Annotated in this window: 112 protein-coding genes and 3 tRNA genes (1 of these 115 cut by a window edge); 59 read left to right on the top strand and 56 right to left on the bottom strand. The window is 69.1% G+C overall.

Translation table 11 applies throughout. The features are described 5' to 3' along the window. The 7 genes from AC2DGY_RS15860 to AC2DGY_RS15830 form a co-directional block, all read right to left on the bottom strand. Positions 1-245 carry the 5' end (the start) of a DUF4832 domain-containing protein gene (locus tag AC2DGY_RS15860; protein WP_484510733.1) on the bottom strand. The gene continues 1216 nt to the left of window position 1, outside the view, so 245 of the gene's 1461 nt are visible here — the first part of the coding sequence; its start codon is at positions 243-245; its stop codon lies off the left edge, out of view. 134 nt (positions 246-379) lie between these two features. Then, positions 380-1123, bottom strand: coding sequence for a DeoR/GlpR family DNA-binding transcription regulator (locus AC2DGY_RS15855; RefSeq protein WP_484510732.1), 744 nt, complete (start codon positions 1121-1123; stop codon positions 380-382). A 50-nt stretch (positions 1124-1173) separates the two neighbouring features. Then, the gene (locus AC2DGY_RS15850) at positions 1174-2073 is read right to left on the bottom strand and encodes a carbohydrate ABC transporter permease (RefSeq protein WP_484510731.1); all 900 of its coding nucleotides are present in this window, start codon (positions 2071-2073) and stop codon (positions 1174-1176) included. Further along, a complete protein-coding gene (locus AC2DGY_RS15845) occupies positions 2066-3031 on the bottom strand; it encodes a carbohydrate ABC transporter permease (RefSeq protein WP_484510730.1) in 966 nt (321 codons plus the stop codon). The genes AC2DGY_RS15850 and AC2DGY_RS15845 overlap by 8 nt, the downstream gene beginning before the upstream one ends. Further along, positions 3028-4335 (bottom strand): ABC transporter substrate-binding protein, encoded by a 1308-nt coding sequence (locus AC2DGY_RS15840; protein WP_484510729.1) that lies wholly within the window; start codon positions 4333-4335, stop codon positions 3028-3030. Before AC2DGY_RS15840 ends, AC2DGY_RS15845 begins: the two co-directional genes overlap by 4 nt. Next, positions 4332-5564, bottom strand: coding sequence for a Gfo/Idh/MocA family protein (locus tag AC2DGY_RS15835; protein ID WP_484510728.1), 1233 nt, complete (start codon positions 5562-5564; stop codon positions 4332-4334). The genes AC2DGY_RS15840 and AC2DGY_RS15835 overlap by 4 nt, the downstream gene beginning before the upstream one ends. A 168-nt stretch (positions 5565-5732) precedes the next feature. Continuing rightward, on the bottom strand, positions 5733-6545 hold the full coding sequence (locus AC2DGY_RS15830) for a DeoR/GlpR family DNA-binding transcription regulator (protein WP_484510727.1): 813 nt from the start codon (positions 6543-6545) through the stop codon (positions 5733-5735). Positions 6546-6663: 118 nt separating this feature from the next. Between AC2DGY_RS15830 and AC2DGY_RS15825 the strand changes: the two genes are divergently transcribed. The 7 genes from AC2DGY_RS15825 (at position 6664) to AC2DGY_RS15795 (ending at position 12340) form a co-directional block, all read left to right on the top strand. Then, positions 6664-7539: an SIS domain-containing protein gene (locus tag AC2DGY_RS15825; RefSeq protein WP_484510726.1), complete on the top strand. Its 876-nt coding sequence runs from the start codon at positions 6664-6666 to the stop codon at positions 7537-7539. Continuing rightward, on the top strand, positions 7536-8402 hold the full coding sequence (locus AC2DGY_RS15820; protein ID WP_484510725.1) for an ROK family protein: 867 nt from the start codon (positions 7536-7538) through the stop codon (positions 8400-8402). The genes AC2DGY_RS15825 and AC2DGY_RS15820 overlap by 4 nt, the downstream gene beginning before the upstream one ends. Further along, complete coding sequence (locus AC2DGY_RS15815; protein WP_484510724.1) at positions 8399-9391, top strand: 1-phosphofructokinase family hexose kinase; 993 nt, start codon at positions 8399-8401, stop codon at positions 9389-9391. Before AC2DGY_RS15820 ends, AC2DGY_RS15815 begins: the two co-directional genes overlap by 4 nt. Further along, positions 9388-10221 (top strand): class II fructose-bisphosphate aldolase, encoded by an 834-nt coding sequence (locus AC2DGY_RS15810; protein WP_484510723.1) that lies wholly within the window; start codon positions 9388-9390, stop codon positions 10219-10221. The genes AC2DGY_RS15815 and AC2DGY_RS15810 overlap by 4 nt, the downstream gene beginning before the upstream one ends. A gap of 117 nt (positions 10222-10338) precedes the next feature. Further along, a complete protein-coding gene (locus AC2DGY_RS15805) occupies positions 10339-10728 on the top strand; it encodes a GntR family transcriptional regulator (protein ID WP_484510722.1) in 390 nt (129 codons plus the stop codon). Beyond that, on the top strand, positions 10728-11645 hold the full coding sequence (locus tag AC2DGY_RS15800) for an ABC transporter ATP-binding protein (protein WP_484510721.1): 918 nt from the start codon (positions 10728-10730) through the stop codon (positions 11643-11645). Before AC2DGY_RS15805 ends, AC2DGY_RS15800 begins: the two co-directional genes overlap by 1 nt. Then, positions 11642-12340: a hypothetical protein gene (locus AC2DGY_RS15795; protein ID WP_484510720.1), complete on the top strand. Its 699-nt coding sequence runs from the start codon at positions 11642-11644 to the stop codon at positions 12338-12340. Before AC2DGY_RS15800 ends, AC2DGY_RS15795 begins: the two co-directional genes overlap by 4 nt. Before the next feature lie 109 nt (positions 12341-12449). Here AC2DGY_RS15795 and AC2DGY_RS15790 read toward each other — a convergent pair whose 3' ends face one another. Continuing rightward, a complete protein-coding gene (locus AC2DGY_RS15790; protein WP_484510719.1) occupies positions 12450-12761 on the bottom strand; it encodes a chorismate mutase in 312 nt (103 codons plus the stop codon). 128 nt (positions 12762-12889) lie between these two features. Between AC2DGY_RS15790 and AC2DGY_RS15785 the strand changes: the two genes are divergently transcribed. Then, positions 12890-14008: an AI-2E family transporter gene (locus AC2DGY_RS15785; protein WP_484510718.1), complete on the top strand. Its 1119-nt coding sequence runs from the start codon at positions 12890-12892 to the stop codon at positions 14006-14008. A gap of 22 nt (positions 14009-14030) precedes the next feature. Here the strand turns inward: AC2DGY_RS15785 and AC2DGY_RS15780 are convergent, their stop codons facing one another. Both AC2DGY_RS15780 and AC2DGY_RS15775 read right to left on the bottom strand, forming a co-directional pair. Continuing rightward, the gene (locus AC2DGY_RS15780; protein WP_484510717.1) at positions 14031-15227 is read right to left on the bottom strand and encodes a lactonase family protein; all 1197 of its coding nucleotides are present in this window, start codon (positions 15225-15227) and stop codon (positions 14031-14033) included. Further along, positions 15227-16513, bottom strand: a complete 1287-nt coding sequence (locus tag AC2DGY_RS15775) for an adenylosuccinate synthase (protein WP_484510716.1) — start codon at positions 16511-16513, stop codon at positions 15227-15229. The genes AC2DGY_RS15780 and AC2DGY_RS15775 overlap by 1 nt, the downstream gene beginning before the upstream one ends. A gap of 105 nt (positions 16514-16618) precedes the next feature. On the opposite strand from AC2DGY_RS15775, the gene AC2DGY_RS15770 reads away from it, so the two are divergent. Next, positions 16619-17326 (top strand): Pr6Pr family membrane protein, encoded by a 708-nt coding sequence (locus AC2DGY_RS15770; RefSeq protein ID WP_484510715.1) that lies wholly within the window; start codon positions 16619-16621, stop codon positions 17324-17326. Between the two features lie 40 nt (positions 17327-17366). After that, positions 17367-18809, top strand: coding sequence for an argininosuccinate synthase (gene argG / locus AC2DGY_RS15765; protein WP_484510714.1), 1443 nt, complete (start codon positions 17367-17369; stop codon positions 18807-18809). 141 nt (positions 18810-18950) lie between these two features. On the opposite strand, the gene mnhG is transcribed toward argG, so the two are convergent. From mnhG to AC2DGY_RS15730, 7 genes are all read right to left on the bottom strand, one after another. Then, the gene (gene mnhG, locus AC2DGY_RS15760; protein ID WP_484510713.1) at positions 18951-19352 is read right to left on the bottom strand and encodes a monovalent cation/H(+) antiporter subunit G; all 402 of its coding nucleotides are present in this window, start codon (positions 19350-19352) and stop codon (positions 18951-18953) included. Then, positions 19349-19618 carry an MrpF/PhaF family protein gene (locus tag AC2DGY_RS15755; protein ID WP_484510712.1) on the bottom strand — a complete coding sequence of 90 codons (270 nt, stop codon included), beginning with the start codon at positions 19616-19618 and terminating at the stop codon, positions 19349-19351. The genes mnhG and AC2DGY_RS15755 overlap by 4 nt, the downstream gene beginning before the upstream one ends. Beyond that, a complete protein-coding gene (locus AC2DGY_RS15750; protein WP_484510711.1) occupies positions 19615-20205 on the bottom strand; it encodes a Na+/H+ antiporter subunit E in 591 nt (196 codons plus the stop codon). The genes AC2DGY_RS15755 and AC2DGY_RS15750 overlap by 4 nt, the downstream gene beginning before the upstream one ends. Further along, positions 20202-21758, bottom strand: coding sequence for a Na+/H+ antiporter subunit D (locus AC2DGY_RS15745; protein ID WP_484510710.1), 1557 nt, complete (start codon positions 21756-21758; stop codon positions 20202-20204). Before AC2DGY_RS15745 ends, AC2DGY_RS15750 begins: the two co-directional genes overlap by 4 nt. Further along, positions 21755-22300, bottom strand: coding sequence for a Na(+)/H(+) antiporter subunit C (locus AC2DGY_RS15740; protein ID WP_484510709.1), 546 nt, complete (start codon positions 22298-22300; stop codon positions 21755-21757). Before AC2DGY_RS15740 ends, AC2DGY_RS15745 begins: the two co-directional genes overlap by 4 nt. Further along, positions 22297-25236, bottom strand: coding sequence for a Na+/H+ antiporter subunit A (locus tag AC2DGY_RS15735; protein ID WP_484510764.1), 2940 nt, complete (start codon positions 25234-25236; stop codon positions 22297-22299). Before AC2DGY_RS15735 ends, AC2DGY_RS15740 begins: the two co-directional genes overlap by 4 nt. A 97-nt stretch (positions 25237-25333) precedes the next feature. Further along, on the bottom strand, positions 25334-26389 hold the full coding sequence (locus AC2DGY_RS15730; RefSeq protein ID WP_484510708.1) for a LacI family DNA-binding transcriptional regulator: 1056 nt from the start codon (positions 26387-26389) through the stop codon (positions 25334-25336). 66 nt (positions 26390-26455) lie between these two features. Here AC2DGY_RS15730 and AC2DGY_RS15725 point away from each other — a divergent pair, with 66 nt between their 5' ends. The 3 genes from AC2DGY_RS15725 to AC2DGY_RS15715 all read left to right on the top strand — a co-directional run bounded on the left by AC2DGY_RS15725 (position 26456) and on the right by AC2DGY_RS15715 (position 29190). Continuing rightward, complete coding sequence (locus AC2DGY_RS15725; RefSeq protein ID WP_484510707.1) at positions 26456-27685, top strand: MFS transporter; 1230 nt, start codon at positions 26456-26458, stop codon at positions 27683-27685. A gap of 46 nt (positions 27686-27731) precedes the next feature. After that, complete coding sequence (gene nucS / locus AC2DGY_RS15720; protein ID WP_484510706.1) at positions 27732-28427, top strand: endonuclease NucS; 696 nt, start codon at positions 27732-27734, stop codon at positions 28425-28427. A 79-nt stretch (positions 28428-28506) separates the two neighbouring features. Continuing rightward, positions 28507-29190: an HAD hydrolase-like protein gene (locus tag AC2DGY_RS15715; protein WP_484510705.1), complete on the top strand. Its 684-nt coding sequence runs from the start codon at positions 28507-28509 to the stop codon at positions 29188-29190. A 200-nt stretch (positions 29191-29390) separates the two neighbouring features. On the opposite strand, the gene AC2DGY_RS15710 is transcribed toward AC2DGY_RS15715, so the two are convergent. Beyond that, a complete protein-coding gene (locus tag AC2DGY_RS15710) occupies positions 29391-29594 on the bottom strand; it encodes a cold-shock protein (protein ID WP_484510704.1) in 204 nt (67 codons plus the stop codon). Between the two features lie 296 nt (positions 29595-29890). Between AC2DGY_RS15710 and AC2DGY_RS15705 the strand changes: the two genes are divergently transcribed. Continuing rightward, complete coding sequence (locus AC2DGY_RS15705; RefSeq protein ID WP_484510703.1) at positions 29891-30376, top strand: GNAT family N-acetyltransferase; 486 nt, start codon at positions 29891-29893, stop codon at positions 30374-30376. A 125-nt stretch (positions 30377-30501) separates the two neighbouring features. Here AC2DGY_RS15705 and AC2DGY_RS15700 read toward each other — a convergent pair whose 3' ends face one another. Next, positions 30502-31023, bottom strand: a complete 522-nt coding sequence (locus tag AC2DGY_RS15700; RefSeq protein ID WP_484510702.1) for a MerR family transcriptional regulator — start codon at positions 31021-31023, stop codon at positions 30502-30504. Positions 31024-31286: 263 nt separating this feature from the next. Between AC2DGY_RS15700 and AC2DGY_RS15695 the strand changes: the two genes are divergently transcribed. Beyond that, the gene (locus AC2DGY_RS15695; protein WP_484510701.1) at positions 31287-31493 is read left to right on the top strand and encodes a hypothetical protein; all 207 of its coding nucleotides are present in this window, start codon (positions 31287-31289) and stop codon (positions 31491-31493) included. Further along, on the top strand, positions 31490-32878 hold the full coding sequence (gene dgt, locus AC2DGY_RS15690; RefSeq protein ID WP_484510700.1) for a dGTP triphosphohydrolase: 1389 nt from the start codon (positions 31490-31492) through the stop codon (positions 32876-32878). Before AC2DGY_RS15695 ends, dgt begins: the two co-directional genes overlap by 4 nt. Before the next feature lie 383 nt (positions 32879-33261). Here the strand turns inward: dgt and AC2DGY_RS15685 are convergent. Then, positions 33262-33345: transfer RNA gene (locus tag AC2DGY_RS15685), tRNA-Leu, on the bottom strand. A 545-nt stretch (positions 33346-33890) separates the two neighbouring features. On the opposite strand from AC2DGY_RS15685, the gene AC2DGY_RS15680 reads away from it, so the two are divergent. Genes AC2DGY_RS15680 through pknB form a run of 7 tightly spaced genes read left to right on the top strand, consistent with a single transcriptional unit; the run spans position 33891 to position 42763 of the window. Then, complete coding sequence (locus AC2DGY_RS15680; RefSeq protein ID WP_484510699.1) at positions 33891-34631, top strand: FHA domain-containing protein; 741 nt, start codon at positions 33891-33893, stop codon at positions 34629-34631. Further along, a complete protein-coding gene (locus AC2DGY_RS15675) occupies positions 34628-35164 on the top strand; it encodes an FHA domain-containing protein FhaB/FipA (protein WP_484510698.1) in 537 nt (178 codons plus the stop codon). Before AC2DGY_RS15680 ends, AC2DGY_RS15675 begins: the two co-directional genes overlap by 4 nt. Before the next feature lie 14 nt (positions 35165-35178). After that, positions 35179-36417, top strand: a complete 1239-nt coding sequence (locus AC2DGY_RS15670; RefSeq protein WP_484510697.1) for a PP2C family protein-serine/threonine phosphatase — start codon at positions 35179-35181, stop codon at positions 36415-36417. Then, positions 36414-37823: an FtsW/RodA/SpoVE family cell cycle protein gene (locus tag AC2DGY_RS15665; protein ID WP_484510696.1), complete on the top strand. Its 1410-nt coding sequence runs from the start codon at positions 36414-36416 to the stop codon at positions 37821-37823. The genes AC2DGY_RS15670 and AC2DGY_RS15665 overlap by 4 nt, the downstream gene beginning before the upstream one ends. 1 nt (position 37824) lies before the next feature. Further along, positions 37825-39279 carry a peptidoglycan D,D-transpeptidase FtsI family protein gene (locus AC2DGY_RS15660; RefSeq protein WP_484510695.1) on the top strand — a complete coding sequence of 485 codons (1455 nt, stop codon included), beginning with the start codon at positions 37825-37827 and terminating at the stop codon, positions 39277-39279. Beyond that, positions 39276-41024 (top strand): serine/threonine-protein kinase, encoded by a 1749-nt coding sequence (locus AC2DGY_RS15655; protein WP_484510694.1) that lies wholly within the window; start codon positions 39276-39278, stop codon positions 41022-41024. The genes AC2DGY_RS15660 and AC2DGY_RS15655 overlap by 4 nt, the downstream gene beginning before the upstream one ends. Positions 41025-41059: 35 nt before the next feature. Next, the gene (gene pknB, locus AC2DGY_RS15650; protein ID WP_484510693.1) at positions 41060-42763 is read left to right on the top strand and encodes a Stk1 family PASTA domain-containing Ser/Thr kinase; all 1704 of its coding nucleotides are present in this window, start codon (positions 41060-41062) and stop codon (positions 42761-42763) included. Here pknB and AC2DGY_RS15645 read toward each other — a convergent pair. Genes AC2DGY_RS15645 through AC2DGY_RS15635 form a run of 3 tightly spaced genes read right to left on the bottom strand, consistent with a single transcriptional unit; the run spans position 42741 to position 44340 of the window. Beyond that, complete coding sequence (locus tag AC2DGY_RS15645; RefSeq protein ID WP_484510692.1) at positions 42741-43400, bottom strand: anthranilate synthase component II; 660 nt, start codon at positions 43398-43400, stop codon at positions 42741-42743. The genes pknB and AC2DGY_RS15645 overlap by 23 nt on opposite strands. Next, positions 43397-43552, bottom strand: coding sequence for a hypothetical protein (locus AC2DGY_RS15640; protein WP_484510691.1), 156 nt, complete (start codon positions 43550-43552; stop codon positions 43397-43399). The genes AC2DGY_RS15645 and AC2DGY_RS15640 overlap by 4 nt, the downstream gene beginning before the upstream one ends. After that, positions 43552-44340, bottom strand: a complete 789-nt coding sequence (locus AC2DGY_RS15635; protein ID WP_484510690.1) for a class E sortase — start codon at positions 44338-44340, stop codon at positions 43552-43554. The genes AC2DGY_RS15640 and AC2DGY_RS15635 overlap by 1 nt, the downstream gene beginning before the upstream one ends. 53 nt (positions 44341-44393) lie before the next feature. Here AC2DGY_RS15635 and AC2DGY_RS15630 point away from each other — a divergent pair, with 53 nt between their 5' ends. Further along, the gene (locus AC2DGY_RS15630; protein ID WP_484510689.1) at positions 44394-44633 is read left to right on the top strand and encodes a cell division protein CrgA; all 240 of its coding nucleotides are present in this window, start codon (positions 44394-44396) and stop codon (positions 44631-44633) included. 59 nt (positions 44634-44692) lie between these two features. Here the strand turns inward: AC2DGY_RS15630 and AC2DGY_RS15625 are convergent, their stop codons facing one another. After that, entirely contained in the window at positions 44693-45619 is a 927-nt protein-coding gene (locus tag AC2DGY_RS15625) for a rhomboid family intramembrane serine protease (protein ID WP_484510688.1), read from the bottom strand. 16 nt (positions 45620-45635) lie between these two features. Continuing rightward, positions 45636-46193: a peptidylprolyl isomerase gene (locus AC2DGY_RS15620; protein ID WP_484510687.1), complete on the bottom strand. Its 558-nt coding sequence runs from the start codon at positions 46191-46193 to the stop codon at positions 45636-45638. Positions 46194-46294: 101 nt separating this feature from the next. On the opposite strand from AC2DGY_RS15620, the gene AC2DGY_RS15615 reads away from it, so the two are divergent. Both AC2DGY_RS15615 and AC2DGY_RS15610 read left to right on the top strand, forming a co-directional pair. Next, a complete protein-coding gene (locus tag AC2DGY_RS15615) occupies positions 46295-46873 on the top strand; it encodes a DNA helicase (RefSeq protein ID WP_484510763.1) in 579 nt (192 codons plus the stop codon). After that, the gene (locus AC2DGY_RS15610) at positions 46870-47352 is read left to right on the top strand and encodes an aminoacyl-tRNA deacylase (protein ID WP_484510686.1); all 483 of its coding nucleotides are present in this window, start codon (positions 46870-46872) and stop codon (positions 47350-47352) included. The genes AC2DGY_RS15615 and AC2DGY_RS15610 overlap by 4 nt, the downstream gene beginning before the upstream one ends. A gap of 7 nt (positions 47353-47359) precedes the next feature. On the opposite strand, the gene AC2DGY_RS15605 is transcribed toward AC2DGY_RS15610, so the two are convergent. The 10 genes from AC2DGY_RS15605 to AC2DGY_RS15560 all read right to left on the bottom strand — a co-directional run bounded on the left by AC2DGY_RS15605 (position 47360) and on the right by AC2DGY_RS15560 (position 57287). Then, complete coding sequence (locus AC2DGY_RS15605) at positions 47360-47788, bottom strand: NUDIX hydrolase (RefSeq protein WP_484510685.1); 429 nt, start codon at positions 47786-47788, stop codon at positions 47360-47362. 40 nt (positions 47789-47828) lie between these two features. Beyond that, positions 47829-49199 (bottom strand): NtaA/DmoA family FMN-dependent monooxygenase, encoded by a 1371-nt coding sequence (locus AC2DGY_RS15600; RefSeq protein ID WP_484510684.1) that lies wholly within the window; start codon positions 49197-49199, stop codon positions 47829-47831. Positions 49200-49229: 30 nt separating this feature from the next. Next, positions 49230-50591: an NtaA/DmoA family FMN-dependent monooxygenase gene (locus AC2DGY_RS15595; protein ID WP_484510683.1), complete on the bottom strand. Its 1362-nt coding sequence runs from the start codon at positions 50589-50591 to the stop codon at positions 49230-49232. 106 nt (positions 50592-50697) lie between these two features. Then, on the bottom strand, positions 50698-51294 hold the full coding sequence (locus AC2DGY_RS15590; RefSeq protein WP_484510682.1) for a TetR/AcrR family transcriptional regulator: 597 nt from the start codon (positions 51292-51294) through the stop codon (positions 50698-50700). Positions 51295-51330: 36 nt separating this feature from the next. Beyond that, a complete protein-coding gene (locus AC2DGY_RS15585) occupies positions 51331-52716 on the bottom strand; it encodes an NtaA/DmoA family FMN-dependent monooxygenase (RefSeq protein WP_484510681.1) in 1386 nt (461 codons plus the stop codon). Then, a complete protein-coding gene (gene add, locus AC2DGY_RS15580; protein WP_484510680.1) occupies positions 52713-53726 on the bottom strand; it encodes an adenosine deaminase in 1014 nt (337 codons plus the stop codon). The genes AC2DGY_RS15585 and add overlap by 4 nt, the downstream gene beginning before the upstream one ends. Positions 53727-53804: 78 nt before the next feature. Further along, the gene (locus AC2DGY_RS15575; RefSeq protein ID WP_484510679.1) at positions 53805-54860 is read right to left on the bottom strand and encodes an ABC transporter substrate-binding protein; all 1056 of its coding nucleotides are present in this window, start codon (positions 54858-54860) and stop codon (positions 53805-53807) included. Between the two features lie 92 nt (positions 54861-54952). Next, on the bottom strand, positions 54953-55708 hold the full coding sequence (locus AC2DGY_RS15570) for an ABC transporter permease (protein WP_484510678.1): 756 nt from the start codon (positions 55706-55708) through the stop codon (positions 54953-54955). After that, entirely contained in the window at positions 55705-56463 is a 759-nt protein-coding gene (locus tag AC2DGY_RS15565; protein WP_484510677.1) for an ABC transporter permease, read from the bottom strand. Before AC2DGY_RS15565 ends, AC2DGY_RS15570 begins: the two co-directional genes overlap by 4 nt. After that, positions 56460-57287 carry an ABC transporter ATP-binding protein gene (locus AC2DGY_RS15560; protein WP_484510676.1) on the bottom strand — a complete coding sequence of 276 codons (828 nt, stop codon included), beginning with the start codon at positions 57285-57287 and terminating at the stop codon, positions 56460-56462. Before AC2DGY_RS15560 ends, AC2DGY_RS15565 begins: the two co-directional genes overlap by 4 nt. A gap of 197 nt (positions 57288-57484) precedes the next feature. Here AC2DGY_RS15560 and AC2DGY_RS15555 point away from each other — a divergent pair, with 197 nt between their 5' ends. Next, a complete protein-coding gene (locus AC2DGY_RS15555) occupies positions 57485-58729 on the top strand; it encodes an MFS transporter (RefSeq protein ID WP_484510675.1) in 1245 nt (414 codons plus the stop codon). Between the two features lie 5 nt (positions 58730-58734). Here the strand turns inward: AC2DGY_RS15555 and AC2DGY_RS15550 are convergent. The 9 genes from AC2DGY_RS15550 to dnaA form a co-directional block, all read right to left on the bottom strand. Further along, a tRNA-Ala gene (locus AC2DGY_RS15550) sits at positions 58735-58807 on the bottom strand. Between the two features lie 11 nt (positions 58808-58818). Beyond that, positions 58819-58892 (bottom strand) — tRNA-Ile (locus AC2DGY_RS15545). A 69-nt stretch (positions 58893-58961) separates the two neighbouring features. After that, complete coding sequence (locus tag AC2DGY_RS15540) at positions 58962-59366, bottom strand: DUF3566 domain-containing protein (RefSeq protein WP_484510674.1); 405 nt, start codon at positions 59364-59366, stop codon at positions 58962-58964. Then, on the bottom strand, positions 59363-61933 hold the full coding sequence (gyrA, locus tag AC2DGY_RS15535; RefSeq protein WP_484510673.1) for a DNA gyrase subunit A: 2571 nt from the start codon (positions 61931-61933) through the stop codon (positions 59363-59365). Before gyrA ends, AC2DGY_RS15540 begins: the two co-directional genes overlap by 4 nt. 34 nt (positions 61934-61967) lie before the next feature. Beyond that, the gene (gene gyrB / locus AC2DGY_RS15530; RefSeq protein WP_484510672.1) at positions 61968-64004 is read right to left on the bottom strand and encodes a DNA topoisomerase (ATP-hydrolyzing) subunit B; all 2037 of its coding nucleotides are present in this window, start codon (positions 64002-64004) and stop codon (positions 61968-61970) included. A 124-nt stretch (positions 64005-64128) separates the two neighbouring features. Then, a complete protein-coding gene (locus AC2DGY_RS15525; protein WP_484510671.1) occupies positions 64129-64620 on the bottom strand; it encodes a DciA family protein in 492 nt (163 codons plus the stop codon). After that, the gene (gene recF, locus AC2DGY_RS15520) at positions 64613-65770 is read right to left on the bottom strand and encodes a DNA replication/repair protein RecF (protein WP_484510670.1); all 1158 of its coding nucleotides are present in this window, start codon (positions 65768-65770) and stop codon (positions 64613-64615) included. The genes AC2DGY_RS15525 and recF overlap by 8 nt, the downstream gene beginning before the upstream one ends. A 286-nt stretch (positions 65771-66056) precedes the next feature. Continuing rightward, on the bottom strand, positions 66057-67208 hold the full coding sequence (dnaN, locus tag AC2DGY_RS15515; protein ID WP_484510669.1) for a DNA polymerase III subunit beta: 1152 nt from the start codon (positions 67206-67208) through the stop codon (positions 66057-66059). A gap of 407 nt (positions 67209-67615) precedes the next feature. Next, positions 67616-69031, bottom strand: a complete 1416-nt coding sequence (dnaA, locus tag AC2DGY_RS15510; RefSeq protein WP_484510668.1) for a chromosomal replication initiator protein DnaA — start codon at positions 69029-69031, stop codon at positions 67616-67618. 300 nt (positions 69032-69331) lie between these two features. On the opposite strand from dnaA, the gene rpmH reads away from it, so the two are divergent. From rpmH to AC2DGY_RS15465, 9 genes are all read left to right on the top strand, one after another. Beyond that, a complete protein-coding gene (gene rpmH, locus AC2DGY_RS15505) occupies positions 69332-69469 on the top strand; it encodes a 50S ribosomal protein L34 (protein ID WP_484510667.1) in 138 nt (45 codons plus the stop codon). Between the two features lie 9 nt (positions 69470-69478). Next, positions 69479-69817 (top strand): ribonuclease P protein component, encoded by a 339-nt coding sequence (gene rnpA, locus AC2DGY_RS15500; protein ID WP_484510666.1) that lies wholly within the window; start codon positions 69479-69481, stop codon positions 69815-69817. Beyond that, positions 69814-70170, top strand: a complete 357-nt coding sequence (gene yidD / locus AC2DGY_RS15495) for a membrane protein insertion efficiency factor YidD (RefSeq protein ID WP_484510665.1) — start codon at positions 69814-69816, stop codon at positions 70168-70170. The genes rnpA and yidD overlap by 4 nt, the downstream gene beginning before the upstream one ends. 4 nt (positions 70171-70174) lie before the next feature. Continuing rightward, on the top strand, positions 70175-71290 hold the full coding sequence (yidC, locus tag AC2DGY_RS15490; protein WP_484510664.1) for a membrane protein insertase YidC: 1116 nt from the start codon (positions 70175-70177) through the stop codon (positions 71288-71290). Between the two features lie 16 nt (positions 71291-71306). Continuing rightward, positions 71307-71816: a Jag family protein gene (locus tag AC2DGY_RS15485; RefSeq protein ID WP_484510663.1), complete on the top strand. Its 510-nt coding sequence runs from the start codon at positions 71307-71309 to the stop codon at positions 71814-71816. Between the two features lie 19 nt (positions 71817-71835). Further along, entirely contained in the window at positions 71836-72462 is a 627-nt protein-coding gene (rsmG, locus tag AC2DGY_RS15480) for a 16S rRNA (guanine(527)-N(7))-methyltransferase RsmG (RefSeq protein WP_484510662.1), read from the top strand. 1643 nt (positions 72463-74105) lie between these two features. Then, complete coding sequence (locus AC2DGY_RS15475) at positions 74106-75020, top strand: ParA family protein (RefSeq protein ID WP_484510661.1); 915 nt, start codon at positions 74106-74108, stop codon at positions 75018-75020. Then, positions 75020-75979: a ParB/RepB/Spo0J family partition protein gene (locus AC2DGY_RS15470; protein WP_484510660.1), complete on the top strand. Its 960-nt coding sequence runs from the start codon at positions 75020-75022 to the stop codon at positions 75977-75979. Before AC2DGY_RS15475 ends, AC2DGY_RS15470 begins: the two co-directional genes overlap by 1 nt. 98 nt (positions 75980-76077) lie before the next feature. Then, positions 76078-76425 (top strand): tryptophan synthase subunit alpha, encoded by a 348-nt coding sequence (locus tag AC2DGY_RS15465; RefSeq protein WP_484510659.1) that lies wholly within the window; start codon positions 76078-76080, stop codon positions 76423-76425. A gap of 78 nt (positions 76426-76503) precedes the next feature. On the opposite strand, the gene trxA is transcribed toward AC2DGY_RS15465, so the two are convergent. The 4 genes from trxA to AC2DGY_RS15445 form a co-directional block, all read right to left on the bottom strand. Continuing rightward, on the bottom strand, positions 76504-76827 hold the full coding sequence (gene trxA / locus AC2DGY_RS15460) for a thioredoxin (protein ID WP_484510658.1): 324 nt from the start codon (positions 76825-76827) through the stop codon (positions 76504-76506). Positions 76828-76891: 64 nt separating this feature from the next. After that, the gene (gene trxB, locus AC2DGY_RS15455; RefSeq protein ID WP_484510657.1) at positions 76892-77878 is read right to left on the bottom strand and encodes a thioredoxin-disulfide reductase; all 987 of its coding nucleotides are present in this window, start codon (positions 77876-77878) and stop codon (positions 76892-76894) included. Between the two features lie 72 nt (positions 77879-77950). Continuing rightward, a complete protein-coding gene (locus AC2DGY_RS15450) occupies positions 77951-78259 on the bottom strand; it encodes a hypothetical protein (RefSeq protein ID WP_484510656.1) in 309 nt (102 codons plus the stop codon). Continuing rightward, on the bottom strand, positions 78256-80421 hold the full coding sequence (locus AC2DGY_RS15445; RefSeq protein WP_484510655.1) for a DUF6049 family protein: 2166 nt from the start codon (positions 80419-80421) through the stop codon (positions 78256-78258). The genes AC2DGY_RS15450 and AC2DGY_RS15445 overlap by 4 nt, the downstream gene beginning before the upstream one ends. A 99-nt stretch (positions 80422-80520) precedes the next feature. Here AC2DGY_RS15445 and AC2DGY_RS15440 point away from each other — a divergent pair, with 99 nt between their 5' ends. From AC2DGY_RS15440 to AC2DGY_RS15430, 3 genes are all read left to right on the top strand, one after another. Next, positions 80521-82041: a DUF7059 domain-containing protein gene (locus tag AC2DGY_RS15440; RefSeq protein ID WP_484510654.1), complete on the top strand. Its 1521-nt coding sequence runs from the start codon at positions 80521-80523 to the stop codon at positions 82039-82041. Between the two features lie 33 nt (positions 82042-82074). Then, positions 82075-83502: a CCA tRNA nucleotidyltransferase gene (locus AC2DGY_RS15435; RefSeq protein ID WP_484510653.1), complete on the top strand. Its 1428-nt coding sequence runs from the start codon at positions 82075-82077 to the stop codon at positions 83500-83502. Between the two features lie 325 nt (positions 83503-83827). After that, complete coding sequence (locus AC2DGY_RS15430; RefSeq protein ID WP_484510652.1) at positions 83828-84499, top strand: enoyl-CoA hydratase/isomerase family protein; 672 nt, start codon at positions 83828-83830, stop codon at positions 84497-84499. 22 nt (positions 84500-84521) lie between these two features. Here AC2DGY_RS15430 and AC2DGY_RS15425 read toward each other — a convergent pair whose 3' ends face one another. Beyond that, the gene (locus AC2DGY_RS15425) at positions 84522-85655 is read right to left on the bottom strand and encodes a hypothetical protein (protein WP_484510651.1); all 1134 of its coding nucleotides are present in this window, start codon (positions 85653-85655) and stop codon (positions 84522-84524) included. After that, positions 85652-86416, bottom strand: coding sequence for a hypothetical protein (locus tag AC2DGY_RS15420; RefSeq protein WP_484510650.1), 765 nt, complete (start codon positions 86414-86416; stop codon positions 85652-85654). The genes AC2DGY_RS15425 and AC2DGY_RS15420 overlap by 4 nt, the downstream gene beginning before the upstream one ends. Before the next feature lie 170 nt (positions 86417-86586). Here AC2DGY_RS15420 and AC2DGY_RS15415 point away from each other — a divergent pair, with 170 nt between their 5' ends. The 6 genes from AC2DGY_RS15415 to dnaB all read left to right on the top strand — a co-directional run bounded on the left by AC2DGY_RS15415 (position 86587) and on the right by dnaB (position 91694). Continuing rightward, positions 86587-87885, top strand: a complete 1299-nt coding sequence (locus AC2DGY_RS15415; RefSeq protein ID WP_484510649.1) for a glycosyltransferase — start codon at positions 86587-86589, stop codon at positions 87883-87885. A 104-nt stretch (positions 87886-87989) separates the two neighbouring features. Continuing rightward, positions 87990-88376, top strand: a complete 387-nt coding sequence (gene rpsF / locus AC2DGY_RS15410; protein WP_484510648.1) for a 30S ribosomal protein S6 — start codon at positions 87990-87992, stop codon at positions 88374-88376. Further along, the gene (locus AC2DGY_RS15405; RefSeq protein ID WP_484510647.1) at positions 88376-88909 is read left to right on the top strand and encodes a single-stranded DNA-binding protein; all 534 of its coding nucleotides are present in this window, start codon (positions 88376-88378) and stop codon (positions 88907-88909) included. The genes rpsF and AC2DGY_RS15405 overlap by 1 nt, the downstream gene beginning before the upstream one ends. Before the next feature lie 62 nt (positions 88910-88971). Further along, entirely contained in the window at positions 88972-89226 is a 255-nt protein-coding gene (rpsR, locus tag AC2DGY_RS15400) for a 30S ribosomal protein S18 (protein WP_484510646.1), read from the top strand. 11 nt (positions 89227-89237) lie between these two features. Continuing rightward, on the top strand, positions 89238-89690 hold the full coding sequence (gene rplI, locus AC2DGY_RS15395; protein ID WP_484510645.1) for a 50S ribosomal protein L9: 453 nt from the start codon (positions 89238-89240) through the stop codon (positions 89688-89690). Between the two features lie 636 nt (positions 89691-90326). Continuing rightward, complete coding sequence (dnaB, locus tag AC2DGY_RS15390; RefSeq protein WP_484510644.1) at positions 90327-91694, top strand: replicative DNA helicase; 1368 nt, start codon at positions 90327-90329, stop codon at positions 91692-91694. A 176-nt stretch (positions 91695-91870) separates the two neighbouring features. Here the strand turns inward: dnaB and AC2DGY_RS15385 are convergent, their stop codons facing one another. Both AC2DGY_RS15385 and AC2DGY_RS15380 read right to left on the bottom strand, forming a co-directional pair. Continuing rightward, entirely contained in the window at positions 91871-92596 is a 726-nt protein-coding gene (locus tag AC2DGY_RS15385) for a response regulator (protein ID WP_484510643.1), read from the bottom strand. Next, on the bottom strand, positions 92593-93846 hold the full coding sequence (locus AC2DGY_RS15380) for a sensor histidine kinase (protein ID WP_484510642.1): 1254 nt from the start codon (positions 93844-93846) through the stop codon (positions 92593-92595). Before AC2DGY_RS15380 ends, AC2DGY_RS15385 begins: the two co-directional genes overlap by 4 nt. 125 nt (positions 93847-93971) lie before the next feature. Between AC2DGY_RS15380 and AC2DGY_RS15375 the strand changes: the two genes are divergently transcribed. The 4 genes from AC2DGY_RS15375 to AC2DGY_RS15360 all read left to right on the top strand — a co-directional run bounded on the left by AC2DGY_RS15375 (position 93972) and on the right by AC2DGY_RS15360 (position 97840). Continuing rightward, positions 93972-94955 carry a Bug family tripartite tricarboxylate transporter substrate binding protein gene (locus AC2DGY_RS15375; protein WP_484510641.1) on the top strand — a complete coding sequence of 328 codons (984 nt, stop codon included), beginning with the start codon at positions 93972-93974 and terminating at the stop codon, positions 94953-94955. Next, on the top strand, positions 94952-95605 hold the full coding sequence (locus AC2DGY_RS15370) for a tripartite tricarboxylate transporter TctB family protein (protein ID WP_484510640.1): 654 nt from the start codon (positions 94952-94954) through the stop codon (positions 95603-95605). The genes AC2DGY_RS15375 and AC2DGY_RS15370 overlap by 4 nt, the downstream gene beginning before the upstream one ends. Further along, positions 95605-97152 (top strand): tripartite tricarboxylate transporter permease, encoded by a 1548-nt coding sequence (locus tag AC2DGY_RS15365; RefSeq protein ID WP_484510639.1) that lies wholly within the window; start codon positions 95605-95607, stop codon positions 97150-97152. The genes AC2DGY_RS15370 and AC2DGY_RS15365 overlap by 1 nt, the downstream gene beginning before the upstream one ends. A 127-nt stretch (positions 97153-97279) precedes the next feature. After that, the gene (locus tag AC2DGY_RS15360) at positions 97280-97840 is read left to right on the top strand and encodes a dihydrofolate reductase family protein (protein WP_484510638.1); all 561 of its coding nucleotides are present in this window, start codon (positions 97280-97282) and stop codon (positions 97838-97840) included. A 14-nt stretch (positions 97841-97854) separates the two neighbouring features. Here AC2DGY_RS15360 and AC2DGY_RS15355 read toward each other — a convergent pair whose 3' ends face one another. Then, a complete protein-coding gene (locus AC2DGY_RS15355; protein ID WP_484510637.1) occupies positions 97855-98784 on the bottom strand; it encodes an SDR family oxidoreductase in 930 nt (309 codons plus the stop codon). Positions 98785-98805: 21 nt separating this feature from the next. Continuing rightward, entirely contained in the window at positions 98806-99567 is a 762-nt protein-coding gene (locus AC2DGY_RS15350; RefSeq protein ID WP_484510636.1) for an SDR family oxidoreductase, read from the bottom strand. A gap of 115 nt (positions 99568-99682) precedes the next feature. On the opposite strand from AC2DGY_RS15350, the gene AC2DGY_RS15345 reads away from it, so the two are divergent. After that, positions 99683-100591, top strand: a complete 909-nt coding sequence (locus tag AC2DGY_RS15345; RefSeq protein WP_484510635.1) for a LysR family transcriptional regulator — start codon at positions 99683-99685, stop codon at positions 100589-100591. A gap of 24 nt (positions 100592-100615) precedes the next feature. On the opposite strand, the gene AC2DGY_RS15340 is transcribed toward AC2DGY_RS15345, so the two are convergent. Further along, positions 100616-101008, bottom strand: a complete 393-nt coding sequence (locus tag AC2DGY_RS15340) for an ester cyclase (protein WP_484510634.1) — start codon at positions 101006-101008, stop codon at positions 100616-100618. Positions 101009-101285: 277 nt separating this feature from the next. Then, positions 101286-102239, bottom strand: a complete 954-nt coding sequence (locus AC2DGY_RS15335) for a GlxA family transcriptional regulator (RefSeq protein ID WP_484510633.1) — start codon at positions 102237-102239, stop codon at positions 101286-101288. Between the two features lie 117 nt (positions 102240-102356). On the opposite strand from AC2DGY_RS15335, the gene AC2DGY_RS15330 reads away from it, so the two are divergent. The 9 genes from AC2DGY_RS15330 to AC2DGY_RS15290 all read left to right on the top strand — a co-directional run bounded on the left by AC2DGY_RS15330 (position 102357) and on the right by AC2DGY_RS15290 (position 111747). Continuing rightward, positions 102357-103025, top strand: coding sequence for a DJ-1/PfpI family protein (locus AC2DGY_RS15330; protein WP_484510632.1), 669 nt, complete (start codon positions 102357-102359; stop codon positions 103023-103025). Positions 103026-103033: 8 nt separating this feature from the next. Next, positions 103034-103357: a hypothetical protein gene (locus AC2DGY_RS15325; protein ID WP_484510631.1), complete on the top strand. Its 324-nt coding sequence runs from the start codon at positions 103034-103036 to the stop codon at positions 103355-103357. Between the two features lie 65 nt (positions 103358-103422). Then, on the top strand, positions 103423-104049 hold the full coding sequence (locus AC2DGY_RS15320) for an acyl-CoA synthetase (RefSeq protein ID WP_484510630.1): 627 nt from the start codon (positions 103423-103425) through the stop codon (positions 104047-104049). Then, a complete protein-coding gene (locus AC2DGY_RS15315; RefSeq protein ID WP_484510629.1) occupies positions 104046-104399 on the top strand; it encodes an amino acid transporter in 354 nt (117 codons plus the stop codon). Before AC2DGY_RS15320 ends, AC2DGY_RS15315 begins: the two co-directional genes overlap by 4 nt. 249 nt (positions 104400-104648) lie before the next feature. After that, positions 104649-107210, top strand: coding sequence for a glycoside hydrolase family 76 protein (locus AC2DGY_RS15310; protein WP_484510628.1), 2562 nt, complete (start codon positions 104649-104651; stop codon positions 107208-107210). After that, entirely contained in the window at positions 107207-108526 is a 1320-nt protein-coding gene (locus AC2DGY_RS15305) for a glycoside hydrolase family 125 protein (RefSeq protein WP_484510627.1), read from the top strand. Before AC2DGY_RS15310 ends, AC2DGY_RS15305 begins: the two co-directional genes overlap by 4 nt. Continuing rightward, positions 108523-109506 (top strand): carbohydrate ABC transporter permease, encoded by a 984-nt coding sequence (locus AC2DGY_RS15300; RefSeq protein WP_484510626.1) that lies wholly within the window; start codon positions 108523-108525, stop codon positions 109504-109506. The genes AC2DGY_RS15305 and AC2DGY_RS15300 overlap by 4 nt, the downstream gene beginning before the upstream one ends. A 2-nt stretch (positions 109507-109508) precedes the next feature. Beyond that, complete coding sequence (locus AC2DGY_RS15295) at positions 109509-110429, top strand: carbohydrate ABC transporter permease (RefSeq protein ID WP_484510625.1); 921 nt, start codon at positions 109509-109511, stop codon at positions 110427-110429. Positions 110430-110496: 67 nt separating this feature from the next. Beyond that, positions 110497-111747, top strand: a complete 1251-nt coding sequence (locus tag AC2DGY_RS15290; protein ID WP_484510624.1) for an ABC transporter substrate-binding protein — start codon at positions 110497-110499, stop codon at positions 111745-111747. Positions 111748-111835 lie beyond the last annotated feature (88 nt).

Genomic DNA, 111835 nt, shown 5'->3' with positions numbered 1-111835 from the left:
TCTTTCGCGGTGAGCGGCGCCCATCCTGTGCCGCCGGCGAGCGAATGCGTCTCAGTGTGGCGGTAGAAGCCGCGCGCGGGGTTGGCGATCACCGCCTCGTCTTCCTGGTAGGTCACGACGCTCGGCTGGGCCGTGGGGCGCGGATGGGCGGCGGTGGCAGGCGTGGCGGCCACCAGGACCGCCGCCGCTGCCATGGCGGCGGTCAGCGCGGTCAGACCGGCGCGTCTTCGGTGGATCGTTCGCATCGATGTCTCCTCATGTTCCGGGGGGGTCGCCCGGGTTCTCCGGGTCCGAGACGGACGCTAATGCGGCGGCGGCTGACTGTCCACGAGAGGCGGGAAACGCGCAGCCCCCGTGCGCGGATGCTTCCCAGCCCGGGTCAGGCCAGCACCACGCGCACGCCCGCGGCGCGCAGGTGCGCCAACTCGCGCGGGTCGGCCGCGGCATCCGTCACGAGAACGTCGATCTTCGACGTTTCCGCGATGGACGCCCCGGATCGGCGACCCACCTTGGACCCGTCGGCCACGACGATGGTCCGCCGCGCGGAGGCGACCATTGCATGGTTGGTGCGGGCCTCGGCCGGGTCATGGGTGCTCACGCCACCGGTGGCGCTGACGCCGTCGGCGCCGAGAACCGCGATTCCCGCGCGGGCTGCCTGGAAGCCTCGCTCCGCCGGAGTTCCGACCAGTTCGGACGACTGCGGCCGGAGCCTGCCGCCGGTCATGAGAACGGCGCAGCACGTGTGGCCTCCGGCGATGGCGGCGATGGTGAGGGAGTTCGTGATGATCGTCACACCCTCGCGGTCGGGAAGCTCCCGTGCCACCTCGGCGGTGGTCGTTCCGCCTCCCATGGCGATCGCCAGCGCCCCGGACGGAAGCAGGTTCACGGCGGTCCGCGCGATCCTTCGCTTGGCGTCGCTGAACCGCGCGTCCCGCAGCGCTTCGGGCCGCTCGAGGTTCGCGCCGGCCGCGCGCGCCCTTCCGTGCGTGCGCACGACGAGACCGCGCGCGGCCAACTCCGCGAGGTCACGCCGGATCGTCGCGCGCGAGGCTCCCGCGGTCGCGGCCAGGCGGTCGACGGTGATGCTGCCGCGCTCGGCCAGCGCGTCCAGGATGTCGTTCATCCTGCGCGTGCGCCTCGCCGTCGCGTCCGACACCTCCGTCTGCGCGGTCCTTACTTCAGTCCCGATGACGCCAGGCCGTCGATGACTCGGCGCTGCAGCACGATGAACATGATGAGGACCGGCGCCATCGCGAGAAGGCTCGCGGCCATCGCGACCGGGTAGTCCGTCGTGCGGTCGCTGAGCAGGGTGGCGAGCCCGGCGGAGAGCGGCATGTCGGTGCTGTAGCTGGTGACCACCAGGGGCCACAGCAGCTCGTTCCAAGACCACAGCACCGTGGTGATGGCGAGCACGCTCATCGTGGGGGTGGCCAGAGGCAGCATGACGCGCCAGAAGATCTGGAACGTGTTGGCCCCATCCAGGCGCGCCGCTTCCTCGAGCTCCGTGGGCATCGCAAGGAACGCCGTCCGCATGAGGAAGGTGCCGAACGCGCTGAACAGTCCCGGCAGCACCAGCCCGCCGATGGAGTTCAGTAGCCCGAGGTTCTGGATGATCTGGTACTGCGAGAGCAGATAGACCTGCGACGGCACCATCAGGATCGACAGGACCACTCCGAGCAGGATGCCTCGACCACGGAATCGCAGCCGCGCGAACGCGTACCCCGCCATCGTGCACAGCACCAGCTGGGCGACGGTGCGGATGAGCGTGATGAGCACCGACGTGCCGAACTGCTGGAAGAACGGCAGGCGCTCGAACACCTCGGCGTAGTTGCTCCACTGCAGCTCACCGGGCCAGAACACGGGGGTAACGGACTGTACCTGCTCGTTGGTGGACAGCGACATGATGATCTGCCAGAGGAACGGGAAGGCCATGATGACCGCCCCGACGCCCAGCACGATATGCGCCACGACGTACTCGCTGCCGCCCCGGATGCGTCGTGGTGGACGGTTCGCCGCGCCGCGGAGCGTCCCTCCACCGGTGATGAGCGTGCGCGTGGTGATCGCGTCAGTCACTGTGTACCCACCTCCGCTGGAACCGGAACTGAAGGAAGGTGACGAACCCGATGATGACGAAGATGATCATCGCCACGGCGGCGGCGTACCCCTTCTCGTTGTTGACGAATCCGGCTTGGTAGAAGTAGTAGACGAGCGACATGCTGCGCGGCAGCGTCGAGTTCGTGGCGGTCGTTCCGAGGATGGCGTACAGCAGGTCGAACAGCTGGAAGCATGAGATGACCGTGATGATCGTGACGAAGAAGATGCTGGGCGTCAGGAGCGGGACCGTGATGGCGCGGAACTGCCGCCACCGGCTGGCGCCGTCGAGGGAGGCCGCCTCGTAGAGCTCGGGCGGGATGGTCTTCAATCCCGCCCCGAGCACGATCATCGAGAATCCGATCGAGCTCCACAGCCCCACGATCGCCACGGCGACGATGGCGAAGCCCGGGGTGCTGATCCAATACGGCCCTTCGACGCCGACGAGGGAGAGCTGATGATTGACCAGCCCGAAGTCGCCGTTGAAGATGATGCGCCATACGAACGCGATCGCGGTGGGCATGGCGACGTACGGCAGGAAGAAGAGGACGCGGTAGAGGGAGGCGAACCGCAGACCCGGAAGGTTCAGGAGGCTCGCCAGGAGAACGGCGAGAGGAACGCCCGCGAGCACGATGAGCGTGTAGAGGAGCGTGTTGCCGAGGGAGAGGTAGAAACTCGGCTCCGAGAACAGCCGGGTGAAATTGTCCAACCCGGCGAAGGCCGCGTCGCCGAACACCCCGAAGCTCATGAACGAGAAGCCAGCGGTCTGGATGATGGGCCAGATGTAGAAGGCGCCGATCCCCAGCGCCAGGGGGCCGATGAACACGACAGCCCACCACCCGTCGCCTCGCCGAGCGGCGCGGGGCGGGCGCGGGTCGCCGCCCCCGCCGCTGCGTGCAGGAGCGGCGGGGGCAGCCGAGACGCGCTCGGCTAGGGTCAACGCGATTCCTTCGCGAGCGCCTCGTCCATCTTCTCGGCGAGCTCGTCGGTCACCTCGGCGACAGGACGCTCACCCGAGAAGGCTTGCGGAAGCAGTTCCGCTTCGAGGGCGTTCCAGGCGGCGGAGTTGGCGCTGACCGGCAGCGGACGGGAGTATTCCACCGCATCCAGGAACACCTGGAGGTTCGCCTGGGGCATCGACGCGGCGAACGACGACTGGGTTCCGTCGAATGCCGGGATGATCGACCCGAACTCGCCCTGCGCCTGCTGGGCCTCCTCACCGGCCAGGTACACCTGGAGCGCCTGGGCGGCCTGCTTGTTGTCGGAGTTCGCCGCGACGACGTTGGCCACACCGTGGATGACGGTGGCCTGCTCCTCCCCGTGAGGCAGGGGCAGCACGTCCACGCTGTCCACGAATGGCACATCCGTGAGCGCGGAGCGGAACCAGCTGCCGCCCATGTACATCGCCAGCTTGCCGGAGGTGTACCACTGGTCGGCGGTGGTGTCGGTGAGCTGGGCGATGGTGGGGGAGGCGCCGGATGCGATCAGGTCGGTCCAGAACTGGATGCCCGCCTGCGTCTCAGCAGTGTCGTACGCGGAGCTCTGTCCGTCGATCACGTCGCCGCCGGCCTGGAAGATGGTGTTGTAGTAGGTGGTCTGGCCGTCCATGCCACCGGCCGCGCCGTACACCCCTTCGCCCTCCAGCGCCGTCGAGATCTGTGCAGCCGTGGCCTGAAGCTCGTCCCATGTCCAGTCGGCACCGGGGACGGCGACGCCGGCCCGCTGGAAGAGTCCCTCGTTGATCCACACCCCGATGGTGTCCATGTCCTTCGGTACGCCGTAGGACACGTCATCGACGGTGTAGAGATCCACGAGCGACTCCGGATAGTCGCCGGGGTCGATGTCTCCCGCATCCAGGGCTCCGGTGATCGGCTCGAGCTTGTCGTTGAGCGCGTACAGCTGGACGTTGGGGCCGTTCATCCAGAAGATGTCGGGGAGCGTGTCGCTCGAGGCCTGGGTCTGCAGCTTGGTCCAGTACTCGCTGTACGGCGTGACGCTGAGGTTCACCGTGATGTTGGGGTAGAGCTCGTTGAACCCGGCGATGCTGTCCTCGATCGCGTCGACCTGCGCCTGGTCCCACAGTCCATACGTGATCTCGGCGGTGAGGTCGTCCTCCGGGACGGCGTACTCGCCGGAACCACCCGTTCCCCCCGCACCGCCGCCGCAGGCGGTCGCGGCAAGAATGACGGTGCTGGCCAGGGCGAACGCGCCGAGCGCGCGGCGCCCCCATCGGGTCGGTGTCATCGGTCGTTCCTTTCGGTCGGATGCTGCGGCGAGGCGTTCGAGGGCGAGGAGAAGTGGGCGACGACGTGCGCGGGGAGGGCGGGCACGTCGAACGGGCGGGAACCGTTCCGGATGGAGTCAGCCGCAAGGGCACCGGCGGCCACGGCGGCACGGGCGGCGAGTGGGGACACCACCGTGGGCGTGCCATGGACGAGATGCGAGAGGAACTCGCGCATCGTCGCCACGTCGGCAGCGTCGTGGCCGCTCGCGTCGCCTTCGATGGCGTACTCCGCGTCGCCGGCGACGGCCCAGTCCCGGCGACGGTTCCACACCTTCACCACGCCCCCCGCGGTGTCGCCCACGTTCTCCAGGCGCCCCTCGGTGCCGATGACGGTGTAGTTGCGCCAGTAGTCGGGGGTGAAGTGGCACTGTTCGTAGCTGGCGAGCACCCCGTTGTCGAGTGTCATGAGCATCAGGGAGACGTCCTCGACGTCGACGACCGGATTCAGTCCGGTGGCGTCGGCCGGTGGCCAATTGTCGAAGGAGAACCAGTCGGGCATCGTCTCCCCCGCACGGTCGCGGCGGTCGGTGACCCCGCCGTAGACCATGAGGTCGCCCATGCCGACGACCCGCCGCGTGTACGCCCCGGAGAGGTAGTGCACCACGTCGAGGTCGTGGCTGGCTTTCTGCAGCAGGAGCGTGTTCGTCCGGGAGCGGTCGGCGTGCCAGTCCTTGAAGTAGTAGTCGCCGCCGTTGCCCACGAAGTGGCGCACCCAGATGGTCTTCACCTCACCGATCTCGCCGCGGTCGATGATCTCCTTCATCCGGCGGACGACGGCGGCGTGGCGGAAGTTGTGCCCGACGTAGAGAACGCTCCCCGATTCGGCCGCGGCCGCGAGCACGCGGTCGGCATCGGCGAGCGTCGTGGCGAGCGGCTTCTCGAGATACACCCCGACACCGGCGCGGAGCAGCTGTTCGGCGATGTCGGCGTGCGTGTCGTCGGGCGCGGTGACGACCGCGGCATCGACACCGCCGGCATCCAGGAGCGCAGTGATGTCGCCGTGCACCGGAATCCCGGCGAACAACGACTCCGCGCGCGTCCGGCCGTGCGGCGACGGTTCCACAGCGGCCACGACCCGGGCTCCCGGGAAGGCATCCGGCACGTGGTGGGCGATCACGCTGCGCGCGCCGACGCCCACCACCGCAACGCGGGGCGCATCGTGCCCGTCGCGGAGCGAAGGGGGCGTCACAGGGTGCCCACGTCCGGCTGCATGGAGCCATCTTGCAGGTTGTGAGCGAATTTGTCACGGCTGGGCTGGAAACGTGCAGGATCGGCCAGTACACCGGGGCGAAACCTCGCAAACGCGCGCGGCCCGGGGCGCGTCCCGTCCGACGCTGACGCGGCGACGGTCCCGGGGTCAGCGGGGCGGGGAGGCGCGCGCCGAAGGCGCCACGATCACGTCGACGCCCGCCTTCTCGAACTGGGCGCTCACCCGGGCCGGAAGCGGTGCGTCCGTGACGAGGATGTCGACATCGTCCAGCGCACAGATCCGCGCGAAGGTCGTTCGACCGATCTTCGTCTGATCGGCAGCGACGACCACCCTGCGGGCGACCGCGGCGATGTGCCGACTGGCGTCGGCCTCACCCTCGTGGAGGGTCGTGGCACCGAACTCCGCCGTCAGTCCATCGACACCGAGGATGGCGATGTCGAGGCTGAAGTCGCGCAGTGACCGGCCCACGAGTGGCCCGATGAGCTCGTACGACTGCCGTCGCGGCACTCCACCGGTGACGACGATCTTGATGTTCTCCCGCACGGAGGATTCGAAAGCGATGTTGAGCGCATTGGTCACGATGGTGACCCCCGGCTCGCCCCCCACCGAGGGGAGTCGCTCACTCCGGCCGAGGGCGCGCGCCACCTCGGTGACGGTGGTTCCGCCGTTCATGCCCACCGTCGCCCCGGGCGGGACGAGGCCCTCGACCGCCCGCGCGATGGCGAGCTTCGCATCCGCCTGGCGGGCGATCTTGTACTGCAGCGGAAGCTCGTATCCCGACCCCAGCGCCGACGCCCCGCCGTGGGTGCGCGTCACGAGCCGCTGTTCGGCCAACGTGTTGAGGTCGCGGCGAGCCGTCGCCGTGGAGACGCCGAGCCGCTCGCTCACGTCGGCGATGCTCACGTGACTCTGCTCGCTCACGAGTTCGAGCACGAGATTGAGCCGCTGCTGCTGGTGCATCGGGACGGCACCTCCTCCGACTCATCGTTGCACAGCGGAAGTTGACGCCGGTGATTGATTCTGCTCAAATGCTTGGTAAACGATCAGTTTTGATCCGCCGCCTTCAGGAAGAAGACCGATGAGTTCCCCCTTCGTCGATGATGAGATCGCGTCCCAGCCGGCGTCTTGGGCGGAGGCGGCCCGCGTGGCCCCCACGGTGCGTGATGCACTCCCCTCGGCCGGTGAGCGGGTGGCGTTCGTGGGGTGCGGGACCAGCTGGTTCGTCGCCATGGCCGCGGCGGTGCGGCGAGAGGCTCTCGGCCTCGGAGAGTCGGACGCCTTCGCGGCGAGCGAGTTCCCGTCCGGCCGGCAGTACGACCGCGTCGTGGCGATCTCCCGGTCGGGGACCACGACAGAGGTCGTCGAGCTGCTGCAGCAGCTGGACACGCCGACCACCCTGATCACCGCGGTGGCGGACTCCCCCGCGACGGTGGCGGCCCAGCACACGGTGACCCTCGACTTCGCGGACGAGCAGTCCGTCGTCCAGACCCGGTTCGCCACGAGTGTGATCGCACTGCTGCGCAGCCATTTCGGAGAAGATCTGGAGGCCGCCATCGCCGACGCACGGACGGCGTTGACGATCGACATCGCCGCCCTCGTCTCCGTCGATCAGTGCACCTTCGTCGCCACCGGATGGCCGGTGGGTCTGGCCTACGAGGCGGCGCTGAAGACGCGGGAGGCCGCGCAGGCATGGGCGGAGTCCTACCCCGCGATGGACTACCGCCACGGTCCGATCTCCATCGCTCAGCCCGGGCGACTCGTCTGGAGCCTCGGCGGTACTCCCGAGGGCCTGGAAGCCCAGGTGATCGCGACCGGCGCGACGTTCGTCGAGCACGATCTCGACCCGCTCGCGCGTCTCATCGTCGCGCAGCGATTCGCTGTCGCGCTGGCGAAGTCCAAGGGACTCGATCCCGACCACCCGCGCTCCCTCACCCGGTCCGTCATCCTGGCGTGACCGCTCCCCTCGCGATCGGCGTCGACGTCGGCGGCACGACGGTGAAGGCCGTCGTCGCCGACGCGCACGGCGCCATCCAGGCCGAGTCCCGCGCGCCGACGCCCTCGCCCGACCCCGCCGGCACCGCCGTCGTCGAGACCGTCGCGCGTCTGGTCGCCGACCTGGACGACGCCGCGCAGCTCCCGATCGGCGTCGTGGTGCCCGGCATCGTGGACGAGACCCGCGGAAGGGCACTGTATTCCGCCAACCTCGGATGGTCGGACATCCCGCTGGCCGCCCACATCCAGGACCGCCTCGGGCGCCGGATCGGGTTCGGCCACGATGTCCGCGCAGGAGCGCTGGCCGAGGCGCGGTGGGGTGCGGCCTCGAGCGTCGCCGGCGTCGTCGCGTTCGTTCCCGTCGGCACGGGTGTGGCGGCGGCCATTCTCGTCGACGGGCGTCCTGTCGTGGCGGGGGGATGGGCGGGTGAGATCGGACAGCTGCGCATCACCGCTGGCCGGTTCGCGGGTGCGCGAGTGGAGGAGATCGCCTCCGCGGCCGGCACCGCGCGGCGGGCGGGCCTCCCGGATGCGAAGACCGTGCTCGAACGCGTCCGTGACGACGACGCCGACGCCCTGCGCGTCTGGCGCGAGACCATCGACGTGCTGGCCGATGCCCTGGCCGCGCTCACGGCGACCACCGGGGCGGAGACGATCGTGCTCGGCGGCGGCCTTGCCCTCGCGGGCACCGACCTCACGGAGCCGCTCGCCCGCTCGCTGTCCGAGCGCCTGGGCGCGCTCCGCCATCCCGTCCTCCGCACGGCACGGCTCGGTGACCGCGCCGCCGCCCTCGGTGCGGTACTGCTGGCGGCGGGTCCGTCGTGAGCGATGCGAGACCCGTCGGCGACGGCCCGGCGATGGCTCGCATCCTGACCGTGACGCCGAATCCGGCCATCGATGTCACCTACACGGTCGCGCGGCAGGCCCGGGGTGAGACCGTGCGGGTCACCCAGGTGCGCCGGCGCCCCGGGGGCAAGGGGCTGAATGTCGCTCGCGTGCTCCGCACGCTCGGTCGCGACGTGGTGGCGCTGCATCCGCTCGGGGGCGATGCCGGCGCCTGGATCGAGCGGGCACTGGTGCGCGACGGGCTGCCCGCCACCGCGTCGTCCATCGCGGGCGAGACACGCACGACCGTGGCGGTCGTGGACGGCATCGACCACCCCACCCTGCTCGCTGAACCCGGGCCATCGCTCTCCGACAGCGAATGGGCGAACCTCCTCGACACGGTCGCCGCTGCGATCACGCCGGGTGCCTGGGTCGTCGTGGCGGGGTCCTTCCCGCCGGAGACCACTCCCGCCCGGGTGACACGCCTCGTCGGGCGCGTCCATGACGGTGGCGCCCGCTTGCTCGTCGACACGAGCGGCCCCCTCCTCGAGGCCGCCGCCGCAGCCGGCAGCGACGTGGTCAAGGCCAACGAGGACGAGATTTGCGAGGCGACGGGCGAAGACGACGCGGGCCGCGCGCTCGCCCAGCTCTCGGCGCACGGATGCGACGTGCTGATGTCGCGCGGCAGGCATGGTGCCGTTCTCCGCCTCGCCGAGGGCGACACGTGGGAACAGCCGGCGGTGCCCAGGGTGGCGGGAGATCCCACGGGCGCGGGGGACGCCGCAACCGCCGGATTCATCGCGGCGCTCACCGAGGGTCACGGCCCGGCGACGGCGCTGGCCTGGGCGGCCGTTGCCGGAGCCGCGGCGGTTCTCCGTCCGGTCGCCGGCGAGATCGACCCCGCCGTCCTGGCCGCGCTCGGCGGCCGGCTGGGCCTCCCGTCCGACCGCCTTCTCCTCCCCCTCGAGCCCGATCGGAGCCGCCCGTGACCGCACGGACCGTCGTCGACCTCGTGTCCGAGGCCCGCCGTGAAGGCTCCGGAGTCGGAGCCTTCAACGTCGTCCTCCTCGAGCACGCCGAGGCGATCGCCGAAGGGGCAGAGCGGGCCGGGCGCCCCGTGATCTTCCAGATCAGCCAGAATTGCGTCGCCTACCATGGCGCGCTGGCCCCGCTCGCGCTGGCGACCCTCCGCATCGCACGGTCCCTGTCCGTGCCCGCCCTCGTCCACCTCGACCACGCCGACGACGGCGACCTGGTGCGGGAGGCCGTCGACCTGGGGTTCGACAGCGTCATGTTCGATGCATCCGCCCTCTCGTACGCCGGCAACATTTCCGCCACGAGCGACATGGCCCGGTTCTGCCAGGAACGCGGGGTGCTGATCGAGGCCGAACTCGGCGAGATCGGCGGCAAGGACGGCGTCCACGCCCCCGGGGTTCGCACCGACCCGAACGACGCACGCCGATTCGTCGAGGCGACGGGGGTCGACTGGCTCGCGGTCGCGGTCGGCACCTCTCACGCCATGACGTCGCGCGAAGCCGCCGTCGACACCGCCCTCATCGGCCGCCTCGCCGAGGCGGTGCCGGTGCCGCTCGTTCTGCACGGGTCGTCCGGTCTTTCCGATGAGCAGCTGCAGCATGCGGTCGCCGCGGGAATGACGAAGATCAACATCTCCACACATCTCAACGGCCTCTTCACCGACGCCGTGCGCACCGCCCTGGCGGATGCACCCGACCGCGTCGATCCGCGGACCTACATCGCGCCAGGGCGGAAGGCCGTCGCCGAGGAGACCGCCCGCCTCCTCGGCCTCCTCGCCTCGTGATCCACGCCGCCTAGGACGTGAGACTCCGTCCCAGCTCCTTCTCGTCCCCGCTTGACAGCGGGCACCTTTGCCGTCATGGTTAGTTGCTGAAGTAATTAACCAAGCAATGGAGGGCACGTGATCGAAGAAGGCAGAGCGCTCTTCCTGCAGATCGCGGAGAGCGTCGAAGACGCCATCATCGACGGCAGCCTGCCCGAAGAGGGCCAGGCGCCGTCGACCAATGAGCTCGCGGCCTTCTACCGGATCAATCCCGCCACCGCCGGCAAAGGAGTCAACATGCTCGTCGACAAGGGCGTGCTCTACAAGCGACGGGGCATCGGCATGTTCGTGGCTCCCGGCGCGCGTGAGCTGCTCCTCGCGGAGCGCCGCACCGCATTCGCCGACCGCTTCGTCGAGCCGCTGCTCGCCGAAGCCCGCAAACTCGGGCTCGGACCCGATGACCTCACCGCTCTCATCCGCGACCGCGCCGACCGGGTCGAGGACACCCCTACCGAAAGGACGGCCTGATGACCGCCGTGATCGAGGTGAACAACCTCACCAAGCGCTACCGCGACACCGTCGCCGTCAACGACGTGAGCTTCTCCATCGAAAAGGACAAGATCTACGGCCTGCTCGGCCGCAACGGCGCGGGGAAGACCACCGTCATGTCGATCCTGACCGCGCAGAACTTCGCCACTTCCGGCGACGTACGCGTGTTCGGGGAGCATCCCTACGAGAATGCGCGCGTGCTGTCGCGCATGTGCTTCGTGCGTGAGGGTCAGAAGTACCCCGACGACGCGGTGCCGCGCCACGCCTTCCGCACCGCCCGGCTCTTCTTCCCGAACTGGGACCAGGACTTCGCCGAGCAGCTGATCGACGAGTTCCAGCTCCCGATGAAAACGCGCATCAAGAAGCTGTCCCGCGGGCAGCTCTCGGCCGTGGGCGTCATCATCGGACTCGCTGCGCGGGCAGAAGTGACCTTCTTCGACGAGCCGTACCTGGGGCTGGACGCCGTCGCGCGACAGATCTTCTACGACCGGCTGCTGGAGGATTACACCGAGCACCCCCGCACCGTGGTCCTCTCCAGCCACCTCATCGACGAGGTCGCCAATCTCATCGAGAAGGTGATCGTGATCGACCGCGGACGCATCGTCATGGACGACGACACGGATGCCGTGCGCGATCGCGCCGCCAACATCGTCGGCGACACCGCCGCGGTCGACGCCTTCGTCGCCGGACGGGAGGTCCTGCACCGTGAGGCGCTGGGTCGAGTCTCTTCGGTGACGGTGCTCGGCGCCCTCACTGCCACCGACCGCGAACGGCTGGCTGCGGCGGGACTGGATGCCACACCCGTCTCGCTGCAGCAGCTCATCGTCCGCGTCACGCAGAGGGAGGCATCCACCGGTGCCGCCGCATCCGCCACCGAGGAAGGAGCCCTCCGATGAACCGCACACTGAACGTCATCCGGATGCAGCTGGCCAACCGCCAGACGTTCATCTGGCTCCCGCTGATCATCCTCGGCGGTTCGCTGTTGATCACCCTCGCGATCTACGCGATCCTGTACTCCTCCGCCGGGGTGGAGGCCAACATGTACGGGGGCGGCGCACAGGCGCCGCTGTGGTACTTCCTGGCCGTCGGCGTGTACTCCCTGACGCTCAGTTTCCCGTTCTCGCAGGCGATGAGCGTGACGCGGCGCGAGTTCTACCTCGGCACCCTGCTGACGGCGGCACTGACCGCGCTCATCATGGCGATCGTGTTCGTGCTCGGCGGCCTTCTCGAAGGGGTCACCGGCGGGTGGGGCATGAACGGGTACTTCTTCCGCCTCGACTGGATCTGGGAGCAGGGAGCTCTCGCTGCGGGTCTGTTCTTCTTCGTCCTGGCGATGTTCTTCTTCGTCATCGGGTTCTGGGCGGCCACGATCTACAAGCGGTTCGGACCGATGGGCCTCACGATCGCGCTGGTGGGGGTCGGCGTAGTGCTCCTGGGCATCCTGTGGCTCATCGGGCAGGCGCAGGCGTGGGCTGAGGTGTTCGGCTGGCTCGCCACGCAGGGCTCGCTCAGCCTGACGATGTGGGGCCTCGTCCTCACGGCCGTCCTCGCGGCGAGCGCGTTCCCGATGTTCCGCCGGCTCGTCCCCTAGCCGCATCCGCGCCCCGTCGAGAAACGACATTCCGGGCGAGACATAACGCGCCGCGTCGTGTCTCGCCCGGATCGTCGTTTCTCGCAGGATGCGGCGGGCTAAGGCGGGGTCAGGCGTTCTCGGCGGCGGCGGCGTGGTGGCGGATGACCTCGGCCACGACGAAGTTGAACCACTTCTCGGCGAACTCGGGGTCGAGGTCGGCCTCGGCCGCCAGGCGCCTGAGCCGCGCGATCTGCTGCTCCTCGCGCGCCGGATCGGACGGCGGCATCCCGTGCTGCGCCTTCAGCACCCCGACCTGCTTCGTGCAGCGGAAGCGCTCGGCGAGCAGGAAGATCAGCGCGGCGTCGATGTTGTCGATGCTCCCGCGGAGCCCCGCGAGCACCTCCAGCGGATCGGCGGTGGCCGGCAACGAATCGGTCATTGGCATCCTCCCGCGTCCGACCATACCCGCTGGGGATGCCGTGACCCGGTCGTGCACCCTGACAACCGGCCGTGCACCCTGCCGACCGGCCCTGCCGGGGAGCGGAGGCCCGTCCTAGAGTGTGTCGCATGACCGACGGGACCGAAGGCGCCTCCCCTCCGCCCGCCGCGCCCCCCGGTTCGCGCGTGGCCAAGCCCGTCTCGGCGAACCTCGCCAGTCCCTTCGCCGCCGGTTTCTTCCTCACCCTCGGCGGCCTGCTGGCGGTGGTGCTGGGGCTCGCCGTGTCGCAGCTGTCGACGGTCGTCATCTACGTCGTGTTCGCGCTGTTCGTGGCTCTCGGGCTCGACCCGGTGGTGCGCTTCCTGGGGCGCCGCGGGCTGGCCCGCGGATGGGCCATCGCCGTCGTCTTCGCCGCCTTCGCCGTCGTGCTCGTCGGCGCGTTGTGGCTCATCATCCCGACGGTCGCCGGCCAGATCAGCCAGTTCGCCAGCGACCTGCCGTCACTCACGGACGCCTTCACGAAGAGCGACGTCTACGCGTGGATGCAGAGCACGTTCGGCGGGAGCGTCAGCGATCTGCTCGACGACGTGCAGAGGTTCGTCACCGACCCGGCCACCATCGCGAGCATCGGCGGTGGCGTGCTCAAGGTGGGGATCTCAATCGCCACGGCCGTCTCCGGGGTGATCATCGTGCTCGTGCTGAGCCTGTACTTCCTCGCCTCCCTGCCGGCCATGAAGGCCTCGTTCGTGCGTCTGGTGCCCGCGCGGAGTCGCACCGGAGTCGCCGACATGACGGACGAGATCACCGGCTCCATCGGTGGCTACCTCATGGGGATGGTGGTGCTGGCCCTGTGCAACGCGACGCTCGCGTTCCTCCTCTACCTCTTCCTCGGGCTTCCCTTCCCGGCGCTCATGGCGGTGGTGGCGTTCAGCCTCACCCTCATTCCGCTCGTCGGGTCGGTGCTTTTCTGGACCGTCGGCGGAGTGCTCGCCCTGTTCACCAATCCCCTCGCCGCCCTCGTGTTCGCCGTCGTCTACCTCGTCTACATGCAGATCGAGGCCTACATCCTCACCCCGCGGGTCATGAACCGCGCGATCTCCGTCCCGGGCGCACTCGTCGTCATCGGAGCCCTGGTCGGCGGAACTCTCCTGGGTCTGCTCGGGGCGCTGGTCGCGATCCCGGTGACCGCGTCGCTGCTCCTGATCATCAAGCAGGTCATCATCCCCCGCCAGGACGCCAAGCTCTGACCGGCGACAAAATGCCGGCGCGTCAGCCTGCGGGCAGGAGGCAGGTGGGCGCCGGGGCCTCCGTGCGGTGACGGAGCGCACCCGGAACGCCGGTGCGCAGGTCCAGCGACAGGGAGACGATGTCGTTCGAGCCCTGCCCGGCGACCAGCAGCGTGTCTCGCACGATCACGTGGTGACGCGGGCGCCGCACCCCGGCCTCGACGAGCGCCATGGGCTCGAGCGCCTCACCGGAACCCCGCACGCGAAGGACGCCGATCGTGTCGCTCCCGCGGATGCCCGCGTAGAGGAATTGACCGTCGCGGGATGCGGCGAGCTCGGCTCCGGTGTCGCCGTCGAGCGCACCCGGTGCGGCCGGGGCACCGCCGAGGAGGTGCCAGTGCCCCTCCGCGTCGGGCGCGAGGACGAAGACTTCGTGGGTGAACTCGGTCAGCACGTACAGGTGTCCGCTCGGATGCCACACCATGTGCCGCGGACCGCTCCCCTGCGGCAGGACGATCTGCTGTCCGCGCCGGAGCCCTGCACCGGCGGCGTGCCACACGCGCACCAGATCGAACCCGAGGTCAGTCGTCACGACGACTCCGCCGGGCAGGAAGAGCGCCTCGTGGGCGCGCGACACCCGCTCGGAGTCCTCCGCCGGCGTGCCGGGCGCGGGCCCGGGTGGCGGCGGGGGCGCCTCGTCGTCGTACCCCCGGAGAAGCTCGGCGTACTCCTCGCCCGCGGCCGCCCGCAGTGCCCGGGCGGCGGCAGCGAGCCCGGGATCGGCCGCCTCCGCCGCGGCGGCTTCGGCGTGCGGGCCATACGGATCGGCGGCCGCCGGGGCGAGGCGCGGGGTGCTCAGCGCGCCGTCGGCGTGGAGGGGAACCCGGACAACGCGCCCGTCACCCCAGCAGCTGGCGAGGAGGAAGTCACCGCCCGGCGCGACCGCGACATGGCAGACGGCACTGCCGGCGGCGACGGGATCGCCAAGGGGTACCAGGCGATCGTCGGCCACCCGCTGGAAGGCCTGGACGCTGCCGGCCCCCTCCAGGCCCGCGTAGACGACATCGAGCGTCGGATGCGCCGTCACCCACGACGGCGACGGGGCAGCGACTGCCGTACCGGTGAACGACAGCGGCCCGCCGGCCGAACCCGCGTCGGCCTCGCCGGCCACCAGCATCCCGATGCCTTCGGCGGGGGCGCCGTTGTGATCGGGTCCATACCCGCCGACCCAGAACCTCATCAGTCGACGAGGTCGTGTCGGACGATGACCGCGTCGCGCGCCGCACCCACACCGATGACCGAGATGCGCGTCCCGCTCATCTCCTCCAGCGCGAGGACGTAGTCCTGCGCCTCCAACGGCAGCTCCTCGAACGTGCGCGCCGCCGAGATGTCGGCCTTCCAGCCCGGGAAGTACTCGTAGATGGGCGCCGCGTGGTGGAACTCGGTCTGGTTGACCGGCATCTCGTCGAAGCGCTGTCCGTCGATCTCGTATGCCACGCACACCGGGATGCGGTCCAGACCCGTGAGGATGTCGAGCTTGGTGAGCACGAGGTCGGTGATCCCGTTGATGCGGGTCGCGTAGCGGGTGATGGGCGCGTCGTACCAGCCCACCCGGCGGGGGCGGCCGGTGGTCGTGCCGAACTCGAAGCCGCGGGAACGCAGCCACTCCCCCGACTCGTCGAAGAGCTCCGTCGGGAACGGTCCCGACCCGACGCGCGTCGTGTACGCCTTGACGATGCCGACGATGCGGTCCAGCCGGTTGGGCCCGACGCCGGCTCCCGTCGCGGCGCCTCCCGCGGTCGCCGACGAGGAGGTCACGAACGGGTAGGTGCCGTGGTCGACATCGAGCATCGTCGCCTGGCCGCCCTCGAACACGACCACGTCGCCGGCATCCATTGCGTCGTTGAGCAGCAGCGAGGTGTCGGCGACCATCGGACGAATCCGCTCGACGTAGGACAGGAGGTCTTCGACGACCTCGTCCACCGCGATGGCGCGGCGGTTGTAGACCTTCAAGAGCAGATGGTTCTTCTGATCCAGTGCCCCCTCGACCTTCTGCCGCAGGATGTTCTCGTCGAAGAGGTCCTGGATGCGGATGCCGACGCGGTTGATCTTGTCGGCGTACGCGGGCCCGATGCCCCGACCGGTCGTGCCGATCTGCCGCTTGCCGAGGAATCGCTCGGTGACCTTGTCGAGGGTGCGGTGGTACTGCGTGATGACGTGCGCGTTCGCGCTGATCCGCAGGCGCGAGATGTCCACCCCGCGAGCGCTCAGCGCCTCGAGCTCGTTGAACAGCACCTCGAGGTCCACCACCACGCCGTTGCCGATCACGGGGACGACCCCGGGCGACAGGATGCCGGAGGGAAGCAGGTGCAGTGCGTACTTCTCGTCGCCGATGACGACGGTGTGGCCGGCGTTGTTGCCGCCGTTGAACTTCACGACCCAGTCGGTACGTTCACCCAGGAGATCGGTGGCCTTGCCTTTGCCCTCGTCCCCCCACTGGACTCCGACGATCACGATTGCGGGCATGGACGCTCCTCGCGTGGATTCGGGCGGTACGCCTCATCCTATCGAGGCCCCACCCACCCCCTCGCGCCGCGCTCGCGCGACGGGTGCACGGATAGGGTGTGGGCCATGGATCGCGGGCGCGGCGCGGCGACGGGGTGGGCGGCCGCCCGGCTCGCCGTCGCGGTCGTGGTCGGTGCGGCCGTGACGGCGCAGGGGTTCTCCACCATCGGCAGCGCCATCGAAGACGGCCGGCACGTCGCGACCACGACCGCCAACTACTTCAGCTTCTTCACGATCCTCTCCAACATCGCCACCGTCATCGTGCTGGGGTGGTCGGCCCTGTGGCGTCTCCCGCGAGATCGGCGGGATGCGACGGAGCCGCGCGCTCTCGCCGTGGCCTTCGTGTGCGTCACGACGTACATGCTCATCACGGCCGCGGTGTACAACCTGCTGCTGCGGGCCGTGTCGATCGGACCAGACTCGGTGCTGTGGGCGAACGAGGTGATGCACGTGTGGGCGCCGCTGTTCCTCCTGGCCGACCTGGTCGTCGGCACCGGTCACCGGCGCCTGCGGTGGCGCGACGCCCTTCCGGCACTGATCTTCCCGCTCGCGTGGATCGCCTACACGCTGCTTCGCGCGCCACTGATCACGTCACCCTCCGCCGGCACGCCGTACTGGTACCCGTATCCCTTCCTCGACCCGTACGGCAGCGGCGGCTGGGCGGGAGTGATCGCCTACGTCGTCGGTATCGCGCTGGGAATCGCCCTCGTCGCCTTCGCGCTGGTCGCGGTGCTCCGATGGCGTCTCGCGGAACGCCGCATCCGCACGCCCTGACCGGCTCGGGGGGAGGCGGGCGCACAAATAGACTGGGAGCATGTCCAAAGTCCTCCAGACCCTGCCCGTCGGCGAGCGCGTCGGCATCGCCTTCTCGGGAGGACTCGACACCTCCGTCGCCGTCGCGTGGATGCGCGACAAGGGCGCCGTGCCCTGCACCTACACCGGCGACCTCGGCCAGTACGACGAGGACGACATCGCCTCCATCCCCGGCCGGGCGCTCGAGTACGGAGCGGAGCTGTCGCGGCTGGTCGACTGCAAGACGGCGCTGGTCGAGGAGGGCTTCGTCGCCCTGGCCTGCGGCGCCTTCCACATCCGCTCGGGCGGCCGCACCTACTTCAACACCACGCCGCTCGGCCGCGCGGTCACCGGCACGCTGCTGGTGCGCGCGATGAAGGAGGACGGCGTCGACATCTGGGGCGACGGGTCCACCTACAAGGGCAACGACATCGAGCGGTTCTACCGCTACGGCCTCCTCGCCAACCCCGCGCTGCGCATCTACAAGCCGTGGCTGGATGCCGACTTCGTCACCGAGCTCGGTGGGCGAAAGGAAATGAGCGAGTGGCTCATCGCCCACGACTTCCCCTACCGCGACAGCGCCGAGAAGGCGTACTCGACCGACGCGAACATCTGGGGCGCGACGCACGAGGCCAAGACCCTCGAGCACCTCGACGTGTCGCTGGAGACCGTCGAGCCCATCATGGGCGTGCGGTTCTGGGATCCCGAGGTGCAGATCGCGCCCGAGGACGTCACCGTCACGTTCGAGCGCGGCCGCCCCGTGGCGATCAACGGGGTGGAGTTCCCCGACCCCGTCGCCCTGGTCCGCGAGGCCAACGCGATCGGCGGACGCCATGGCCTGGGCATGAGCGACCAGATCGAGAACCGCATCATCGAGGCCAAGTCGCGCGGCATCTACGAGGCGCCGGGCATGGCGCTGCTGTTCATCGCCTACGAGCGGCTGGTCAACGGCATCCTCAACGAAGACACCCTCGCGACCTACCACGAGCAGGGCCGTCGTCTGGGCCGTCTCATGTACGAGGGCCGCTGGCTCGAGCCGCAGTCGCTCATGCTGCGCGAGTCGATCCAGACCTGGGTCGGATCGACCATCACCGGGTCGGTGACGGTGCGCCTGCGCCGCGGCGAGGATTACACCATCCTCGACACCACCGCGCCGCACCTGTCCTACGGCCCGGAGAAGCTGTCGATGGAACGGGTCGGCGACGCCGCGTTCGGTCCGATCGACCGCATCGGTCAGCTGACGATGCGCAACCTCGACATCGCCGATTCCCGCACGCGCCTCGAGCAGTACGCCGCCATGGGGCTGATCGGAGGCCCGACGGGCGACCTCGTCGGCAGCGTCACCGCCGGCGAAGCCGACGAGATCACCGAGCCCGCCATGCGTCCCGACGCGGCGCACGAGGCGCTGGCCGACGCGACCGACGCCGCCGGCGAGGCCGCGGCGTTCGACTCCGGCACCGACTGAGCCGCTGCATCCCGCTCGCGTTCAAAATTCAGGAGACACGCCGTAGCCGGGTGCGTCAGCACCCCTTTCGGCGACGGATCTCCTGAGTTTTGAACGCCAGATCGCCGCGCGCGTCCTGGGCGGGCAGAGTAGAACGCGGTATCAGCCGCCCGAGGCGGGCGGGGTCTCCCGCTCGCCGCGCAGCTCGTCGACGTAGAGGGTGGTGCGGTCGAACGTCGCGTTCCGGTACGCCTGGCGTCCCACCATGTGCGCGGACAGCGGCGCGGTCGCCAGCTGGAAGAGCACGATGGGCACCAGGAACGCCACAGCCGGCCACGAGCGCAGCGACAGGGCGATTGCGAGGCAGATCACGACGAGCCCGAGCACCTGCGGCTTCGTCGCCGCGTGCAGACGCGTCAGCACGTCGGGGAAGCGCAGGACGCCGATGGCAGCGACCAGGCACAGCAGGGCGCCGACGAGGATGAGAACCAGCGCAATCCCGTCCAGCCACGCGTCCAGAGGCGTGGCGGGGGTTTCGCTTCCGAGTGCGGCGAGCAGGATCATCGTTCGACGGCGTCCTTCCTCGCGACGAAGCGAGCCACCGATACCGACCCGAACACACCGACGGCGGCGATGATGAGCATGACCGGGAGCGAACGGGTGTGCTGATTGATGGCCATCTCCGCCCCCAGCACGCACATCACCTCCGTCAGCAGCACGTCGGATGCCACGGCCCGGTCGAGGATCGACGGCCCGACGACCACGCGCCACAGCGTCAGAACCGATGCCACGGCGAAGACGACGAAGATCACGATGAGCATCGCGTTCATGCGGCCCCTCCTCTCGACCGTCCGCGCACCACGTCCCGCGACGGCGCCTCCACGAGCTCCCGCTCCGCTCGCGAGCCGACCGCCCGGACGATACGCCGCTCGAACTTCAGCACGTGGGCGCGCTGCGTGACCACGTCTTCGTCTGAACGCACGCCGATCACGTGGAGGTACAGGACACGGCGCACGCGGTCGGCTTCGACGATGAGGGAACCGGGGATGAGGGATGCGGTCACCCCGACATGGGTCATGATCAGGTCGTCATCGGTACGGAGCGGAACCGCGATGATCGCCGCCCCCGGCTGACGGCGGAAGTCGAGGACCTGAGCCGAGACGATGAGGGAGCCGCGCACCACGTCGACGAGGAACGCCACGACGAACACGATCCCGTACCAGAGGTTCACCCGGCCCGACAGCTCCACCGGGGGGAGGCGGAAGACGCGGGTCACCGCGATGGCGGCGATGAGCCCCGTGAGGAACGCGAGCACGGTGAACTGACCCCACAGCAGCATCCACAGGGCGATCAGCCAGACGAAGAACGGCAGCTGCCGCCACGCGGCGTGCAGCAGATCCGTGGCCTTCCGCTTCATCCCTGCACCTCCTGCTCGACCTGAACCACCGAGATCGGCTCCAGCAGCGTCTCTCCGATCCGCGCGCACACGTCGTACAGCGGACCGGCGAACACGGTGAGCGCGACCGTCACGGCGACCATGCCCGCCGTCGCGGCGGTCATGATGCGCGGCGTGACGCGGCGCTCGGTCTGGACGCCCGCCGCGGGAGCCGAGCCCAGGTACTCGATGCGCGCCTCGGTCTCGGGGGAGTCCTCCTCCTCGCGCCAGAACGCGAGGTTCCACGCGCGCATCAGTGCGTACAGGGTGAGCAGAGACGTCACGATTCCGCCGACGATGAGCACGATCATGAGCGGCGTGCCGACCTCCGCCGCGGCGTCGAACAGGCCGTACTTGCCGATGAAGCCGGAGAAGGGCGGCAGGCCACCCAGGTTGATGGCGGGGATGAAGTACAGCACCGCGATCACCGGCGTGGCGCGCATCAGGCCCCGCACGCGCAGGATGGAGGTACTGCCGGCACGGCGCTCGATCAGCCCGATCGCCAGGAACAGGGTCGTCTGCACCACGATGTGGTGGACGGTGTAATAGATGGTCGCGCCGATGGCGAGGGGGGTGGCGATCGCGAGCCCGAACACCATGTAACCGATGTGGCTGACGAGGGTGAACGACAGGATGCGCTTGAGCTCGGCTTGCGCGAGGGCGCCGAGCACCCCGACGATCATGGTCGCCAGCGCCACGATGAGAAGCAGCGTGTTCACGTCGCTGTCGCGGAAGATCTGCGTCTCGGTGCGGATGAGCGCGTACACGCCCACCTTCGTCAGGAGGCCGGCGAACACCGCCGTGACCGGCGCCGGCGCCGTGGGGTAGGAGTCGGGGAGCCAGAACGACAGCGGGAACACGGCCGCCTTGATTCCGAAGGCCAGCAGCAGCATGAGGTGCAGCACGAGCTGCGTCTCCTGCGGCAGGTCGCTCATCCGCTCCGACAGCTGCGCCATGTTCACGGTGCCGAGCGCCCCGTAGATCACGGCGATCGAGGCGAGGAACAGGATGGATGACACCAGCGACACGACGATGTAGACCACGCCCGTGCGGATACGGGATTCGGTGCTGCCGAGGGTGATCAGCACGTACGAGGCCACCAGCAGGATCTCGAACCCGACGTAGAGATTGAACAGGTCGCCGGCGATGAACGCGGTGAAGATGCCTGAGGACAGGATCAGGTACGACGGGTGGAAGATCGACACGGGCGTGTCGTCGTCGCCGTCCTCGGCGCCCTGGCCCACCGAGAAGAGCAGAACCGCCAGCAGGACGAGGCTCGAGACGACCACGAGGAGCGCGGCGAGGCGGTCGACGTACAGCACGATGCCGAAGGGGATCGGCCACCCGCCGACCGAGACCACGAGCGGCTGGTCGGAGGAATGCACCACCACCAGCAGCACCATCGCGATGAGCAGGGTCGCCGTGAGCGTGGTCACCGAGACGGCCACCTGGGTCTTGCGGTGGCGCCCCGCGATCAGGGCCATTCCGGCGCCCAGGAGCGGGAGCGTCACCAGCAGAGGAACGAGAGCGCTCATCGATCGTCCTCGCCCTCGTCGTGTCGTCTGCGGCGATAGGGGCGGTCGGCCGGCGCGTCGTCGCGAATGGCGGCGACGTCGTCGCTGTGCAGGAGGCGGATGGGGGCGCTGGCCATCCCCACGAAGTCGGTCGTGGCGTCGTCGTCCTCGTCCTCGACCTCGACGTCCATGGCGTCTTCCTCGCTGGGGCGCACGCGGATCGCGACATCCTCTTCGTCGTCCTGCACGGTGTCTGCCTGGCCGAGCTGCCACGAGCGGTAGATGAGGGCGAGCAGGAACGCCGAGACGGCGAAGGTGATGACGATGGCGGTCAGCGTCAGCGCCTGCGGCAGGGGATCGGAGACCGCGTTCGGATCGTCCGACACCCCCGAGAAGGCCGCGAGTCCCGGGTCGCCCATCACGATCAGCAGCAGGAGGTTCGCGGCGTTGCCCAGCAGGAGGAACCCGATGAGCACCCGCGTGAGACTGCGCTCGAGCATCGCGTAGACGCCGCACGCGAAGAGCACGGCCATGATGATGATGAGGACGAGGGACGTGGTCATCCGGCCAGCACCCCCCGGGCGCGCATCTCCTGGGTCTGGCGGTCGACCTCGGCGCCGAGGCTCCGCAGGACGTCGAGCACGAGCCCGATGACGACGAGGTACACCCCGACGTCGAAGATGGTCGACGTGACGAACTCGATGTGACCGATCACCGGCACATCCGCCTCGATGACGGCGCTCGTCAACGGCGCCTGGCCGAAGAACAGGGGGATGACGGCGCACGCCACGGCAAGGCTCATCCCGGCGCCCAGGATGCGCCCGGCGTCGGCGGGGGCGGCCACGCCGAGCTCGTACCGGCCACCGGCCACGTACCGCATGACCAGCGCCATGCCCGCCACCAGGCCCCCGGCGAATCCGCCGCCGGGGAGGTTGTGACCGGCGAACAGCAGGTACAGCGACACGATGATGATCGAGTGGAAGAGCACCCGGATGATCACCTCGAGCACGAGCGAACGGTTCTCCGGCCGCACCTTCTGCCCACCCACCAGCCACGCCTGCGGGCGGTGGCTGGTGTCGGGCGTCCACGGACGAGGGCCCTCCTCGGTCTCCACGAGCGGCGCGCGTCCGCGCGCGCGCATGCTCGGCAACGGTGAGGTGAATTCCGAGAGGGTGTCGGCACGGTGGGTGACGAACACGAGAGAGGCCACGCCCGTGGCGGCGAGGATGAGGACGGAGAGCTCCCCCATCGTGTCCCAGCCGCGGATGTCGACGAGCGCGACGTTGACGACGTTCTGCCCATGACCGATCTCGTAGGCCAGGATCGGCCAGAGGTCGGAGATCGGCCGCTCGGTGCGGGCGGCGGTCGCCACGATGGCGACGAGCGCCATGGTCGCCCCCACGGCGATGGCGAGGACGGCCCGCGCCACCGGCCACACCGAGGCGTTGTGCTCCCCCATCCGCGCCGGGATGCGGCGGAGCACCAGGGCGAATGCGACGAGGGTGACCGTCTCCACGAGCACCTGCGTCAGGGCGAGGTCGGGGGCGCCGCTCGTGGCGAAGAGCACGACCATTCCGAGGCCCGTGACCGAGACCAGGACCACGCCGGTGTAACGCTTGCGGGCGTTCACGGCGAGGAGGCCGGCAGCGATCATCACCGGTGCCACCGCCAGCTGCACCGGCGTCTGCCAGGCGTCCAGGTCGGCGCGCCACGTCGGGGACGACAGCAGGGCGGTCGCCTCCGCGGCGACGAAGACGATGAAGATGGTTCCGACGTAGACGGGAAGCGACCCGCGTTGGGTGAGTGACGTGGTGAACACGGCCAGGCGAGCGATCGCCCGCAGGGTGACGTTGTAGACGTCGGTGGCGGTGAACGGCATCAGGCGCATCGTCGCGAAGCGGCGCGGGCGCGCGGTCACGGCGAACACGACGACACCCAGCGCGATCGTTCCGAGCGAGATCCACAGCGCCGGCTCGAAGCCGTGCCACAGGGCAAGGTGCGGCGCGCCCTCCGGGGCGGGGAGACCGGGGCTCGCCGCCGGCGCGGCCTGGGCGTAGGGCTGCAGCACCGCGTCCACCCACGGCGTCGCGATGCCGGCGACCACGGTGAGCCCGGAGAGGACGACCGGAGCCGCGAGGAAGCCGAGCGGCGGGTCGGGCCATTCCGTTCTCTCCCGGCGCGCGCCGTCGGCATCGCGCTTGGTGGCGAAGGCGCCCCACAGAAAGCGCAGGCCGTACGCGGCGGTGAGGATGGAGCCGAGCGAGACGCCCAGGAGGGCCACGAGGCCCCACGCGTCGCCGTGCGTCGCCTCCTCCAGAAGCGCGGTGAGCGCCCCCTCCTTCGCCACGAAGCCGATCGTGGGGATGATGCCGGCCATACAGGCCACCGCGATCGTCGAGAACACCGCGAGCACGGGCGCCTGGCGCCCTACTCCGCTGAGCTCGCCGATGTCGCGCGTGGAGAGCTGACGGTCGATGACGCCGACGACCAGGAACAGCGACGACTTGAACAGGGCGTGGGCGATGAGCAGCGCCAGGCCGGCCAGCGCGGCCTCCTGCGTGCCGTAGCCCAGCACGACGGTCAGGAATCCCAGCTGGCTGACAGTGCCGAAGGCCAGGACGCGCTTCAGGTCGCTCTCCCGCAGCGCCTGGAGGCCGCCGAGGAGCATCGTGAACACACCGAGGGAGATGACGATCGGCCGCCACGGTGCGGCGAACGCGAACACCGGCGCCAGGCGGGCGATCAGGTAGACCCCCGCCTTCACCATGGCGGCGGCGTGCAGGTACGCGCTGACCGGCGTGGGCGCCGCCATGGCTCCCGGCAGCCAGAAGTGGAACGGGAAGATCGCCGACTTGCTCAACGCGCCGACCAGGAGCAGCACGAGGGATGCGTCGACCACGGCGCCCGTGGGGGCGATCTCCAGGATCTCGGAAAGGCTCGTGGTGCCGGTCTCGACGACGAGGAGCACCACCCCGATCAGCATCACGAGGCCGCCGATGGTGGTGACCAACAGCGCCTGCAGGGCGGCACGGCGGCTCGCACCGCGGGTGTGGTAGTACCCGATCAGCAGGTACGAGAGGATGCTCGTGACCTCCCAGAACATCACCAGCAGGACGATGTCGTCGGTCAGGACGAGGCCGTACATCGCCCCGGCGAAGGCCAGGAGCACCGCGGAGAACTGCCCGACGCCCGCGGTCTTGCCGCGGAAGTACCAGCGGCAGTACAGCATCACGAGGGCGCCGACCCCCGTCACGATCAGAGTGAGCACCCAGCTGAGGGTGTCCATCCGCATCGAGATCTCGATCCCGAGCGCGGGGATCCAGTCGTATGTCTCGAAAGGAATGTCCCCGTCGAGAATCGCGGGTGTGGCGAGGGCCGCGTGCACGAAAGCCGCGATCGGAAGGAGCGCCGCGAAATAGAAGGCGCGCTCCCCGATGCGCGACACCAGCCACGGCAGAAGAAGGGGGATGAGGCAGAACGCACCGAGGAGCAGCAGCATCGCGCCCTCCTCGGGGTCGACGGGCGGGAGCGCCCGGGGCTCTCGGGGTGTCTCCTCCATCCTACGCGGCGGCTCGGCCGCCGCGTCGCCTGCCGAATCAGCGCGGGGAGACGGGACCCGTGGTGTTCCCCTCACGGAAGGCGCACGTGAAGAGCAACGATGCCGCCGGCGCCCCGTCCAGCATGGCCGCGACCGCATCGCCGGCGGCCCGGCCCTTCTCCGCCGCGGGCTGCACGGCGGTCGTCAGCTCGTACGGCGCGAGGCCATCGACCACCACTCCGTCGAAGCCCGTCACCGACACGTCGTCCGGCACCCGCAGGCCCGCCTCCTCCGCGGCCCGCACGATGCCCGCGGCCAGGAGGTCGCTCTGCGCGAGGACGGCGGTGGGCCGGGACGCACGCTCGGCGAAGATCACGCGACCGGCCGCCAAGCCCTCGTCGATCAGACTGGCACCGGCGGCATAGGCCGGCGCATCCGGGTACACGTCGCGAGCTCCGGCGAGGCGATCGGCGGCGACCTCGACGCGGATGTCGGCCTCGGCGGCGGCATCCAGCCACCCGGCGCGGCGGGCGGCCGTGGTGGGCAGGGTGACGATGGTGACGTCGCGGTGGCCGAGCCCCGCGAGGTGGCTGGCGAGTTGGCGCTGCGCCTCCCGGTTGTCCAGGCGGATCTGGGGCACGCCGGCTCCGCCGTCGCCCTCGATCACCACCACGGGCACGTTGCGGGCGCGCAGCACGTGCAGCGACTCGCGCATCCGCGCATTGCAGCCGATGAGCACCGCGGCATCCAGCGGCGTGGTGAGCAGGGACGGCTCCGCCCCCGCGTCACCGCGATCGCGCAGGAGCAGCACCCCGGCGCCCACGCGGGTGACCCCTTCGGTGAGTCCATCCATCTGCAACCGCATGACCGGATCGGAGAACACCGACCCCAGCCGCTCCTCGATGACCACGCCCACGATGCCCGAGCGCCCGCGCCGGAGCGACGCCGCCCGCGGGTCGGGACCGGTGTAGCCGAGCTGGGCGGCCGCGTCGAGGACTCTTTGCCGGGTGGCATCCGACACCGGCGTCCGACCGCTGAAGACGACCGACGCGGTCGACGGTGACACACCCGCCTCGCGGGCGACGTCGGAGATGGTTGCTCGGTGCGCGCTCATGTCGCCCTGATCGTACCCCGGGCAGGCATCGAATCGATTCGGCGTCGATTCTGTACTGTGGTGGGCATGGACGTCGACCTCTCCCGGAAGCAGCTCGCGCGCTGGCGTGCCGCGATCTTCGCCGTCTTCCTCGCGAGCGGTCTGAGCATCGCGACGTGGGCCTCGCGCGTGCCCGCCATCAAGTCGTCACTCGAGATCGACAACATCCAGATCGGCATGCTGCTCCTGGGCGCGGGGATCGCCTCGATCCTCGGACTGTCCCTCGCCCCCGTCGTGCTGGCGCGCGTGGGAGCGCGCAAAGGAATGCTCGGGGCGCTCCTGGTCGTCGCCGTCGGCGTGGCGCTGGTGGGCGCCGGCTCCGACGCCTTCCACTCGTACGCGCTCGTCCTGCTCGGTCTCGTGCTCTTCGGAAGCGGCAACGGCGCGGTCGACGTGATGATGAACGTCGAGGGCGCGGCCATCGAGAAGTACAGCGCACGGACACTCCTGCCGCTGTTCCACGCGTTCTTCAGCTTCGGCACCGTGATCGGCGCGGGGCTCGGGGTGCTCGCCGCCTGGGCGGATGTCGCCCTCTTCGTGCACGCGGGAGTGATCGCGGGAGTGATCGTGCTCCTGGCCATCGTGAGCGTCGCGAACGTCCCATCACGCGCGGGCGATGACGACGCCGAGGCCCCGCGGCCCGCGCGGCGCGAGCGGATGCACCATGCCCTGAGCGCGTGGCGGGAGCCGCGCACGTACTCTCTCGGCGTCATCATGCTCGGCATGGCCTTCGCCGAGGGCGGAGCGAACGACTGGCTGCCCCTCGCGGTCGTCGAGGATCACGGCGCCGACGACGCGTTCGGCGCCGCGGCGCTCGCCGTCTTCTCCGTGGCGATGACGGTCGGGCGCGTCCTCGGCGGCCCTCTCGTCGATCGCTTCGGACGGGTCGCCGTGCTGCGATCCCTCGCCTTCACCGCGGCCGCGGGCCTCCTGCTGTTCATCTTCGCCCCGAACCTCCCGCTCGTCTTCGTGGGGGCGGCCCTGTGGGGGACGGGCGCGTCCCTCGGCTTCCCGCTGGGCATGTCCGCAGCCGCCGACGACCCTGCGAAGGCGGCCGCGCGGGTGAGCGCCGCCGCGACCATCGGCTACGTCGCGTTCCTCTGCGGGCCCCCGATCCTCGGGTTCATCAGCGAGAACGTGGGGCTGCTCAACACGCTCCTCGTCATCGTCGGACTCATCGTCCTCTCGGGCCTGTTCTCCGGCGCGGCGCGCCCGATCGTCCCCGCGGGGAACCCCTCGGTGCGCGATGGCGCGTGAGGCCGCCGCGGGCCGGGTGGCGGCCGGCGCCGACTAGGCTCGTCGGGTGCGTCTCGTCATCGCCCGCTGCTCGGTGCACTACACCGGCCGCCTCAACGCGCACCTGCCCTTGGCCACGCGCCTCCTCGTCCACAAGGGCGACGGCAGCCTGCTCGTCCACTCCGACGGCGGCTCCTACAAGCCGCTCAACTGGATGAGCCCGCCGTGCACCCTCGTCACCGAGGCCCCGGATGAGGCAGACCTCGAGGACGGCGTCATCGAGCGCTGGCGCGTCACGCATGCCAAGTCGGGCGACGCGCTGGTCGTCCGCATCCATGAGATCGTCCACGACACCTCGCACGACCTGGGCGTCGATCCCGGATTGATCAAGGACGGCGTCGAAGCCGACCTGCAGCGCCTGCTGGCCGAACAGGTGGCGCTCGTGGGCGACGGCCTGACCCTCGTCCGGCGGGAGTACCCGACCGCGATCGGCCCCGTGGACCTGCTCCTGCGCAACCCCGAGGGCGGCACGATCGCGGTGGAGATCAAGCGCCGCGGCGACATCGACGGCGTCGAGCAGCTGACCCGCTACCTCGAGCTTTTGGGCCGCGACCCGCATCTGGCCCCCGTGACCGGAGTGTTCGCGGCGCAGGAGATCAAACCGCAGGCACGCGTGCTGGCCACGGACCGGGGCATCCGCTGCCTCACCCTGGACTATGACGAGATGAAGGGCACCGACTCCGGCGCCCCGCGCCTGTTCTGAACCCCGCTGCCGTACCCGGCCACCGCCGTACCCGACCACCGCGGGCCGACACCCCCTCCGGCCCCGATAGCGTTGTGGAATGCCGATGCGTTCACCCTGGTCATGCATTCTGTGGGATGTAGACGGCACCGTCGTCGACGCCTCGGAGGGAATTCTCCGTCGCCTGACCATCACCCTCGAGCATTTCGGGATGCAGCCACCCACGCGCGGCGAACTGTCGCGGTGGATCGGCCCGCCGATGTTCGAGTCCTTCCAGGTGAACCTCGGTATGAGCCCGGAGGAGGCGACCGAGGCCGTCGCCTTCTACCGCGGGCTCAACAAGGCCGAGGGCTATACCGCGAGCGCCACCCTCTTCCCCGGCATCGCGCAACTCATCGCCGACCTCGCGGCGGCCGGTGTGCCACAGGCCACGGCCAGCTCGAAGCCCGAGGTGCAGGTCGTCGCGCTCATGGACCACTTCGAGCTCTCGCCCTACTTCACCGCCATGGTGGGGGCAACGCCCGATGAGCGCACTCTCAGCGCGAAGTCCGACATCGTCGCCGAAGCGCTGCGCCGCCTGGCCGCAGCCGGCGCGGACGTGAGCCGCCCCGTGCTGATCGGGGATCGCCACCACGACGTGGAGGGCGGTGCGGCCAACGCCGTGCCCGTGATCTTCGTACGCTGGGGTTTCAGCTGGCCGCACGAGGCCGACGGGGCGCAGGCCGCGGTCGACGATGCCGGCGAACTCGCCCGCCTGCTCCTCCTGCCCGACTCCCCGGCGTAGCCCCGTTCAGCGGAGCTCGGGAGAGGGAGGGGCGTGGGCGACCACCCGGCGCGAGCGCACCGGCTCTTGCACGGGGTGCGACGGATGCCCGCCGCCCTCACCCTGATCGCTGCCGCAGCTCGCCGACACGGCCCTGAGTTCGTGCCCGGCGAACGCAGACGCGCGGCGCTGCCCGCGGGGGCAGGCGCCGCGTCGCCGCATCAGATCGGGCGGATGTTCTCCGCCTGGAGGCCCTTGGGGCCCTGTGCGATCTCGAACTCCACACGCTGGTTCTCCTCGAGCGAGCGGTAGCCCGACGCCTCGATGGCCGAATAGTGGGCGAAGACGTCAGCACCACCCTCATCGGGGGCGATGAAGCCGAAGCCCTTCTCGGAGTTGAACCACTTGACGGTGCCCTGACTCATTTGCGATGCCGTTCTTTCTTGCCGGCGCCGTGGTGCGCCATGAGAGCCACGGTAACGGTCGAGGCGCCCCGGCGCACGGGTTGGTGACACAAACGTTGCACGAGGGTCAGATCGTCACGGGGCGTTAACCATACGACGCCCGGGCCGAGCCATAGGCTCAAAGCCCGGGCGTCGACGGATCCCCCCGGATAGGCCACGCAAAGCGTGACTGCCAACACTCTACTGACAACTCCGGCCGCAGCGCGATAGCGAGTAGGAAACTCGTCGGAATGAGTCGTCCTCCCTAGGGTGACGGCGTGAGCCACATCGAACTGCGCGACCTGGACGACGACGATCTCGACGCCGTTTTCGAGGTGATGCGCGACGCTCCAGCCCCCGCAGGCGCCGCGTTCACGGCATCCGACCGCCACGATCGCGCCGCGTTCGACGCGTGGATCGACCGGGAGCGCCGCTCGCCGGATGTCTCGCTGTGGGTCGTGACCGAGAACGGCGGATTCGCCGGGACCGCGGCGGCGTACACCATCGACGGCAGCCGCGAAGTGACGTACTGGATCGCGCCGCACGCATCCGGGCGGGATGTGGGGACGGCGGCGCTCCAGTTGCTCGTGGCTCGCGAGGGCGAGCGTCCGCTGTACGCGCGAGTGGCGTCGGAGGACGCACCGTCGCTCGCGGTGCTCGAGCGCATCGGCTTCACCGAGGTATCGGGGTCGACGGCGTCCGCTCCCGACGCCGGTCGCGAGGTCGACGAGCGCCGCTACGCCCTGCCGCCGACGCTGGAGTGATCCGCCGGAGGCGAAATTACAAAGGCCCTTTGCCAGCCCCTCGTTGCTGTGCGAGGGGGACTACCCGAGGGCGACCATCTCCGAGGCGATCGACGACGTCGCCAAGCTGTCCGCCGGATGAGTGTCTAGCTGGCGGTCGCCGCACGCCCTTGGCGCGCACGCCGCGCCTGTCGTTGCTCGCGAATTCGCTCTCGGTCTACCGGCGCAGCCAGCGCCTCTACCTCGCGAGCCCAAGCGCCGAGCGGGAACGTAGTGAGCTGGACCACCGTCTGACGAATGAGCGCTTGACCGGTGCGACGGATGACGCTCAGCACGTTGCCAGCCGCATCCACCGTGAGTACGTCTCGCCCATCCCAAAAAAGCACGCTGTCCGAAATGGTCGCGCCCCACTCCCGCTCAAGCGTGGCCGCGACTTCCCGGACGACTCGCAGGGGGCAGCCGGCTTCCCGAAGCGCCTTGATCGCACGGACGGTAACGACGTCCCGGACGCTCCAGTACTGCACAGCGCGTTGCCCATCAGCCCCGAGGATTGAGGGAGCGCACAGCCCACCCTTCACCCAATTGGTGAGCGTCGACGGTGCGAGCCCGCACAACGCAAGCAGCTCGGGCGTTCCGACGCCCGGCACCGACGAATCTGCAAGCTCCACGGGCAACACCCTAGAAACTTCTAATCGCTAATACTAGGTTTAGCGGTTTTTGCGCGGCAGAATAGAACCGTGATCAGGCGGAAGCGACGTCACGAAGCTTGCACTAGCAGGACGTCGTTGGCCGCGATTACACTCAATGGATCGGCACCCGGCGAGAAGCGGCAGATCGTATCGCTGGGGTGCCAAAGGGACCGGGCGACACGCAGGCACGCAAAGGCTTTCTGATATGCGGCGTGTTACCGAAGGCAACTGATGGGGACAAAGTGACCACTGTTATCGAAGCCATCCCAGCCGAAAGAGTACTGCGCGACCTCGGCGCTGACTCCAAGGACGTGTCAACGAACGACTATCTCGAGGTACTGATGGAGGATTGCGGCCTCACGTTCGAGGCTGCACGCAACGAGTTATACCGGCTCCTCGAGTCCGGCAGCGTCGTGTTGACAGCCAAGTACAAACTTCGCATCCGGTGACTGCGAGCCGCGGCGCTGACGACCTTCGTCCATCCGGCAAGCACGACGACGACCCCTCCCATCGCTCGGGTTCGCATCGAGATCGAGACCGTGTCCTGTACAGCGAGGCTTTCCGCCGGCTTGGCGGCGTCACGCAGGTAGCGGTCGGGCGCCCGGATCTCGTTCTTCATAACCGGCTGACACACAGCCTAAAAGTGGAACAGGTCGGCCTGTCCATCCACAGCAAGCTCTCCGCTGCGTCCGATCTGACCGGGGTCGCCGATGCTCACGCAATCGCCGCCGCGTGCCTAGCTCACGACATCGGCCACCCGCCGTTCGGCCACGCCGGCGAGCAGGAGCTTGATGACATCTTAACTTGCGATGAGCACCGCTTGTCGCCCCGGCCGTATGCGGCGCGTAAGGACAGCCCATGTGAGACCGGCTGCCTCCTCGAAGACGGATTCGAGGGAAATGCGCAGACGTTCCGCGTTCTGACCGTTCTGGCGACCCACCGCGACCTCGAGTCGCTCCAGGGGCTCGACTTGACTTATCGCACGCTCCGGGCAGCGACGAAGTACCCGTGGCTTCGCGGCGAGAATCCCAGCAAGAAGGCAAAGTGGGGCGCGTACGACTGCGATGCTGCCAACCTGTGGTCGGTCACTGGCCAGGATGATGCCGTGCCGCTCGCGACACAAGACATAGCCCAGAGCCTCGATGCTCAGATCATGGACTGGGCAGATGACATCTCCTACGCCGTGCACGACATCGAGGACTTCTTCAGGAGCAAGCACATCCCGCTGGCCGACTACAAGCGGAACTCGGACCGGCTTGCGGAATTCCTGGCGTACGCCCAGAAGGCCGTGGGAAACCTGTCCGAGGAGGAGCTTGACGCATTGCATGAATTGCTCGCCTACTTGCCGCGAAGCACGTACCAGGGCGCCGCCGAGGATCATGCCAACCTGGATCGTGCGCGAAGCACGATGCTCACCCAGTTCATCAATGCCGCCACGCTTGTGAACGGTCGACTCAAGGTCGACCCGATACCCAAGCGCCTCAACTCGATCGTGAAGCAGCTCATCTGGTATCACGTTATCGATGCCCCGGAACTCGCGAATATCCAGACTGGTCAGCGTCAGGTGCTCCGTGAGATCTTCGAAACGCTCGAGCCTCAGGCGATGGGCGCCTACCACGTCGCTGCAGGCGATGATCCCGACGAGCAACTTCTTCGGCGCCTGCCCCAGGGTCTTCGCCGCGCAATCGACATCGGAATGCGTACCTCCCCGGCGTACACCCGGCGTCAGCGAGTGCACCGCGGTCTGATCGACTACATAGCGTCGTTGAGCGACGAGGACGCCTACCGCCACCACGCGATCCTCAAAGGACGTCGTACCGCCGGCGCACTCTAGGTCAGGAGATCCGAGGAACCGCTTCACAGTCGGAAGACGACGTTCTCTCGTTTGGCCACTGGGGCGAGGGCGAGGGCGCGGATCCCCGGAATGACCCCGTCACGCCGACGATACAAGAGAGGCCGTCGATCGGCTAGCGCAGTTACGCGGGAGCGACTGATGGGCGGCCGGAGTTCAGTTCACGGCACACCGCCCGGCACAGAAGAACCCCCGCCCGGAAAATCCCTCGGTCGGTAGATCGCTGCGCCGCACGGCCCCGCGACGCCCGTCACCTCGGGCCTTTCCGCTTAAGCCCCGAGGTCGACGCAGACGCCGCCTGCTGAGGAGCGGTCCCGTGCTGCCGAATGACGAAAGGGCCCCTTTCGGGACCCTTCGCCGTACTGTGCGCGAGGGGGGACTTGAACCCCCACGCCCTTGCGGGCACTGGCACCTGAAGCCAGCGCGTCTACCTATTCCGCCACTCGCGCGAGACGCAGCATCCTGCGTACTCAACCTGCCGAGGATATCACGGCTCCGCGCGCCACTCGCAAAGCCGCTACCGGGGTCACCCTGCGCAGAATTCAGGAGATTCCGGCATCCAAGCCACCCCTAGGGCGCCCCGACCGGCGTGTCTCCTGAGTTCTGAACGGCGGATGCCCGGCGCCGTGCACCAGCCGACACCCCACCCCCGGATGGCCGCCACCCCGCGCGGTGCGCAAAACTCAGGGAGATTCCGGTATCCAAGCCCCCCCAAAGGGCGCCTCGACCGGCGTGTCTCCTGAATTTTGAACGGCGGATGCCCCGCCCGGGGTCGGCGGCTCCCCGCGCGGCGGCGCCCCCGGCCGGGCGCGGCGGCTCCCCGGCGCGGCGGCTCCCCCGGCGCGGCGGCTCCCCGGGGCGTCGGCGGCTCCCCGGGGCGGAACGGCGGATGCCCCGCCCGAGGCCCGAATCGGCAGCCCAGGGCGGCGTCCATGGGTCCCCCAGGCGTGCTGACTACGATGTACCCACTGGTCTGCCTGCCTGAAGGAGTCTCGTGGGACTACTCGACAGTTTCGAGAAGGGTCTCGAGCGCGCTGTCAACAGCGCGTTCGCGAAGACCTTCCGCAGCGGCATACAGCCCGTGGAGATCGCCTCCGCCCTGCGGAGCGAGCTCGACAAGAAGTCCGCGGTGGTCAGCCGCGACCGCATCCTCGCCCCGAACACGTTCGTGGTGCACCTGGCTTCGGCCGACGATGAGCGGATGCAGTCGCTGGGCACGGCACTCGGCGACGAGCTCGACACCCTGGTGCAGACGCACGCCCGCACGCAGGGCTACTCCTTCGCCGGCCCGGTCACGATCACGCTGAAGCGGGATGAGTCGGTGGCCACCGGCACGCTGCGGGTGGAGTCCTCCACCACCGCCGGCACGGTGTCCTGGCGCGGCGTCGTCGACATCGACGGCCAGCGCCATCAGCTCACGAAGGCGCGCACCGTGATCGGTCGCGGCAGCGACGCCGACATCACGCTGCCCGACTCGGGCACGAGCCGCCGCCATGTGGAGATCCTGTGGGACGGCGAGCGCGCGATGGTGCGCGACCTGGGCTCCACCAACGGCACGCAGCTGGACGGCCGGAAGGTGACCGAAGCCCCGCTCCCGCCGGACTCCGCCGTCCGGATCGGGCGCACCGACATCGTCTTCCGCGTCGTGCCCCAGGCCGTCTCCGCACCGCCTCGCCGCCCGGCCTCCGACGCGACGCGCGCGTTCGGCGTGAACGAGGGAGGGCCCAGGGCGTGAGCGAACTCACCCTCCTGCTGCTGCGCATCGGATTCCTGCTGCTGCTGTGGTTCTTCGTCTTCGCGGTGGTGTACTCGCTGCGCGCCGACCTGTTCGGCGTGAAGGTGCGGAAGCTCCCCGAGCCCGCCGCAGCCGGCGGCCCGGTCCCCTCCAGCGGTCCCGGCGATGCCACCGAAGCCGTCAGCCGTCCCGCCCCGGCGAGGACCAGGGATGCGGCACCCGGAGGCAACGCGACCACGAGCACGGTCTCGCGCATCGTCATCACGAGTGGTCCGAAGGCGGGGGTCGAGTTGCCCCTGGGGACCGAGCCGCTGACGATCGGCCGCTCCAGCGAGTCGGCGCTGGTCATCCGCGATGACTACACCTCCAGTCATCACGCGCGACTGGTGCTGTGGGGCGACAAGTGGATGATCCAGGATCTGGATTCCACCAACGGCACGTTCCACGACGGCACCCGCGTGGCAACCCCGGTCCCGGTGAAGATCGGCGCCCCCATCAAGGTGGGCGCGACGACCTTCGAGCTGCGGAAGTAGCTCCCGGGATCCCCATGGTCTTTCAGGGCTCGAGCGCCGCCATCTCGCACACCGGCAAGGTGCGCTCCAACAACCAGGATTCCGGCTACGCCGGGTCGAACCTCTTCGTCGTCGCCGACGGAATGGGCGGCCACGCCGGCGGAGACGTCGCGTCGAGCCTCGCAATCTCACGCCTGGCGATCCTGGATCAGCCGTTCACCTCGACCTCCGAAGCCGAACGGGCGCTGCGCGACTCGATCGCCGACACCGCCACGGAACTCATCGAGACGGTCGGGCGTCGCCCCGAGCTGGCCGGCATGGGCACCACGGTGAGCGCACTGGTCATGGTCGACGACTACGCCGTCATCGGCCACATCGGCGATTCACGCATCTACCTGTTCCGCGACGGCGCGCTCACCCAGATCACCACCGACCACACCTTCGTGCAGCGGCTGGTCGACTCCGGCCGGATCACCCCGGAAGAGGCGCGGTACCACCCTCGGCGCTCGGTGCTCATGCGGGTCCTCGGCGACATGGACCCCGACCCCGAGGTCGACACGTTCATCATGCCGACCCAGCCCGGTGACCGCTGGCTGCTGTGCTCCGACGGGCTGTCGGGGGTGCTGGATGACGCGCACACGGCCAAAGCACTCGGCCAGGGCCTGGCCCCGGGCCGCACGGCCGACACCCTGCTCAAGCAGGCGCTGGACGGCGGGGCACCCGACAACGTCACGATCGTGATCGTCGACGTCGGCGGGCAGCATCCGCTCTTCCTCGGAACTCCGACCATCGTCGGATCGGCGTCGAATCCGATCGGCGTGGAGGTGCCGGCAGCCCGCCCCGGACGCAGCGGCTGGCTGCACCCGAACCGGCAGGCAGCGAACGAGCCGACCCACTTCGAACCGGATGCGGAGTTCCTCGAGGAGCTCATCGAAGAAGATCGGCGCCGCTCACGCCGACGTCGCGCCGGGTGGATCATCGGGCTGCTCCTCGTGCTCGCCGCCCTCGCCGCCGCCCTGGCGATCGGGTACAACTGGACGCAGACCCGCTATTTCATCGGCGCCGACGACGACACGGTCGTCGTCTTCCGTGGCATTCAGCAGTCGCTAGGGCCGATCTCACTGTCGACGCCACACGAAGACACGGGCATCGCGCTGGCCGACCTCCCCGACTTCGAGCGGGCAACCGTGGAGAACACCATCAACGCCCGGTCGCTCTCCGACGCCGAACTCATCGTCGAGCGTCTGCGCGTCACGGCGGAGAGGGACCGATGACCACCCCGCCGATCGCCCGCACCGCCCCGCCGGCCGACGGCGTGAGCGCCGACACCGCGGTGCTGCGAGCCCTCCGCCGCATCCGCGTCCCGCAGACCCAGCGCAACCGCGAGCTGGCGCTGCTGCTGTTCGCGCTCGTCCTCAACGCCGGCGCGGTGACTCTCGTCGATCTCGGCACGGGCCGGACCCCCGGCACGGATGTGTTCGTCTACGGCGGCATCCCCGTCGTCCTGGCGCTCGCGCTGCACATCGTGCTGCGACTGCGGGCGCGGGACGCCGACCCGTTCGTCCTGCCCATCGCCACGCTCCTCACCGGGCTCGGCATGGCGGAGATCTACCGCATCGACATCGCGCGCGACCACATGGGGTGGGATGCGTCGTCCACGCGCCAGCTCGTATGGTCGGGCATCGCGATCGGCGGCGCCATCCTCGTGGTGATCTTCCTGCGCAACTACCGGGTGCTGTTCCGCTACACCTACCTCTTCGGGCTGGGGGGCGTGCTGCTGCTGCTCCTCCCGTTCGTCCCGGGCCTGGGCACCGACCAGAACGCCGACGTGTGGGTGTCGGTCGGCGGGCTCTTCCAGTTCCAGCCGGGCGAGCTGGCGAAGATCGCCCTGGCGATCTTCTTCGCCGGCTACCTGGTGCGTACCCGGGAGAGCCTCGCGTCGGTGGGCACCCGATTCCTGTGGATGACGTGGCCGCGAGCGCGCGAGCTCGGCCCCCTGCTGGTGATCTGGCTCATCTCCCTCGGGATCATCGTGCTCCAGCGCGACCTCGGCACGGGGCTCCTCATGTTCGGCATGTTCGTGGCGATGCTCTACGTGGCCACCGGCAAGACCAGCTGGGTGCTCATCGGCGTGGTCCTCGCCGCCGCCGGCGCCTTCCTGGCATCGCGCGTGCTCCCCTACGTCGGCGCCCGCTTCGCCAACTGGCTGGATGCGTTCAACCCCGACCTGATCAACGGCAGCAGCTACCAGCTCGTGCAGGGGATCTTCGGCCTCGCTCAGGGCGGCCTCATCGGTACGGGGCTCGGCCAGGGCCGGCCCTATCTCACACCGCTGTCGCAGAGCGACTACATCCTCCCGAGCCTCGGCGAGGAGCTCGGACTCGCGGGGGTCTTCGCGATCCTGTGCCTCTATATGGTGTTCGCCAGCCGCGGCGTGCGGATCGGCCTGGCCGGTCAGGACGACTTCGGCAAGCTCCTGGCCACGGGCCTGTCGTTCACGATCGCACTTCAGGTGTTCATCATGGTCGGCGGCGTCACGCGCCTCATCCCGCTGACGGGTCTGACGACCCCGTTCCTCACCGCGGGCGGATCGTCGCTGATCTCCAACTGGCTCATCGTCGCCCTCCTGCTGCGCATCTCCGATGCCGTGCGCAGCCGACCCCGGGTGGTGATCGGTTGACATGACGAAAGAACTCAGACGACTCAGCATCCTGATGCTGGCGATGTTCCTGGCCCTGTTCGCATCGACCAGCGTCATCCAGGTGGTGCAGGCCGAGGACCTCGCCCGGAACTCCGCCAACACGCGCGCGCTGTACGACTCGTATGAGGTGCAGCGCGGATCGATCCTCGCCGGGGGCACCGCCATCGCCTCGTCCACGCCCTCCGACGACGTCTACAGCTGGCAGCGCGTGTACGTGGATGCCGACATGTGGGCCCCGGTCACCGGCTACATCAACCCCGTCCTCGGCTCAGCCACGGGGCTCGAGCAGTCGATGAACCAGGTACTCAGCGGCACGGCGGGTTCGCAGTTCCTCTCCCGCCTGGACCGCATCGTCACCGGTCAGCCGCCGCGCGGCTCCAACGTCGAGACCTCCCTCGACCCGGCCGTGCAGCGCGCCGCGTACGACGCGCTGTCGGGTCTGGAGGGGGCCGTTCTCGCGATCGAACCCGACACCGGACGGGTCCTCGCCATGGCCAGCACCCCGAGCTTCGACACGAACGCCCTCGCCTCCCACGACACGGAGGCGGTCGAGGCGACCTACGACGCACTCGTGGCCGACGAGGCCGACCCGCTGGCCAACCGGGCCATCGGCGGTGCCCTGAATCCGCCGGGCTCCACGTTCAAGCTGGTCGTGGTCTCGGCGGCGCTCGCCTCCGGACAGTACACGCCGGAATCGACGCTCCCCAACCCGGCGATCTACCAGCTGCCGCAGTCCTCGCGCACGGTTCGCAACGCCAGCGGCGGAACCTGCGGCCCCGGCGAGGAGGTCACCATCGCGGAGGCGCTGCGGCTCAGCTGCAACATCCCGATGGCGGAGCTCGCCGTCCGCCTCGGCGATGACGCCATCCGCGACGAGGCGGAGAGGTACGGCTTCAACCGCTCCTTCGAGCTTCCCCTGACATCGACGGCCTCGACGTATCCGAGCGGACTGGATGACGCGCAGACGGCGCTGACCGGATTCGGCCAGGGACAGGTGACCGCGACGCCGCTGCAGATGGCGATGGTCTCGGCAGGGATCGCCAACGGCGGAACGGTCATGAACCCACGGATGGTCGACGCGGTCATCGGCCCCGATCTGACGGTCCAGGAGACCGTCGAGAGCACCGAGTTCGGGAGGGCCCTCGAGGAGGACCTCGCGGGTCAGCTGGCGCGGATGATGGTCGCCAATGTCAGTGACGGTGCCGCCTCCGGTGCAAGAATAGACGGGGTCGAGGTGGCCGGTAAGACGGGCACCGCGGAGAACGGCGACCGCCCGTACACGCTGTGGTTCACCGGCTTCGCCCCGGCAGTTGATCCGCAGGTCGCCGTCGCGGTGGTCATCGAAGCGGGCGGCGGACAAGGACAGTCGGGAAGCGGGAACACCATCGCCGCTCCTATCGCGAAGAAGGTCATGGAGGCGGTGCTGGGAAGATGAGACCGACACAGGGTGTGACCTTCGGTGGACGCTACGAGCTGGAGTCGCGGGTCGCGATCGGCGGCATGGGCGAGGTGTGGGAAGCCACCGACCACGTCATCGGCCGTACGGTGGCGATCAAGATCCTCAAAGACGAGTACATGGGCGACCCGGGCTTCCTGGAGCGCTTCCGCGCCGAGGCCCGCCACGCCGCGCTCGTCAACCACGAGGGCATCGCGAGTGTGTTCGACTACGGCGAGGAGGCCGGCAGCGCCTTCCTCGTCATGGAGCTCGTCCCGGGTGAAGCGTTGTCGACGATCCTCGAGCGCGACGGGTCGCTCTCCACCGACCAGACGCTGGACATCGTCGCTCAAACGGCAGCCGCCCTCCAGGCCGCTCACGCGGCAGGTCTCGTGCACCGCGACATCAAGCCCGGGAACCTGCTGATCACGCCCGACGGACGCGTGAAGATCACCGACTTCGGCATCGCCCGCATCGCCGACCAGGTGCCCCTGACGGCCACCGGCCAGGTCATGGGCACCGTGCAGTACCTCTCTCCCGAGCAGGCGTCGGGTCACCCGGCATCACCCGCCACCGACATCTACTCCCTCGGCATCGTGGCATACGAATCCCTCGCCGGCCGGCGGCCCTTCACGGGGGAGTCGCAGGTGGCGATCGCGATGGCGCAGATCAACGAGCAGCCGCCTCCGCTGCCGTCGACCGTGCCCGAGCCCGTCCAGCGGCTCGTGATGGCGATGATCACGAAGAAGCCCGAGGAGCGCCCGGCCTCGGCCGCCGCGGTCTCCCGGGCGGCAGCGGCGCTTCGCCGTGGCGATCTGACGGCCGCCATCGCGGCGGTGCCCGCCATCGGGGGCGCGTCCGCCGCCGATGAGGTCACGCAGCTCCTCACCGCGGGCGCCGACACGGCGGCCGCCACGCGACTGCTGCCCTCCCCCACGGTGATGACGACGGCGGAACACACCGAGGAGGATGCGGCGACGCAGAAGCGCAAGCGCAGCCGCTGGACCTGGCCGCTGGTCGCCCTCGTCGGGCTGCTCCTTCTCGTCCTGGCCGGCACGCTGATCGCTTTCTTCGTCAACCAGGAGCCGGCGGCTCCCGCGCCGTCGACCAGCGCGCCGAGCACACCGCGACCGTCGCAGAGCTCTGCAGCGCCATCGCCGACCTCCAACCGCATCGATGTCGACGCACTCGGGCTGTTGGGACAGGACTGCGACACGGCAATCTCCATCGCTGAGGAGGCGGGCGTCGAATCCGTCTCCTGCACCATCGCGGATCCCGCCCCCACGGCGGAGCAGGTGGGCCTCGTCTACCGAATCGACCCGCGCGGCTCCATCGAGCCCTCGCAGCAACTCACGCTCACTGTGTACGGGGATCAGATCGCCCTCCCCCAGCCCTCCGCGCCCAGCCTTCCCGAAACGGTGGATCCCGGCGCCAGCGCGCAGGTCACCTGGGGCGGCTACAACTGCCCCGCCGGCACCGGCTCGGTCAGCTCATACAACCTGACCGCCACGAACGGCACGTTCTCGACCAACGGCCAATCGTCGGCCGCCTTCACGCCGAACGCCCGCAACGCAGATATCACTGTGAGCAGCGCCGCCGGCGAAACCCTCATCGTCACATATACCGTGACGTGCTCGGGCGGTGACGGTCAGCAGCGCGATTCCGGCCCATCACCCGAGGCGAACGCGCCCATTGCGGAGGAACCGGCCCCCACTCCCACTCAGTCCCCAACGACGAACGGATAAGCTGAGCCCTTGTTCCACCACCGGGGGAGTGCACCGTGACGACCGAGCCGCGCGTGCTGTCCGGCCGCTACCGCGTCGATGAGCTCATCGGCCGTGGCGGCATGGCCAGCGTCTTCCGCGGTTACGACGTCACGCTCGGCCGCGAGGTCGCGATCAAGATCTTGCGGCGCGATCTGGCCGAGGACGCGACCTTCCGCACCCGATTCCGCCTCGAGGCGCAAGCAGCCTCGCGCATGGCGCACCCGGCCATCGTCCGGGTGTTCGACGCCGGCGAGGACTCCGAGATCGGCTCCGACGGTGAACCCCACCCGGTGCCCTACATCGTGATGGAACTGGTCCACGGCAAGCTGCTGAAGGACATCATCGACGAGGGCCCCGTGCCTGAGAACGATGCCCGCCGCTATGTCGACGGCATCCTCGAGGCTCTGGAGTTCTCCCACCGCGCCGGAGTCGTGCACCGCGACATCAAGCCCGGCAACGTCATGGTCACCGACGCCGGTCAGGTCAAGGTGATGGACTTCGGCATCGCCCGGGCCGTCTCGGACTCGTCCTCGACCGTGGCCGAGACCACGACGATCCTCGGCACCGCGGCGTACTTCTCACCCGAGCAGGCCAAGGGCGAGCCGGTGGATGCCCGCGCCGACCTCTACTCGGCCGGGGTCGTGCTCTACGAACTCCTCACCGGTCGGCAGCCGTTCCGGGGCGAGTCCCCGGTGGCGGTGGCCTACCAGCACGTCAGCGAAGCGCCGATCCCGCCGTCGGAGATCACCGACACCGTCTCGCGGGCCTTGGACGCCGTCGTGCTCCGCGCCCTGGCGAAGGATCCCTTCCAGCGCTTCCCGGATGCGGCGACGTTCCGGGCAGCCCTCGAGGCCACCGTCGAGGGGAAACAGCCCAGTAAGCGTCAGCTCGGCGCGCTCACCAGTGAGCTGTACGGGCCGAATCCCCGCCAGGCGGCCGAAACCGCCCGGTCGTTGCGCCAATTGAGCACCGACACGACCATGCGCCGTACGCAGTCCGGACCACCGGTCGCGTGGATCTGGTCGGGCGTCGCGCTGCTGGCGGTGCTCCTGGTCTCCGTGCTCATCTGGACCATGTCGATCCGCACCGGCACCACCGAGGTTCCCGGCGAGGCTCGCGTGGTCCCCGATGTCACCGACGTCGCGTGGGAGCGTGCCGATGAGCTCCTGACTGCCGAAGACCTCGTCGCTGTCCGGGTGGACGAGCCGAGCGAGACCGTGGCCGTCGGAAACGCGATCCGAACCGAGCCGGGGGTGGGGGTCTCGGTCGCCCCGGGCGACCAGATCACGGTGTACGTCTCACGCGGCGAGGAGACGGGGGTCGTGCCCGCCCTCACGGGGATCCCCGAGGAGTCCGCGCGTCAGGCCCTGTCCGACGCCGGGCTCGTCGTCGGAGCCATCCGCCAGCGCAACGACCCGAACGCCGCGGCCGGAACCGTGCTGGAAGCCGAACCGCCGGAGGGTTCGTCCGTGCCGCTGGGAACGGCGGTGAACCTCGTGGTCTCCACCGGCCGCGTGGTGATCGTCGACTACACCGGGTACACGCTCGACGCGGCGACCCGCCAGCTCGAGAGCCCCGACATCGGGCTGACGGTCCTCTCCGCGGAGGATCCCTCCTGCGCAGCGGCGGCCCCGCCGACCGTCGCGGGTCAGTCGATCGGCCCGGGTGAGGTGCCGATCCATTCGGAGATCACGCTCACCGTCTGCTCGGGGCCGTAACCGCTCCGCCGGGATGCAGCGCACCGCCGCGCTCATCGGCCCCCGCCATCCCGGCCGACGCCAGCCAGTTGCCCAGGAGCCGGTGACCGCCTTCGGTGAGGATGCTCTCCGGGTGGAACTGCACGCCCACGATCGGTGCGGTGCGATGGGCGATTCCCATGATCACGCCCGACTCGGCCACGGCCGTCACCACGAGCGCGTCGGGCAGCGACTCCGGCACGATCGTCAGCGAGTGATAGCGCGTGGCCGTCAGCGGCTGCGGCAATCCGGCGAAGACCCCCGAACCGTCGTGGTCGACGAGCGAGGTCATCCCGTGCATCAGCTCAGGGGCGTGCGCGACCGTCGCCCCGAACGCCACGCCGATGGCCTGATGGCCGAGGCAGACCCCCAGGAGCGGGACGCCGGCATCCGCCGCCGCGCGCACCATGGCGATGGACGAGCCCGCGTGGCCGGGGTCTCCCGGGCCGGGCGAGACGAGCACGGCGTCCGCGCTGCGCACGACGGATGCGGCGTCCTCCGGGTCGATGGCGTCCGCTTCGACGAGGGCGACCTCCGCGCCGAGTTCTCGCACGTACCCGGCGAGGGTGTGCACGAAGCTGTCGTGGTTGTCCACCACGAGCACGCGGAACCCGGTCACTGGACGGTGACGTCCTGGGGGTTCACGTACTGGCTGACCCACGGGAAGGCCCAGAAGAACAGGCCGTACACGACGGCGGCGATCAGGACGATCAGGATCAGGACGCGGATCCACCACGGGCCCGGAAGCACACGCCACAGTGCGCCGTACATCAGCTCGCCGCCTCGGTCAGGGCCGCCGGCGGCTGGCCGGCTGAACGCGGTGTGAAGGACTCGAACAGACCGTAGGCGACGATCCGCTCGGTCATGGCGTACATGGGGCTGCAGCTGGTCAAGGTGATGTATCGCTCTCCGGCGGGGACGTCGGGCTTTCGGGGCACGTCCAGCAGCACGTCGACAGCGTCGGGCGTGACGTACTCCAGGGTGCGGAAGCGGTAGGTGTACCAGCCCTCTTCGGCCTCAACGATGATCGCGTCGCCGACGCGCAACTCCGCGATCCGGTTAAAAGGGGCACCGAAGGTCGTGCGGTGCGCGGCGAGGGCGAAGTTCCCCACCTCGCCGGGCATGGCGGCATCCGGATAGTGTCCGATGCCGATCGGATCCAGGGTGCGCGCGCGGGTGACACCACCGGCGATCGGGGGCTCGTACTCCGCTCCGAAGCGCGGAATCCGCATCACTCCGAAAATCTCGGCGTCCCCCGGTTGCGGGAGGATCACCGGCTCCACCGCGACAGCCTCAGTGGGCGTCTCCGGCGTCTCCGGCTGGTCAGCCGGTACCTCGGGGGTGTGCTGCTGCTCCCACTGCTCGGAGAGCTCGGACCCGGCCTGGTTCTTCTCGGCCGCGTAAATGACGTCGCCGATCCACATCTGCCAGGCCACATAGAGCAGCACGACAACGCCGACGGTGATGAGCAGCTCGCCGAGGACGCCGACGACCGAGACGCGCCCGCGCGGTCGCGGGCGTCGCGCACGCCGGGGTCCCGATTCCACGGTCGTCTGCACGGTGCGATCTTATGGCCACGGGCTATGCGACGGCTGGCAGTTAGACTGTCGGCATGGCACGTACTGGCAACGGCGACGACCCGATCGCCGATCGCAGCGAGAAGGACACCGCCCCCAATCCGGTGTGGTTCCTGCCGGTGATGGTCGGCCTCATGGTGATCGGCCTGGTCTGGGTGCTCGTCTTCTACCTCAGCGGCACGAATCTCCCGATCCCGGGCATCGGGGCGTGGAACCTGGCGATCGGCTTCGCCATCGCCTTCATCGGCTTCCTGATGACCACGCGCTGGCGCTAATTACACCGGTGTTATTCGTCCACACGTGTGAATAACCCTGTGGATAACTTTCGTCTTCGTCACGCGTAGAGCACAGGCGGCAGCGCGAAAAGCCCGGCCAGCACCACGGTCAGGGCGACCATCAGGCCGACCTGCAATCGGCGTTGGCTCCGGACGCGCGTCCGGGCGTAGATGAGCCCCACCGCAGCCCCCACGATCAGTCCGCCCAGGTGCGATTGCCACGAGATCTGGATGGACGCGAGGGCACTGCCGAACGAGCCCGTCCCGACCGCGGAGACGAGCGCGAGAACGAACGGCAGCGCGAAGTTCACGGCGATGAGGATCGCGATAACCCTGATGTTGGCGCCGATGTGGCGGCCGATGACCAGGAGCGCGCCGAACAGACCGAAGATCGCCCCGGATGCTCCGACCACCGCCACGTTGGGGGCCAGAAGGGCGACCGCGAGTGACCCCCCGGCAGCGCTCAGCAGGTAGAGCAGGAGGAAGCGGGCGGCGCCCAGGAGAGGCTCCAGGCTGCGGCCGATGAACCACAGCGCCAGCATGTTGAGACCGACGTGCCAGAACCCGTCATGGACGAGCGCGACCGTCAGCACGCGCCACGGCTGGAAGTACCCGCTCACCTGTGGATAGAGCGCCGGCGCGAAGAACGACAGGAAGCCGTCCACGACGCCGCCGACGCCCGGAATGAGCGTCACGACGTACACGAATGCCGTGAGGGCGATGATCGAGTAGGTCACCACCGGGCGACCGGACCCAGCCGTCATCGCGACCGGTCGCGACCAGCGTCGCTCCGCCTTGCGCTGCGCGGGCGTCGCCGCGGCGCGCTGCTCGGCCAGGCACTCCGGGCAGATGACCCCGACCGCGGCCTGCGTCTGACACTCCGCGCAGATGGTGCGCAGACACCGCTGGCAGAGCACGAAGCTCTGCCGATCTGGATGCCGATAGCAGAAGTTGTCGCGGTTGCGGCGGAATTCGTCCGTGGTCACCGCCGGGATCCTCGAGTCAGGCCGGGACGACGTCGATCGAGGAGATGACCACCGGCTCGATCGGGCGGTCGCCCGCAGCCGTCGGCACCGCGGCGATCGCATCCACGACGGCGCGGGACGCATCGTCGGCGACCTCACCGAAGATCGTGTGCTTGCCCTGGAGCCACGGCGTCGGGTCGGTGGTGATGAAGAACTGCGAGCCGTTGGTGCCCTCGAGGTCGCCGGTGATGGCATTGCGCCGCATCCCGGCATTGGCCATCGCCAGCTTGTACGGGGCGTTGAAGTCGAGCTCGGGGCTGATCTCGTCGTTGAAGTTGTAGCCCGGTCCGCCCACACCCTGACCCAGCGGGTCGCCGCCCTGGATCATGAAGCCCGGGATGATGCGGTGGAAGATGACGTCCGAGTACAGCGGCCCTTCGCCGGGCTGACCGGTGGCGGGATGCGTCCACGCCTGCGACCCATCGGAGAGCCCGATGAAGTTCTGCACGGTGCGGGGGGCCTGGTCCCCGAACAAATTGACGACGATGTCGCCCTGGTTGGTGTGGATGGTGGCGACGGCGCTATGGGAAGGCATGGGTACATTCTCGCAGAGTTATCTGCAAGCCCCTCCGTCCGGCGGAGGCCGCGTCTGGCAAGATGGGCGGATACGTCCCCATCGATCGGGAGGGCACCACCGTGAGCGTCAGCCGCAAGCGTAAGAAAGAACTCCGCAAGCTCCAAGAGCAGGCGACCAAGCTGTGGGAATCGCAGCAGGTCCTGCTGGGCCAGAGCGCGAACGTCGCCCGCGAGGCCGGGCGCCAGATCAGCCACTACGGCCGCGAGCAGGTCGTCCCCGCCGTGCAGCAGAGCTACGGCAGGTACGCGGCGCCGTACGTCGGCAAGGGCGTGCAGTTGTCCCGGCACCTGCTGACCGACACGGTGGTACCCGCCGCCGGCGCCGTCGTCGGATCGGCCATGTCGGTGTGGGATGCCGCGAACGACACCCGCACGCGTCTGTCCTCAGGACACGGCCTGGCGCTGCCCGACCCGAAGACCTACGCGAAGAAGGCCGACAAGTACAGCCAGCGGGCCACCAAGGCGATGTCGGCCAAGTTCGCCCCGCCGAAGCGCTCCGGTATCGGTGCCGGGGGTGTCGTCGCCATCGTGCTCGGCGTCGCTGCCGCCGCCGGCGTCGTGTACGCCGCCTGGCAGACGCTGCGCGCCGACGACGAGCTCTGGGTCGCGGACGACCCGCTGCGCGCGCCGGACGCGTGAGCGAAGACCCCACCGCCCGGGTACGTGCCGCCGCCGCCGAGCGGGGGCTCGAGATCGAGGTCATCGAGCGCCCCCCGGCGTCGGGGCTCGCCGAAGCGGCGGGACTCCTGGGCGTCACTCCCCGCGACATCGTGAAGACCCTGGTGGTCAAACGGTCCGACGACACGTACCTCTTCGCGCTCGTGCCTGGCGATCGGGCGATCTCGTGGCCGAAACTCCGCGCGGTCGTCGGCGTGAACCGGTTGCAGCTTCCCGACCCCGAGCGGGCACTGGCGGCCACGGGCTACGAGCGGGGCACCATCGTTCCCATCGGCAGTACGACGGACTGGCCGGTCTACGCCGATGAGCGGATCGTGGGGCGCCGCATCGGCATGGGGGCGGGCGCCCACGGCTACAGTCTCTTCGTGCAGGCCGACGCCCTCATCGCGGCCTATGGCGCCACGGTGGCCGACATCACCGGAGACGCCCCCGCCGGTTGACGCGCGATCAGTCGATCAGACCCGCCATGCGCAGTCCGATATCGACCAGTTTCACGCGGGGAAGCTCCGTGATCTGCGGGAGCGAGAACCACGCCGCGCGGTCGGTGGACCCGCCGATCTCGGATTGCAGTCGCCCGCCCGTCACGTGCGCGCGGTAGACGATCCGCAGCGTATGCAGGGGGCCCGTGGCATCGTCGGCGATCCGGTCGGCGGCTGGAATGACCCGCGAGTGCACCCCGAGCAGGTCCTCGACGGTGACACGGAAGCCCGTCTCCTCCCGCACCTCTCGGCGGGCGGCGTGTTCGGGGTCCTCGCCCGGCTCGAGCCCGCCCCCGGGGAGCGTCCACGCCGGGTGACGCCCCTCGTTCCAATGCGCGAGCAGCACCCGGCCCTCCGCATCCGCGATCACGGCGTACGCGGCGACCCTCATGTCCATAAGGCGAAAGCCTAGAGCTGGGCGGCGCCGCCCAGCCACCTCAGACGGCGGCGGACAACGCCGCGGAGCGGAAACGAGCCCCCGGATGCGTCTCCGGGAGGCGGGTGTGTCCCTCACCGAACAGGTGCTCGCGAAGCGTGGTCCCGGGGAGCTCGTCCTTCAGCAGTCCACGCCGCCGCAACTCCGGCATCACGTGGCGGAAGAACATGTCGTGCGACCCGTCGACTTCCGGCTGAACCAGGAAGCCGTCGGCTCCGGTCTCCTCGATCATCGCCACAGCCTGGTCTACCGCCTCCTCCGCGGTGCCGAGGAACGGCGTGCCCATGACGCCGTTGGCGCGGAACTCCTCCAGGATCTCCCGCACCGTCGGAGCGTCCGGCCCGAGGAAGCGCTCGATGTTGGTGCGCCCGTTGTCGCTGTCGGCGGCGCTGGCGGGGATCGGCTTGTCACGGTCCAGGGAGAGAAGGTCCACCCCCGTGAAGTACGCGTACATGGTCGCAGCCTGGTCGAGGGTGATCCGATCGATCTGCTCCTGATGCTCGGCGCGTGCGGCCTCGCGGGATTCGGCGATGCGGAACGTGCCGGCGATCAGGCACTTCACCGCCTCCCGCCCGCGCCCGTTCTCCTCGGCACGGCGACGGATGTCCTCGATCTGCGCAGCGAGCGCCTTGGACTCCGCCGCGAGGAAGACGGCCTCGGCATACTTCGCGGCGAGCGCCCGGCCGGCCTCGGACGCCCCGGCCTGGAACAGGGTGGGGGTGACCTGCGGGCTCGGCGGCGTGACGAGCACACCCTTCGCTGAGAAGTAGGGGCCGTCGTGAACGATCTCGTGCACCTTGTCCGGGTCTGCCCACGTGCCGCTCGTCCCGTCCTTGATGAGCGCGTCGTCGTCCCAGCATCCCTCCCAGAACTTCAGCGACAGCTCGACGTGGTCATCGGCACGGGCGTAACGCTCGTCATGCGGGATCAGCGGCTCACCGAACAGCAGGGCGGATCCCGCCTGGGCGGAACCCGTCACGATGTTCCACCCGATGCGGCCTCGGGAAAGGTGGTCGAGGGTCCGGTACTGACGCGTGACGACGGGCGGTTTCTCCACGGTCGTCGACACGGTGGTGACCAGGCCCAGCTTCTCCGTCACCGCCGCCATCGCCGACATCAGCATCTGCGAATCGACGCTCGAGAATTGCACGTTCTTCTCGATGGCGGTGGGGACGATGCCGCCGTGAAGGGTGGGATAGCCGTAGGAGTCGGCGAGGAAGAGAAAGTCGGCGCCGGCCTCCTCGCACGCTCGGGCGAGGTCGGTCCAGTAGCTGAGATCCGTGAAATTCCGCTCGAGCTCCCGGCCGGGGATGCGCCAGGTGCCGCGCACCCCTCCGCCTTGGAACATACCGATGCTCAGCTTCTTGGTCACGGCTTCTCCTCTCGGGGTGGGGATGGCGCGTCAGACGAACGCGGGGACGGATCGGAAGGCGGCGCCGGGATGCGTGGGCGCAAGGTGCGGGTCGTCGGTGCCGGACAGCCGCTCTCGCAGTGTCATCGCGGGGGCATCGGTTCGCACGTGCCCGCGCGAACGCAGCTCCGGCATGACCAGGTCGAGGAACGTGTCGAACCCGCCGGTGTGGTCGGGCTGCACGGCGAAGCCATCGGCACCGGTGGCGGCCAGAACCTCTTCCGCCTGGTCGACCACGGAGGCCGGGTCTCCGACCAGCGGAGCCCCCATGACGCTGTTCCGTTGGAACTCCTCCAGGATCTGCCGCACCGTGGGGGCGTTCGGACCGAGGAAGCGTTCGACGTTGGTCCGCCCGGTCTGAGTGTGCACGGCGGCGGGGTCCATCGGCTTGTCCGGGTCCATGGTGGACAGATCCAGACCCGTGAAGAACGCGTACGAGGCCGCGGCATCGTCGAGCGACACGGCGGCCCGCCGGCGCGTCTGGAGCTCGTGCGCCTCCTGGGTGGTCTCGGCGACGACGAACGTGCCGGCGACGATGAACTTGATCGCCATCGGATCGCGCCCGTATGCCTCCGCCCGACGACGGATGTCGGCGACCTGGGCGGCGAGGGCAGGCACCTCTGCCGCCAGGAACACCCCTTCGGCATACCGGGCCGCCAGGTCGCGACCGGGTTCTGATGCTCCGGCCTGGAAGAGGGTGGGCGTGCGCTGCGGCCCGGGCGGCACGTTCAAGATCCCCTTGGCGGAGAAGTGCGGCCCGGAATGCTCGATCTCGCGGACCTTCGACGGGTCGGCATAGATGCCCGCCGCCCGGTCCAGGACCACGGCGTCATCGTCCCAGCATCCCTCCCAGAGCCGCAGCGACAGTTCGACGTGGTCGGCGGCGATCTCGTACCGCAGGTCGTGATCGGTGAGCGGAATGCCGAACAGGCGCGCCGATGCGTTCTGTCCTGCCCCGGTGACGACGTTCCATCCGATCCGGCCGCGGGTGAGGTGGTCCAGGGTCGCCATCTTCCGGGCGACCATCGGCGGCATCTCCACGGTGGTGGACAGCGTCGTGACGAAACCCAGACGCTCGGTGACCGCGGCCATCGCAGGCAGGATGACGGTGGGGTCGGCCTTGGGGATCTGCACGCCGCTGCGGATGGCGGCGGCCGGGATCGCATCATTGACCACCGGATACCCGTAGTCGTCGGCGAAGAAGATGAAGTCCACTCCTGCCTCTTCCAGGCGGCGCGCCATCGTCAGCCAGTGGTTCATGTCGAGGAAATCCGGCGAGGTGTTCTCCGGCAGCTTCCACCCGCCCATCAGTGCCGCGCACTGGAACATTCCGATCTTCCACGGCTCCGACATGAGCGCTCCCAAAAGTAGGTGAACCAACGATGAACTGAACAGTTCACACCCTAGGGAGGGTTTGTTTCCCCCGTGTCACACGCAGAAGAAAGAGCGGTGACCGCGGTCAGCCGCGCTGGCTCGCGACCGCGACGACCTGGAGGCGGTCGATCATGCCGCGCACCGCGAAGGAGTACGTCGCCGTCAGCTCCCCGGGGTCGGCCCCGGACAGGAGGAGGAGCTGGAGCCCGCGCCACAGCGCGACGACCTCAAGTCCGGCCAGTCTGCTCGCATCCGCGTCGTAGCCTTCCGACCGCATGATCGCGGAGACCTGATCCGACCACATGGAGCCTTGACGACCGAGGAAGACATCCCATTTTCCGGTCTCTCGCATCGCGATGCCGAAGCGTTGGAAGTAGAGGCGGAGCCACGGGTGGTTGGCCGGATCCGAGAGGTCGCGCCAGGCCTGCACGAGTCGTGCCTCGAGGTCCCCGGGCCGCGCCAGGCGGTCGAAGAGAGCGTGCAGCCGCGGGAACTGCTCGAAGGCACACGTCGACGCCTCATCCAGCAGCTCCTGCTTCGAGCCGAAGTAGTAGAGGAGCATCCGGTTGTTCGAACCGATCTTGCGGGCCAGCGCGCTGAGACTGAGGTCGATGAGCCCCTCGCGGAGGATGAGGTCGACGGTCAGCCCCAACAGGCGGTCTCGTTCCGAGGGCGCGTCCACGCGCCCCATCCTAAGGTGCGCCTCTCCGGGTGGGCCTCAGGTGCGGACCCGGCCGAGGACCGGGTGATCGACACCGAGCCGGTCGCCCGGGCGCCCGGAGAGCCGCTCCCGGAGGGAGTTGCCGGGGCGCCCCGCCGAAACGCGTCCTCGCTCGGCAAGGATCGGCATGACGAGTCGCCCGAAGTCCGCCAGATCGTGCGGGGGGAAGACCGGCTCGATGAGGAACCCGTCCAGCCCGGTCTGCGCGGCCAGCGCCTCGATGCCGTCGGCGACCTGCGTCGGGTCGCCGGTGAGGCGGAACCCACGGGTACCACGCCCGCGCAGTTCGTCGAGGATCTCCCGGACGGTGGGCGCATCCTCGCCGAGGAACCGCTCGATGTTGCTCGTGCCCATCTGCCCGACCGGCCCGCCCTCGTCGAGCACCTGCTGCAACGTCCGGTCGGGGTCGAGCGCGAGAAGGTCGATGCCGGTGTTCCCGGCGTAGAGGGTCGCCACCACGTCGTCACTCTGCATTCCGTCGAACTGCGTCTCGAGCGCGCGGGCCTCCTCCTCCGTCTCGGCGACGAAGACCGTGAGCCCGGCCATGAGGAGGATCGACTCGGGCTCCCGCCCCGCCTCTGCCGTGAGACGACGGATGTCGGCGACGGCGGCAGCGGTCCGCGCCGGAGTGGTGCCCTGCACGAACACGCACTCCGCGTGGCCGGCGGCGAAGGCGCGTCCCGTCGGAGAGGTGCCGGCCTGGAAGAGCACGGGCGTCCGCTGCGGCGACGGCGGCGCGGCGAAATACCCGCGGGTGCGGTAGTGCTCGCCCTCGAAGACGATGCGGTGCACGCCGTCCCGGCGGGCGAACAACCCGCTCTCACGATCGGCGACGAGAGCGTCGTCGTCCCAGCCCTCCTCCCAGAGGCGCGAGGCGAGCTCGACGTACTCCGCCGCCATCGCGTACCGGGTGTCGTGCGGAACGATCGCGTCGTGGCCGAACACCTCGGCGACGGCGTTCTGCGAGGCACCCGTGACGATGTTCCAGCCGATGCGCCCGCCGGTGAGGTGGTCGAGTGTGGTGAACCGCCGGGCGAGGGCGGCGGGGTGGTCTACGCCCGTCGTCTGGGTGACGACGAAGCCCAGGCGGTCGGTGTGCTGGGCGAGCAGGGGGAGGATGTAGTCGGGGTCGAGCCCGGAGAAGTTGATCCCCTTGGCCACCGACACGTCCGACAGGTCGCCGTCGATCACCGGGTATCCGTACCCGCCGGCGAAGAAGAGGAAGTCGAAGCCGGCGTCTTCGATCACGCGCGCCATCCGGATCCAGTGCTGCGGGTCGAGGTAGTCGATGCTGTCGCTGAGCGGATGCGGCCAGCTGTAGGTGCCACCCACCTGCGGGCCCATCACCTCGAAGACGCCGAAGCGCAGCGTCTTCCCGGTCATGCGAGCCACGCGTCGATGCGCGCCTTTGCCGCCGCCTTCACGTCGGCGGCAGCGCTCGTGGTCTCGATCGAGGTCCAGGCGCACGCGGCGAGCTGCTGGTCGGTCAACCCGAGGACGGTGCGGCACAGCTCGTACTCGGCGAGGATGTCGGGGCCGAAGATGATCGGGTCATCGGCGTTGATCGAGCACCGCACCCCCGTTTCCAGCAAACGCGGCAGCGGGTGGTTCCGGATGTCGTCCACGACGTCGAGCAGGTGGTTGGAGGTGGGGCACACGTCCAGGGGGATGCCGCGCTCAGCGAGCGCCGCCACGAGCGTCGGGTCTTCGATCGCCCGCACGCCGTGCTGGACCCTGGTCGCACCGAGCACGTCGATGGCCTCCCACACCGATTCCGGCCCGACCAGCTCACCGGCGTGCGGCGTCACGTGCAGGCCGGCCTCTCGCCCGATGGCGAACGCGTCGGCGAAGTCGGCGCACGGGAAACCGCGTTCGTCGGCGGCGAGTCCGAGAGACACCACGCCGCGACCGGCCATCTGCGCGGCAGCCTCGGCGACGACGATGGACCGGTCATAGCCTGCGGTGCGGTCGATCGTGGCCATCAGGCCGAACGAGATCCCGTAATGCTCCGCCGCCGCGCCGGCGAAGCCCGCCATCGCCTCCAGCGCCGCGACGTCGGAGCCGTAGAGCGGCGCGTAGAAGGTCGAACCGACTCCGAGCTCGACATAGACCACCCCCTGCGCCGCCTGATCCTGGAAGATCTGGTCGATGAGGAGACCGAGATGCTCGGCATCGCTCATCACGGTCAGGAGCGTGCGATACACCGTCGAGAACTCGGTGAACCCCGAGAAGATCGTCGTCTCCGGCACCGGGACATTCATGCGCGCCGCCAGCTCGATGAGAGTCGCCGGGCGCATGGCCGCCTCCATATGCAGGTGGAGGTGCCCTTTGGGAAGGGCGAGCAGGTCGCGGGTCGCGCCGGTCTCGGTCGGGCTGTCGGCGGTCATGGTCATGGCGCGGGCTCCTTGTCGGGCTGTGGGGGAAGAGAGGTGGGGGGAAGAGGTGGGGGACGCGAGCGTCCCCCACCTCGTTCACTCGAGACTGGCGAGGGCCGCCTCGAGGTAGCTCATGTCGATGTACTCCTCCGGGTCCGGGATGCCGACGAATCCGGCGGCCTCCAAGGCGGGGTACATGGTGTCGCGCATGAGCTCGGCGTCCATCCAGAACAGCGGGTCGCCGTACTCCCCGACGACGAGGGGCTGCTGCAGCTCGTTCTCCCTCGTCTGCTGGACCAGGTCGAGGCCCAGGTCGGCGCCGTACTTCTCGACGGCGAGCGTCGCCCCGACGGCCGGGTCGTCACCGTTCTCCTCCCAGCCCCGCACGGACGCGCGCAGGAACTTCTCCATGAGGTCGCCGTTCTCCTCGACGTACGCGGAGTCGCCGAAGACGACGTTGCCGTACAGCGGCATCCCGAAATCGGCATAGAGGCTGACGACGTAATCGTCCTTGGACAGGCCGTACTGCTCCTCGAGCATGATCGGCTGGTTCGTCGCATACGCGGTGTACGCCACCCCCTGACCCTCGACGAGGGGCGCGATGTCGAACCCGACGGGGATGAACTCGTAGTCCGGCTCGAGGCCGGCGAGGGCGAAGATGGCGTCGTAGGTGATCTGCGTGCCCTCCTGCCCGAGCACGGTCTGCCCGACGAGGTCTTCGGCCGTCCGCACGGGGTGGTCCGCGAGGGAGACGATGGCCCCGGGGCTCTCCTGGAAGAGGGCGCCGATCGCCGTCCAGTCGTTACCCGCCTCGAAGCTCATCAGCCACGACTGCGTACCGGGGACGATCCCGAGGTCGGCGTCGCCGGCCGCCACGGTGGCCATGGTGGTCGGGGCGTTCGGGCCGCCGCCGATCCACTCGATCTCCAACCCCTCCTCCTCGTAGTAGCCCTTGTCGTCGGCGATCCAGAAGCCCGCCCACTCGACGTTGTTGATCCATCCCAGCGAGACACGGATGGTGGTGAGCTCCTCACCGTCCTCGCTGGTTCCGGCTCCGGCCGATCCGGCACAGCCGGCAAGGCCCAGCGCTGCCGTGAGGACGACCCCGACGACGGCTGCGCGTGCGCTCCGGCGTGTGGTGATGCGTGACATGGAACTCCTTTCAAGGGGTGGAACGACGGCTGCTCTCGGGTGAGGCGAGCCGCGCGCGAGGTCGCGCCCGGGGCGAGCGGGCACGAAGGTCTTCAGGTCACGCGGGCATCGACCCGGCGCTCCAGGACGCGCGCTAAGGCGAAGACGGTGACCGACACGATGGTCGCGACCACAGCCGTTCCCCACGCACGGTCCATCTCCATGTAGCTGCGGGCCTGGGAGAACAGGGCACCGAGTCCCTCGGTGCCCATCAGGAATTCGGCCAGCATGGCGGCGAGCACGGCGCTCGGGGCGGTGATCCGTACGGCGACCATGAGGCTGGGGAGCGCATGCAGCAGCCCGAGCCGCCCGAGCAGCTGCATCTTGTTCGCGCCGAGCACGCGGAACAGGTCGCGCCCGGCATCGGGGATCGACGCCAGGCCCGACAGGGTGAACACGAACGCGGGGAAGAAGCAGATGAGGGCGGTCGAGGTGAGCACTGCCGGGTCGCCGTATCCGACGATGCGGGCGATGATCGGGATCAGCGCGGTGATGGGCACGGAGCGGATGATGAGCGCCGTCGGGGTGACCACCCCGGACAGGGCCGCCGACCACCACACCGCGATGGCGCCGAAGAACCCGATGGCCGTGCCACCGACGAGCCCTCCCAGTGACATCAGAAGCGTGTAGCCCGTCGAGGGTGCGTACGCGTCGAAGTGGCCCACGATGTCGGCGATCACGCCCCACGGCCGCGGGGCGACGGTGGACGTGAAGCCGTTGAGCACGACCCACAGGTCCCACGCGATGAGAACGAGTGCGATCGGCCACAGGTGGAGGAGGCCCAGACCGAGCGAGCGCAGCCGGCTCATGCGAATCTCCTGACGGCCAAGCGTTGCAGGTACACGAAGACGAGGTAGGCCGCGAGCGACATGATCGTCGCCGCGAGGGCGGCGGACCACAGCAGAGCCATCTGGAAGTTCTGCATCGCACTGACCAGGAGGAGGCCCAGGCCCATGGGGGCGCCGAACCATTCGCCGATCGTGGCGCCGAGGATCGCGGCGGGGGCCGCGAGCGCGAGCCCGTCGAAGAACGCCGGCACGGCTCGGGGTACCTCCAGGCGTGCCAGTCGCTGCCAGCGGCTGGCACCGAAGACCGTGAAGACGTCCTGCTGTGCCGGTGGCACGTTCGCGAACCCCGACGTCATCGTGACGAACAGGACGAAGCCGACGCTCAGTGCGGCGATCACCATCGGAGTGTCGTCGCGACCGACGGTGGTGATGAGCAGCGGGGCGAGCGCGATGGTCGGCACGGCGTGAAGGATCGAGGCGAAGCGATCGAAACCCGACCGGAGGACCGGGATCACCAGGGCGAGGGCGGCACCGAGCACGGCCACCGTGACGCCGAGAAGGAAACCCTCCGCCGCGGCGGTGAGCGTCACGAGGCTGTTGCGCCACAACAGGCTCGCCCCGGCCGGCAGGCTCACGTACGCCAACACGTCGGTCAGCGGCGGCCACGCCCTGCCCAGCAGTCCGAACTGCCCGATCAGCTCTGCGCCCAGCACGAGGATGACCACGCCGCTGACGGCGTAGAGCACGCTCCGTGCGAGCGAAGGGGTCCTCGTCACGCGGCGGCTACGTTCGCGTCCAGCAGAGCGGTCAGCTCGTCCACGAGTTCGTGGAAGTGCGGGCTCCGAGTGGTCGCGGCATCGCGGGGACGAGGGAAGTCGATGTTCTTCACCTCACGCACCTGTCCGGGGCGTCCGGTCATCACGAAGACGCGATCGGCCAGGATCAGGGCCTCGTCGACGTCATGCGTCACGAGAATCGTGGTGATCTGCTCCTCGCCCCAGATGCGTGCCAGTTCGGCATTCATGCGGCGGCGGGTGACGGCATCCAGCGCGCCGAACGGCTCGTCGAGCAGAAGGAGGTCGGGGCTGAGCGCCAGCGCACGCGCGATCGACACGCGTTGGCGCATGCCACCGGACAGCTGCTTGGGCCGCGCCTTCTCGAAGCCGGAGAGGCCGACGAGCTCGATGAGCCCATCCACGCGGGCATCGTCGACGGGGCGTCCGGCCACCTTGTACGGCAGGGCGATGTTGGCACGCACGGATGCCCACGGCAGCAGCGCGTGCTCTTGGAACGCGACCCCCAGCCGGTGCTGGCGACTCAGCTGCTGCGGATCGGCGCCGAAGATCTCGACCTCGCCGCTGGTCGGAGTGTCCAGCCCCGCGGCCAGGCGCAGCACGGTCGATTTCCCGCACCCGGAGGGGCCGATGATGGCGACGAACTCGCCTTCCTTCACCTCGATGTCGATGGCGGCGAGCGCATGAACCGTACGCTTACGGCTGAGGCGGAAGACCTTGTCCGCCGCGCGGATGGAGACCGCCGTCCGCGCGGGGGTGGTGGACGGCGAAACCTCTACGCCTGCGGTGATCGCTGCGATGGACATCCGGGCTCCGTTTCGGTCGAGAGAACTCGTCCAGATCCCGGGGGTACGGGTGGAGCGGATCGATGCCCGGGAAGTGAACCGATTAGTTCACATCGTAGGGACGGCCTGTTTCGTCCGGGTGTCGCGCCGATGCGGCGTCTGTTACACGTGGGAGAACGAAACCGGCGGAGCAACGATCCCGCGGCAGACTGGCCGGTATGACGAGCCCTTCCTACCCGGTGGTGTCCGTGCTGCGGACCCGGCATACCGGGTATCTGCTGTTCACCTCCCTCCTCGGGCGGCTCCCCGGCGCGATGGCGGCTCTCGCGATCGTGCAGCTCGTCCGTTCGACGAGCGGGGATTTCGCTTTTGCCGGCCTGATCACGGCCGTCTACGTCGTCGCAGGCGCCGTCGGACAGCCGCTTCTCGGCAGGCTCATCGACCGGTTCGGCCAGGTCGCGGTTCTCGCCGTCAGCGGCATCCTGAGCTTTCTGGCGTTCACCGGGATGGCCTTGACGCTCGACCCGGCGCCGGTCGCGGCGGTTGTGCTTGCGGCAGCCGCGGGAATCTTCACCCCGCCGCTCGAGCCGGCGCTTCGTGCACTGTGGCCGCGGCTGGTGAGCCCCGGTCCCCCGCTGAAAGCAGCCTTCAGCTTGGACGCCGGCGCCCAGGAGATCATCTTCATCATTGGCCCCCTGCTGACCGTCGCCGGTATCGCCGTCTTCGGCCCGACCGGCAACCTGCTGTTCGCCGGCGGGCTCGGCCTGATCGGTGCCCTCGCCTTCATCATCAACCCCGCCCCACGAGCTGCCTCGATGAAGCGGCGCGGCGACGGCGCCGCACACAGCGGCGTCCCATCGCCCATCCTCATGCCCGCCGTTGCCCGGGTCGCGGCATTCACGTTCGGCATCGGCGTTCCCGTCGGAGCGCTCACGATCATTGCGACCGCCTCCGAGGAGGCTCGAGCCGAGGCCGGACTGGCCGGGTGGATTCTCGCCGTGAACGCCGCCGGCGCTCTGATCGGCGCAACCGTCGTCGGCATCCGACCGCTCGGCTCCACGCCCGAGCGTCTGCTCACCCTGTGCGGCATCCTTCTTGCTGCCGGGTATCTCCCGCTCGCCGTCAGCGCGCTTCCGACGTGGGCCTACGTCGTCGCCGCGGGAATCTCGGGGCTGATGCTCCCTCCGACGCTGGGTCAGGTCTTCGAACGCATCTCGCAGCTCAGCCCGTCCGCTGCTCTCACCGAGGCGAACGCCTGGGTCGTCAGTGCCATGACTCTCGGAGTCGGCGCCGGTACGCTCGTGGCCGGCGTGATCGTCGGCGCGTCCGGCACATCGGCGGTGATGTGGATCGTTCTCGGTGCATCCGCGCTCACGGCGCTGCTGTCGCTGATCGCCCTGCCGAGCAGATCATCCTCGCTCGTCTCAGGAGACGCAGAACGCCTTGCATCCCGGGGTTTGTAGCGGAGTGGAGCCTAGCGGATTCGAACCGCTGACATCCTGCTTGCAAAGCAGGCGCTCTACCAACTGAGCTAAGGCCCCGGGACTGAGGGTGGGGCTACCAGGACTTGAACCTGGGACCTCTTCATTATCAGTGAAGCGCTCTAACCGCCTGAGCTATAGCCCCGAATCGTGACTGACGACATGTCGTCAACCTCGAAGACTTTACCGGATCACCCGGTGAAATCCGAATCGGTCAGTTCGAGGTGAATCCGACGAGAAGTCCGCCGGTCACCTTCACCGCGAGGTTGTAGATCCCCGCCACGACCGCGCCGAGCACGGTCACCACGACGAGGTTCAGGATGGCGACGATCGCGGCGAACGCCATCACCTGCGGCAGGCCGACGAACTCCCTGATCGACACGCCGCCGTCGGAGAAGCTCGTGAAGAACTCGTCGACGCGCTCGATGAGACCCGTGGTCTGCACGACCATGAAGATCAGGAAGAACGACACCACCGTCACGATCGCCATGGCCACCGCGGCCAAGAAGGAGAGCTTGAGCGCCGACCAGAAGTCGATGTAGACCAGGCGCAGACGCACCTGCTTGGCACCGGTCTTATGGGTCGACTTCTTGGCGAGCTTGTCGGCTACCGTGCTCATGCGTCAGTACTCTCCTCGGGGCTGTCGGAGGCGGCGGATGCGGCCGCTTCGGGTGCGGCATCATCGGCGGCGAGAGCCTCCGGCGTTTCTGTCAGGCTCCGCTCGCTATTGCGGGCGATCGCGATGATGCGGTCGTCCTCTCCTGCTCGAGCGAACACGACCCCCATGGTGTCGCGACCCTTGGCAGGCACCTCGGCCACGGAGGAGCGTACCACCTTGCCGCTGGCAAGAACCACCAGGACCTCGTCCTCCTCGGAGACCATGAGACCGCCCGCGAGATCGCCGCGATCATCGCTCAGACGCGCGACTTTGATGCCCAGTCCGCCACGGCTCTGCCCGCGGTACTGGTCGACCGCCGTGCGCTTGGCGTACCCGCCCTCGGTCACGACGAAGACATATCCGCCCTCACCCACGACCGATGCCGACAGGAGGCTGTCGTCGGCGCGGAAGGACATCCCCTTCACGCCCTCGGTGGAGCGGCCCATCGGGCGGAGGGAATCATCGGATGCGGTGAACCGCAGCGACATCCCGTGCCGGCTGATGAGCATGATCTCGTCACCGTCGTCGACGAGGAGGGCGCTGACGAGCTCGTCGCCTTCGCGCAGCTTGATCGCGATCACACCGCCCTGGCGGTTGGTGTCGTATTCCACGAGGCGCGTCTTCTTCACCAGACCGCCCCGCGTGGCGAGGGTGAGGTAGGTGGCCACCCCGTAGTCGCGGATGTCGAGGATCTGCGCGATCTCCTCATCCGGCTGCAGGGCGAGCAGATTGGCGACGTGCTGGCCCTTGGCATCCCGGCCGGCCTCGGGAACCTCGTAGGCCTTGGCACGGTAGACCCTGCCCTTGTTCGTGAAGAACAGGAGCCAGTGATGCGTGGTCGTGACGAAGAAGTGCTCCACCACGTCATCGGCGCGGAGCTGGGCGCCCTTGACGCCACGACCCCCGCGGTGCTGAGAGCGGTAGTTGTCGCTGCGGGTGCGCTTGATGTACCCGTCCCGCGTGACCGTGACGACCATCTCCTCCTCGGGGATGAGGTCTTCCACGCTCATATCGCCGTCGTAGCCGGCGAGGATCTCCGTGCGGCGGTCATCGCCGAACTTGTCGACGATGACGGTGAGCTCATCGCGGATGATCCGCCGCTGGCGCGTCGGGTCGCCGAGGATGTCGTTGTAGTCCGCGATGCGGGCCTCGAGGTCGGCGGCCTCGTCCATGATCTTCTGGCGCTCGAGGGCCGCGAGGCGGCGCAGCTGCATGTCGAGGATCGCCAGCGCCTGTACGTCGTCGATCTCCAGCAGGGTCTGCAGGCCGGCGTTGGCCTCCTGCACCGTGGGCGAGCGGCGGATGAGGGCGATGACCTCGTCGAGCGCATCGAGCGCCTTGAGGTAACCGCGCAGGATGTGCATGCGCTCTTCGGCCTTGCGGAGGCGATAGCGCGTGCGGCGCACGATGACCTCGACCTGGTGCTCGATCCACAGCGAGATGAACCCGTCGAGCGGGAGCGTCCGCGGCACGCCGTCGACGATCGCGAGCATGTTCGCGCCGAAGTTCTCCTGCAGCTGCGTGTGCTTGTACAGGTTGTTCAGCACGACCTTGGCGACAGCATCCCGCTTGAGCACGATCACGAGGCGCTGCCCGGTGCGGCCGGAGGACTCGTCGCGGATGTCGGCGATCCCGGTGATCTTGCCCTCGCGGGCGAGGTCACTGATCTTCACCGCGACGTTGTCGGGGTTGACCTGGTACGGCAGCTCGGTGATGACCAGGCACGTCCGGCCCTGGACCTCCTCGACGTTGACGACCGCGCGCATCGTGATGGAGCCGCGCCCGGTGCGGTAGGCGTCCTTGATGCCGCGGGTGCCGAGGATCTGCGCGTGCGTGGGGAAGTCGGGCCCGGGGATGCGGGCGGTCAGAGCCTCGAACAGCTCCTCGCGCGTCGCATCCGGGTGATCGAGCGCCCACACCGCGCCCGAGGCCACCTCACGGAGATTGTGGGGCGGGATGTTGGTGGCCATTCCCACCGCGATGCCGACCGAGCCGTTGACCAGGAGGTTCGGGAAACGCGAAGGCAGCACGACCGGCTCCTGCGTCTGCCCGTCGTAGTTGTCCTGGAAGTCGACGGTCTCCTCTTCGATATCGCGCACCATCTCGAGCGCGAGCGGAGCCATCTTCGTCTCGGTGTAACGCGGGGCAGCGGCGCCCTGGTTGCCGGGCGAGCCGAAGTTCCCCTGCCCGAGGGCGAGCGGGTAGCGCAGCGACCACGGCTGCACGAGGCGCACGAGGGCGTCGTAGATCGGCGCGTCACCGTGCGGGTGGTAGTGCCCCATGACCTCGCCGACGACGCGGGCGCACTTGGAGAACGACTTGTCGGGACGGAAGCCGCCGTCGTACATGCCGTAGATCACGCGGCGGTGGACGGGCTTCAGGCCGTCGCGCACATCGGGCAGCGCGCGCCCGACGATCACGCTCATCGCGTAGTCGAGGTAACTGCGCTGCATCTCCAGCTGCAGGTCGACCTGGTCGATCTTGCCGTGCTCGTGGGCCGGTGTGGCGGGGCGTTCTTCGTCAGCCATGTCTTCTCAGTTCTTCGTAAGGTCGGCGGCGAGCTCAGATGTCGAGGAAGCGCACGTCTTTCGCGTTGCGCTGGATGAATCCACGACGGGATTCGACGTCTTCACCCATGAGCACCGAGAAGATCTCATCGGCCGAGGCCGCATCATCGATCGTCACCTGGCGGAGGGTGCGGGTCTGGGGGTCCATCGTGGTCTCCCACAGCTCGTGGTCGTTCATCTCACCGAGACCCTTGTACCGCTGGATGGCGTTGTCCTTCGGGATGCGCTTGCCCTCGGCCTGCCCGGCGACCAGCAGCGCGTCGCGCTCACGGTCGCTGTACGCGTACTCGTGGGCGTGATTGGACCACTTGATGCGGTACAGCGGCGGCTGGGCGAGATAGACGTACCCGGCCTCGATGAGCCCGCGCATGTAGCGGAACAGCAGCGTGAGCAGCAGCGTCGTGATGTGCTGGCCGTCGACGTCGGCATCGGCCATCAGCACGATCTTGTGGTAGCGCGCCTTGGTGATGTCGAAGTCTTCGCCGATGCCCGTGCCGAAGGCCTGGATCATCGCCTGGACCTCTTTGTTGCCGAGGGCGCGGTCCAGCCGCGCCCGCTCGACGTTGAGGATCTTGCCGCGCAGCGCCAGGATCGCCTGCGTGTGCGGGTCGCGTCCCTGCACGGCCGAGCCGCCGGCCGAGTCACCCTCGACGAGGAAGATCTCGCTGATCGAGGGGTCTTTGCTCGTGCAGTCCTTGAGCTTGTCGGGCATGGCCGCCGACTCGAACACGCTCTTGCGTCGTGCGGTCTCGCGGGCCTTGCGGGCCGCGAGGCGGGCGTTGGCCGCGTCGATCGCCTTGCGGATGATGTTCTTCGCCTGCGCCGGGTTGCGGCCGAACCAGTCGCCGAGCTGGTCTCCCACCACCTTCTGCACGAAAGCCTTCGCCTCGGTGTTGCCGAGCTTGGTCTTGGTCTGGCCCTCGAACTGCGGCTCGGAGAGCTTCACCGAGATCACGGCCGTGAGGCCCTCGCGGACATCCTCGCCCGTGAGGTTGTCGTCCTTCTCCTTCAGGAGGTTGTTGGCGCGCGCGTAGCGGTTGACCAGTGTGGTCAGCGCCGCGCGGAAGCCCTCCTCGTGCGTGCCACCCTCATGCGTGTTGATCGTGTTCGCGAACGTGAAGACGTTCTCGGTGTAACTCGTCGTCCACTGCATCGCCATCTCGAGCGCGATCTTGCGATCGGTGTCTTCGGTCTCGAAGTCGATGATCACGTCGTTGACGACATCGGAGCGACGGACCTTGTTCAAGTACTCGACGTAGTCCACGAGCCCGCGCTCGTAGAGGAACGTGTCATGCGGGTGGTGCGGGATCTCCTCGCCGGTTTCGCCGGCTTCGACGGAAATCGACTGCGGGCGCTCGTCGCGCAGCTCGATGCGCAGTCCCTTGTTGAGGAACGCCATCTGCTGGAAGCGGGTGCGCAGCGTCTCGTAATCGAAGTGGACGGTGTCGAAGATCGACTCGTCCGGCCAGAAGGTGATGGTCGTGCCGGTGACATCGCTCGGCTCGGCCTTCTCCAGGGGGGCCTGCGGGACACCGCCGTCGCGGTACGACTGCCGCCACACGAATCCCTGGCGCCGCACCTCCACGTCCAGGCGGGACGACAGCGCGTTGACGACGGAGGAGCCGACACCGTGGAGCCCGCCGGAGACCGCGTATCCGCCGCCGCCGAACTTCCCACCGGCGTGCAGCACGGTGAGGACGACTTCCACGGTGGACTTCCGCTCAGTGCGGTGCATGTCCACCGGGATGCCGCGGCCGTTGTCGACCACGCGCACGGCGCCGTCGGGCAGGATCGTCACCGTGATGGTGTCGCAGTACCCCGCGAGCGCCTCATCCACGGAGTTGTCGACGATCTCGTAGACGAGGTGGTGCAGACCGCGCTCACCGGTGGAGCCGATGTACATGCCGGGGCGCTTGCGCACCGCTTCCAGGCCCTCGAGCACCTGGATGTCGTCGGCCCCGTAGTCGTTCTGAACCTTGTCGGATGAGGATGCGGCTTCCTCGGGAACGCTCTCGGGGTTCACGGACGTCATAGGTTTCGCGTGCTCCACATGTGGTCGGGAAGGTGTTCTCCCAGTCTACCAACCAGAGGGCGTCTCAGATGCGTGTACGCCGCTGTGGCGCGATGAAATCTCTCGATCCAACCCTGAACGTGGGTCAGCCGTAGGTATCGCGCGGACCACGGCCTGGAATGGCTCTGGGACCCCATTTCCAGGAGGGAACGTCCGGCCCGATGAAGCGGATCGCATCGACCCCGGCCTCTGGGAAGCGGCGCATGATCTCGGAGAGCACCTGCGCGCGCATGAACTGGAGCTGCTTCGCCCATGCCGTCGAGTCCGCCTGCACCGTGAGGAGGCCGACATCCAGGGCCACGGGACGAGTGTGCCGCGCGGTCTCCTCACCGGCCACCTCCGCCCACGTGCGCGAGATGTCGGCGCGCGCGAGCTGAGGCTCCCATCCGGCATCCCGGGTCAGTGAGTCCAGGACGTCGCCGACGCCGTGCGGGTCTCGGCCCCGCATGAACGGCTGGCTCTCGTCGACCACCGACCGCGTCACGCGGCGCCGGCGATACTTCGATGGTTCCAGTCCGCGGAGACGCAGATATGTCGCGAGGGTCTCCGGCACCTCCGCCCCGACGGGCTCAGGCATCGACGTCCGCCAGGATGCGGCCGGCTTCTACGCGCACGATGCGCGCGCGCAGTCCGTCGGGAACGTCCTCCTCGACCGCCGAGGTGACGATGACCTGCTCGTAGCCGGCGGCGAGATCGGCCAGGCGTGCCCGCCTCCCCGCGTCGAGTTCGGCGAACACGTCGTCGAGGATGAGGACGGGGTCACCGAGCTGGGATTCGGCGCGCAGCAGCTCGGCCGAAGCCAGTCGGAGCGCGAGCGCCACCGACCAGGACTCGCCGTGCGATGCGTACCCCTTCACCGGCAGACCGCGCACCCGCAGGATCAGGTCGTCGCGGTGCGGGCCCACGAGGGTGAGCCCGCGTTCGAGTTCGGCCGAGCGCCGGGCCGCCAGGGCCGCGCGGAACTGCTCGGCGATCGACCCGGCGTCGGCGGCATCCGCGGCGTCCGAGTCGTCCTCCTCCGGATCGCCGCCCCGCACCGACAGAGCCCAATCCAGACGCGGCTCATGATCGGCCCCCGCGATCGCGGCATACGCGGCGGCCACGGGTGCGGAAAGATCGGCCGCGAGAGCCAGCCGCGCGCGGATGACCTCGGTACCGAGGGTGACGAGCTTGTCGTCCCACACGTCCAGGGTCGAGAGGGCATCGCCGCGCAGTCCGCGGGCGCGCGCCGACTTCAGCAGCGCGGTGCGCTGGCGGAGCACCCGGTCGTAATCGGCGAGGACCCCCGCGAGCCGGGGCGTGCGCTGAATGAGCAGCGCATCGGCGAACCGCCGCCGCCCCGACGGGTCGCCACGGACGATCTGCAGATCCTCGGGAGCGAACAGCACCACCTGCGCGTACCGCGGGAGCTCCGCCGTGCGCACGGGAGCGCCGTTGACGCGGGCTTTGTTCGACCCTGTGCGGTTCAGCTGCAGCTCCAGGAGCACCCGCCGCTCGCCGTGGGTGAGGCGCGCACGCACGATCGCCGCATCCGCCCCGTCTCGCACCATCGGGGCGTCCGCGGAGACCCGGTGCGACCCGAGCGTCGCAAAATAGGCGAGGGCCTCGACGAGATTCGTCTTGCCCTGCCCATTCCGGCCGACGAAGACGTTGGGTCCGGGATGCAGCGACACATCGGCGACCGCGTAATTACGGAAGTCGACGAGCCCGAGCTGCTCCACGATCATGCGACCACCCTAAGTCCGACCAGCGACGTCTTACCTGTGTCCATCCGTTCCCGGAGCTCGCCCCGGAAGCGGGTTGGGGGCTCGTCCCCCAGGCTCCGGGGTGTCCGGTTGTGAAGGACAGTCCCCTCTGCGGGCGCTTCGCGGCCGCATTCACCCCCACCCCCGGATGCCAACCTCCCCGACGGGACACCCCTGCGCCCGTGCGGGTCCGTGCAGGGATCCACTCCCCGCCAGGCCCCCGGGGCGAGTTCGAACCGGAGCGACCCGGAACCAGACTCTGCGGAAGTCAGCGGAGGAGGAGGTTGGGCTGCAGGAGGTACTTGAACGACTCCGCGCCGCCCTTGTCGACGGAGGTCTGCGGCGTGATCAGCACGGGGCTGAGCTTGTTGGCGTTCTCGCTGGAGGTGAAGGTCACCCGCGCGAACTCGCTCTTGACCGCGCCGAGCGATTCCAGCAGGTACTGCGGGTTCAGCCCGAGAGTGACGTCGTCGCCGACGAGGGTCGCATCGACGGACTCTGTCGCCCGCGCCTGCTCGGTGCCCGACGCATCCATCGAGACGCCGTCGGCGGCGAAGGTGAATCGCAGCGGCGCCGAACGATCGAGCACGAGCGCGACGCGACGGACGGCCTCGGCGAGATCAGCGGTGTTCACGACGGCGTGGTGCTCGGTCTGCGCCGGGAACAGCCGGCGCACCGGGGGGAAGTTGCCCTTGATCAGCAGCGACGTGACGGTCTTGTTCCCCGCCGTGAATGCGATGATCTCGCGGTCACCGGATCCGGAGAAGGCGATCGCGATGTCGCCGCCGTGCGCGAAGGTCTTGCCGACCTCCTGCAGGGTGCGGGCGGGAACCAGCGCGGTGATCGGCTCGTCGCCGGCGGCCGACCCGCCATCCCACGGGATCTCCCGGAGGGCCACACGATAACGGTCGGTCGCGACCAGGCTGAGCGTCGTACCGGTGACCTCGAGCTGCACGCCGGTGAGGACGGGTGTCACATCGTCGCGGGAGGCGGCGAAGGCGACCTGCGAGATCGCCGTGGCGAAGTCCTCGGCGGGAACGAGGCCCGACTGACCGCTCACCTCGGGGATCGCAGGATATTCCTGAACGGGCATCGAGGCCAGGGTGAAGCGGGCGGACCCGCAGGCGAGCAGGATGCCGCCGTCGTCATCGACGACGATCTGAATCGGTGCGTTCGGCAGTCGGCTGGCGATCTCCGACAGGAGGCGGCCGTGGACCAGGATGGTGCCCGGCTCGTCGACGGTGGCCTCGATCGTCGTGCGGGCCGAGGCTTCGTAGTCGAATGCCGCGAGAGACAGACCTGCTTCGGATGCCTCGATCAGCACCCCGGCGAGGATCGGCTGCGGGTTCCGCTGCGGGAGGAGCTTGACGACGAATGACACGGCTTCGCTGAACACATCGCGATTGACGTGAAACTTCACGGGTGCTCCCTCGGAGTCGGGTCTGGCGTACCCATGCTAGTGCCCGCGCCGCGTCGGGCCGGAAGCCCCGCTCCCGCCGGTAAAGGTGATCGGATGTGTTTCTCCAAAGGTTTTCTCTTCATCTTGTTAACAGCTGTGGAAACTGTGGATAACTCGTGCGATCCCAATGGCGGAATGGGAACTACACCGGTGTGAGATGTGGGATGGCTGCGGAGCGAGCTCTGACAACTCTCCCCAGCAGGGCGGCGGCGGGCGCGGTCCTCCACAGGGTGGAGCGAAACTTTCACATGACCGCAGGCGTGTCGTCCACGGTTATCCACAGGTTATCCACACTGTGCAGAACTGCATGATGAGGGCACCGCCCGGCTCTGTCAAGAACGCGGACGGACCGGGCGAGTCGCGCCGAATCAGCGCGAGCGGCCGAGCTGCGTGGTGATCTCGGAGACCTGGTTGTAGATGGAGCGGCGCTCTTTCATGAGCTCGCTGATCTTCTTATAGGCGTACATCACCGTGGTGTGATCGCGGTTGCCGAAGAGCTGCCCGATCTTGGGGAGCGACAGGCTCGTGCGTTCGCGGCACAGGTACATCGCGATCTGTCGCGCCGTGGCGACGGCCTGTGACCGACTGGAACCGTAGAGGTCGTCGACCGACAGCTTGAAGTACTGGGCGGTGGCGCTGATGATGTCGGTCGGCGACACGATGTTCGCGTCATCCTGATCGACGATGTCTCGCAGGACGGTCTGAGCCAGCGACATGTCGAGGTTCGACCGATTGAGGCTGGCGAATGCCGAGACGCGGATGAGGGCGCCCTCGAGTTCGCGGATGTTGGACGACACCACCGTCGCGATGTACTCCAGAACCTCGTCCGGGATCTGCAGGCGCTCGCTTTGCGCCTTCTTCCGGAGGATCGCGATGCGGGTCTCCAGGTCGGGTGCCTGCACGTCGGTGATGAGACCCCACTCGAAGCGGCTCCGCATCCGATCTTCGAAGCCCGTCAGGTGTTTGGGTGGTACGTCGCTGGTGATCACGACCTGCTTGTCGTGGTCATGCAGCGTATTGAACGTGTGGAAGAACGCCTCCTGCGTCTCGGCGCGTCCTTGCAGGAACTGGATGTCATCGATGAGGAGGATGTCGACGTCCCGATACCGCGCCTGGAATGCCGAGCCCCGGTTGTTCACGATCGAATTGATGAAGTCGTTCGTGAACTCTTCGCTGGAGACGTACCGGACGCGGATTCCCGCGTACATGCTGACGGCATAGTCGCCGATCGCGTGGAGGAGGTGCGTCTTTCCCAGGCCCGAGTTCCCGTAGATGAACAGCGGGTTGTACGCCTTGGCTGGTGCTTCGGCGACGGCGACCGCTGCCGCGTGGGCGAAGCGGTTCGACTGCCCGATGACGAAATTGTCGAACGTGTACTTCGGGTTCAGTCGCGTGTCGCTCCGTGACGCCGGGGACGCGGCTTCACCCGCGTCGTCGGGGGCTGGCCGGGAGACCTGGGCCGGTGGTGGGGCGGTTTGCACCGACATGGGAGCGGTCAGATGCGCATCGATCAGTTCCGGGTTCACGGCCACTCGGAACGAGGTGGCCGGTTCCGGAGCATCCACCTTGGTGAGCGCCTCCATGAGGGGAAGCCGGAGGCGCTTGTTGATCTGCGCTGCGGTGAGGTCGTTGGGTACGTCCAGGTACAGCACGCCGGCGTAGACACCGCTGGGAACCACGAGGTTGAGGAAGCCCAGGAGCTGAGGCGTGACGCGCTCGTCTTCGAGGAGGCGCTCCAGCACGGCCGGCCAGATGGGGACGTCGGTGACATCGGACTGTGACATGGTCCCCCTGAGGTGGTCGGTGCGCCGAATCGGCGGGATACGAGGTACCGAGCCTGTGGATAACTACCCAGACACGCTAGCCAGCGACCGTTCCGAGAGCAAACTTCACTGTAGATCCGGCCGCGTGTCACCGCCACCTGCGTCGGCGGGGGTGGGGATAATGTGCGCTTTCACGCCGACTGGTTTGAGTTATGTCGCCGACGGACGTAGCCTTAGTCGGTTGACTTGTGCCTTCTCGGCAGTCCCGATCCCGCATCGTCCCCGGTGAGCCCCCGGGGAAAACATCTCCGGAGTGACCTCATGACCAAGCGTACGTTCCAGCCGAACAACCGTCGCCGCGCCAAGAAGCACGGCTTCCGTGCCCGCATGCGCACCCGCGCAGGTCGCGGCATCCTCTCCGCTCGTCGCTCCAAGGGGCGCACCGAGCTGTCCGCCTGACCCGCAGCGGTGCTCGCCAGACCGAACCGAATCACCCGCGGATCGGATTACAAGGCCATCGTCCGGCGGGGTCATCGCTGTGCCGCCGCGCACACCGTGACCTATGTCGGTCGTTCCGGTGACTCCGCGGTGGCCCGGTTCGGGTTCATCGTCAGCAAGCAGGTCGGGTCGGCCGTGGTGCGCAATACCGTGCGCCGCCGGCTGAAGGCGGTCTGCGCCGAGGCGCTGCCTGGCGTCCGCTCGGATGTGGACGTGGTGATCCGGGCCCTGCCCAGCGCCGCCACCGCCGATTTCGCTTCTCTCCGCGACGAGGTCGTGCGGTGCCTGGAGCGGAAGGCCGTCGCGTGAGCACCTCCACCCTCCCGGTCGCTTTCGTCGGATCCGGCACGCTCACCCCGGCGGGGGTCTGGGCATCCGTCCCTCTGGTGCCTCGCAACGTCGGTCTCGCGCTGCTGCACGGCTACCGCGCAACGATCTCCCATGCATACGGCGATGTGTGCAAGTACTATCCCTCATGTTCGGCATACGCGGTCGGCGCCGTCCAGCAGCACGGACTGCTCAAAGGCACGGCTCTGGCAGCAGCGCGCCTCGCGCGGTGTCACCCCTGGGCTCAGGGCGGCATCGACGACGTGAAGCCGCACCGCGCCTTCCGCTACGAGCTCACTCGGCACGGTTTCGTCGTGCCCCCTGGAAAGGACTGAATCCGTGGGATTCGACCTGATTGGAACCATTCTCTGGCCGCTGAAGTGGCTGGTCGAGCTCGTGCTCGTCGGGTGGCACTCCCTCTTCACCTACATCGGGCTTCCACCGGCGGATGGCATCACGTGGGTGCTGTCGATCATCGGGCTCGTGATCGTGCTGCGGTCGGCGCTCATCCCGCTCTTCGTGCGGCAGATCAAGAGCCAGCGGAAAATGATGGAAATCGCCCCTGAACTGCGGAAAGTTCAGGAAAAGTACCGCGGCAAGAAGGACCAGCTCTCGCGGGAGGCCATGAGTCGCGAGACCATGGCGCTGTATAAGAAGCACGGCACCACACCGGTGTCGAGCTGTCTGCCCCTGCTCGTGCAGATGCCCATCTTCTTCGCGCTGTTCAGCGTGCTCAACGACGTGCAGAAGATCGCCGCCAATCCGGAGTTCTCCGGGGTGGGCCTGCTCAACAACGAGCTGACCCAGGAGTTCTACGACGCCCAGCTGTTCGGGGTCGCGTCCCTTCACGCGACCCTGATCAATGCGTTCGAGACCCAGAACGGTGTGGCCATCGCCATCCTGGTGGTCCTGGTCGTGCTGATGATCGTGTCGCAGTTCTTCACCCAGCTGCAGATCATCTCGAAGAACCTCTCCCCCGAGGCGAAGACCGGCCAGGCGTACCAGATGCAGAAGGTGATGCTCTACATCCTTCCGCTGGCGTTCATCTTCTCGGGTGTCTTCTTCCCTCTCGGCGTCGTCATCTACTGGTTCGTCAGCAACCTGTGGACGATGGTCCAGCAGTTCGTGGTGATTCGCGAAATGCCCACTCCCGGATCCGATGCCGCCAAGGCACGCGAAGAGCGCCTTGCCCGCAAGGGGAAGGCCATCGACTCCAGCGGCAAGGTCATCTCGATGGAGAAGTACCAGGCCGAGCAGCAGCGGCTTTTCGAAGAGGCCGAGCGAGCCCGCGCCGCCGCACGCAAGCGCCAGCAACCTGTCAGCAAGCAGCGGGCGAAGAAGCAGCAGGGCCCGGCCAAGCGTCCCGGATCGGGCAGTGGCGGCTCCCCGGCGCCCGGCGCGCGCGATACCCCCGGCTCCTCCCCCGGAACGCCTGACTCTCCGACCGCCTCCTGATGTCCGAAGGACGACCATGACTTCCGAATCCACCGACGTCGCACCCGCCTCCGCAGCGCCCGTCACCGACGAGCAGCTGGTCCAGGAAGGCGATATTGCCGCGGACTACCTCGAAGAGCTCCTCGATATCGCCGACCTCGACGGTGATCTGGCGCTGGATGTGCGCGGTGGACGTGCGTATGTCTCGGTGGAGGCCGAGTCATCCGGGTCTCTCGCTCGGTTGTCCGACCCCGAGACCGTGCAGGCCCTGCAGGAACTCACGCGTCTTGCCGTCCAGAACCGGACCGGACGCTTCTCCCGCCTCATCCTTGACATCGCCGGTTCGCGCGACACCCGTCAGCGCGAGCTCGAGCAGCTTGTCGAGCGTGCCCTGGAGCGCCTGGAAGGCGGCGCGTCGCAGGCATCCCTCCCGCCGATGTCGAGTTACGAGCGGAAGTTGATCCACGACATCGCCGCCGACCGTGGGCTGGTGTCCGAGTCGTACGGCGAAGGCGCCGACCGCCACACGGTGCTGCGCCGCGCGTGACGTTCCACGTGAAACATCGATGACCGATCTCGAGCCGGAGCCGGCTGCCGCGGCGGTCATCTTCGGAGACCGGATCGAGTTGGCGCGCGCCTTCACGGAGGCGCTGGGCGCACACGGCGAGGAACGCGGCCTGATCGGCCCACTGGAGGCGGGGCGCCTGTGGTCGCGCCACATCCTCAATAGCGCGGTGGTGGCTCCGCTGTTCTCCGGCCGGGTGGGGGATGTCGGATCAGGGGCTGGGCTTCCCGGCCTCGTCCTGGCGATCGCGCGCCCCGACGTGGAATGGCTGCTCATCGAGCCGATGGAACGCCGTACCGCGTGGCTGACCGAGCAGGTGGATGCGCTGGGCCTGGAGAATGTGGAAGTCGTTCGCTCTCGGAGCGAGGATTGGCCCGGCGCGGGCTCGCTCGACATGGTGACGGCACGAGCAGTCAGCGCGCTGCGCACCCTGATCCCGTGGACCGCTCCCCTCGTGCGGGACGGCGGGCAGCTCATCCTGCTCAAGGGAGCGAATGTGGCGGCTGAGGTGGGGGCGGCCCGCAAACAGATTCGCGCTCATCGCCTGTCGGACGTACGCGTGGAGCCCGTTGGTGAGGGGCTCTTGGATGATCCGACCCGCGTCTTCCGAGCCGTCGTGCGCGGCTGACACGACTCATCCCCGTTCCGCCCGCTCTCGAGCTGCAGCATGTGAGACCCCGCGGGTGCGGATGGGTTGGTGAGGCGGTGCAGCGCAAAGATCACTGCCGAATCCACTGCCTGGCGCGATTACCCACGTGCCGGCACGCTCAGGCGGTGCCGGGGCGTGCGCGGGGACACGGAGCAGTGCTCGTCACCGCGGGGTCACCGAGCGATGCCCGTCACGGCGGGGCGGCGCCGGCGCGGCTGACGCACACCGGGTTCTGGCGTCGCGCGGACGGCTAGCCTACTACCGCTGGCTTAGGGACGCGCGTGCAGTGGCCGTCCGCTCGGAGGGCTGCCGTGGATACGCGCATTCACACACGCGCGCGCTCGTGAACCGCTCCCCCGGGGATGTTTCACGTGAAACACATAGCGGGGCGGCTCCTCCATGGCGGGGGGCGTTTGGCTTCCGTCCGGGCGAGCAGGGTCGCCGCGCCTGCGGCTGTCCGCGACGACGGACTGCTGGTTGCCGAACGCGCTCAGACGTTGCCCGAGCGACCGCGCAGAAGCGCGCAGGAACCCGCGGGGCCCGATTCGGTGGGACATAGGCGCGTGCGGCGGTGGTGTGGCGGAGGCGGGTGCCACGGACCAGGTGGGGGACGCGCACCGTCGCGCGCGCGGTGGCCGCGGGCATGTTTCACGTGAAACATCTGGGTCACCAGGGGCCGCGCCTGGGCACGGGTGCGTGCGGGTGCTCGCGCTTATCCGCCCCATGTTTCACGTGAAACATCGGACCCTCGCGGGAATGGCGAGGTGGCGGCGTGCCGTGTGGACAGCATCAGGGTCGCCTCTCTCGCGGTGCTCCACCCGGTTGCGTGGCGTGACCGGCGGCCTGTCGTGAGGGCACGCGGCGGATGCCGGCGGCGGTACTCGGCCGACGAGCCGCGGGCCCGTCCGGGCCCTGTCGTTATGCAGGCAACGGTCAGGAGCGGAGTCGGATCCGCGGGAAAGCGGTGCCCCAGCGCGGGGGACCCTCGCGCCGCGGCGACGCACCCGCCGCGGCCACGCACCACCGAATTCGGCCCTATCGAGGAGCGCGGAGGGCCATAGCCACTCAGTGGGACGGGCGTGACCAGGAATCATGATGACGCCCGAGAGGGCAGCGCTCGGGAAGCCACCGACACAGGGCCGGCCCACGGACAAGCGGCCCGGAGCAGGGGACGGAGGTCGACGTGAGCACTGGCGTCGCGCGCGCCAGTGGCCAGGCGAGCCCTCGCTCACACGGGCGCCTGCCCGTTGGCGCCCAGCGCACGCCGCACGTCAATTCGGCTGAGCAGCGGGCGTGCCGGCACGATGTTTCACGTGAAACATAGGTGGTTCACGCGTGTCGTGCACCTTCGCTGCCGTGCGTGCGGGGCACGCACGAACTTCCCTGGGGGTACAGAGAGAACCGCCTACCGAGACGCACCTCTGCTGGAGCGCCCAGGCCGCGCGCCCCGATAATGTTTCACGTGAAACATCCGGACTTACCCGCGCGCTCCGGTGACGCCAGATTTCCTCCTGTGGGAGCGTGAATGCCGCGAGTAGGGCGGCCGTGGCGCGGTCGGGAGGGACGGATGCCCCGGGTAGACTGAACCGTCCGGAACCGAGTGCCAAGGGAGAGCGTTTCACGTGAAACAATCCGACGACTCGGGGTCCGGTGTGACGTTCGACTCCCCGATCGCGCGCGAGTTGGCGGATCTCTCCGCCCGGCGCCGTGCCCTGGAGGATGTGGCCGTCGATCTCCCTACGAGTACCAGGGTGTTCACGGTGTCCAACCAGAAGGGCGGGGTGGGGAAGACCACGACCGCGGTGAACCTGGCGGCCGCGTTGGCCGCCGTCGGCGCGCGCGTCCTGGTGATCGACCTCGATCCACAGGGAAACGCATCCACCGCCCTGGGCGTTCCACACACTGCCGATACGCCGAGCGTCTACGACGTGCTCATCGACGAATTCCCCCTCGCTGACATCGTTCAGCAGAGCCCGGAATCCCCCAATCTCTTCTGCGCGCCCAGCACGATCCACCTCGCGGGCGCCGAGATCGAGCTCGTGTCCCAGGTGGCGCGTGAGCACCGCCTGCGTACGGCGCTCGATGACTATCTCGCGGTAGACGAGAACCGCATGGACTTCGTGATCATCGATTGCCCGCCTTCGCTCGGGCTGCTGACGATCAACGCCTTCACCGCGGCGAGCGAGGTGCTGATTCCCATCCAGTGCGAGTACTACGCGCTCGAGGGCCTCAGCCAGCTGCTCGGCAGCGTGCGCATGATTCAGCGCCACCTGAACACCGAGCTGCACGTCTCCACGATCGTCCTCACCATGTACGACGGACGCACTCGGCTGGCGCAGCAGGTGGCGGAGGAGGTGCGCACGCACTTCCCGGACGAGGTCCTGCGAACCGTGATCCCGCGCTCGGTCCGTGTGTCCGAGGCGCCCAGCTTCGGGCAGACGGTGATCGCGTACGACGGTCAGTCCGCTGGGGCGGTGGCCTACCGTGAGGCGGCGGTCGAGATCATCCAACGAGGCACGAAGAAGAAGGGCTCCTGATGGTGAAGAGGACTGGACTAGGACGGGGGATCGGTGCACTGATCCCCACGGCGGAGCCGTCGGAGGCGCGTCCGGTCGACGTTTTCTTCCCGGGTGCCCCGGCCGAATCGGCCACACCGGCGGATGCGGCGCCGGCCGACGACCTCGTCGCCGTACCCGGCGCGCGCCTGGTGCACATCAGCCCGCACGCGGTGGTGCCGAACCCTCGCCAGCCGCGCACGATCTTCGACGCGGATGACCTGGCGGAGCTTGTTCACAGTGTCCGGGAGTTCGGCGTGCTGCAGCCGATCGTCGTCCGTGACGTGGGGGAGGGCCGATACGAACTCATCATGGGTGAGCGCCGCACGCGCGCCGCGCGTGAGGCGGGTCTCGACGTGATCCCGGCGGTCGTGCGTGACACGGCGGACGAACACCTTCTGCGCGACGCCCTGCTGGAGAACCTCCACCGGTCGGAGCTGAACCCTCTGGAGGAGGCGTCCGCGTACCAGCAGCTGCTCGAGGACTTCGGGATCACGCAGGAGGAACTCGCCTCACGGATCGGCCGCTCCCGCCCGCAGATCAGCAACACCATCCGCCTCCTCCGCCTGCCCGTCCCGGTGCAGCAGCGGGTGGCGGCAGGCGTGTTGAGCGCGGGGCACGCCCGGGCCATCCTGTCGCTCGACGACGAGTCGGCGATGCGCAAACTCGCGGACAAGATCGTGAACGAAGACCTCTCGGTGCGGGCCGCCGAGGCCGTCGCGAAGAGCTCCCAGGGGGGCGCCCGGCGCGGGGCTGCGCCGAAGGCCGGATCGCGCCGCGGGCATCTGGATGAGGTTGCCGAACGGCTCGGCGATCGCCTGAACACCCGCGTCCGGGTGTCGCTATCGGCGAGAAAAGGCCAGGTCGTGATAGATTTCGCGACGGTCCAGGATTTGAACCGCATTCTCGCGGAGCTGGGCGAAGACGGGTTCGGGGGCTGACCCGGAGGCGTATTCCGTTTCGGGCATATCCGTGTTCCCCCCTCCGCGGGATGGCGCGCGGGGTCCTCGGCGGCGGCGGTCGGTCGTACGCTGGAGGTATGGCAACTCATGACGACCGGCCACGCCGGAGGGCGAGCCTGGAGCTGCTGCGTGCAGAGGCGGCCGACGAATTATCGGTCCTGGTTCACGAACGCCTGCTCGATGGCGAAGACCCGTGGGAGTTCATGGAGGATCTCCCCACGGTGGACGAGCTCGTCGTGCTGACGTTGCGCGCCGAGAACATCGCGGAGAACGGTGGGGTCAGGCCCAACCGCGCGCGCCACTATCGGGTGCTTCGGCAGATCGCCATCGAATACCCGCCGCTCACCCGTGCCGTCTGGCGGCTCCTGGGCGAGGAGGAGACGCACCGGCGCTGGGACGCGACCGTGCGGCTCGACGCCTCGTAGGGCGAGTCCGCGGGGGTCGTTCCGGATCGCAGAAAACCCCGCCGACCGTGGGTCGACGGGGTTTCGTGGCTCGGTGTGTCAGCCGATGAAATCGGCGAGGTCCTTCTCGAGAGCGAACTTCGGCTTGGCGCCGATGATGGTGGTCTTGACCTCGCCGCCCTGGAAGACCTTCATCGCCGGAATCGACGTGATCTGGTACTTCATGGCGAGGTCGGGGTTCTCATCGACGTTGAGCTTGAGAACGGTGATCTTGTCCGGGTTCTCGGCCGCGATCTCGTCCAGGATGGGGGACACCATCCGGCAGGGACCGCACCACACAGCCCAGAAATCCACCAGCACGGGACCGTCGGCCTGCAGCACGTCCTGCTCGAAGGTCGCGGAGGTCGTGGCCTTTGCGCTCATTGTCATCTCCTTGTTCGGGTAAAACTGTCGCCGGCTACAACGCCGGTGGCGGCGGGATTGTTCCTCAGGCCGCCGCTGCGCCCGGGAGACCGACGATCTGGTCCTCGCTCGCCGCAGGCTGTCCGGCCTGGCCACGCGCGGCGAGGTAATGCTCGACGTCCAGGGCTGCCACGGTTCCCGTGCCGGCGGCGGTGATGGCCTGGCGGTAGGTGTGGTCGATGACGTCACCCGCGGCGAACACCCCGGGAAGCGACGTGCGCGAGGACCGCCCGTCCACCCAGATCGTGCCCTCGGCCGTGAGGTCGAGCTTTCCGTGGACGAGGTGCGTGCGGGGGTCGTTGCCGATCGCCACGAACAGGCCGTCCAGCGGCAGTTGACGCGTCGAACCGTCGACGGTCGAGCGCAGCACGATGCCGCTGACCGCTTCGTCGCCCAGGATGTCGGCGACCTCGGCGTTCCAGACGAACTCGATCTTCTCGTTGGCGAAGGCCCGCTCCTGCATGATCTTCGAAGCGCGCAGCGTGTCCTTGCGGTGGATGATGTACACCTTCGACGCGAACTTCGTCAGGAAGGTCGCCTCCTCCATCGCAGAGTCTCCGCCGCCGACGACTGCGATCGTGCGGTCGCGGAAGAAGAATCCGTCGCAGGTGGCGCACCACGACACCCCGCGGCCGGACAGGCGCTCCTCGCCGGCGAGACCGAGCTTGCGGTAGGCCGAGCCGGTGGCGTAGATGACGGATGCGGCGGTGTGCACCGTGCCGCTTCCCAGCGTGACCGTCTTGACGTCGCCGTCGAGGTCGAGCGACACGACGTCGTCGTACACGACCTCCGCGCCGAAGCGCTCGGCCTGCGCCTGCATCCGGGTCATGAGGTCGGGACCCTGAATGCCCTCCGGGAACCCGGGGAAGTTCTCCACGTCCGTGGTGTTCATGAGCTCACCGCCGGCCTCGACCGAGCTCGCGATGACCAGCGGCTCCAGGTTCGCTCGGGCAGCGTAAATGGCCGCGGTGTAACCAGCGGGGCCCGATCCGATGATGATGACGTGACGCACGTGCGCGCCCCCTTCGTAGTTTCCTCGGCTTTCAACCCATCGTAGCCCGCGGATATTCCCCGGCTCGGGGGCTCAGCGGCGGGGCAGGAAACGCGAGAGCATCCGTACCGCGGGGGTCAGCTCGGGGGTACGGAACAGCGCGAGGACGCCGAGATAGACGGCGAGCACGACGCTGCCGATGATCGCTGCACCGAGTGCACCGACCAGCTTGTCCGAGGTCGTCCAGCCCTCCGCGCCGCCGAGGAGGAGGTACGCGCCCCATCCCGCTGCGGCAGCGGGGAGCGTGGCGAGGACGAAGCGCCCGAGCGAGGCCAGCCAGCTCGCCGTGCCGATGCCACCGAGGCGGCGGTGCAGCAGGCTGGCGCGCCCGAGGTTGCTCACTCGGTCACCCCCGGCGGGGGCGTGTCCGTGCGGACCTCCGGCTCCAGGGTGGCCGCGGCCTGTTCACGCGCGCGGGCGCGGCGCCGCAGCACGGTGCGCACGATCCCGAGCCCGAAGAACAACACCATGAGAGACACGAGGATCACCAGGCCGATGGTCTCCCATTCGGCGCGCACCTCGACCTCTGAGCTCTGCACGGTGCCGATGGGGACGCCGGTGGGGCTGTACAGCTGCATCGTGACGGTGACGGTGCCGCTTCCGACGCGCGCCTGAACGGGGATGGTGACGCGCGTGTTGCTCGCCGCGGACGCGAGCACCGGTGTGCGTTCGGTGACGATGAGGCGAGCGTCGTTCGGCTGGGCGACGAGTTCCAGGTTCACCGGATAGGGCAGGTCGTTGCGCACCCACGGGCCGAAATTCGCGTCGTAGCTGATGAGATTGAGCACGCTGGAGGGGAGGATCCCCACCGCATCCAGCGTTTCGCGCGTGCGTTCGCGGTGACGGGCGAACGCGGCGGACGCCGCCTCCGCATCCGCGCGCCATCCGACCGACAGCAGCTGCAGGATCTCGGCACGTTGGCGGCCGGTGAGGAGCGCGGGGTCGTCCAGGATGGTCGCGAAGCTGGCCACCTCGGTCTCCTCGGCGAGCAGCTGCATGACGTTGCCGACCGCCGCCGCATCGGCGGGGATCTCCCGCACGCTCACCTCGACGGGCTCGGCCGCGGCCAGTTCCGCCAATCCGAGGGGGGCGACCCCCGGCGTCGGGGTCGCGGCACTGATCGCGGCCCGGAGGCTCAGGCGCTCGCGATCGGTGCCGCGGTCCACCGTGACCAGCAGCGGCTGACCCCCGCTCTCCCGGGCCGCGAACGAGAGGTAGGCGGTGGCCTCAGCCAGTGGTGCGCCCCGTCGCGAGGGCTCCGGCTGGTCGGCGGCACGGTCCAGCGCTGCCGACACGGCGGAGTCGTACACGAGGAGCTGAGACCCGGCGGCTGTGGCGCGAGCGCGGGCGGTGCGGTTGCCCTCGCCGGTGGACGTGGTCGATGAGGGCACCAGAGTCAGGGGAGGCGCCCCGGCCACGGTCGTCGCCCCGAGCGCGGCCACCACATCGGAGCCGGCCGTGTCGCCTGCGGGCCAGAAGACGCCCGCGTGGGCGTGCGGTCCGATCGCGGTCAATTGCGTGAGGTCGGGAAGCTGCGGTTCGTCCTGAGTCTCCGCCCCCGGGGTGGGGGTCGCCGTCGGTGTTTCCGGCGCCGCGATGTCTTGCGCCGAGACGTAGGACACCAGCGACGTCGGCTGCAGGGGGGCGGGAAGTCCCGCCTGCATCTGCGGCGTCACATCCGCGTCGCCGAACTGCAGCGCGAACCGTTGGTTGGGCAGCGCCTCCAGGCGGGCGAGCCATTCGATCGCCGTCGGTGGGGCGGCCGTTCCCCGCGCGCGGATGGCCGCGGGCACCGCCGGGTCGATCGCCAGGATCGCGGCCGTCCCCTCCACCGCATCCAGCTGGGCGGTGAGCGCTCCGTCGATCGCGGTGAGGGCGGTCAGCTCCTCGATGCTCACGAGCCCCGCGGTGCCCGGTGGGGCGGTGATGGGGACGACGATGCCGACGGATGCGGTCACCGCGTCGTCGGGCACGACCAGGACGCTCGTCGAGACGAGTGTGTCCCCATCGACGACGGCCCTCGCCTGCAGCGGGTAGACGCCGGGACCGAGCGTGGCCAGAGCAGGGTGTTCGGGTGCCACGACGATGGTGGAGGTCGTATCGGCCCCGGATGCGAGCGGGGAGACCGGTGCCGACCCCACGACGGGGAGAGCGGAGGACGGTGCGCTGGAGAGCCATGCTCCCAGCGCGCTGCGGTCGGGGAGTGGGCCGGGGCCGAGTTCAAGGGTCACCTCGGTGGCGGCGAGGGAGTCGGGCGTGCCGTTGTCCATCGTCACCGACACGGCGAGCGCCTCGCCGCCGCGCACGATCCCGTTCGCCGCCGGTGACAGTGTCAGCTCCACCTCGCCGCTGAGAACCGGGCCCGTCGGTGACGGCGTGGGGGTGGCGGCGTGCGCGGAAGCGCCTCCTGTGACAGCGAGCACCACCGCCGCACCGGTCGCGAACAGGCGTCGCGTCAGACGGTGACGCGGCGCACGGGCCGGGGCGGGAGATGTTCGGATCATGAGGCTCCGGCGCGGGCAACAGGGCGACCGCACCGCAGCGATTCTATGGGCGTCGGCTCCGAGCTCCCCGTGCGCCCCGCGGGACGATTGAATGGAGGGATGTTGCCGCATCCCGATCCCGTGCTCGCCGCGGCGCTCGCCGCCGACCTCCGAGCGGGCGGGTACACCTCGGATGCGCTCCGCGCCGCATGGACGGCGGAGGCGGATGGAGCGATCCCGCGCGGCCTGCGCGGACCCGCACTGCGTGCACTCGGAGAGCGGACCGACCCGCTGGCGGTGGTCGCGCGCCTCCTGGCTCTGGCCGTGCCTCAGCCGGTGGCGCACGTGGACCGGGCCCTCCCGCAGATCCGCGCCGCCGGACTGGTTCGGCTCGGGCTCGCCGAGATCGACGGCGACACCGTGACGGCGGCGGCGATGGTGCGTCCGCAGGCCTTCGTCGACGAGCGCGGCGAGGGTGAGTGGTGGATCGCGAGCGATCTCGACGAGGCGGCGCTGGGCGGACCGCTCCCCGAGGATCACGTGCTGGGCGTGGGCGGCGCATCCCTTACCCTGGCCCGTCTGCAGCTGCCGGATGCGGCAGGCACGTGTCTCGACCTCGGCACGGGATGCGGCATCCAGGCGCTGCGGATGCGGCGGGGCGGCGCGGAGCGGGTCGTCGCGACCGACGTCTCCGAGCGGGCGCTGCGGTTCACGGAGCTGAACGCGCACCTCAACGGGGTGGACGGCATCCAGACGCGGTCGGGGAGCCTGTTCGACCCGGTGGCCGACGAACGGTTCGTCCGCATCGTCACGAACCCGCCGTTCGTCATCACGCCGCGGGCGGTGGGAGTGCCCGCGTACGAGTACCGCGACGGCGGCCGCGTGGGCGACGGGCTGGTCGCGGAGGTGGTCACCGGTGTGGGCGCGCACCTGGCTCCCGGCGGCGTCGTGCAGCTGCTGGGAAACTGGGAGAGCCACGGCGGCGAGGAGGGTCTCGATCGCGTGCGGGCGTGGGTGGCCGCATCCGGTGTTCCGCTGGACGCCTGGGTCGTCGAACGCGAACGCATCGACCCGCTCGCCTACGCCGAGCTGTGGGTCCGCGACGGGGGCACCGTTTCCGGCACGCCGCAGTACGCGGAGCTCATCGACGCGTGGCTCGATGATTTCTCGGCGCGCGGAGTGACGGAGATCGGGTTCGGGTACGTGCTGCTGCACCGCCCCGCGTCGGGCGAGGCCTCGCTCGCGCGCTACGAGCGCGTGGAGGGCGGGTCGGCGCCGTCGGGCGAGCACCTGGCGGCTTCTCTCGCCGCTCACGTCCGGTTGGCGGCCCTCGGCGACGACGGGCTCGCCGCATCGCGGTTCACCGTCGCCCCCGACGTGACCGAAGCGCGCCACCACCGGCCCGGCGAAGAGGCCCCGACGGTGATCGAGTTGCGCCAGGGTGGCGGTTTCGCGCGGTCGCTGCCGGTCGACCCGGCCCTGGCCGCGGTCGTCGGTGCCAGCGACGGCGACCTCGAACTCGGCCGGCTCGTCGACGCGGTCGCGCAGCTGATGGAGGTGGATGCGGCAGCACTACGGGCAGACCTGTTCCCCCGGGTGCGCGAGCTGGTGTTCACCGGCTTCCTCCGTTTCGCCGACTGATCGCGGCGGTTCCCGCCCGGTTAGGCTCGACGCATGCTGAACATGGCCGAGGGTGTCGCGCGCCTGGACGCGTTGGCCGACTCCGCCGTCGTCTCCCGTCTCGGACGCGCCTTCGCCGACGCCGGACACGAACTCGCCGTCGTGGGCGGGCCCGTGCGCGACGCGCTTCTCGGGCGCGAGACGCACGACCTCGACTTCACCACCGACGCGCGTCCTGACGACATCCTCCGGATCGTCACGCCCATCTCGAGCGCGCGCTGGGACGTGGGGCGCGATTTCGGAACGATCGGCGCCCGCGTCTCGGGCGAGCAGGTGGAGATCACGACCTACCGCGCCGACAGCTACGACGGCGTGACCCGCAAGCCCACCGTCGCGTTCGGCGAGACGCTGGAAGAAGACCTGGTGCGACGCGACTTCACCGTCAACGCGATGGCGCTGCGGGTGCCGGGCAAGACGCTGGTGGATCCGACCGGCGGCGTGGAGGATCTGATCGGACGGCGTCTGCGCACGCCCACCGAGCCGGAGGTGAGCTTCGGCGACGACCCCCTCCGGATGCTGCGCGCCGCGCGCTTCTCGTCCCAACTCGGCTTCGAGGTCGACCCGGCGACGCTCGCCGCGGTGGCCGAGCTCGGTTCGACGCTCTCGATCGTCAGCGCCGAGCGCATCCAGTCGGAGCTGGTGCGGATGCTGGCCACCGATGACCCCGTACCGGGCCTGCGGATCCTCGTCGACACGGGCCTGATGGACCTCTTCCTGCCCGAAGTGCCCGCGCTTCGGCTCGAGGTGGACGAGCACCATCACCACAAGGACGTCTACGAGCACTCCCTGACCGTGCTGCGACAGACGATCGAGCTCGAACACGCGCGGTATCCCGGTGCGGCCCCCGACGTGCCGCTGCGGCTGGCGGCTCTCCTCCACGACATCGGGAAGCCGGCGACGCGCCGCCTGGAGCCCGGTGGGACGGTGACCTTCCATCACCACGACGTCAAGGGCGCCCGTCTCGCGCGCAAGCGACTGCAGGCCCTGCGCTTCGACTCCGACACGATCCGGTCGGTCACCACGCTCATCGAGCTGCACCTCCGCTTCTTCGGGTACGCCGAGGGCGCGTGGACCGACTCCGCCGTCCGCCGGTACGTGCGCGACGCCGGCGACGAACTCGAACGACTCCACATCATCACCCGGGCCGATGTCACCACGCGCAACCGGCGCAAAGCCGCGCGCCTGGCCGGCGCATACGACGACATCGAGGCGCGTATCGCCGCCCTGCGCGAACAGGAGCAGATCGACTCGGTGCGCCCCGAGCTGGATGGCAACCGCATCCAGGAGGTGCTCGGCATCCCCCCCGGCCGCGACGTGGGCGAGGCCTACCGGTTCCTGCTCGACCTGCGCCTGGACGAAGGCCCTCTCGGCGAGGAGGAGGCCGAGCGGCGCCTCCGCACGTGGTGGGCCGCCCGCGCCTGACCCTCGCCCCGGCCGCGCGGCGTGGCGCCGCTCGAACGTCGGAGGATCGCACGTTGGTCGGAGCATCCGCGGAGAATCGTCCGACGGCGCTGCGATCCTCCGACCGTGGCATCGGGCGCGGCGCGGTCGGGGCGACACTCGACGTCGGAGGATCGCACGTTGGTCGGAGCATCCGCGGAGAATCGTCCGACGGCGCCGCGATCCTCCGACCGCCGCATCGGGCGCCGCCCTCATGATGGGGCGGCGGGGCCGCGCGGCGGCGGAGTGGGTGGCCGCCGATTCGATACCGTGCTTGCATCGCCGTCTCCCAGGAAGGGGCGCTCCCGTGAGCATCTCGACGATCACCATCGTGAACCCGGCCGGCACGGGGAACCTCCTGAACCCGGAGGTTCTCGCCGACCTGACCGAGCAGTTGAGGGCCGCCGACGCCGATCCGGAGGTGACCGGCATCATCCTCACCGGCGCCGGGGAGGTCTTCTGCAGCGGTCTGGACCTCCCCGCGCTCCAGGCCGGCGGTGACCCGGTGGAGTTCGCCACCGCGCTCGCCGCCCTGTTGAAGTACCTGCCGACCCTCGGCACTCCGGTCGTCGCGGCCGTCAACGGCGATGCCGTCGCGTCCGGAGCATCCATCGTCGCGGCCGTGGACTACGCCGTGGCGGTTCCGGATGCGGTGATCGGAACGCGCGAGGTATCCCTGGGCATCTGGCCGATGGTGGCGCAGGTGCCGTTGATCCAACGGCTGGGGGCGAGGGCGGCCATGGAGAACGTGGGGTCGGGCGAGCCGTTCTCCGCGGAGCGCGCGCGGGAGGTCGGCCTGCTCAACGCGATCGCCGAACCCGGTGCGCTTTTCGCGGCGGCGGAGGAGTGGCTCGGCAAAGCCGCTCGCGCGGGGGCCATCGCGCGCGTCGGGCGGCCCGCCTTCTACCGCTTCGCCGAGATGGGGTACGCAGAGGCGCTGGATGCGTCCGTCGAGCTCTTCGCGGACATGAACCGCTGACCTTCCCTGACGTTGCCGCCGGTCAGTTGCCGAGAACGCCGAACACCGCGGTGAGCAGCCACCATCCGACGCCGAGCACCAGGAAGACCACGGTCACCCACGAGAAGCTCCGTTTGAGCCGCCGCCCCTGCGGCGCGACGCCCGGAGGCGGCGGGGTGAGCGGCGGTGGCTCCGCCGCGGTGGCTCCGGGAATGCCCGAGGCCACCGCATCCGTCGCCGGGATGCCGGTCGCCGCGAGCCGATCGTCGCGCCAGCGCGCCCATTGGGCGAGCTTGTCCAGCAGCGCGGCGACGAGGGTGAACAGCCACGCCCACGTCGCCGGGTCGAGGGTGGACAGGTCGCGCTTGGCGTAGAGGAAGAGCCAGTCATCGACGATCTCGACATCCAGCGCGGCGGCATTGTCGATGAAGCGGGCCATGATGTCGGGCGTGAACAGGTACAGCGCGTCGCGCTCGTAGTCGGCGGGGCAGTAGAGCGAGAAGTATTTGTCGAAGTCACCCTCGAGGCTCAGCCGTTGGTCGCGGTCGAAGGCGGCGGGCAGGTTGGATGCACCGAACAGGCCGTTGTTGCCGACCGCATCCAACACGATGTGCGGGAGAGGCACGTCGAGCTTCACCGCCACATAGCCCCACTTGTGGGTCGTGCGGTTCTTTCCCGACCCCGTGGTGAACCGGTAGTTCGCGAACTCCACGAATCGCGGCTGGGCACCGCGCACGAGGTCACTGGCCTCGCGCGAGTTACCGAGGTGGAAGATCATGCCGGGCAGCGCCGGTGCGGCGATGACGGGGGTGAAGGCCATCCCGTTCGCCCGCGCGAATCGGTCGAGACGATACCACCGGACGGCGCTACCGCCGCGGACCATGGCCACCACGACGATCACGATGACCACGGCGATGAACAGGAAGGGCACGACCGAGACGAGCCCGAACACGCCGCCTCCGGATGAGCTCAGCGCCGACGCCACCGCGCCGAAGACCGCGCCGAACACGACGAGCATGAACACGACGACGATCGAGCCGATCAGGATCCCGGCCACGGAGGACCCCGAGACCTTCCCCTGCGCGCGCAGCTCGCGCACGAAGGCCTTCGCCGCGGCACGGTCGACAGGTTCGGTGAGCGGCTGCGCGTCGAACGTGATCGGGGTGGGAGTGCTCACCGGTCCACCTCGGCGGCGTTCCCCGAGAGGCTGGTGTCCGCGCGGATCGCCCGGCCCTCGATCGCCGGGTCGCTGCAGAGCGCGCGGACGAGGTCGGGGCTCCCGCCAACGGTCGTGGAGTTGTCGTCCACCTCGGTGACGAGCACCCAGGCGCGGTCGGCGGGCCAGATCAGGCTCGGCGACGCGGTCCATTCCGGGCGGTCCTCGGCCCAGGGCACGCGCGAGGCCCATCCCGGATCGGCGAGCTCGCCGAGCGAGCCGCGGAAGAGGACGTGGTCGCGATCGGGCAGCTCCAGCCGGGGGCCATGGGAGATGTCGTCCGAGAGCAGTCCGGGCTGCCACACCGGCTTGCGGAAGACGTTGTTGAACGGGTCGTGGATGCTGCGCTCAAGCATGACGCGGTGGTGATTCATGACAGCGGGGTCATCGTCGTCGGAGGTGGCGAGGGCGATCCTGGCGGGGGCCGAGGCGAAGGATCCGACCAGCCCGCCCCACCCCTCCCAGACGGCGATGTACACGTCATCCGCGGTGCGGGTGTGCTGCGCGAGGTGCCTCGTGACCGCGCTGAGTTTCGCCGCATCCAGGCGACCCTCCTGCGCCGCGTCCTCGTCGCCCTCGGCCGGCCCGCTCGCGGCGTTGGAGATGCGCGCGTACGCCGGGAACCCACGCGGGACGAAGTGGTGCAGGGTAGCGCGCCGGTCCTCGGGATCGAGCCGCTCACGGATCCACGTGCCGGCGGTGACGTCGTCGGTCCACTCCATGCAGGTCACGCTACCGACCGATGGCGGCATACGTGTGCGTCCGGGGGGCGAGAGGGCGTGCTGCTCCGTGCTTCTCAGCGGTTTAGTCGATTCTCAGCATTTTGTCGTTGACTCCGCCGAGGGGAGCAACAACACTCTGACGGGTCACCCAACCGTTGTGAGGATCCCCCATGTCCACGTACCTCATCACCTGCACGCCCGCCCACGGTCACATCGCGCCGCTGCTGGCGGTCGCGCGCCACCTTGCGGCCGCCGGCGAGCGCGTGCTCTTTCTCACCAGCCCCCGCTACGCGGAACGCGTGAACGAATCCGGTGCGCACTTCGTGCCGCTGCCGGCGGCGGCCGATGTGGACCTGGATGACCCCGGTCCGGCCTTCCCCGAGCGGGCCGGGTTGCGCGGCCCGGCGGCGATCCGCTTCGACATGCTCAACCTGTTTCTCGCCCCCGGCCGCGCGCAGTACGAGGTGGTGCGCTCGATCCTCGCCGCTGAGCCGGTGGACGCGATCCTCACCGAACCGATCTTCATCGGCGTGGTGCTCCTGGCAGAGCTTCCGGCTTCCGAGCGCCCGCCGATCATCGCGCTCGGCATCTTCCCCCTCAGCTCGAAGAGCCGGGACACGGCTCCCTTCGGGCTGGGCATCGCGCCGATGCGAGGTGTACTCGGGCGCGTCCGCAACGCCGCTCTCACCGTCGTCGCCGAGAAGGGCGTCTTCGCCCCGGTCACCCGGGCGGCGAACGCCCTGGCGTCAGAGGTGATCGGGCACCCCCTCAGCCGGTTCTTCCTCGACTGGACCCGCGGTGCGGATGCGCTGGCCCAGTTCACCGTCGCCGGCTTCGAGTATCCGCGGTCGGACCTGTCGGACAACGTCACGTTCGTGGGCCCGCTCCGGCCCTCCTCCCCCCACGCGGACCTGCCCGAATGGTGGGGCGACCTGGACACCACGCGACTCGTCGTCCACGTCACGCAGGGCACCGCCGCGAACGCCGACACCTCTCAGCTGCTCGAGCCCACCTTCGCCGCGCTCGCCGACGAGGACGTCCTCGTCGTGGCCAGCACCGGCGGCCGCCCGGTGGACGGGCTGCGCGATCTCCCCGCCAATGCACGGGTGGCCACCTACCTGCCCTACGACCAGCTGCTGCCCCGCGTGGACGTGCTCGTCACGAACGGTGGTTACGGGGGTGTGCATCAGGCGCTCGCCGCCGGTATCCCGCTCGTGGTGGCCGGACAGACCGAGGACAAGATCGAAGTCTCGGCCCGCGTCGGATGGAGTGGCGCCGGGATCAACCTCAGATCGAGCCGGCCGAAGCCCGACAGCGTGCGGGCAGCGGTCCGCACCGTGCTCTCCGATGACCGCTACCGCATCCGCGCACGGGCACTCGCGGCGGAGATCGCGCAGGCACCGGGGCTCGCCGGGCTCGACCGCATCCTGGCCGACGTGCAGCGCGCGCGAGCATCGGATACACTGTGAAGGTTGTCCGGCGACGCCACTCGCGCGCACGCGGACGACATGCACACACCCTCCTGCTTCCGGGAAATGCCCGGCAGCCGTTCTAGTCCGAAGGAGGTGGGTTAGTGACGCACCAGTACGAACTCATGGTCATTTTCGATCCCGAGCTCGACGAGCGCCAGGTTGCACCCAACCTGGACAGGTTCCTCAAGGTCATCACGACCGACGGGGGCACCATCGACAACGTCGACATCTGGGGCCGCCGCCGTCTCGCGTATGAGATCCAGAAGAAGACCGAGGGCATCTACGCCGTCGTCAACTTCACGGCCACCAGCGAGGCCACGCAGGAGCTCGACCGTCAGCTCAAGCTGAACGAGCAGATCATGCGCACCAAGGTCCTCCGTGCCGAGGAAGCCATCGCTCTGGTCGCTTCCGAAGCGGTGCGCAAGGAGGCCAAGGCCGCTCGCAAGGCCGCGGCCGCCGAGACCCGGACGGCTAAGAAGGACGCCTGATGGCCGGCGAAACCGTCATCACCGTCGTGGGCAACCTCACGGCCGACCCCGAACTGCGCTACACGCAGAACGGGCTGCCGGTGGCGAACTTCACCATCGCGTCGACTCCGCGCACGTTCGACCGTCAGGCGAACGAGTGGAAAGACGGCGAGGCGCTGTTCCTCCGGGCATCCGTGTGGCGGGACTTCGCCGAGCACGTGGCGGGTTCGCTCACCAAGGGCGCGCGGGTCATCGCGACCGGTCGCCTCAAGCAGCGCTCCTACCAGGACCGCGAGGGCGCCCAGCGCACCTCGATCGAGCTGGAGGTCGATGAGATCGGCCCCTCGCTGCGTTACGCCACCGCACAGGTGACGCGCGCGGCCAGCTCCGGTGCAGGCGGAGGTGGCGGCGGCGGTCAGCAGCGTCAGCAGGTCGCGGATGAGCCGTGGTCGACGCCCGGTTCGACCGGCGGTGCCGCAGGTGCCGCTGGTGCCGCAGGCGGGGCCGACGCCTGGTCCGCCCCCGGTAACTACGGGGACGACACCCCGTTCTGATTCACGCTGGATGCCGCGCTCTTTGAGCTGCAGCATCCGCGTTTCATACGAAAGAAGGAAGCATGGCTGGAAAGTCGAGCGGCGACCGCCGCAAGCCGCGGAAGGGTGGCAAGCCCACCGCTCCCGCGAAGCCGACTCGTGTGGGTGTCATTGATTACAAGGACATCCCCACCCTCCGCAAGTTCATTTCGGAGCGCGGGAAGATCCGCGCCCGCCGTATCACCGGTGTCTCGGTGCAGGAGCAGCGTCTCATCGCTCGCGCGATCAAGAACGCGCGTGAGATGGCGCTCCTGCCCTACGCCGGCGCCGGCCGCTAAGGGGCACCCGCATGGCAAAGCTGATTCTCACGAATGAGGTCGCCGGGCTCGGAAGCGCCGGCGACGTGATCGAGGTCAAGAACGGGTACGCCCGCAACTACCTCATCCCCCAGGGCTTCGCGGTGGCGTGGTCGCGTGGTGGCGAGAAGCAGGTCGCGTCCATTCGCGCGGCCCGCGAGTCTCGCGCGATCCACGACCACGAAGAAGCCGTGGCGCTGAAGGACACGCTCGAGTCCAACAAGGTCAAGCTGACGGTGAAGGCCGGCGCCGAAGGGCGTCTGTTCGGCTCCGTCAAGACCGGCGACGTGGCTGACGCGGTCAAGGCCGCCGGCTTCGGCGACCTGGACAAGCGCAAGATCCACATCACCTCGCCCATCAAGGCGGTCGGTGAGCACGAGGCGACGATTCGTCTGCGTGATGACGTCACCGCCGTGATCACCCTTCAGGTGGTCGCTGCGAAGTAACGCACGCACACCGGATGCCGCGGACCCCGTTTCGGGTCCGCGGCATCCGTCGTTGTGCGGCGCGCTCAGGGCGCCGGGGTCACGCTCAGCGGCGCCGGTCTGCGTCCGCGCGGCCGATGCCGCCACGCAGTGAGCCCCGTGGCAGGGACGGTACGCCGTTCGTTCCCGTGGGCCTCATGCGCACTTGACAATTTCCGGATCCGTCGATACTCGACCTGTGGTTATCCCCGGATTTGTACACAACCCAGGTCGCCGGCGAAGCAACCTTCAAGTCTCACTTCAACCACATCCGCGAAGAATCGCTGTGGAGATATAAACCCCTGGTACGAGGCACAATATTTCTTATCTCGGCAGCGGTTGTCCGCCGTTGTCCACAGGTGTTGTACACAGGTGTGTCGGCGTTTCGCGCATTTCCTCCACAGAGTTATCCACAGGCCGGTTTGCGCCAGCCGGAGGCCGTCCATAGCGTGGGTCCCGCTCATCAAGACGAACCGCTGAGGGTCGCGCGAGGGGCGTGTCGGGGGTTCGTGTTCCTATGGGAACGCGGGATGACACGCGCCCGGACGACCGGTGATCGCAGCGGCGTTCCGCCGTGCCCCGGTGGGGACGAGCCTTACCCGAAGGAATGGAGAGCGCGTGTCGATTGCCGACATCTCGGAACAGCGCCTCGGCGGAGCCCGCCAGGCCGAACGCACGCCGCCGCACGATCTGCCCGCCGAGCAGAGCGCCCTCGGAGGAATGCTCCTGTCCAAGGATGCGGTCGCCGACGTCATCGAGACCCTGCGTGGCGGCGACTTCTACATCCCCAAGCACGAGCTCATCTTCGAAGCGATCCTCTCGCTGTACTCGCACGGCGAGCCCACCGACGTCGTGGCCGTCACCGACGAGCTCATCAAGACCGGCGAGCTGCAGCGCGCCGGCGGGGCCGACTACCTCCACACCCTCACCTCCATCGTCCCGACGGCAGCCAACGCCGGGTACTACGCCTCCATCGTCGCGGAGCGCGCTCTCCTGCGGCGCCTCGTGGAGGCCGGCACCCGCATCGTGCAGATGGGCTATTCGGGTCAGGGAGACGCGCTCGACCTGGTCAACAACGCGCAGGCGGAGATCTACAACGTCTCCGGTGCGGAGACCGCCGAGGACTACGTCCCGCTGACGACCGCCGTCGACGCCGCCGTCAACGAGATCGAGGCCGCGCGCGGTCGCGACGGACAGATGACCGGCATCCCGACCGGGTTCTCGGGCATGGATCAGCTGACCAACGGCCTGCACCCCGGCCAGATGATCATCATCGCGGCCCGTCCCGCGATGGGTAAGTCCACCCTCGCCCTGGACTTCGCCCGGGCGGCGGCGATCAAGCACAACCAGCCGACGATCTTCTTCTCGCTCGAAATGGGCCGGAGTGAGATCGCGATGCGTCTCCTCAGCGCCGAGGGAGCCATCCCGCTGCAGAGCATGCGCAAGGGAACACTGGACTCGCGCGATTGGACGACCATCGCGGCCACCCGCGGGCGGATCAACGACGCACCCCTGTACATCGACGACAGCCCCAACATGACCCTCGTCGAGATCCGCGCGAAGTGCCGTCGTCTCAAGCAGCGCGAGGGGCTGAAGATGGTCGTCATCGACTACCTGCAGCTCATGACCAGCGGCAAGCGGGTCGAGTCGCGTCAGCAGGAGGTCAGCGAGTTCTCGCGTGCGCTGAAGCTCTTGGCGAAAGAACTGCAGTGCCCCGTGATCGCGCTGTCGCAGCTGAACCGTGGACCGGAGCAGCGTGCCGACAAGAAGCCGGCCCTATCCGACCTCCGTGAGTCGGGCTCGATCGAACAGGATGCCGACATGGTCGTGCTGCTGCACCGCGAGGCCGCCTACGAGAAGGACAGCCCGCGGGCCGGCGAGGCCGACCTCATCGTCGCCAAGCACCGTAACGGCCCCACCGACACGATCACGGTCGCCTTCCAGGGTCACTACTCGCGCTTCATCGACATGGCCCCCTCGATGTGATGCCGCTGTAAGTTCTCGGGGAAGATGGCGGATCCTGAGGTGATGTGGCGGGCATATGGCGGTTCCGCCATGCGGATGCCCCGCGCTGGCTCGCTTCCCGGGCGCGATGAGGCCTCCGGCGAGGAGGAATCCGCCGTTTCGCATGGTCCTGAGTTCGAAAGCGCTGCCCTCGGGAGCTAGTCGAGCCTCGCCGTCGTGGTCACGCGGCGGTAGAGCACCTCGGGGCGGCCCCGCGCTCCGAAGCGATGCGAGACGGTGACGTGGCCCCTGTCGGTGAGGAAGCCGAGATAGCGGCGCACCGTGGCCCGCGACGCTCCCGATGCCGCGGCGACATCGTTCGCGGTCGCCGGGATCGTGGGGTGCAGTGCCTCGAGGACGGCGCGCAGGGTCGGTTCGGCGACGCCCTTCGGCAGGTTCGCGAGCGCCGGCGGGCCGGTCGCGGAATCGGCGCGGAGCGGAGAGACGAGCCGGTCGATCTCGCCCTGGGCGAGCCCGATGGGCGCCTCGGCGGGGCGCTGGGTGCGCTCGCGACGGTAGTCGGTCAGGCGTGAGACGAACGCGTCCTTCGTGAACGGTTTCACGAGGTACCCGACGACGTGGGCGGCGAGAGCCTGGCGAACGGTGAAGCCGTCACGAGCCGAGCTGATCACCATGACGTCCACGCCCCACTCCCGCACGAGGCGGAGCCGGTGCAGCACCTCGATGCCGCTGAAGTCCGGGAGGTTCATGTCGAGCAGGACGAGGTCCACGCTCGCGTCCGCCGCGAGCTGAGCTCCCTGGGCCCCGGTGCGCACGGCAGCGATCAGCTCGAAGCCGGGAACCTCTCGCAGGTACGCACTGTGCAGCCGGAGGACCGCCGGGTCGTCGTCGACGAGCAGGGTGCGGATGCCGCCGGCCGTCATCGCACGAGCCCTCGCGCGGCGGCCGGCATCTCCACCGTGAACCGCGCCCCGCCCTGCGGCGAGCGACCGACGGTGATGGTGCCGCGGCGGCGGACCACCTCCCGGCGCACGATGTCGAGGCCGACGCCGCGGGCATCGGCGCCGCCCTTCGTCGAGACGCCGCGCTCGAAGATGCGGTCGACGAGATCGGGCGCGATGCCCGGACCGTCATCGCTCACGTCGACGTGCACCTCGCTGCCGTCTGCGACCACGAGCACCCGCACGACCCTCCGGGCGGCCTCGATCGCGTTGCGGCAGAGATTGCCGACGACGAGGAGATCGGCGTCGTCGAGAACGCCGGGACCGAGCGTCGTCAGGGGATCGATCTCCAGGCGCCCGCCGCGTACGGCGAATCCGGCGGCACAGGAGTCCAGGAGCGCGCGCACGGCGGGATCGGTGACGGAAGCCGCTGCATCGCTCGCCGTCGTGAGGGGAACGAGACGGTCTACGTACTCGAGGGTCGCCTCGGTCTCTCCCTCCGACACGAGGCCGCGGATGACGTGGAGGCGCGTGCGGAACTCGTGGGTCTGATCGCGCAGCGCCTCCGCGATCTGGCGCTGGGTGTCGGCCTCGCGCGCACGCTCTTCGAGACGGCGGATGCTGCGGCGCAGCGCTCCCGTCAGCAGGGCGCTGACGAGGCATCCGATCACCACCGATCCCAGCACCCACGGAAGCAGGCCCCCGACGGCGGCGCTGACGTCGCCGGCGATCTCGCTCTCGAGGATCCCGACCGAGGCGGAGCCGACGACGGCGTCGCCGTCGCGGACCGGAACCTTGGCGCGGAGGGTCGCGCCGAGGGTGCCGGTCTCGGTGCCGAGGAACGTCTCACCGGCGAGCACGTCGGAGGCGTCCGTCGACACCGGGCGACCGCGTTCGCTCGAGGTCGGGTGCGTCAGCCGCACCCCGTCGGCGTCGGTGATGACGACGTAGTCGACGCCCGACGCGTCCTCGAGGATGTCGGCCAGCGGCTGCAGCTCGGCCATCGCCGCCGCCCGGTTCAGCTGCACGCCGCTGCGAACCTGCTCGAGCGCCGCGAGGCTCTGCGAGACGTCGAGGACGCGCTCGGCTGTCGCCACGCGGATGCTGCGCTCCTGCACCGAAAGCGCCACCAGTGTGGTGACCGCGACGCACGCGAGAACGACGATGCACTGCATCACGAGGACCAGCAGCATCCGGGTCTTCGTCGTCGGCACCGGCGTGTTCGAGGTCATCGGTGACTCCTCTGCGGCGTGAGCATCAATGAGCGAAACTCCGCCCGGAGGTGATGCGGTCCTCCCGCGGTGCGAGTCTACTCGGGAGGTCTGCAGCGACGACGTGGCAGGCACAGGAGGTGAAGATGCGTCGACGCATCGTCGGAACGATCGTGGGGGTCCTCGCCGGTGCCCTCTTCCTGGGGGCGGCCGTGCACGCCGGCGCCACCGGCGGCGGCGCCGCCAGCCCACGCACGAAGATCACCCTGGTGGCGCCGGCCGCCCCCGGCGGCGGTTGGGACGCCTTCGCTCGAGAGAGCCAGCAGGTCATGCGCGCCGAAGGCATCGCGGGGGGAGTCCAGGTCGTCAACGTCCCGGGCGCTTCGGGCACGATCGGGCTCGGGCAGGTCGCCGAGATGAGCGACCGCCACGACCTCATGATGGTCACCGGCGGGGTCATGGTCGGCGGGATCATCATCAACAACTCGCAGGTCACGCTCGAAGACGTCGTTCCCGTCGCACGGCTCGCCGACGACTTCAACGTGCTCGTGGTGCCGGCCGATTCGCCCTTCCAGACGCTCGACGACTTCACCGCCGCCTTGGCCGCCGATCCCGGGGGCACGGCGATCGCCGGCGGATCGCTCGGCGGTATCGACCACCTCCTCGCGGGACTCCTGGCACGGGCCGTGGGCACCGATCCCTCCGCGGTGAACTACCTCGCCTACCCGGGCGGCGGGGAGGTCGTGACCTCTGTGCTCTCGCACACCGCCGCGGCCGGCCTGTCCGGCTACAACGAGTTCCGCGACCAGATCGAGTCGGGGAGCATGCGCGCCCTCGGCACGTCCGCCCCCGAACCGGTCGAGGGTATCGACCTCCCCACCTTCCGCGAGAGCGGCGTCGACGTGTCGATGTCGAACTGGCGCGGATTCGTCGCTCCGCCCGATATCGACGAGGAGACCCGCGACGAGCTGATCGCGATGGCGACGGAGCTGCGCGAGACCGCCGCTTGGCGCGAAGTGCTCGACCGCAACGGCTGGGTCGACAGCTTCATGACCGGCGATGACTTCGGCGCGTTCATCACCGACGAGACACGCCGCACCGAGCAGATCGTGGAGGAGCTGGGACTATGACGATCAACGAACCACCGCCACTGACGACCGGGGCGCTGCGCGTGCAGCGCATGCCTCGGTGGTACACCGGACGCAGCGAACTCATCGTGGTGGCGGGCGTATTCGCACTGGCGACCTGGATGCTCGTCGGTACCGTGACGATGGAGGTGCCTCAGGGCACGGCCTTCCCCGGCCCGCAGTTCTTCCCGACGCTCGTGGTGATCTTCCTCTACGGCGCCGGCGTCGCCCTCGCGATCGAGGTGCTGCGCTCGCCGCAGCGGCAGCACGTCGCTGACGACCCGGTCGAGATGTCCGACGAGCTGCTGCGCGACCTCGGCGGTATCGACGAGACGAGCGAGATCCGGGTGGTCTCGCCCGAGGACTACGCCGCCGCTCCGACGGATGCTGCGGGCGACGCCGCGTCCGGATCCGACCGCAAGACGGTGCTCCTCACCATCGCCGTCTTCGTCGTGTTCATCCTGGTGCTCCCGTTCGTCGGATGGCTGATCTCGGCGGCGGCGCTCTTCTGGGCGATCGCGTGGGCGTTCGGCAGCAAGCGCCCTCTCATGGATATCGGGATCGCGGTGATCCTCTCGTCGATCACGCAGCTCGCCTTCGGCGCGGGTCTCGGACTGTCTCTGCCCGCAGGCTTCTTGGGGGGGATTCTCTGATGGATCAGCTCGGACAGCTCATGGCGGGCTTCGCGGTCGCCTTCACGCCGCAGAACCTCCTCTTCCTCGTCATCGGCGCCGTGCTCGGCACCGCCGTGGGCGTGCTCCCCGGCCTCGGCTCGGCCATGGCGGTGGCACTGCTGCTGCCCGTGACCTTCAGCCTCGACCCCACGGGCGCGTTCATCATGTTCGCGAGCATCTACTTCGGCGGCCTGTTCGGCGACTCGACCTCCGGCATCCTCCTGAACACGCCGGGGAACTCCTCGGCCATCGCCACGACGTTCGAAGGCCATCGAATGGCGAAGGACGGTCGCGCGGCGAAAGCCCTGGGCACCGCGGCCATCGGCGCCTTCATCGGCGGCACCATCGCCTGCATCCTCGTCGTGTTCTTCGCGCCCGCGATCGTGCAGCTGGCGACGATCTTCGGACCCGCCGAGTACTTCGCCCTCGCTGTCTTCGCCTTCGTCGCCATCTCGGCCGTCGTGGCCGATTCCATCGTCCGCGGCCTCGTGTCGCTCGGGCTGGGGTTCGCGCTCGCCCTCGTCGGCATCGACGGCATGTCGGGGGCCGAGCGCTTCACCGCCGACAGCCCCGTCCTGTTCGACGGCATCTCGATCATCGTCATCACCGTCGGGCTCCTTGCTGTCGGCGAGGTGCTGCATGTCGGGTCGTACATCCGGCGCTCGGGCGGGCCCGGTGCCGTCGTCAGGCCGCAGGGCTCTCCGCTGCTCAGCGCGAGGGAATGGCGCATGGCCCTCCCCGCCTTCCTGCGCGGAACCGCCTTCGGCATCCCGTTCGGGGCGATACCCGTCGGCGGTGCCGAGGTGCCGACCTTCCTCGCCTACGGCACGGAGAAGCGCCTGGCGAAGCGCCGCAACGACACCGACTTCGGGACCCGTGGCGCGATCCAGGGCGTCGCCGGGCCCGAGGCCGCGGGCAATGCGACGGCGGGGTCGGCGATGGGTGCCCTGCTCGGGCTGGGCATTCCGACCTCCGCGACGGCGGCGATGATGATCGCCGCTTTCCAGCAGTACGGCATGCAGCCCGGCCCGCTTCTGTTCGAGCGCAGCGGCGACCTGGTCTGGCCGCTGCTGGCCAGCCTGTTCCTCGGGCTCATCATTCTGCTCATCATCAATCTGCCCTTCGCGGCGCTCTGGGCGAAGCTCCTTCTCATTCCGCGCCACTACCTGTACGCCGGCATCTCGGTCGTCGCGATGCTCGGCATCTACGCGATCGCCTCGCGCGTGATCGATCTCTGGATGGCGCTGGGCATCGGTGTCGTCGGCCTCGTCATGCGGCGGTTCTCGCTTCCACTGGCACCGGTCCTGATCGCCGCGATTCTCGGGCCTCTGGCCGAGACGCAGCTCCGCCGGGCGCTCGCGGTGTCAGAGGGCGACCCGACGGTGCTCGTGTCGTCTCCGATCACGGTGGTGCTCTACGTGGCGTTGGCGATCACCGTGGCGGTGACCGTGTTCCAGCACGCACGCCACTCGGTCAGCCGACGCAAGGCGGCGCAGGAGGAGCGACCGACCGTCTCGGCACGCTGATGCCCGTGCCCGGGCGCGCGCCCTCGGATCGAAGGAGCCTCAAAATCACCGCCAGGTGCAGGGGAATCGCGGGATTCTGCGCCAGTCCAACCGGGAACTACGGCTGGCGCCGTACGGTAGGTGCGAGATGAGACCTCTTCGATACTCGATCAACGTCACGCTCGACGGGTGCTGCCATCACGAGGCGGGGCTCGCGCCTGACGAGGAGTCGATGCGCTACTGGACCGCCGAGCTGGCACGGGCCGATGCCCTGCTGTTCGGCCGCGTGACCTACGAGATGATGGAGTCGGCGTGGCGGAAGCCCGCCACGGGCGCTTGGCCCGACTGGATGAATGCCTGGGAGGTCCCGTTCGCCGAGACCATCAACCGGGCGAAGAAGCACGTCGTGTCGAGCACGCTGAGCGCCCCCGATTGGAATGCCGAGCTGGTGCGAGGCGACGTGGGGCACGCGGTTCGGCAGCTCAAAGAGGAGCCGGGCCAGGGCCTGTGGGTGGGCGGAGTGACGCTCCCCCTGGCGCTGGCAGATCTGGGACTGATCGACGAGTACGAGTTCCTCGTGCAGCCGGTGGTTGCCGGACATGGGCCGACGTTGCTGGCCGGTCTGCGCGAGCGTATTCAGCTCGAACTCGTGGATCGCCATGAGTTCCGGTCAGGTGCGGTCGCCCGGCGGTACCGGCCACGCGTGTAACGGCTCGCCCTGGCTCAGGTGGCGTCGTTCTCGCTTCCGGTCGAGGGTTGGAGAAGTTCGGGGAACCCAATGCGGTGGTAGAACTCCCGGCGGATGCGGTCGCCGACCGCGTAGACGACGGCGGCGCCGTCGTCGGCGGGGTCGATGGTGACGCGGAAGGGTCGTCGGCCCTTGGGGAGGTCGACGACGCGCGCGATCTCCCGCGCGATCTCCGCGGGGTCGGCGTCGGCGGGTGACAAGTCCCTGAGCCGGTCGCTGACCTCGTCCATCAACCCGCCGTACTCCCGGTCGTATTCGGCGACCGTCCCCGCATCCGACGGGTGTCCCGCATGCGCGAAGTGGTTCGTTCCCGTCGTATACGAGCCGGGGACGATGATGAACGTGTCGATCCCGAATCGCGACAGCTCGGCCGCGTAGGAGACCGCGAGAGAGTCCTCCGCGGCCTTCGCGGCGAAGTACGGCGCGAGGTACGGGGGCGTTCCCCCTCGTGCGCTCGAGGATCCCACCCACACCAGCAGGCCGTCCCGCTGGGCCCGCAGGTGAGGCAGGACTGCCCTGTTGACCCGCTGCGTCGACAGCACGTTCACATCGAAGATCGCCTCCACGTCCTCCGGGGTGAACGCCTCCGTCGGGCCCAGCACCATGTGCCCGGCGTTGTGGACCACCACATCGATGCGGCCGCTGCCGGTGATGATCGCGGCCACGGCGGCATCGACGCTGTCCTGGTCGCTGACATCCATCTCGACGGGCTGGATGCTGCCACCGCTCGCGCTGCGGGAGCCGTCTGACTGCGCCTCCCGGGCCGCGTCGGCGTTGTGACCGCCGATATCGCGCATCCCTGCCCACACCGTGTGGCCGGCGTCCGCCAGAGCGCGGGCCGTCATGGCGCCGAAACCACTGGATGCTCCGGTGACGACGATGACCTGGGAGGAGTTCTCCGGCATTGTTCGTTCGCTTCCGGTGGGTCAGTTGATCGGGGAGATCATGCCGCCGTTGACGAAGACGGTCTGCGCGGTGACCCACCTCGACGCGGGGTCGGCGAGGAAGCGCATGACCGGGACGACGTCCTCCGGAGTGCCGAGTTCGCCGGTGATCGTCTGCCCCGCCAGCCAGGCCAGGGTCTCGTCGTTCTCGGCGCCGTACAGGAAGCTGGTCTTCTGCGGCCCGGGGGCGATGCTGTTGACCGTGACGCCCCGCGGCCCGATCTCCTTGGCGAACGCCTTCGTGAAGTGCTCGACGGGGCTCTTGCTGCCGGCGTAGGCGGAATAGGTCGGGGCGGTCACCGCCACCTGAGTGGTGACGAGGTTGATGATGCGACCGTTGTCCGCCATCTTCGAGAAGGCCTCGGACATGAGGAAGAACGGGATCTTCGCGTTGATCGCGAAGGACTGGTCGAACTCGTCTTCCGTCGTCTCGGCCAGCGGCTTCCTGACGATGATCCCCGAGGTGTTCACCAGGATGTCCCAGCGACCGAACCGCTCGATCGTGGCGTCGACGAGGGCAGTGATGTTCTCGTTGCGCGTGAGGTCGCCTTGGAAGGACTCCGCGTCGATCCCCCGCTCCCTGAGCGCGGCCACGGTCTGTTCTGCTTCCTCGGCTCGCCGGGCGCTGTTGTAGTGGACCATCACGTGGGCCCCGTCGGACGCGAGAGCCTCTGCGAACAACCTACCCAGGTTGGCGGTTCCCCCGGTGACGATGGCGACCTTGCCCTGCTGTATTGCCGACATGACGGTTCCCTTCGCTGCGACCGTTTACGAGTCAGCCTTCATCGCACCCCCGCGTCCCACCAGCGACAGATCGGAATGGCACCCATTCCGGGGTGGAATGGGGGATGATGCGGTGATGCTCGATGTCTCTCCGCGAGTACTCCGGACGTTCGTCGTGGTTGCTGAGACGGGGTCGTTCTCGACCGCGGCACAGCGGCTGGGGTTCACGCAACCCGCCGTGTCGAAGCAGATCCGTGCGCTGGAGTTCGCCGTCGGCGCGCCGTTGTTCCGGCGACTGCCTCGAGGCGTCGAGGCCACGGCCGCGGGGCGCGTCCTCCTGGCGCGGGCGAACATCATCCTCGACCAGTGGGAAGCGGCCGCCCTGGAAGTGGCGGGAGCGACGGAGACGCTCTCGGGCAGAGTGCGAGTCGGCGCGTTCCCGATCGCCGCCTCGGCCCTCCTCCCGCGCACCATCCGCGCACTGCAGCGCGATCACCCGGCCATCGAACTCGACCTGTCCATCGCCTCCACCCCGGCCCAGCTGCGTCGCCTGCGTGCGGGCACTCTTCATGTCGCGGTTCTGGCCACCGGTTCCGGGCTGCCCGACTACGACCTTTCCGGCCTCAGGATCGAGCCGGTCGCCGGACCGCAACTCCTCGTCGCCGTCCCCGAACACCACCGCTTTCCTCCGGGCGAGCGCACACCGGTGGCAGAGCTCGCGGACGAGCAGTGGATCGCGGGGAAAGGCGCTGCCGGCGATCCGCAGCTCGGCGCGTGGCCCACCCTCAGCAGCCCGACCGTCTCCTTCTCCGTCCAGGAATGGGCGGCGCGACTCGGCTTCGTCGCGGCGGGCCTGGGGATCACCACGATCCCCGGTTTCGCGAAGGCCTCCGTCCCGGAGGGCGTACGCACCGTTCACATCGACGACCCCCGTGGGCTCGACAGGCAGGAAGTCATCGCGACTCCGATCGAGCGACCCCGGGCAGTCGCGGCGGTCGTCGACGCCCTACTGCACCAGGCGACGCGACTGGTCACCGGTGACTGAGCGACCGGGTGGCGTCCGCCGGCGCTACGCGCGCAACTGCGTCAGCAACTCGAGATGGTCGGCGCTCCCGGCGAACTCCGCGATCCGCCCGTTGTGGAGGCGATAGATCGCGAACTCGGCGACGTTGGGGTGCCGCCGCGTCGGTGCAATGCCACGGAAGGTTCCGAGGTGGGTGCCGCTTCCCCGCAGGTGGGCGGCCAGCCGGTCCTCCTCCACGACCACCTGGATGCGGCGCCACCGCCAGTCCGGGAATGCGGCGAACAGATCGGCCAGGTCCTCGATCCACGCGTCGGCGCCTCCCGGCAGATGTGCGCGCCTCACGGAGGGATCCAGGAACGACCGGATCGCGTCGAGGTCGTGGCGGTTGCAGGCGTCCAGATACTCCGCGTACCACTCGCGCATCTCCCACGGCTCCATCCGACTATTCTCGGCGCCCCCGGACCCAGCGGCGCGGGGAGGCGCCTCTCCGCACCGTTCAAAATTCAGGAGACACGCCGCAGGCCGAGCCCCCCGGAGGCGGGATCGGCCCGTTTCTCCTGAGTTTTGAACAGCATCGGGCGACACAGACCCAGGGAGGGGGACGGCACGGCAAGACCCGTGCCGATCTCCGGGGCGGCGGACGTGAGCGGGCACCCTGCGGCCCGCCGCGGATCGATGCCGCCCGCCGGCGGTTTCACGTGCAACGACGGCGTGGTCAGCGGGACCGGCGGTCGGGACGGAAGGTCTTCCGGTAGGCGCCCGGTGTGACGCCGACGGCCTGACCGAACAGCGCCCGGAAGCTGCTCGGCGAGGCGAATCCGACCTGGGCCGCGATGCGCTCCACGGTGTGGTCGGTGGTCTCCAGCAGCTCCTGCCCGTGGCGGATCCGCACCCCGGCGAGCCACTGGATCGGACTCTGCCCCACCTCGGCGTCGAAGCGACGGGTGAGGGTCCGGATGCTGCATCCGGCGGCCTGAGCGATGTCGGCCAGGGTCAACGGCCGGTGGGCCTGCTCCTCGATCCACGCCAGCACGCGTTCGAGCGTTGCGGTCTGCGACGTCGGGCGGTTGCGGAGGATGTACTGGGCCTGGCCGCCGGTGCGCTGCAGCGGCGCAACCGCGAGGCGCGCCGCATCCGCGGCGACCGCGACGCCGTAGTCGGCCTCCACGATGTGCAGGCACAGGTCGAGGCCGGCAGAGGCGCCGGCGGAGGTGAGGACGGAACCGTTGTCGGTGTAGAGCACGTCAGCGTCCACCCGCGCGCGCGGGTACCGGCGGGCAAGCTCCGCGGCGGCGAGCCAGTGGGTCGTCACGTCGCGGCCGTCCAGGAGACCCGCTTCGCCGAGACTGAACGCGCCCACGCAGATGGATGCCACGCGCGAACCTCGCTCGACGGCGGCTTGCAGGGCGGCCAGCACCGGCGTCGCGGTCGCGCGGTGGGGGTCGTTGCGGCCGGGCACCAGGATGATGTCGGCGCGCTCGAGGGCCGCCATCCCCTCGTCGACGGCGATGTGCATGGGCCCCGCGGCCACCGTCGGGGAGGGCCCCGCCACGACGATCCGGTAGCCGGGTCGGCCGTCGGGGAGGCGTACCCGGCCGAAGATCTCCACGGGAGTGGCCAGATCGAAGGCGATCGCATCGTCCAGGGCCAGCACGGCGACGGTATGCATGCGCGCCAGCATAGGCGCTACGCCCGATGTCGGCCCGGGGAAGGGGTGGCCGATATCCGGAGGTTTATGGCCGGAAGGACACTGGGGCGCCGTCCGCACCCGCCGGAGGATGGGGGCATGGTCCTCCCGCGTTTCCAGTTCGTCCTGTACGACGGCTTCGATCCCCTCGACGTCATCGCCCCTTTCGAAGTCGTCACGGCGGGCGTGGACGCCCTCGGCGGCGGGTTCGACTTGGAGCTGGTCACCGCGGAGGGTCCGCGCATCGTGACGTCGGGAACGCCCGGCATCACCCTGGCGGCCACCGGCACGCTGGATCCTGCCGCCCGGGGGTTCGTCGTGGTGCCGGGGGCCTCGGGCGTCGTCGACGGCGACCCCGACCAGGGCGTCGACACCGTCCCCGTGCTGCTGGCACGCTTCGCGGCGAGCGAGGCGGCGCCCCTCCTGGCGCAGTGCCTCGCGTCGCCGCAGCTCACGGTGGCGACCGTCTGCGGCGGGTCTCTCGCGATGGCCATGGCGGGGCTCCTCGAGGGGCGGACGGCGACGACGCACGTCCTCGGCATCGACCTGCTGGATGCTGCGGGCGTCTCCGCGGTTCGGGCCCGCGTCGTGGACGATGGTGATCTCGTCAGCGCCGGCGGGGTCACGTCGGGCCTCGACCTCGGTCTCTACCTGCTCGAGCGCGAGTTCGGCCCGCAGATCGCCCGCGCGGTGGAGGTGCTGTTCGAGTACGAGCGGCGGGGAACGACCTGGAAGGCGACCGGCGCCGTGCCGGCCGCGGCAGCCTGAGGAGCATCATGACGTCCATCGCCGGCAGCTGGCGGCTGCGCATGAAGACACCGATCGGCACGATCGAGGCCGACTACCGATTCACCGAGACCGCGGACGGCATCCTCGGCACGGCCACCGGCGCCGGCGAGGAGGTCGCCCTCGAGAACGTCGCCGCCGTCGCCGCGCCCGACGGGGAGCGCGTGACCTGGACGCAGCGCATCACGAAGCCGCTGCACCTCAACCTCGCCTACGACGTCACCGTCGAGGGAGACGTCCTGTCCGGCTCGTCACAGGCCGGGCGTCTTCCCCGCACCGCCGTGACGGGGCGGCGATCGTCCGAATCGACCTGAACAGGCGCTCAGGCGGGCACGACTTAGACTGGAAGCATCCTTCCTCCGCCTTCCCGGGACGTGTCGTGACCGTTTCACCATCCGCCCGCGCCTTCGAGGTGCGGCACCTGCAGATCGCCCGCGCGCTGTTCGCCGCGCTGGCGGCGATCATGGTCACCTTCTCCCCCGACCACTCCGCCGCCGTGGGCCTGTCGGTCTTCAGCGGCTTCGCGATCGCCACGGGGCTGGTGTTCGCCCTGTCGGCGTGGATGGTGTTCCCCGCGGGCCGACGCGGACCGGCGATCCTGATGGCGACGCTCAACGTGGCCGCCGGCATGGTGGCCGGCATCGGGCCGTGGCGCACCACCGAAATGCTCTTCGTCATCGTGATCGCGTGGGCGGTGGCGACCGGCGCGGCCGAGATCGTGACCGGCGCTCGCTCGCGCAGAGACGGCCGGGGCGCGCGCGACACGCTGACCGTCGGCATCCTCACGGCCGCCCTGGCGGTCGCCGTCGCGCTCGTCCCCACCGGCTACGCCCTCGATTACTACATCGCGGAGGCGGGTCAGTCCTTCACCCTCACCGGCACGGTCATCGCGGTGGGCATCTTCGGCGGGTACGCCGCGATCGTCGCGGTCTACCTCGGCATCGCCGGGTTCTCGCCTCGCCGCGAGCCGGTTGCGGCTCCCTCGTCCGAGGAGGTCGGCATATGACCGACAAGCCCACCCGCCGCGACCTGATGCGCCCCGTGCAGCTGCTCGGGCTCGCCTTCGTCTGCGCCCTCTTCGCCGGCGTCGTCACGCTCGTCTCGATGGGGTTCTTCCAGGCCGGCGCGGAGGACAAGGCGCAACGCGCCCTGGTGCTCGCCGCGATCGCCGCCGGCATCGCGTTCATCGCGGTGCTCGTGATCGTCGCGCTGCTTCTCCTGGCGGTCGACCCCGCGCAGGTGGGCAAGACCCTCGACCGTCCGCTGCTCCTTCCCCAGGATGACCCGGATGCTGCGGCTGAACCGCCGACGGACGACCCCCACCGGCGCGACGGCGGCACACCCCCCGCCTCCTGAGTCCTCGCGACCTCCGCCGGATCTCCGGCACGGGCGATGAGCACATCATCGGACCCGCGCTCCACCCCGAACGGGGCGATCATCTCCCCGCGCCGCACCTACCAGGCGCTCTGGTGGGGGCCGCATCGGTGGCCGGATCACCCAATGAGTATAGAAATTCCCACTGGACGTATATAAATATGTTCGTTAATGTGAGGGCGTCCGGCGCGCATCGACGCCGCGGACCCATTCACATCGACGGAGATACGGATGACGCAGCGTGCGGCCCTCGGAATGCTGGCGACAGCGACTCTTGCTCTCAGCGTCGGCCTCGCGACGCCGGCGGCAGCCTCGACGGCGGATGACGCCGATCAGGCGTTCGACGCGTTCGTGGACGCGTTCTGGGATCCGGCGAAGAACTACTTCTTCACCAACAGCGACCATGTGATCGACCCCGCGCACGCCTTCGGACCCGAGGACGGGCTCTACACCGACTTCTGGTGGGAGGCGCAGCTGTGGGAAACGGTGATGGACGCCTATCAGCGCACCGGTGACGCCGAGCATCGACAGATGATCGACGACGTCTACGACGGATTCGTCGCGTACCACCCCGACTTCGAGAACAACTTCAACGACGACATCGGATGGTGGGCTCAGGGTGCCATCCGTGCGTACGCCCTCACCGGGGACTGCCGCTACCTCGAGCGGTCGACGCAGCTCTTCGACGGCATCTGGGCGGAGTGGGACGCCACCTACGGCGGCGGGATCTGGTGGCGGAAGGATCCGCGCGACCAGAAGAACGTCGCCACGAACGCGCCGGCATCGATCACCGCGACGCGGCTCTATCAGGCCACCGGCGACGCCGGATACCTCGACAAGGCCGTGCAGCTGTTCGACTGGGTCGACACCCACCTGCAGATCGACGGACACGTCTACGACCACCTCGAGGGGGCGGGCGACGGGACGCTGGTGACCTGGGACTTCACCTACAACTTCGGCAACTACATCGGTGCCGCGACGGCCCTGTACGAGGCGACGGGGGACGCGACGTACCTCGATAAGGCGATCGCCGCCGCGGACTGGGCGACCACCCACCTGACCAACGGCGGCACGGTCATCGACGAAGGCATCAACGACGGCGCCGGGTTCAAGACGATCCTCATCCGTCATCTCACCTACCTCGCCACCGTCCATGATCAGCCGCAGTACCTCCCGCTGCTGCAGGCCAACGTCACGCAGGCATGGGACCACCGCCGGGCCGGCGACAACTTGGTCGGGTGGAACTGGTCGGCGCCGACGGGGGACGGCCGCCTCCAGAGCCTCACGGCGGCGGCCGCGGTCAGCGCGCTGCAGGTCGTCCCCTCGAATGGGTATTCCGGGCCGCAGCCGGGCACCGGCGTCTACGACGCCGAGAACGCGGTCACCACGTCACTCGGCGCGGAAAGCTCCAGTGATGGCTTCCTCGGCCGCGGATACCTGGCCGGATGGAACACCGAGGGCCAGGCGGTGACGTTTCACGTGAACACCGCGGCTGCCGGCGCCCACGAGCTGCGGCTGCGGTACGCCGCGGCAGCCGGCGACGCGACGCGCCGCATCCTCGTGAACGGTGCCGAGGTGGGCGGCAACCACCGCTTCCCCGGCACGGGCTCGTGGTCGACGTGGGCGGAGACCGACCTCGACAACGTCGACCTCCTCGCCGGGCACAACACCATCCGCGTCGAGTACGCCGCCGGCTCGGGCTCGAGCCAGTTCCTCAACCTCGACCGCCTCGTCGTGTCGCGGCAGCTGGAGGCGGAGGCCGGCGTCCGCACGGGCGTCGACGTGGAATCGAACCCGAACGGCCACACCGGCGACGGGTATCTCGCCGGATGGAACGGCGACGGCCAGGGCGTGGACCTCGCGGTCGCCGTGGAGAAGGCGGGTCGCTACGACGTGACGCTGCGGTACGCCGCCGGCGCCGGTGACGCGTCGCGGAGCGTGGCGGTGAATGGCGACGAGGTCGTTGCCGATGAGGCCTTCCCCGGCACCGCATCGTGGGACGCCTGGCAGAGCGTCACTGTGCCGAACGTGGCGCTGGCATCCGGCGAGAACACGATCTCCCTCGTGTTCGACCCGTCGGAGGGCAGCCGCAACTGGCTGAACCTCGACCACCTGACGCTGCGGTACGTGCACGACGCACCGGCGGAGTTCGAGACGCGGGAGCCCGTGTCCTTCCCCGACGGCGGGTGCGATGAGGCACCGGATGGCGCGACCGCGCCTCCCGCGAAGGGGGTGCTCAGCTCCGACAACGGCTGGGACACCGGGCTCCACGACGGCAGCTACATCGTCACGATGAACCTGTGGTGGGGGTCGAACGCCGGCACCTACCGGCTCTACGAGAACGGCGAGCTTCTCGTCGAGCGCACTCTGACGCCGTCGTCACCCAATCCGCAGCAGGTGGCCGAGGCCATCAGCGACCGCCCGAACGGCGTGTACGTCTACACCGCCGAGCTCGTGAACTCCCAGGGCACCACGCCGACCGCACCTCTGACAGTCACGGTCCGCGACGCTCAGCCCGCCGTTCCGGTGCTGACCTCGGACAACACCGATGGCGACGGCGACTACACACTCACCGCGAATCTGTGGTGGGGCACCAACGCCACCTCGTACCGCTTCCTCGAGGGCAGCACCGTGATCGCCGAGGGCCGGCTGACCGATGCCACCCCGTCCGCTCAGACGGCGCGTCATTCCGTGATCGGCAGCAGCCCGGGCACGCACATCTATACGGTCGAATTCGCCAACTCGGCGGGCGCCACGCGCAGCGCGCCGGTCGCCGTCACCGTCGCACCATGACAGGGAGCCCCGTGAACCTCTACTCACCGGACATCGCAGAGCGGGTCATCGCCACTGTCGTCGATCGCCTCGGCGCGGATGCGGGCGACGTCTTCCGTCGCTGCTTCCTCGACACCCTCGACCGCACGATCGACCTGCTTCCCGACGGCACGGCGTTCGTGATCACCGGTGACATCCCGGCGATGTGGCTACGGGACTCCACCGTGCAGCTGACGCCGTACCTGCACTTCCTCGGCGAGGATGACGCGCTCGCCGACACCGCGGTCGCCGTCTCTCGTCGCCAGCTCGCCTTCCTCCTGCAGGACCCGTATGCCAACGCCTTCAACCGCACGGCCGACGGCAGCGGGCATCAGGACGACCTCACCGACATGTCGCCGGCGATCTGGGAACGCAAGTACGAGATCGACTCGCTCGCCTACCCCCTTCAGCTGGCTCACGACATCTGGCGCATCACCGGACGCACCGACCATCTGGGCGACTTCCCCGAGGCGGCGCGTGCCGTGGTCGCGGTGTGGAAGACCGAGCAGGAGCATGAGACACGCTCGCCCTACCGGTTCCAGCGCACCACCGGTCCCACGAGCGACAGTCTGGAGCGGAACGGCCTCGGCCGGCCCACCGCAGTCACCGGGCTGACGTGGTCGGGCTTCCGGCCGAGCGACGACGCCTGCGTGCACCACTACAACGTCCCCGGCAACATGATGGCGGCCGCCGTCCTCGGCGATATCGCCGAGTTGGCCCAGGGCGTCTTCGACGACTCCGAGCTGGTCGCATCCGCCCACGAGCTCCGGGCCGAGATCGTCGACGCCGTCGCCCGGCACGCCGTGGTGACGCTCGCATCCGGAACGGAGATCTACGCGTACGAGGTCGACGGACGCGGCAACGCCCTCCTGACGGACGACGCCAACACGCCCAGCCTGCTGTCGATGCCGCTGTTCGGATGGTGCGCGGCCGATGACCCCACCTACCTGGCGACCCGAGCGTTCGTCCTCAGCGACGCCAACCCCACCTTCTTCCGCGGCACTGCCGCCGAGGGGATCGGCAGCCCGCACACGCAGCAGGGCGCCATCTGGCCCATCGCCCTCGCCGTGCAAGGCCTCACCGCGCTCGACGACGCGGAGCGGCGGCGCGTCTTCGACACGCTGCTGTCGACCCACGCCGGAACCGGCGTCATGCACGAGTCATTCGACAAGGACGATCCCGCCGTCTATACGAGGCCATGGTTCTCGTGGGCGAACGCGATGTTCTGCGAGCTCGCGCTCGAGCTGGCAGGCCTGCGCACCCACGTGCGGCCCGCGGCGGAGGTGGAGTCGCGATGAGTGCCCTCGTCGACGTGACCCAGCGGGTGCTCGCCGAGGAGGAGACGGCGTCCCCACCGAAGCGGCCGGGATGGCGCCGGCGCCTGCCCGAGCGCGGCGCGTCAGGCGTGAGTGCGACCCGGCGCCAGCAGACGCGGAACGCGTGGCTGTTCCTGGCCGTCCCCGTCGTGCTCTTCGTGCTGTTCCTGCTGGTGCCCATCGTGATCGCGCTCGTGACGAGCTTCACCGACTACGCCGTCATCGGCGACTTCGAATGGGTCGGGGTCAGCAACTACGTGCGGGTGTTCGAAGACCCGATCTTCTGGGTCGCGCTGCGCAACACCGCCTACTACACGGCGCTGTTCGTGCCGCTGGGACTCGTGGTCGCGCTCGGCACGGCGCTGCTGCTCAACCGCAGCCGCAAGGCGGTGCGGATCTTCCGCACGCTCTTCTACATCCCGGTCATCTCGTCCACCGTCGCGACCGCGTCGATCTGGTTCTGGCTGCTGAACCCGCAGTACGGCCTTTTCAACGTCGTGCTGGGGTGGTTCGGGATCCCGGGCCCGGCGTGGCTCTACGACTCGCAGTGGGCGATGATCGCCATCGTTCTCATGAGCGTGTGGGCCGGTTTCGGCGCCAACATGATCATCTTCCTCGCGGCCCTCCAAGGGGTGCCCAGAGAGCTCATCGAGGCGGCGCGACTGGATGGCGCGAGCAGCTGGCGGGTCTTCTGGCACGTGACGCTTCCGGCCATCTCGCGCACGACGTTCCTCATCACGACGCTGCTTCTCATCGCCGCATTCCAGGTCTTCGACCAGGCCTACGTGCTCACGAAGGGCGGGCCGGGAAACTCCACCCTGACCCTCGTCTACTACATCTACGACCGCGGATTCGGGCGCCTGGAGATGGGCTACGCCTCGGCGCTGTCGTTCATCCTCTTCCTGATCATCCTCGTGTTCTCGCTGGCGAACGCGCGCATCACCCGAAGCAAGGCGGACTGACGATGATGACCACGACCTCCCCCGACGCTCTCGCGATCACCCCGGCTCGACGCACCGCCCGGCGGCGGCGTTTCGTCGGCACCGGCATCTGGTACATCGCGGTCATCGCCGTGAGCATCTCGACGGTGCTGCCGCTGATCTGGACGCTCTCCACCTCGCTCAAGCCGGAAACCGAGATCCTCTCGAGTCACCTCGAGATCATCCCGCGCACCCCGACGCTGGAGAACTACATCGCGCTCTTCGTCGACGGCCCGTTCGCGCAGTACCTCACCAACTCGTTCATCCTCGCGGTCGGCGGCACCATAACGAACGTCTTCTTCGGCAGTCTCGGCGGGTACGCCCTCGCGAAGCTCAAGTTCCGGGGACGGGTCGCTGTCTTCGGGTCGTTCCTGGCCTCGATGATGATCCCCGCGATCGTCACGATGATCCCGACCTTCCTCGTGCTGCGCTACTTCCCCCTCGCCGGCGGAAACGACATCTTCGGTCAGGGCGGGAGCGGCTTCATCAACAGCTACGGTGCCGTGCTGATCCCGTTCGCGGCGGGCGCGTTCGCGGTGTTCTTCATGAAGCAGGTCTTCGAAGCGCTGCCCGATGAGCTGGGCGACGCCGCGCGCATCGACGGGGCGAGCGAGTTCCGCATCTTCCGCAGCGTCTACTTCCCGCTGTCGACGGCGGGGGCCGCGGTGCTCGGCGTGCTGACCTTCCAGGCCGGATGGAACAGCTTCCTGTGGCCCCTCATCGTGTTGAAGGATCCGGCGATGCTCACCGTGCAGGTCGGGCTGGCCTCGTACGTCAACGAGTACGACACCCAGTACGGACCGCTCATGGCCGGAACCATCATCACGAGCATCCCCGTGCTCATCGTCTTCGTGTTCGCGCAGAAGTACATCGTGCAGAACTTCGCCAGCTCCGGCACGAAGTGATCGTCGCGGAGTCGCCACCCGGTGCTCCGATTCCTCCCACCACCCCAACACCCAACGGAGATCAGCAATGAGAACCACATTCCGCTCTGTTTTCGCGGTCGGCGCCGCCGCCGTCCTCGTGACGGGCCTCGCCGCATGCTCGGGCGGCGCCACATCCGGCACCGCCAGCGGAGCCGAAAAGGTCGTCTTCTGGGGTTCCTGGTCGGGCGATCAGGTCGCCCAGCTCGAGGCGCAGGCGGATGCCTTCAACGAGTCGCAAGACGAGTACGAGGTCACCTACGTGCCACAGGAGCTCGTCGAGGAGCAGCTGCTCACCGGGCTGGCGTCGGGCGACGTGCCCGATGTCGTGCTGTGGGACCGGTACAACACACCCGTCTACGTTCCCAAGAACGCACTCGCCCCGCTCGACGAATACATCGACGCGGATGGCGTGGACCTCGGGCAGTTCTACGATCAGGCGCTCAGCGAGCTCGTGATCGATGACGTCACCTACGGCATCCCGCTTCTCGTGGACAACCGATCACTGTTCTACAACACCACCGCGCTCGCGGAGGCCGGTGTCGAGCCGCCCACCAACTGGGACGAGTTGAGGGCGGCGGCCGAGGCGACGACCGTCCGCGACGGCGGAACGCTCACGCGAGCCGGCTTCCAGCTCAACGACCCCGGACTGTTCAACATGTGGCTCACCCAGGCAGGCGGCCAGATGTACAGCGAGGACGGAGAGACCACGGCGTTCAACGGCCCCGAAGGCCTCGAGGTGCTCGACTTCTGGCAGAGCATGCTGGACGCCGGGGTCTACGAGCTCGGTTTCGGTGAGGGAGTCGACGCGTTCGCCGAGGGGAACGTCGCCTTCAAGCTCGACGGGCCATGGGCGCTGTCGGGTCTGGACAAGACGGATACCGAGTACGGCATCGTGCAGCCTCCCGCCGGCCCGACCGGCGCCCGCGGTGCGGGCATGGGAGGGTTCGGCCTCGTCATCCCGCAGGGGGCGAAGAACGCCGACGGCGCGTGGGAGTTCATCAAGTGGTGGACGACCCAGCCGGAGAACGGCGTCTCATTCGGTGAGATCTCGGGATGGATCCCCGCGAACATCGAAGCGGCGAACGACCCGTACTTCACCGAGAGCCCGAGGTACGCAGCCTTCATCGAGACGCTCGAGTACGCCGAGGTGCGCTCACGCGTCCCCGGCGCATCCGACGTCGAAGGCAAGGCACTGATCCCCGCCCTCGAGAAGTTCCTCGCCGGCGAGGTGACCGCCGAGCAGGCGCTCGCCGAAGCCCAGGAACTGGGCGACCAGATCCTCGCCGACAACCGATAGCCGTCGGGAGCGGGGGGGGGGGGGGGGGGGGGGGGGGGGGGGGGGGGGGGGGGGGGGGGGGGGGGGGGGGGGGGGGGGGGGGGGGGGG

It is taken from the genome of Microbacterium sp. Z6_144, assembly GCF_057197625.1.
This window is presented reverse-complemented; position numbering and strand designations above follow the sequence as displayed.

Bases quoted from the DNA above. Each gene is read 5' to 3' on its own strand.
- AC2DGY_RS15855 (WP_484510732.1), bottom strand. From the start codon at position 1,123: ATGAACGACATCCTGGACGCGCTGGCCGAGCGCGGCAGCATCACCGTC.
- AC2DGY_RS15840 (WP_484510729.1), bottom strand. From the start codon at position 4,335: ATGACACCGACCCGATGGGGGCGCCGCGCGCTCGGCGCGTTCGCCCTG.
- AC2DGY_RS15830 (WP_484510727.1), bottom strand. From the start codon at position 6,545: ATGCACCAGCAGCAGCGGCTCAATCTCGTGCTCGAACTCGTGAGCGAG.
- AC2DGY_RS15825 (WP_484510726.1), top strand. From the start codon at position 6,664: ATGAGTTCCCCCTTCGTCGATGATGAGATCGCGTCCCAGCCGGCGTCT.
- AC2DGY_RS15800 (WP_484510721.1), top strand. From the start codon at position 10,728: ATGACCGCCGTGATCGAGGTGAACAACCTCACCAAGCGCTACCGCGAC.
- AC2DGY_RS15795 (WP_484510720.1), top strand. From the start codon at position 11,642: ATGAACCGCACACTGAACGTCATCCGGATGCAGCTGGCCAACCGCCAG.
- AC2DGY_RS15790 (WP_484510719.1), bottom strand. From the start codon at position 12,761: ATGACCGATTCGTTGCCGGCCACCGCCGATCCGCTGGAGGTGCTCGCG.
- AC2DGY_RS15785 (WP_484510718.1), top strand. From the start codon at position 12,890: ATGACCGACGGGACCGAAGGCGCCTCCCCTCCGCCCGCCGCGCCCCCC.
- AC2DGY_RS15780 (WP_484510717.1), bottom strand. From the start codon at position 15,227: ATGAGGTTCTGGGTCGGCGGGTATGGACCCGATCACAACGGCGCCCCC.
- AC2DGY_RS15775 (WP_484510716.1), bottom strand. From the start codon at position 16,513: ATGCCCGCAATCGTGATCGTCGGAGTCCAGTGGGGGGACGAGGGCAAA.
- AC2DGY_RS15770 (WP_484510715.1), top strand. From the start codon at position 16,619: ATGGATCGCGGGCGCGGCGCGGCGACGGGGTGGGCGGCCGCCCGGCTC.
- argG (WP_484510714.1), top strand. From the start codon at position 17,367: ATGTCCAAAGTCCTCCAGACCCTGCCCGTCGGCGAGCGCGTCGGCATC.
- mnhG (WP_484510713.1), bottom strand. From the start codon at position 19,352: ATGATCCTGCTCGCCGCACTCGGAAGCGAAACCCCCGCCACGCCTCTG.
- AC2DGY_RS15755 (WP_484510712.1), bottom strand. From the start codon at position 19,618: ATGAACGCGATGCTCATCGTGATCTTCGTCGTCTTCGCCGTGGCATCG.
- AC2DGY_RS15750 (WP_484510711.1), bottom strand. From the start codon at position 20,205: ATGAAGCGGAAGGCCACGGATCTGCTGCACGCCGCGTGGCGGCAGCTG.
- AC2DGY_RS15745 (WP_484510710.1), bottom strand. From the start codon at position 21,758: ATGAGCGCTCTCGTTCCTCTGCTGGTGACGCTCCCGCTCCTGGGCGCC.
- AC2DGY_RS15740 (WP_484510709.1), bottom strand. From the start codon at position 22,300: ATGACCACGTCCCTCGTCCTCATCATCATCATGGCCGTGCTCTTCGCG.
- AC2DGY_RS15735 (WP_484510764.1), bottom strand. From the start codon at position 25,236: ATGCTGCTGCTCCTCGGTGCGTTCTGCCTCATCCCCCTTCTTCTGCCG.
- AC2DGY_RS15730 (WP_484510708.1), bottom strand. From the start codon at position 26,389: ATGAGCGCGCACCGAGCAACCATCTCCGACGTCGCCCGCGAGGCGGGT.
- AC2DGY_RS15725 (WP_484510707.1), top strand. From the start codon at position 26,456: ATGGACGTCGACCTCTCCCGGAAGCAGCTCGCGCGCTGGCGTGCCGCG.
- AC2DGY_RS15715 (WP_484510705.1), top strand. From the start codon at position 28,507: ATGCCGATGCGTTCACCCTGGTCATGCATTCTGTGGGATGTAGACGGC.
- AC2DGY_RS15710 (WP_484510704.1), bottom strand. From the start codon at position 29,594: ATGAGTCAGGGCACCGTCAAGTGGTTCAACTCCGAGAAGGGCTTCGGC.
- AC2DGY_RS15670 (WP_484510697.1), top strand. From the start codon at position 35,179: ATGGTCTTTCAGGGCTCGAGCGCCGCCATCTCGCACACCGGCAAGGTG.
- AC2DGY_RS15665 (WP_484510696.1), top strand. From the start codon at position 36,414: ATGACCACCCCGCCGATCGCCCGCACCGCCCCGCCGGCCGACGGCGTG.
- AC2DGY_RS15660 (WP_484510695.1), top strand. From the start codon at position 37,825: ATGACGAAAGAACTCAGACGACTCAGCATCCTGATGCTGGCGATGTTC.
- AC2DGY_RS15655 (WP_484510694.1), top strand. From the start codon at position 39,276: ATGAGACCGACACAGGGTGTGACCTTCGGTGGACGCTACGAGCTGGAG.
- AC2DGY_RS15640 (WP_484510691.1), bottom strand. From the start codon at position 43,552: ATGTACGGCGCACTGTGGCGTGTGCTTCCGGGCCCGTGGTGGATCCGC.
- AC2DGY_RS15630 (WP_484510689.1), top strand. From the start codon at position 44,394: ATGGCACGTACTGGCAACGGCGACGACCCGATCGCCGATCGCAGCGAG.
- AC2DGY_RS15620 (WP_484510687.1), bottom strand. From the start codon at position 46,193: ATGCCTTCCCATAGCGCCGTCGCCACCATCCACACCAACCAGGGCGAC.
- AC2DGY_RS15605 (WP_484510685.1), bottom strand. From the start codon at position 47,788: ATGGACATGAGGGTCGCCGCGTACGCCGTGATCGCGGATGCGGAGGGC.
- AC2DGY_RS15595 (WP_484510683.1), bottom strand. From the start codon at position 50,591: ATGTCGGAGCCGTGGAAGATCGGAATGTTCCAGTGCGCGGCACTGATG.
- AC2DGY_RS15585 (WP_484510681.1), bottom strand. From the start codon at position 52,716: ATGACCGGGAAGACGCTGCGCTTCGGCGTCTTCGAGGTGATGGGCCCG.
- add (WP_484510680.1), bottom strand. From the start codon at position 53,726: ATGACCATGACCGCCGACAGCCCGACCGAGACCGGCGCGACCCGCGAC.
- AC2DGY_RS15575 (WP_484510679.1), bottom strand. From the start codon at position 54,860: ATGTCACGCATCACCACACGCCGGAGCGCACGCGCAGCCGTCGTCGGG.
- AC2DGY_RS15570 (WP_484510678.1), bottom strand. From the start codon at position 55,708: ATGAGCCGGCTGCGCTCGCTCGGTCTGGGCCTCCTCCACCTGTGGCCG.
- AC2DGY_RS15560 (WP_484510676.1), bottom strand. From the start codon at position 57,287: ATGTCCATCGCAGCGATCACCGCAGGCGTAGAGGTTTCGCCGTCCACC.
- AC2DGY_RS15555 (WP_484510675.1), top strand. From the start codon at position 57,485: ATGACGAGCCCTTCCTACCCGGTGGTGTCCGTGCTGCGGACCCGGCAT.
- AC2DGY_RS15540 (WP_484510674.1), bottom strand. From the start codon at position 59,366: ATGAGCACGGTAGCCGACAAGCTCGCCAAGAAGTCGACCCATAAGACC.
- gyrA (WP_484510673.1), bottom strand. From the start codon at position 61,933: ATGGCTGACGAAGAACGCCCCGCCACACCGGCCCACGAGCACGGCAAG.
- gyrB (WP_484510672.1), bottom strand. From the start codon at position 64,004: ATGACGTCCGTGAACCCCGAGAGCGTTCCCGAGGAAGCCGCATCCTCA.
- AC2DGY_RS15525 (WP_484510671.1), bottom strand. From the start codon at position 64,620: ATGCCTGAGCCCGTCGGGGCGGAGGTGCCGGAGACCCTCGCGACATAT.
- recF (WP_484510670.1), bottom strand. From the start codon at position 65,770: ATGATCGTGGAGCAGCTCGGGCTCGTCGACTTCCGTAATTACGCGGTC.
- dnaA (WP_484510668.1), bottom strand. From the start codon at position 69,031: ATGTCACAGTCCGATGTCACCGACGTCCCCATCTGGCCGGCCGTGCTG.
- rpmH (WP_484510667.1), top strand. From the start codon at position 69,332: ATGACCAAGCGTACGTTCCAGCCGAACAACCGTCGCCGCGCCAAGAAG.
- AC2DGY_RS15485 (WP_484510663.1), top strand. From the start codon at position 71,307: ATGACTTCCGAATCCACCGACGTCGCACCCGCCTCCGCAGCGCCCGTC.
- rsmG (WP_484510662.1), top strand. From the start codon at position 71,836: ATGACCGATCTCGAGCCGGAGCCGGCTGCCGCGGCGGTCATCTTCGGA.
- AC2DGY_RS15470 (WP_484510660.1), top strand. From the start codon at position 75,020: ATGGTGAAGAGGACTGGACTAGGACGGGGGATCGGTGCACTGATCCCC.
- AC2DGY_RS15465 (WP_484510659.1), top strand. From the start codon at position 76,078: ATGGCAACTCATGACGACCGGCCACGCCGGAGGGCGAGCCTGGAGCTG.
- trxA (WP_484510658.1), bottom strand. From the start codon at position 76,827: ATGAGCGCAAAGGCCACGACCTCCGCGACCTTCGAGCAGGACGTGCTG.
- AC2DGY_RS15445 (WP_484510655.1), bottom strand. From the start codon at position 80,421: ATGATCCGAACATCTCCCGCCCCGGCCCGTGCGCCGCGTCACCGTCTG.
- AC2DGY_RS15440 (WP_484510654.1), top strand. From the start codon at position 80,521: ATGTTGCCGCATCCCGATCCCGTGCTCGCCGCGGCGCTCGCCGCCGAC.
- AC2DGY_RS15435 (WP_484510653.1), top strand. From the start codon at position 82,075: ATGCTGAACATGGCCGAGGGTGTCGCGCGCCTGGACGCGTTGGCCGAC.
- AC2DGY_RS15420 (WP_484510650.1), bottom strand. From the start codon at position 86,416: ATGGAGTGGACCGACGACGTCACCGCCGGCACGTGGATCCGTGAGCGG.
- AC2DGY_RS15415 (WP_484510649.1), top strand. From the start codon at position 86,587: ATGTCCACGTACCTCATCACCTGCACGCCCGCCCACGGTCACATCGCG.
- AC2DGY_RS15405 (WP_484510647.1), top strand. From the start codon at position 88,376: ATGGCCGGCGAAACCGTCATCACCGTCGTGGGCAACCTCACGGCCGAC.
- rpsR (WP_484510646.1), top strand. From the start codon at position 88,972: ATGGCTGGAAAGTCGAGCGGCGACCGCCGCAAGCCGCGGAAGGGTGGC.
- rplI (WP_484510645.1), top strand. From the start codon at position 89,238: ATGGCAAAGCTGATTCTCACGAATGAGGTCGCCGGGCTCGGAAGCGCC.
- AC2DGY_RS15385 (WP_484510643.1), bottom strand. From the start codon at position 92,596: ATGACGGCCGGCGGCATCCGCACCCTGCTCGTCGACGACGACCCGGCG.
- AC2DGY_RS15380 (WP_484510642.1), bottom strand. From the start codon at position 93,846: ATGACCTCGAACACGCCGGTGCCGACGACGAAGACCCGGATGCTGCTG.
- AC2DGY_RS15375 (WP_484510641.1), top strand. From the start codon at position 93,972: ATGCGTCGACGCATCGTCGGAACGATCGTGGGGGTCCTCGCCGGTGCC.
- AC2DGY_RS15370 (WP_484510640.1), top strand. From the start codon at position 94,952: ATGACGATCAACGAACCACCGCCACTGACGACCGGGGCGCTGCGCGTG.
- AC2DGY_RS15365 (WP_484510639.1), top strand. From the start codon at position 95,605: ATGGATCAGCTCGGACAGCTCATGGCGGGCTTCGCGGTCGCCTTCACG.
- AC2DGY_RS15360 (WP_484510638.1), top strand. From the start codon at position 97,280: ATGAGACCTCTTCGATACTCGATCAACGTCACGCTCGACGGGTGCTGC.
- AC2DGY_RS15355 (WP_484510637.1), bottom strand. From the start codon at position 98,784: ATGCCGGAGAACTCCTCCCAGGTCATCGTCGTCACCGGAGCATCCAGT.
- AC2DGY_RS15350 (WP_484510636.1), bottom strand. From the start codon at position 99,567: ATGTCGGCAATACAGCAGGGCAAGGTCGCCATCGTCACCGGGGGAACC.
- AC2DGY_RS15345 (WP_484510635.1), top strand. From the start codon at position 99,683: ATGCTCGATGTCTCTCCGCGAGTACTCCGGACGTTCGTCGTGGTTGCT.
- AC2DGY_RS15340 (WP_484510634.1), bottom strand. From the start codon at position 101,008: ATGGAGCCGTGGGAGATGCGCGAGTGGTACGCGGAGTATCTGGACGCC.
- AC2DGY_RS15335 (WP_484510633.1), bottom strand. From the start codon at position 102,239: ATGCATACCGTCGCCGTGCTGGCCCTGGACGATGCGATCGCCTTCGAT.
- AC2DGY_RS15330 (WP_484510632.1), top strand. From the start codon at position 102,357: ATGGTCCTCCCGCGTTTCCAGTTCGTCCTGTACGACGGCTTCGATCCC.
- AC2DGY_RS15325 (WP_484510631.1), top strand. From the start codon at position 103,034: ATGACGTCCATCGCCGGCAGCTGGCGGCTGCGCATGAAGACACCGATC.
- AC2DGY_RS15315 (WP_484510629.1), top strand. From the start codon at position 104,046: ATGACCGACAAGCCCACCCGCCGCGACCTGATGCGCCCCGTGCAGCTG.
- AC2DGY_RS15310 (WP_484510628.1), top strand. From the start codon at position 104,649: ATGACGCAGCGTGCGGCCCTCGGAATGCTGGCGACAGCGACTCTTGCT.
- AC2DGY_RS15305 (WP_484510627.1), top strand. From the start codon at position 107,207: ATGACAGGGAGCCCCGTGAACCTCTACTCACCGGACATCGCAGAGCGG.
- AC2DGY_RS15300 (WP_484510626.1), top strand. From the start codon at position 108,523: ATGAGTGCCCTCGTCGACGTGACCCAGCGGGTGCTCGCCGAGGAGGAG.
- AC2DGY_RS15295 (WP_484510625.1), top strand. From the start codon at position 109,509: ATGATGACCACGACCTCCCCCGACGCTCTCGCGATCACCCCGGCTCGA.
- AC2DGY_RS15290 (WP_484510624.1), top strand. From the start codon at position 110,497: ATGAGAACCACATTCCGCTCTGTTTTCGCGGTCGGCGCCGCCGCCGTC.